The following is a 96,304-nucleotide window of genomic DNA, read 5'->3' as shown; positions in this document are numbered from 1 at the left end:
CCCTTCAGCATCGGCTGATAGCCGACACTGCTGAGCCGTACGCCTGATCAGGTCTGCGGCACGCACCAAACACCGCAGAGGCGGGAATCGGAGCTTCCGATTCCCGCCTTTGTGATATTTAATTGCAGATCTATTCGGACGGTTCGGATTTCACCCGTTCGATGGGTGGAGTCTCGTCGTCCCCTTTGTTATGTTCGCGAACGGTAAGTCAATATCGCGAACTCAATTGGGGGTTGATGAACGAATGAAACGAACCATTCTCGCCGGTGTGGTCGCCGCCGCGGCAGCCGTCGGCGTCGCCGGTGCCATTGCTCCGGGTACTGCACAGGCGGCAACGATCTTCTCGTCACAGTTCTCGCCGAACGGCTGGGGCAACACCTTCGACGACGAGAAGGGCCAGGCCGGCACCTACTCGACGACCCGTGTCAGTGACACGGACGGCTCGCTCCAGTTCGAGACCTCGGCCACCACGCCGCGGCAGGCGTCCTACAAGGCCGTCAACAAGATCCCGCTGACAACGGCGATCGGCAAGACGCTCTCGTTCGAGAAGACCGAGGGCAACGCCAACTGGCAGATCCGAGTCACCGGCGCCAACACCGGCTCGGGCGACGGCTTCCTGACGCTGGTCTGGTCCGCCCCTGATGCGGCCGGCAAGTACAGCGCCGGCGATTCGAACAAGTGGTGGGCCACTCGCGCCCTGCCGGGATTCGCGCGCGGTGAGACGGGCACCCTGGAAGAGCTGACCAAGGCTGCCAACACCGAAGGCAAGACGGCTGTCGTGAACCACTACGGCATCTCCAGCCAGCCGGGCACTCCGGGCGGCAAGGTCAATGTGGACGGCGTGCAGTTCAATGGTGACACCACCAATTTCGCACACGTCGGTGGCGCCGGAACCGGCTCGCTCGACGGCCTGATCCCGCGCTGACCCACTCGGGTAGCCGATAGCGGCGTCGAACAATCGAAAGCAGCGATCGACCCCCGTCCGCTCAGCGGGCGGGGGTCGATCTGTGAGAGGGCCGGGCAGTCGTTCGGGCCCGCCGACGCTATTTCTTCTTCGGCGGGGCGTTCAGCAGCTGGATGAACGGCTGGGCGTTGGCGATGGCCGAGCCGATACCGCCGATCGCGGTGCCGCCGAGCGACGCGGCGGAGCCGAGCAGGATCGCGCCGCCGATGCAGCCTGCGAGCGGGCCGGCACCGAAGAGCAGGGCGACGGGAGCAGAGACCACACCGGCGGCGACGGCACCCAGTAGGCAGCCACCGACGAGACCGGTTGCGGCGCCGAGGAAGCCACCGACGCTGGCGGTGAGGCCGATGTTGTCCTTGACCCCGGCGACTGCGGCCTGCAGGTCGACGTTGTGGCGGACCGGCTGGAAGCGGGTGGTGACCGGGTTGGTGTCCACGCGCAGGGTCGCCGACTTGCCGGCGACGGTGGCGTTCACCGGGCGGACGAAGTCGTCGACGGCAAGGACCAGCGGTACGGCCTCGACGGCCTTGCCGCGAGCGTCGGAGAGCACCAGCTTGTTGCCGACCTTCCCGAACGATCCGTTGTCCGTGGTCACCGTGACGGCCGAGCCGTGACGAGCGACGTTCCAGTGGGTACCGGCGGCCTGCGGAGCGGCATCGGCGTACGCGGTGCCGGTGGCGACACCCATCGACGCCACGATCATCGCCGAGACGGCGACGAGCTTGTTGAACTTCATGAGACGGGATTCCCCTCTGTGCCCCAAAAGTATTGGGCTGGTTGGCATAACGAAGAGAACGTAGAGGCCGAAACGGTCACGTTCGGGGCACATTCGGGGTTCGTTGAATGACGCAAGGGTGAACATCTGTTCGAAATTGGACAAACGTCCCGAATCGCCGTGATCCGCATCTGTAGCTCGCCGACCGCCCAAGAGTCGCCGTGAACGCAACCATTCTGCGAACGAGTTCGACTACGTAACGTCTCGATCAAGCCCAGCCCCCGAACTCCAGGCGAACTCCTCGTGACATTGCACCTCGACCGTGTTGCCCCGGCCTCCGCGGCGACAGCACCGACCATCACCCCGACGCCGGCGCTGATCGCAGCCCAACCTTCCATCGCGACGCCGATCTCCGGCGCCCGCCGCCACCGGTGGACCAGCCGCGGAACCCGCGCACTCCGACAGTCCATCGGCCTGATCGTGGTGATCGTGGTGTGGCAGTTGGGTGCTCGCTCATGGCTGGGTACGACCACGCCGGCGCCGACCGAGGTGGTGACCGCCGGATGGGACCTGATCAAGACAGGGGAGCTGTGGGATCACCTGGCCGCATCGACGCGCCGTGTGGCGATCGGCCTGTCCATCGGCATCGGGATCGGGTTGGTGCTCGGGGCCGCCGCGGGTCTGTTCCGATTCGCCGAGGACCTGGTGAACGCGCCGATCCAGGTGCTGCGCATGATGCCGGCCGTCGCGCTGGTACCGGTGTTCATCATCTGGTTCGGCATCGGCGACCCGTTCAAGATCGCGCTGATCATCGTCGCGCCGATCTTCCCGATCTATCTCAATGTGCTCGCCGGCATCCGCGGTGTCGACCAGAAATTGATCGAGGCGGCCGAGTCGCTCGAGTTGAGCCGCGTCGAACTGGTCCGATATGTGGTCCTCCCCGGCGCACTCCCGCAGATCTTCGTCGGGCTCCGGCAGGCATTGGGCATCGGCTGGCTCGTACTGGTCGTCGCCGAGATGCAGACGACCCCGGTGGGGCTCGGGTTCCTCATGAACGATGCCAAGGAGTACCTGCGCGTCGACCAGATCTTCCTGGTGCTGGTGATCTACGCGATCCTGGGGTTGATCACAGACGTCGCGGTGCGATTGCTGGAACGTCGCTTCCTGTCGTGGCGCAACGGATTCGAGGGTCGATGACTGTGCGTGAGCGGTTCCGCAACCGCAGCGGCTCCGGCCGATCTCTGGTCCGCACTGCGGCCGGCGACCGCGGTGTCCACATCATCGGCGCCGGTCGGCGCTTCGACGATCGGCACGTGCTCGACGGCATCGACCTCACCATCGCACCCGGCGAATTCGTCGCGCTTCTCGGCGCCAGTGGTAGCGGCAAGAGCACGCTGTTGCGTGGCATCGGCGGACTCGACGACGGGTTCACCGGTGAGATCGCTGCGCCCACCGCGAAGGCCATCGTCTTCCAGGAGCATCGGCTGATGCCCTGGCTGTCGGTGTGGCGCAACGTCACCCTGGGTCTACGGGTGCCCGATCCGCGGGCCGCGGCGATCGCGGCACTCGATGAGGTAGGTCTCGCGAGCAAGGCCGACGCCTGGCCTGCGACGCTGTCAGGTGGCGAGGCACAGCGCACCGCACTCGCCCGGGCGCTCATCCGTGAGCCGGATCTGCTGTTGCTCGACGAGCCGTTCGGTGCGCTCGATGCACTCACGCGGATCACCGCACAGAATCTCGTGGCGAGTCTGTGGCAACGCCACCGGCCGGCCACCCTGTTGGTCACCCACGACGTCGAGGAAGCCCTGCTCCTTGCCGACCGCGCGCTCGTCCTGCGCAACGGCCGGGTCGCCGAGGAGATCAGCGTCGACCTGGAACGTCCACGGCCGGTGACCGATCCGGCCTTCGTCGCGTTGCGATCTCGGCTCCTGGCAGCCCTCGGGGTTGCGCCGACCGGTCGCGACGTCCACAGCACCGAAACCGCACCCCATCCAGAGCAGGAGTACACCCATGCCTGACGAACTGACCCTCTCCACCGATGTCCTCGTGATCGGTGGCGGACCCGCGGCGACGTGGGCGGCCATCCACGCGCGGGAGGCCGGGTCGGAGGTCGTCCTGGTCGACAAGGGCTACTGCGGTGCGTCGGGCACCACGGCGCCGTCGGGGACGGGTGTCTGGTACGTCGTCCCGGACGCGGAGAAGCGAGCCGCGGCCAAGGCGAGCCGCGAGACCCTCGGTGGGCACCTGGCCGATCACCACTGGATGGACCGGGTCCTCGAGCAGACCTACGTCAACATGAACCGACTGGGCACCGAGGGGCGTTACCCCTTCCCGGTCGACCCGGCCACCGGAGAGCAGATGCGCACCGGTCTGCAGGGGCCTGAGTACATGCGACGGATGCGAGCCTGGGTGCAGCGGTTGGGGGTCCAGATCCTCGACCACTCACCGGTTCTCGAACTGCTCACCGATGCCGACGGCGCCGTTCGCGGGGCCGCCGGTCATCAGCGTCAGACCGGCCGCGACTTCCGGATCACCGCAGGCGCGGTGGTCGTCGCCACCGGCGGCTGCGCATTCCTCTCCCGTGCGCTGGGGTCCAACGTCGACACCGGAGACGGCGCGCTGATGGCTGCCGAGGTCGGTGCGTCGTTCTCCGGCATGGAGTTCGCGAACGCCTACGCGATCGTGCCCAAGGGCGCGACCATCACCAAGACCGCGTACTACGGCTACGCGACCTTCTTCCACGCCGATGGGCGCGTCGTCGAGGGGGCCGGCTCGATGAAGGGCCGATCGGTCATCGCGAAGACCCTGTTGACCGAGAAGGTGTACGCACAGCTCGACCGGGCCGACGAGAAGGTCGCCGCCCAGATGCGACTCGGTCAGCCCAACTTCTTCCTGCAGTTCGACCGCAAAGGCATCGATCCGTTCACCGACCGCTTCGAGGTCGACCTGCTCGCCGAGGGGACCGTCCGCGGCACCGGCGGGATCGACATCGTCGACGACGACTGCTGGACCGGTGTACCCGGTCTGTACGCGGCCGGTGACGCCGCGACCCGCGAACGGATCTGCGGCGGCTTCACCGGTGGTGGCAGCCACAATTCGTCGTGGGCGATGTCGTCGGGCAGTTTCGCCGGACTCGGCGCGGCGCGTGCAGCTCGTGCAGCGGGCCGGCCGTCGGTGACGTTGCGTGGAGCGGGCACCGTCGGCTTCGGTCACGGCGGACGCGGTGTCGCCGCACCGGACGACATCGTGCGTGCCGCCCAGGACCAGTTGATCCCTTTCGACAAGAACTATCTGCGCCATGGCGACCGGATGGAGACGGCTGCCGGCGAACTGGAGACGATCTGGTCGGCGGTGTCGGACGAGCGTTACGGCGATCCGACCCCGGCGGGACGGATCCGCGCCAGGGAGGCCGCGGCGATCACAGCGGTAGGGCGCTGGATCTACCGGTCGGCGTTGGCGCGGACCGAATCCCGCGGCATGAGCAAGCGGGACGACTTTCCGCAACTCGATCCGGCGCAGCACGACCACGTGCGCACCGGTGGGCTCGACTCGGTGTGGGTCGCCGCGCCGGCCGCAGTGCTCGACCAGCGGGTCCCCGCATGATCGAACTGGTTCTCGCGGACGCATGTATCCAGTGTGACAAGTGTGTACTCGCATGCCCCACGAACGTTTTCGACCGTGGTGCCGACGGCGTACCGACCATCGCGCGCCAGTCCGACTGCCAGACCTGCTTCATGTGTGAGGCGTATTGCCCCACGGACGCGCTCTACGTGAGCCCACAGTCGACCCCGCTGACCCCCGCCGATGCCGTTCCTGCAGACCTCATCGGCAGCTACCGCGAGCGACTGGGGTGGGGGAGGGGTCGGCAGCCCGGTAGCCGCACGGCGGTGGGGCCGCCCATCCCACACGGAGATCCGCCGCCGCGACTGGTCGAGCGGATCGGGCACAGCTGATCCGAGTGAGACCGCGACCCGGCCCCGTCGGGGCCGGGTCGGTCCGCGAATCGCATCCGGCCGTCGTCGTCGAAAGGGACGTTCGTCGGTGCCATGCGTTGCGGCCGCGGCCGTCTGCGCACGACCCGAGGAAGACTGCGTACGCCATCGAGGCGTTCGATACATCCAGAGAGAGAACAACCATGACACCGATCGCCCGTCCCGGAAGCCGTCAGCACGGCGTCCGTCGCCGATTCGGCCTGCTCCTCGTCCCGGTGCTGGCGCTTGCGCTCGCCGCCGGTGCGGTGGCCTGTGGATCCTCCGACTCGTCGACGACCGGGCGCGACGTCATCGACACCCTGCGCGTCGGGGTCATCGGTTCCACCAACGTGATCTCGGGCCCGGTCGGCTTCGCACACCAGCGGGGCGACCTGGTGAAGTCGCTGAAACCGTTGGGGGTCAACAAGGTCGAGGTATTCAGCTTTCCCAACGGGCCGGATCTCAACCAAGCGCTGATCGGTGGCCGGCTGGACGTGGCCAGCTACGGTGACACTCCCGCGCTCGTCGCACGGGGGTCGGGACTCGGCACGCGACTGCTGACCATCAACCAGTTCAACAACAATGCCGGCGTTGTCGCCAAGGACCCGTCGATCACATCGCTCGACGACCTCGCGGGCAAGAAGATCGGCGTGCCCAAGGGCTCCTACATCGACCGCTACCTGCAGGGGGCACTGCAGGAGAAGGGCATCAGGGCAACGCTCATCCACCTGTACCCTGCCGACCAGGAGGCGCCGCTGAGCTCGGGCGAGATCGCCGCAGCAGCATTACCCGCGGTGATCCCGTCGGTGTCGCTGCAGGCGTTCGAGGCGAAGGGCTTCCACCTCGTCGACTCCGTCTACCGCGATCACCCGAAGCTCGCCGGCACCAGTGCGACGGTGAGCAGCGACGAGTTCCTCGCCAAGCATCCCGACTTCGGTGCAGCCTGGCAGAAGCTCAATGCCGACTCGGTCCGGTATGCGAAGGCGCACTGGGACGACTATCTCGACTTCGAGGTGAAGAACTCCAAGGCCGACCCGCAGGCGATCCGCGATGCCGCCAACCCGAACGGCTACTCCGAGGAGCCGTTCCCGAGCGCCGGAGTCGAGCTCCTACGCGGAACCAAGGAGTTCCTGGTGGCGCAGAAGAGCATCCGCGACGACTTCGACCTGGACGGCTGGTTCTACCGACCGTCTCAATCGGCCGACAAGTCCTGACCCTCGCACATCCAGGAGACGAGCAATGACCGCACCGACCAACGGACCTCGCTTCGGCATCTGGGCCAACGTCTACGGTACGTGGGCATCGGCATTCCATCCCGATGACCCGCTCGATGCGTCGTGGGAGCGCAACCTCGCCCAGGTACAGCTTGCCGAGCGGCTGGGGTTCCACAGCACACTCATCGCCCAGCACATCATCAACCCGTCCGATCAGTCGCGCGATCAGCTCGAGACCTGGACCACCGCAGCGGCATTGGCGGCGGTGACGTCCGAGATCGAACTGATCACCGCCATCAAACCGTTGTTGGTGCATCCCGTGGTGCTGGCCAAGCAGGCCGCCAACATCGAGGAGATCTCCCGGGGACGGTTGTCGCTGAACGTCGTCAATGCCTGGTTCAAGCCGGAGGTCGAGAAGGCCGGCATCTCCTTTCCCGAGCACGATGACCGCTACGGGTACGGCACCGAGTGGCTGCACATCGTCCGCCGGCTGCTCAGTGGTGAGGTCGTCAACCACGAGGGCCGCCACTTCAGTATCGACGACTACCAGATCCGTCCGACCGGGAAGTTCCGCGAGCGTCCGCAGATCTATGTCGGTGGTGAGTCCGACCAGGCTCGCGACCTCGTCGCCGAGCAGGGAGATGTCTGGTTCATCAACGGCCAGCCGCCGGAGAACGTCAATGCGCTCATCGACAGCGTGGTACTCCGCCCGCGGGTCGGCCCGCCGGTGCGCTACGGGCTGGCCGCCTTCGTCATCGCCCGGCCCGATGCCGAAGCGGCGCAGGCCGAACTGGAACACCACTGGAAGCTCAACGAGCAAGATCAGAAGTTCTTGGCGAACATCGTCGCCGGGGCCGACGAGAAGGCCGTCATGTTCCACACCTTCGCCAAGTACCCGGCCATCGGGACCAACGGTGGTACCGCGGCCGGGTTGGTCGGCTCCTACGACGACGTCGCGGACCGCATCGTCGAGTTCCATCGCGCAGGCATCGAGACGTTCATGCTGCAGTTCCAGCCCTTCGAGGCAGAAATGGAACGCTTTGCGACCGAGGTGATCCCGCGCGTGCGCGAGCGACTCCTGGTGCAGGCTGCGCCGGCCGCGGTGATCGGGTAGCCACTGCCAGGTCGTGACCGTCGCACGAAACGAGGCCCACTCCTGCTCGGAGCGGGCCTCGTTCGGTGTCGGTGGGGTGTCAGCGGGAGTGACGACCGGGATGGTCCGGCGGGTACTCACCGGGGAACTGTCCGGGCGGCGGGTAGGCGCTCGACCCCGGCGGCGGGTACTGGCCGGGCGGCGGGTACTGCCCCGGAGCGGGCTCGGGTGTCGGGAAGCCACCCTGACCCGGTGCGCCCTGGCCTGGTGCGCCCTGGCCCGGTGCGCCCTGGGGCGGAGGACCCTGGGGCGGCCCCTGCGCGGGCGGTCCCTGTTGCGGGTTCTGCGCAGGTGCGTACGGCTGCGGCGGGATCGGGCCGGACGGCGGCGCCTGAACCGAGGCGGGCGGGGGCGTACTGAAGCGCTGCGTCGCCGACGTCGGGATGGCGCCCGAGGCGGGAGCACTCGGGTCGGTCAGGTGCGGCGGAAGTTCCTTGGCCGCATCCTCCTTGGCTCGCGACGTGCCCTCCGGGTCGAGCAGGTCGCGGATTTCCGTCAGCAGCGCGATCTCGGTGACCTCGGCCTTCTTGCTGAAACCACCGAGAGCCGCGAGCCGGTTGTACGGCACGATGATGATGAAGTAGACGACCGCGGCGACGATGATGAAGTTGATCGCAGCGGTGATCACCGAGCCGATGTTGACGAATGTCGACGGATTGTCGGTGATCTGGAATCCCAGGCCTTCGGCTGCATCGGAACTGACCGGGATGGCATTGATCAACGGCTGGATGATCTTGTCGGTGAATGCGGTGACGATCGCGGTGAATGCCGCCGCGATGATGACCGCGGTGGCCAACTCGACCACGTTGCCCTTGAGTATGAAGTCCTTGAATCCCTTGAGCACGGTGCGGTCCTCTCCGTTCGTCTGTACCGCTTCTGACAAGTGTTCATTCGGCGCCGCGACGGCCGCGGTGGCGGTCGGACGGCATCGTGATTCGAGATCTATCCAGGATCGTAAACGACCAGTGGCCCATTCTGCGGGAGGTGGATTCGCGGATCCCGCAGAACTCCCCGGTCGGACAGTTGGGCGCAGGATGAATCCACTGGTGCGCAGCACGGTCGGATTCGGTGCGCAACGGCGACTTTCACTCATCGCGTCAATGGACGACCACCGCGATGGAACTCCTCAGCGCCGCGGCCGCGACCCGATGAGCGGCGGCCTCGTCCATCGCCAACAACACCGGAGCCGCGGCGACGCGACCACTGAGTGCACCGGAGTCGGCCGGGCGCGCGTTGAGGGCGACGATCGCTCCCCGCGCGACGATCTCGGAGTCTTCGGTGACCACGTCGACGAGATCACCCTCGCGCAGGACGGACGCGACCGTCTCGTCGGCGATGTGGACCGGCACGAGGCGGGCACGTCGGTCGCCGGTGAGCTGGGCCGGGAGTCGGCCGGAGATGAGACGGGTGTCGGTGATCAGCTCACCCGACCGGACCCGGCCGACCACGGTCCGCCCGACGGCATCGGACGACATCCGGATCGCGCCGTCGGGGAGCAGTCCGGTGGGCACCCGGATCGGTACGAGGTCGTCGGCGGCGAGCGCCTGACCTGGTAGAAGATCGCGGGCTGCGGCCAGCGCCTCGTGATCGTCGGTGTCGCGATGGGACGTGAGCGCCACCGCCAGTGCAGCGACGACCAGCACGGACGCAGCGCAGCGTCGGACGATCACCGACCGTGTCCACCCAGGACGCAGCGCGTGGCGGACGCGATCGATCAGGCGCGTGGCGAGGACGTCGCGGGAGAACAGCGGCATGCGATGACGCTATTCGTGCCCGAGGTCGTGCAGGCTGCCTCGTGGCGCATCTGTGCACTGATCCGGTGAACGCTTCGGCCTGTGGAATTTGTGCTGATCGACGCTCGATTGGCCGATCGGCGGAGTTGTCTGGGAAGCTGGTGTCCGGTGTGCCGGGAAGTCTGGTCGGCGTCCCGCGGACCGTCCGGTCGCGGGGTGTGAACGCTGTCCACCAGGAGAAACATGTCCCACACGACCGCATCCGAACCCGGCGCCGTCGCGCGTTTCCGCAGTTGGATCTCCCGCGACACCCCGAGCGGCGCCCTGCTCCTGATCTCGGCCGTGCTGGCCGTCGCATGGGCGAACTCGCCATGGCGCGCGGCCTACCACTCGCTGGCCGACCTCGAGTTCGGTCCGGAATCGCTCCATCTACATCTGTCGACCTCGGCGTGGGCCGCCGACGGCCTCCTCGCCATCTTCTTCTTCGTGGTCGGCGTGGAACTCAAGCACGAGTTCGTGATGGGTTCACTGCGCGAGCCACGCAAGGCAGGGGTTCCCATCGCGGCGGCTGTCGGCGGCATGGTTGTGCCCGCACTGTTCTACGTGACCATCGTCGGACTGGGAGACCCGAACGCCCTGAACGGATGGGCCATCCCGACGGCCACCGACATCGCCTTTGCGCTCGCCGTGCTCGCGATCTTCGGCCGTGGCCTGCCGAGGGCGCTGCGCACGTTCCTGCTGACGCTGGCAGTGGTCGACGATCTGCTCGGCATCACGATCATCGCCACCTTGTACACCGACACCATCGACCTGGTAATGCTGGTCGTGGCGATCGTCGCGATCGTGGTCTTCGCCGTGCTGATCCGGATGCGTCGAACACACTGGTGGCTGCTCGTCCCCGTCGCCCTGGTGGCATGGGCCTTCATGCACGCGTCCGGCGTGCACGCGACTGTGGCAGGTGTGTTGCTCGGGTTCGCGGTGCCCGCCAGACTCATCCACGGTGAGCAGGACTCACGCACACACCGGTTCGACGACGCTGTGCGTCCGATCTCCTCGGCGATAGCGCTCCCCGTGTTCGCGTTCGTGGCTGCCGGGGTGACGGTGGTCGGGACCGACGCGTCGCTGGTGCAGCCCGTATCGATCGGGGTCTTCGCCGGACTGGTCGTCGGCAAGTTGATCGGTGCGATGGGTGTCACCGCCCTGATGACCAGGTTCACCCCGCTGCGACTCCCTGATGCGATCGGCGTCCGCGACCTCCTCCCGGTCGGTTTCCTGACCGGCATCGGGTTCACCGTCGCGCTGCTCATCGACGAACTGTCATTCGATGACGCAGATCCGCACGCCGAGGCGTCGAAGGCAGCCATCCTGTTCGGGTCGTTGGTCGCAGCTACCCTCGCGTCCATCTGGTTGCGGTGGGACGCGCGCTTGATCCGCAACGCGGACATGAACCGGGACGGCGTCCCCGACAGCGACATCGCGCGGATCGGGGACTGAGTCCCGCCGCCGGGCGCCGCTAGGCGGAACTGGAGACCTTCTCGTCGTCGGAGGCAGGTTTGCGGTAGGTCTCCCAGAACGTCGCGCCAATGATGTTCAAGGCCTTCGGGTCGAAGACCGGATCGATACCCTCGCCCACATCCAGAAGAGTGCGCCGGGGCCGCCGAACGCGATGGCGGTCGCGACACCGGCGATGTTGCCGGTACCGACCCGGCCTGCCAGTGACATCGTCAGCGCCTGGAACGAGGAGACCCCGTCGGGTGACTTCTCGCCGCGGAACATCAGCCGGATCATGTCGGGGACCTGGCGGACCTGCACCATCCGCGAACGGATCGAGAAGCAGACCCCGGAGGCCAGGCACAGGAAGACCAGTGCGTTGCTCCAGATGTAGCCTTATCCGGCGCTTAGGAAGTCGGACATGGATTTTACGTTCTCATGACCTTTGGCCCAACGCAGGGCAACCGGATGACCACCGAGGTCAGGCCGCTTGCTGGCACTCGGAATGTCGGAGTGCCAACGTCGGTTAGGATGTGTAGCGACCCAACTTTTCCCGGAGGTATTCGGTGCCCACCTACTCGTATGCCTGCACGGAGTGCGACAACAAGTTCGACATCGTGCAGTCGTTCTCCGACGACTCGCTGACCGAGTGCCCGCAGTGCGCCGGCCGGCTCCGGAAGCTGTACAACACCGTCGGCATCGTCTTCAAGGGCAGCGGCTTCTACCGCACCGACTCGCGGTCGGGGTCCGGCGCGGACACCGCCAGCTCCTCGTCGTCTTCGTCGTCGGACAGCTCGTCCTCCTCGAGTGATTCGTCGTCCAGCACGTCGTCGACCTCCGGCTCGTCGAGTTCGTCATCGACGTCGAGCTCCGGCTCCTCGGGTTCGTCCTCGAGTTCGGGTTCCAAGTCGACGGCCGCCACCCCGGCCTAGCCCCTCCCGCGTTCTTCCGCCCCGAACTTCTTCTTCCGCCGGCTGCAGCTAGCGGAGGAAGAAGTTCGGGGCGGAAGAAGCATGCGAAAGTCCCTGGTTGGAGTCCACGACGAAGCTGTGGACTGATTTTGCCCGGGCCGGACCTGTGGACAAGCGGTTTCCCTGGCGGATCCGAGGCTGTCACGATGCCTGACCATGACAGACCAGATCGCGCGCTTTCTCCATCGCGCGGAGGCCAATCGCACAGGGACCTCTGATGCCGCTCTCCGGCAGGGTGTCGAACGCGGCGATCTCCTCCGTCCGTGGCGCGGCTCGTACCTGAGGTCTGCAGACCTCGACCTCCCGGACGACACTCGAGCGGCCGCGGTATCCATCCACCGGCACGCGGTGATCGCCGCCGCCTGCCAACGGCGGCGATCGTGTCGTGAGTCACAATTCCGCAGCCGTGTTGCTCGACATGCCGCTGCTGGCTCCGGATCTCTCGCAGGTCCACTTCAGCGCCGAGCTGACCGGGCGAGCGTCGGGACCGGCGCATGTCCACGAGGCGCGACTCGCCGCGGCTGACGTCATCCAGCTCGACGGGATCTCGGTCACCAGCATCGCGAGAACGGCGTGCGACGTCGCGCGGTTCGGTAGCAAGCATCAGGCAGTGAACATCCTCGACGTCGCTCTGCGCACCGGAGTCCTGTACGAGGTCGCCGGTCGGGCGCGCCGACATCACGGCATCAGGACCTTGCGCGCCGCACTGCCGCTTGCCGATGCGCGGTCGGAGAGCGTCGGTAAGTCCTACAGCCGGTCGGTCATCACTGAGCTGGTCGGCATCCCGGCGCCCGACTTGCAGGTCGCCATCGCCTTGGCCGATGGTTCGCAGGTTCGCGGTGATTTCGGATGGCGTGACCGGTCCGGCCGGATCCGGGTGATCGGGGAGTTCGACGGTCGATTCAAGTACCGCCACGACACCTTCCGGAGTGGGATGGCGCCCGAGGAGATCGTCTACGCGGAGAAGCTGCGTGAGGACGCCATCCGGGCATCCGGTGTGATCGTGGTTCGCTGGACATGGGACGACCTCCGGCATCCGGAGCGTCTGCGGGCGAAACTCCTTGCCGCACTCCGGATGGCGAAGCTAATCGCTGCCTAACCGCGACATTCTGGGGGCGGCGAAGCCCATCCCTCGTTCCTCCGCCCCGAACTTCTTCTTCCGCGCCCTGCAGCCGGCGGAAGAAGAAGTTCGGGGCGGAAGAACGGGCTGGGGCCCGGTCAGCCGAGCTCTCGCCAGCCGCCGCCGGGGGTGAGGGCCCAGCCGACGCGGACGTCGTGCGGTTCCGACGGCAGGGCGTCGACCACCTCGTCGTCGCCGACCACCGCGACCAGCTCCGCGGTCACCCCGACGAGTGTGCGGTCGTAGTAGCCCGCGCCGCGGCCGAGGCGGACGCCGCTCTTGTCGACCGCCAGCGCGGGCACCAGGATCACCGACGCCGAGCGGATGGCACCGACGCCGAGCCGACTACCGGTCGGTTCGAGGAGTCCCCACCGGCCGGGAGCCAGCGAGTCGTCGCCGTCGTAGCGCGCCCAGTCCAACGGCCCGGGCTCACCCTCGCCGACCACCGGGACCAACACGGTGACACCCCGATCGACGAGCGCGTCGAGCATCGCGGTCGAGCCGGGCTCGGTCCCGACGGGCACATGCGCCGCGACGGTGACGTCGTACTCGAGCCGGAACGGGGCCGAATAGATCCATTCGGCGAGGTCGGCGGCCGTCTGCTCACGCGCGAAGGACGAGATCGTCTCCCTGCGCTCGGCGAATTCAGCTCGCGCCACGCTCTTGCTCGTCGACACCCACACACCTCTTCCGGATTCAGCCACCGTCCACCGGTGGCCACCTGCCTTCAGCAGGATCCTCGCAGATTTCGACACTAGGGTGTGTCCATGACCTCCACGAGCGCGCACACGTCTGCCGAGTACGAGTCGGTACCCAACACGCCGCCGATCCCGCGGACCGCGGTGGTTCCCGCCGCGGGCCTGGGCACTCGCTTCCTCCCGGCCACCAAGACCGTGCCCAAGGAGCTGCTGCCGGTGGTCGACACCCCGGGGATCGAGCTGGTGGCCGAGGAGGCCAAATCCGCTGGTGCTGACCGGCTGCTCATCATCACCTCACCAGGTAAGGACGGAGTGGTCGCGCACTTCGTCGAGGACCTGGTGCTGGAGAACACACTGGCCAAGCGTGGCAAGAACGCGATGCTCGAGAAGGTCCGCAAGGCGCCCTCGCTGCTGGAGGTCGCCTCGGTGATCCAGGAGAAGCCGCTCGGACTCGGACACGCGGTGGGCTGTGTCGAGCCGTACCTCGACGACGACGAGGACGCCATCGCGGTGCTGCTGCCCGACGACCTCGTCCTACCCGGCGGAGTCCTCGAGGTGATGGCGCGGACCCGTCAGCGTCGCGGCGGATCGGTGTTGTGTGCCATCGAGGTCCCCGGTGACCGGATCAGTGCCTATGGCGTATTCGACGTCGAGGAACTCCCGGATGCGAACAACCCGAACGTGAAGAAGCTGAAGGGCATGGTCGAGAAGCCCGACGCCGAGGATGCGCCGTCGAATCTGGCCGCGGCCGGCCGATACATTCTGGACCGCAAGATCTTCGATGCGCTGCGTCGCATCGAGCCGGGCGCGGGCGGCGAGTTGCAGCTCACCGACGCCATCGCGCTGCTGATCGAGGAGGGCGAACCGGTTCACGTGGTGGTGCACCGCGGGACGCGACACGACCTGGGCAATCCGGGTGGATACCTCAAGGCCGCTGTCGACTTCGCACTCGACCGCGACGATTACGGACCCGACCTGCGGGAGTGGCTGACCGCGCGTCTCGAGCACGACTGAGCGCACAGATCGCGGGAGAGCCCGACCGTCGGGAGCCCAGCGCGCCTCATCCACTGTGTGGCCGCGGCCGGTTAACGTGTATCCGATTCCGTGCGCGCGGAGGTCGGAACCGTGCCGACCAGCGGCGAGAGGGGTGAGATGCGTTCGGTCGAAGATCATCTGACCCGGGTGACCGCGGCGGCGGTGGCGCCCCGACCGGTACGGGTGGCCATCTCCGAGGCCCAGGGACTGATGTGCGCGGAGGAGGTCGTCACCGAACGACCGATGCCCGGTTTCGACCAGGCGGCCATCGACGGGTATGCGGTCCGAGCCGTCGACGTCGGGCTGGCCGGTACCGATGCGCCCGCCGACCTCGACGACTTCGACACCGCCGGAGCCGAACTCATCGATCTCGTCGCGGGTGAGCCGATCATCGTCGGACTGCCTGTCGTCGGCGAGGTCTCGCCCGGCTCGCGCACACCGACCCGGCTCCAGCCGCGACAGGCCGTCCGCGTCGAGACCGGTGCGCCTATGCCCACGCTCGCCGACGCGGTGGTGCCGTTGCGCTGGACGGACGGTGGTTCGTCGCGGGTGAAGGTCGGGCACGGTGTGGAAAGCGGGGACTACGTCCGGCGGGTGGGCGATGACGTGCAACCCGGTGATGTCGCGGTCCGTGCGGGCTCGATCATCGGGCCGGCGCAGGTCGGTCTGCTCGCAGCGGTCGGACAACCGCGTGTCCTCGTGCATCCGCGCCCACGTCTGTCGGTCATCTCGGTGGGCAGCGAACTCGTCGACATCGATCGGTCACCCGGGCCCGGACAGATCTACGACGTCAACAGCTACGCCCTGGCCGCTGCGGCCCGTGATGCCGGCGCCGACGTGAACCGCGTCGGGATCGCCGAGCGCGAGGCGTCGAGGATGCGCGAGGTCGTGGAGGCCCAGCTGATCCGCTCGGAGATCGTGGTGATCTGCGGAGCGATCGGCGGCACCGCGTCCAAGGCCGTCGCCGATGCACTCGCCGACCTCGGCGAGCTCGAGATCGTCCGCATAGCGATGCACCCGGGCTCGGTCCAGGGCTTCGGGCGGCTAGGTCGCGATGAGGTCCCGACCTTCCTGCTCCCGGCGAACCCGGTGAGCGCGCTGGTGACCTTCGAGGTGATGGTGCGACCGCTGATCCGCATCGCTCTGGGCAAACGTCAGCCGATGCGCCGGGTGATCACCGCGCGGACCGTCGGGCCGATCGCATCGGTCGAGGGACGCAAGGGGTACCTGCGGGGTCAGCTCATGCGCGACGAGAAGTCGGGGGAGTACCTAGTCCAGGTGATCGGAGCGTCACCGACCGGCTCGTCGCACCTGCTGGCCGAACTGGCCGAGGCCAACTGTCTCATCATGGTCGACCCCGAGGTCTCCGAACTCCGCACCGGCGACGAGGTCGAGGTCTCGTTCCTGGCGCAGCGTGGCTGAACCGCCGCCACCCGGACGCCGTACCGCTCGCTGCGGCGGGCCACGATTCGGGAATCGAATTGTCGTGGGTGCCCTGCCGGCCGATGAACAACGCATAAACTCGGTCCCGTGTTGAGGTGGTTGACCGGAGAGAGCTCGCACGCGGGTTGGCCGGCCACGCTCGGTCCGTTGCGGACCGCGGCTGGTGGCGTCGGCCTGCGCCCGATCCGCCTGCGCGACGCCAAGACGTGGAGTGAGCTCCGCATCCGTAACCAGAACACCCTGCTGCCCTGGGAGCCGACCGGAATCGGTTCGTGGGCCGATCGGCATCAACCGAGCGCGTGGCCGCCGCTGTATGCCGTCCTCAAGTCCGAGGCCAAGCGCGGCGCGGTGATGCCGTTCGTCATCGAGTTGGACGGCGCATACGTCGGGCAGCTGACCGTCGGCAACATCCAGCGCGGCGCGGTCCGCACGGCGTGGATCGGCTACTGGGTCGATTCGGATCACTTCGGTCGCGGGATCGCTACGGCCGCAGTTGCTCTGGGTGTCGACCACTGCTTCGGTCAGGTCGGTCTGCATCGACTCGACGCCACCGTGCAGCCCGAGAACATGGCCTCGCAGGCGGTGCTGAGCAAGGTCGGATTCCGGCGTGAGGGCCTGCTCGAGCGCTACATGGACGTCAATCGCCGCTGGCGCGACCATCTCCTGTACGCGCTCACGGCCGAGGAGCTCGTCGGGAGTGCCGCGGAGACGCTGGTGCGTGCCGGTCGGGCCGGATTCCCCTGACCCGCCGGATCGGCGTCGTGACCGTCTGGCGTGCCGGGCCCGATTAGGCTGACGCGCATGGCTTCCCTGGAGATCGCGGTACGTGGTTCGGCGCACGGCCGGTGCGCCCCGGAACGTGCGACGGTGTCGATCACGATCGCCGTCGAGGGAGGGCGGCGGGAGACCGTGTTCCGGGATGCAGTGGCCGTTCACCAGCCACTCGTCGACGATCTCGCCGCGCTGTCGGAGGCCGGTGCGGTCAGCAACTGGCACAGCGGTGCGGTGCGGGTCTACTCGCATCGGCCCTTCGACGGCGAGCGACAGCTCGATCGCGTCTTCACCACCCGGATCGAGGTGTCGGCGACCTTCGTCGACTTCGAGAGTCTGTCCGATCACCTGGATCGATGGGCGGTCGGCGACGGTGTCGAGATCGGTGGCGTCACGTGGGGGATCGCCGAGGAGACGCACGCGGCGCGGATGGTCGAACTGCGCCGCGAGGCGATCGCCGACGCGGTGGCCAAGGCGACCGCGTACGCCGAGGCGCTCGGCCATACGGAGGTGACCGCGGTGTCGGTGACCGAACCGACCGCCGAACCGGACTCGTTCCGACCGGCGCGGTTCTCGAAGCGCGCGATGGTGGCCTCGGCGCCGGAGCCGACTCTGGAACTCACGCCGGAGGACGTCGCGCTCGAGGTCGCGATCGACGTCGGGTTCACGGCCGGATCCTGATCCGGACACCGAACACGTTCTAGACGTGCGCCCGACCCCTCGTTAGTGTCGATGATTAGCAAAGCTAATCAGAGTGATCGATCACCGACGAGGGAGCGTGCGTATGAACTGTCCGATGTCGTCCCCGGTGGACTATCCCTTCAACGAGGCCGTCGGGCTCGGCTTCTCCGAGCGGTATCGTGACGTCCGATCCCGGCCCGAGTTGATCCGCATCCAGATGCCGTTCGGCGAGGCCGCGTGGCTCGCCACCGCCTACGAAGATGTGCGATGTGTGTTGTCCGACAGTCGGTTCAGCAGGGCGATCGCGCGCGATCACGATGAGCCGCGACTGCGGGCCGCGCGGCGCAACCGCGGACTCCTGTCGATGGATGCGCCCGACCACACCCGTGTCCGGCGCCTGGCTGCCCGCACGTTCACACGCGGGCGCGTCGAGAAACTGCGCCCGGCGGTTCGGGATCTGGTCGCGGCGCTGCTCGACGAGATCGACTCGAGCCGGCCATTCGACCTCGTCGATGCATTCGCACTTCCGCTCCCGGTCCAGGTGATCTGCGAGTTGCTGGGTGTGCCGGTGGCCGACCGCGACCTCTTCCGCCGCTGGAGCGATGCGGTGATGTCGACCTCGTCGCTGACAGCCGAGGAGTTCACCCGGTCGCAGGACGAGTTCGAGGACTACATGCGCGGTCTGATCGAGGCGAAGCGACGCACGCCCGACGACGCGCTGATCACCGGACTCCTGCGCGAACACGAAGAGAACGATCGGCTCGACGACACCGAGCTCGTGGATCTCTGCACCGGAATCCTCGTCGCAGGCCACGAGACCACCGCCACACAGATCCCGAACTTCGTGGTCTGGCTGTGTGAGCGGCCGGATCGGTGGCGCCGCATCGTCGAGGATCCGGAATCGGTCCCGGCCGTGGTCGAGGAACTCCTGCGGATCGTCCCGCTGGGAGTCGGCGGCGGATCGGCGCGCTATGCGCGCGAGGACGTCTGGCTCGGCGACACCCTCGTCCGTGCGGGTGACGCGGTGGTCACCAGCATCGCGGCGGCCAATCGCGATCCCGATGTGTTCGCACACCCCGACGACTTCGATCCGGATCGCGACGCGCAACCGCACGTCGGCTTCGGCCACGGCGCACACTTCTGCCTCGGCGCGTCACTGGCGCGGATGGAACTCCAGGAAGCCCTGCGCGGACTCGCCGATCGTTTTCCCGACCTCGTCATCGACGACGTCGAATGGAAGCAGCAGATGCTGGTGCGGGGTCCGCTGCACCTGACCGTCAGCCGACCGGTGGCGGCGCTGGGCTGACCCGGCGCGTGGTCAGCGCTTCTTGGGCGTTCCCGTCGACCACAGGGCCCATGCGATCAGGACCGGCTGGAAGAACAGTCGCACCAGACGCTTTTCGTCGGTGTCCAGGCCGAATGCGCTCCGACGATCGCGCCACTGTGCGATGTTGCCGGGGAAGACCGCGGCGAAGAACAGGGCCGCGATCCGGCCGACGCGCACGCGGTCCCGGCTCAGCACCGCCAGCCCGCCACCGAGCATGATCTCGACACCGCCGGATGCCACGACGACCGCGTCCTTGTCGAGCGGCACCCAGTCGGGGACCTGCGCCTGGAAGGCTTTGCGTGCCCAGAACAGGTGACCGAGTCCGGCGAAGACGAGCGCGGCCGCCAGCAGGTAGCGCGCGATGGTGCGTGGACGGGTGGTCTCCGGGACGTCGATCTCACGGGTCGTCATGTCTGCCAGCGTAGGTGTGGCGGCGCGGATCTGCGAGCACCGTCTTCGGTGGGCGGACGGAGCGCGTACCTGCCATACGCGGGGCGGGTCGCACGAGGACTGTGCGGGGGGTGGCCGGCTCAGCGGACGATGTCCTCGGACTCGGCCATCGCGATCAGCTCGCGCCTCGACGTGATGCCGAGCGCGCGGTAGACCGCACCGAGGTGGTTGTCGACCGTCCGCACCGACACTCCGAGGCGGTCGGCGATCTCGGCGGACGAGAGTCGACGACCGGCCAAATCGGCGGTCTCGCGTTCGCGCGGGGTCAACGGGTCGGCGTCGCGCGGGGCAAGTGCCGGGAGCCGACCGGGGGTGCGACGGCGACGTCGTGTCAGGGCGCCGGCTGTTGCGTGACGTGCCATCTCTGCACAGCTGACAAGCCCACGAAGCTCGAATTCAGCTATTGCCGAAACTATTCCGACCTCATCTCCGGTGTGTGCTGCGTCGACCACGGCGCGACACGTGCGGGCCAACCATGAACTCGACTGTGGCCCAGACGCAGGCGGTGTCGTCGACGTCCGGTGGTCGGAGCTCACGCCGACGGCCATCCGGAGCAGGTCCAGGACCTCGGCATCGATGAGGCAGCCGTGCTGTCGCGCGAGCAGCACGGCCTCCGCGAGGTGGTCTCCGGCGCGTCCGGATCGCGACGACGGTGATCCGGGCCCTGCCAGGTCGAGCAACCCGCGAGCGGCGACGCTCTGATGGTCGGTGAGCACTGCTGCCTGCGGCAGCGTGTCGGCGTTGGCCAGCGCCGCTCGCGCATGGGCGACGTCGGCATTCATCGCGGCGACGAACGCCGCCCATTGCCGGGCCATCCGTTCGTCACTGCGGTGCCGGCTGCGGCCGAGCATCGCGGCGGCCCGCTCGGCGTGACGGACGGAGTCGGTGAGCCGGCGCCGGCGCTGATCGCCGGGGTGGTAGCGGTGATCAGTCTCGTCGGGGCTGTCGGCTGCGTGATGGCGGTGCGCGCGATCAACCGTCGGGACGGGACGGCCTACACCATCTTCACGGTCTGATCCCTCCCTGTCCGTCCGGTGGTGCCGTTCCGCGTGACTCGTTCACGGCTGAGGGAGCGTCGGTAGGTCACCGGTCAGGTAGCGCTGCAACGTGACACCGACCGTCGCAGCGAGGTCGTCCCGCGACGCCGACGCCAACGGCTCGAGACGGACGACGTAGCGCATGATCAGCAATCCGACGATCTGGCTCGCCGCCAGCACCGTTCGCGATGCGGCCGAGCCCGCGGGTTCGTCGACACGCGGCCGCAGGTGTCCGAGCACGATCTCGGCCACGAATGTCCTCAGCAGGCCCGCATCCGGTGCTGAGAGATTGGCCTTGATCAGGGCTATCAATGCCGGCTGCGACTCGCCGTCCCAGACTCCCAGGATGCCGCGCACGAGGGCCGGCCCGAGTTCCTCCACGGGCGTCGATGCCAGGGGTTCGAGAATCGTGGCCGGGTCGATGGGGATCTGGACTGCGGCCAGGAAGAGCGCGTTCTTGGTTCCGAAGTAATGGTGCACGAGAGCCGGGTCGACCCCGGCGTCTGCAGCGATCGCGCGGACCGAGGTCTTGTCGACACCGTTGCGCGCGAACAGTTCACGCGCGGCGTCGAGGATGGTGCTCCGGGTGTCGGGGTCGCCCGGCCGGCGCCCGGACCGACGCGGGACACTCACGGGGTGCGGCGCCGCAGGGTCGCTGCACCGAGTGCGAGGGCGACGAGCGTGCACGCGGCGACGATCGCGATGTCGCGCCACATCACGGCCGTCGGGTCCGGGTGTGCGCTGACCTCCTGCAGTGCTTGGACCGCGTAGCTGAGTGGCATCACGTCGGACAACCATTCCATCCAACCCGGGAGCGCGTCGCGCGGGACGAAGAGTCCGCACAGGAACAGCTGCGGGATGACGATGACCGGCAGGAACTGCACCGCCTGGAACTCGGTCTGCGCGAAAGCGCTGCACAGCAAACCGAGTCCGACTCCGAGTGAGGCGTCGACGACCGCGATCAGCAGTACCCAGACGACCGACCCGGCCGTGGTGAGCCCGAGGAACCAGAACGAGACCGCGCATGCGAGCACTGCCTGGACGGCGGCGGTGATGCCGAATGCCAGTCCGTACCCGCCGAGCAGGTCGAGTCGGCTGATCGGTGTGGTCAGCAGCCGCTCGAGAGTGCCCGAACTACGTTCGCGCAGCATGGCGATCGACGTGATCAGGAACATCGTCACGAACGGCAGGATGCCCAGCATCGCGGTGGCGATCGGAACGAAATGGCTCTGGCCGTTCGGGAGTGGCGGCTGCTCGGAGAACATGAAGTACAGCAGCGTCATCACCAGGATCGGGATGGCCATGATCATCGCGATGGTGCGGGGGTCGGCGCGCAGTTGTCGCAGGACCCGGATCGCGGTCACGCCGAGGATCGTCGGATGGATCGGGCGCGTCGGATCGATGGTGTGGGAACGGATTCGGTCGGCAGATGCCGATGGGATGCCGGTCATGTCAGGCCGCCTCGATGAGTGAGAGGAACGCGTCTTCGAGATTGGTCTCACCGGTCCGCGAGCGCAGATCGTCGGGACTGAGTTCGGCCACGAGCCCGCCGTCGCGCATCAGGATGAGGTTGTCGCAGTGCGCTGCCTCGTCCATCACGTGGCTCGACACCACCAGGGTCACGCCGTCGTCGGCGAGGGCGCGAAAGCGTCGCCACAGGTCGGCGCGGAGGACCGGATCGAGACCGACGGTCGGCTCGTCGAGGATCAGCAGGGATGGGCGTCCGACGAGTGCGCACGCGATGGACACCCGGCTGCGTTGGCCGCCCGAGAGGTCGCCCGCCTTGTGCTCGGCGCGTTCGTCCAGTCCGACTGCGGAGATCGCGTCGGGAATGGCGTCCGTCGTCCCGAAGAGGTCGGCGAAGTAGCGGACGTTCTGGGCCACGGTCAGGTCGAGGTAGACCGACGGCGACTGGGTGACGTATCCGACCTGTCGACGGAGGGCGGCAGATCCCGCGGGCAGTCCGAGGACGTCCACCTCGCCGTCCACCTGACGCTGGGTGCCGACGATCGCGCGCAGCAGGGTCGTCTTGCCGCAGCCGGACGGGCCGAGGAGTCCGGTGATCGAACCCGTCGGGATCGTCACCGAGACGTTGTCGAGGGCGAGTACGCGGCCGCGCCGCACGCTCACATCGGTACAGCGGACCGCCGGGGCAGAGGTGGGCATCGCAGCCTCAATTCATCGAGTGTTGAATTCATTGTGTGATGAATTTACGACCGCAGGTGGGTGCCCGTCAATGGTCGGCGCGTGCGGATGGACGGGGTTCCCCGACGGGCATCGCTGAGAGGCCCCTGTGAACCCGGCGAATCTGGTCGGTGGTCGGCGCGTCTGCGCTGGCCGAGCATCGATCGCCCTTAGATTGTGTGATGACCTGCGTGTGACCAGAGTGACGAAGGGAGAGACGCATGCCGAACTCCGTGTTGTGGGTCTGCTTGGTGGCGATCTGGCTCTTCGTGCTGGTGCCGATGGTCATCAAGGGACGGCCACAGATGCGGAAGTCGACGGAAGCGGCTCGGGCCACCCGACTGCTGCATCGTGGCGGTACCACTGCCCGGTCGACGCGGACTACGCGTCGACGGTCGGCTGCGACCCATCCGCACGATCCCTCGTACACCGCACGCAGCCGGTCGCGGACCGCTGTTCTCGATCGGGACGAACCGTCTGACTCGACCGATACCGCCTCTTCCGATACCGATGCGGCCGACACCGACGTGACCGACACCGGGTCAGCCGGCGCCGGTTCGTCCGGTTCGCGTCGTGGGTCGCGGATGCGCAGGGCGACCGGAGCGACCGTGACCGCTCCGGCCACCGAGGATTCCGATGCCGACGCTGCGGACGATTCCTCCGACACTGCTACGGACGACTCCTCCGACGAGAGGATCTCGGTCGTGGCGGAATCCGATGAGACGGCCGGGTCCGACGATTCCGATGTCGAATCCGATGTGTCCGACGACTCGGATGTCCGCTCCGAATCGGAGACCGATGAGCATGCCGACGACGACGAGATCACCGTGACGGCCGAACTCCTCGACGAGGACGACGACGAGGCCGAGGATGCGTCAGCCGATCTCGGTGACGTGGTGGATGTCGAGTTCGACGAGGTCGACGACAACGACACCGTGGTCGAGGACGCCGACGAGCCGGTCACGACCGCTGCACGGATCCGTCCGGACACCGTCGACCACGAGGCCGAGGACGAGTCGGCCGATCTGGACGCCGAGGACGAGTACGAGGATCTCGACGACGATCTGGATGACGAGTACGACTCGGATGCCGAGTACGACGACGAGTACGACGCAGAAGGGTACGAGGCCGAGGATTACGACGACGACTACGACGCAGAGGACGAACTCGAGGACGAGTTCGACATCGACGATCTGGATGACGTCGACGATCCGAAGCGTTCCGCAGCGGCAGTCGACGAGTCGCGCGCTCCCGAGTCGACGTCCCGTCGGGCAGGTCGGACACATCGCGAGTCGCCTGCCGAACATCGGCGCGCGGAGCTCCGGTACCGCGAGCGTCAGCGCGTACTCATCGGGTTGATGGTGCTGGTCGTCGGCGCCGTGGTGTCCGGTGTGCTGATGGGGTTGCCGGGCTGGATCGCCACCGGGCTCGCGACCTTGCTGGTCGTCGGCTACCTGGGCTACCTGCGTCGCGCAGTGCGGATGGAACAGCAGATCCGTGCCCAGCGGGCCGCGCGTGCCGAGCGGGCTCGTCGGAACCAGGCGGTGCGTCGACGTCGGGAGCACGCTGCCGACGAGTTCGCGGCGGCACCCACTCCCGAGCGGCTTCGACGTCCCGGTGGCGCAACGGTTCTCGAGATCGACGACGAGGACCCGGTGTTCGACCACCTGCCGCCGTTCCAGCGTCGGCGCATGATGCGCGAGGACCCCGAGTTCCGAGCGGCTGCAGCAGGCTGATCCGGCGGCCCGCGCTGCCGAGATCGACCCCGTCAGCCACTGCCGAGGGGAATATGCCCTCGGCGGGTCGTCAGGGGGCTGATCTCAGTCGTCTGTCGAGGCACTGACCGCATCCGGGTGGGCCGAGATCCATCGTCGCCCCTCCTTGGCCGCCTTCGAGAGCGCCAGCCGCTCACCGACATACGTGACGGGTGCGCCGACCACGGGGATGTAGCTCAGCAACCGGAACGGTGCGGCCGGCTGCGGACGGCGGTCGAATTCGTCGGACAGTCCGCGCAAGGTCTGTGCGGTGTCCCAGACGGCGCGGATGAGCGACTTCTTGCGGTCCTTGGGGTCGTCAGCCAGCGTCACGTCTGCGGTGGCACCGACGTCGTCGGCGGTCAGGTTCCGGTCACAGAGCACCGATGCCAGCAGTTCCACCTGTCGCGCGCGATCGGTGACGCCGTACTCGCGTGCGACGGCGATCAACACCATCGCCTGGTTCGCGAACCCAAGGACGCTGGTGATCGGCAGCCGCTTGGCCCATGCGCCGAACAGGCCGGGGTAGGCGACAGCCGCGGTGTTCACGGTGCCGATCCGGGTGACCCACCAGTCGGCTCGGTCGGCGGTCGACCGTTCCGACCAGCCCTTGGTACCCGGCCAGTCGGTAACGTTGATGGCATCGCTGAGCAGGTGCACGCCGTGTTCGACGGTCGAGTCGTTCTCGTCGTCGGACTTGTCGCGGAAGGTGTGACCCTTCAACCCCAGTGGGTCCCGCTCCGACAACGCGTCCAGCACCGGGTTGATGCCGGCGACGGCGTTGTCGAGGATGGACACGATCTGCGAATCCGACACCTTGGCCACGTCGTGAGCCTAACCGGACATCGGCGACGGTGCGGACCCCGTCGCGTGTGGAGGTGCCGACCGGTGGGCTGCTAGAGTGGCCTCCGGTCGGTTCAACGGATCGACCACGGGGCTATGGCGCAGTTGGTAGCGCGACTCGTTCGCATCGAGTAGGTCGGGAGTTCGATTCTCCCTAGCTCCACAATCAGAGAACCCCGGGTCGTCGGCCCGGGGTTCTCTCGCGTCCGGCCCTTGAGCGGAATCCGGAACAAAGCCACGGGGCCGGATGGGGCAGCCTACGCTGAGGTGAACGCATGGTGCAGCCGTGGCCGTGCGGGGTCGGGACAGTCCTCGATCTCGCGTGAGCGGAGTGCGTCATGACAGAAATGCGGCCTTTCTATTCGAATGTGCAGTCGCACTACGATCTTTCGGACGACTTCTTCGCCCTGTTCCTCGATCCGTCGCGCACCTACAGTTGCGCGTATTTCGAGCGTGACGACTACACCCTTGGGCAGGCTCAGCAGGCGAAAGTCGATCTGGCGCTGGGTAAGTGCGACCTCAAACCTGGTCAGACGCTGCTCGACATCGGGTGCGGGTGGGGCGCGACCATGCTTCGCGCGATCGAGCAGTACGACGTCAACGTCATCGGGCTGACCCTGAGTCGGAACCAGCACGACCACGTCGCCAAGCAGTTCCATGACCGCGGATACGACCCGAGCCGAGCGCGGGTACATCTCCGCGGCTGGGAGGAGTTCGACGAGCCCGTCGATCGGGTGGTGTCGATCGGCGCGTTCGAGCACTTCCGGCGCGAGCGCTACGACCTGTTCTTCGCGAAGTACCACGGACTGCTGCCCGATGACGGTCGGATGTTGTTGCACACCATCGTCGGATACAACCGACATCAACTCCGCGACCGTGGTCTCACACTCGCCCGCGCAGACCTGGAGTTCTTGCTCTTCATCCTGAAGAACATCTTCCCCGGCGGTCAGATCCCCGAACCGCAATGGATCGTCGATGGCGCTGAGGCGGTGGGATTCACCACGCAACGAGTGCACCCCCTGAACGAGAACTACGCCAAGACCCTCGATCTCTGGGCCGCTGCGCTCCGCGAGCGCCGGGATGATGCGATCGCGCTCACCGACGAGGCGACCTACGACACCTACGAGCGGTATCTGTCCGGCTGCGGACACTACTTCCGCACCGGATTCATCGACGTCATGCAGTTCACCCTCGCTAAGGGGGTGACTGCAGAGACCCGAGACGTCACCGGCCTCGCCGAGTGAGCTGTATCGGGTCTCGGTGGAACTTAAGGAGCTCTCGAAAGCCTGACGGCCCTCCCGCCCGCCGCGTACGTTGCCACGATGGCGCCGAGCGTATCGACCACGGACACGCAGTCTGCCGACGCCCGACGGCGAACGGACCTCTGCGCGCTTTCGCGCAGAGCTATCGTGATCGGCGCTTTCGTCCGGAACACTACGACCTCGACAACGGCTATCTGCAGACCGCGCTGTCGGACGAGTCGCGGAGGCCGTTGCGATTCTTCGTGGAGTACAACAACGCGTGGTGGTTCGAGTTCGTAACGGCGGTGGTGGTGCCGGCGGTCGGGTATGACCCGGACAGCGACACCGGGTTCATCGTCCTCGACATCGAGTACGGCACCGACACCCTGAGGGCGATGCAACACGTGCACTTCACCGGCGCCCTCATCGGCCGCATCCGTACCTATGCGTCGTCGACGTTCTTCTCACGACCACGTCCCCTGGTCGAGCTCGATGCCCACGGTAACTCGTTCTGGCTCGAGGCCGGATATCACCTGCTCGCCTCGGCCGAGGCCGCCGTCGATTTCCTCGATTCCGATGTCGGCCAACAGTTCTCGGAGCAGAGCCCGACCGCCCAGCCGATCGCACGCATCCGCGCCAACCTCGCCGAATTGCTCGGGCGCATCTAGTCGGGACCGGACCGCTCGGCGTCCGATCGACCCATGCTGTCGGCGCATCGCTCGAGTCGTGCGCCGAGCTCGCGGGCGGGGCCAGGGGGCCTCTCGCTAGGGGGCCTCGGTCGAGGCGAGCGTGAACATCGCCGCGGCGGCGTCCTCGGGTAGTTCGTTCGGCGTCCCGCGTGCCGCACTCTGGATGGCCAAACCGTCGGCGTAGATGATGACGCGGGCCGCGCGCTTGGCCGCCTGATCCTCGGCGACGCCCATCTCGGTGAGGGCCTTGACGATCAGTTTCTCGAACGCGGCGATGAGTCGCTTCGACAGCTCGGACAACTCGGGGTTTCGCGACGACTCGAGGTACATCTCCATCTGTGCGATCACCGAGCCCGGCTGTGTGAAGGAATGCCCCAGTTCCACGAACATCGCCGCGACGAGATCCTCTGCGGTCCCCGACTCCGGGTCCCATGCCTCCACCGCGGCATCCACGCGCGAGATCTCGTCCTCCGCGTAGCGCTGCACCGCAGCGCCGATCAGCAGCGTGCGATCGGCGAAGTGATAGGTGGTGGACCCGAGGGACATCCCGGCGGTCTTGGCGACGTCTCGGAGGGTGAGCGCATGCAGACCCTTCGTCGCGATGAGCTCGATCGCGGCGTCGAGGAGACGGCCACGTCCAGAGCCACGAACGTGGCCAGCAGTCATTGGGAACTCTCCCCGCGAAGTGGTGTTGATGTAGTCCGAACAGAGGATAGCGATCACAGAAACTGTACATCTGTACGGGTCTCGTTTACAGTCGGGGCATGGGGTGCGACGTTGCCGTGGTCGGAGCTGGACTGAGCGGTCTCGCCGCTGCAGAGCAGTTGGGGGCGTCCGGTCACCGCGTGGTCGTCCTCGAGGCGTCGGGTCGCCTCGGGGGCAAGGTGTGGACGACACACCACGAAGGGACGGAACTGGATCTCGGTGCGCATTGGGTGGGACCGGGTCAGGACGAGATCCTGGCCCTGGGCAGTCGATTCGGACTGCGGAGGCACCGGCATCCACGACCGTCCCTTCGGTCGCACGATGTGGTGGTCGACGGCGACGACGTACATGCAGCCCTGTGGGGGATGCCGGTGCGCGGCGGGCTCGGCCTGCTCGACAGTGCGAGGGGATTGGCGAAGCTGGAGTTGTATGCCCGAGCTCGCCGTGTACCGGCATGGATCACGCCGCAGACCAGCGCCGAGGAGCTGATGCACAGCCTGTTCCGCTCCGACTTCGGCCGACGCGCCGGCGAGGCATCCATCGGACTCCTCGCGGGGGTGACACCCGCCGAGTTCACCGCAGGGCAATTCCTCGACTACGTCCGAGCCGCGGGAAGCGTGTTCAAGCTGCTCACCTTTGCCGGCGGTGCGCAGGACAGCTACTTCGAGCAGGGCGCGGGCGCCATCGCCGACGGGCTCGCCGAGGCGTTCACCGGCACGATCCACACCGACGCCCCGGTGACCGAGATCCGCGACACCGGGACGAACGTCGAGGTGATCGCCGGCGACCGAGTCGTCGAGTGCCGTCGGGTGGTGGTCGCCGCGCCGCCGCCCCAGGTCGCCGACATCGCGTTCACGCCGACGCTCGACGACTACCGGGCCCGCCTCTACGCCGGCGCCCACATGGGGCGTTACACCAAGATCGCGGTGATCTACCGCACGCCCTGGTGGCGAGACCGTCGACGGACCGGGACCGTCATCGTCAACGCAGGCTCCGAGATCCAGATGATCGTCGACGCGACACCACACCGTGCCGAACATGCCGCCCTGGCGGCGTTCAGCACCGGCCGCGGCGCCGACCTGTTGGCCGCCCGTGATGAAGCAGATCGTGCGGCAGTGGTCGTCGATGCGATCGAGTCGGCCCTCGGTCCGGCGCCGGAGGCCCCGGAGCTGGTTCGCGAGCAGGCCTGGGCGTCCGAGCCGCATCTCCGCGGTGCGCCCGCGGCGGTCTTCGCCGAGAACCCCGACCTCGAGCGACTGCGGCGCAATCACGGCCGCGTGCACTGGGCCGGCACCGACCTCGCCCTCGCATGGCGTGGCTACATGGACGGTGCCGTGGGCGCGGGACGTGCTGCAGCTGACGAGGTGGCGGAGGCTCTCCGCACGGATGCCCGGCACACCGCCGAGTCGTCGCGGCCGGCCTGATCGCCCACGCCTGGACATCCTCGTTTACTTTTGTTCATCTTTTCGATGCGCGAAACCGGACCCGCGATCCGTATCGTGAGGGTATGGACGCTGATGACGAGGCTCGCCAGATCGATGAGGTCACCGAGCGCCTGACGACGCAGTACGCCAACCGGCCCGCTGACGAGGTGAAGTCGACGGTCGACGATGCCTACCGTCATTTCGACGGCACCGCGGTCCGGGATTTCGTCCCGCTGCTGGTCGAGCGTCGCGCGAACCTGCACCTCGGCGGGTCGTCGACGATGGTCGACTCCGAGCAGGTCCCGCCTCACACCGAGGGCTGAGCCCCGATCGCGTAGGTGTGCTGGAGACGGCGGACGTGCTCGCGCACCTCGTACAGTTCCGTTCGCGCCGACGTCACGTCGCGTGAGGTCAATCCGGTGCGCTCGAGGCGGTCGACGAGACCGTCGGCCACTCGCTCGAGTTCCGTGATCAACACTTCCGCCTGGGCCCGCGAGACCTGGTCGATGTCATTGCCCATGGGTTCATTCTAGGGTCGACGTCCGTTCGCCGCGAAGCAATGTCCGTGACGCAGAGTGCGACGCCCACTCGGCCAGGCGATGCCGGTCATCTGCTCGTCCCCGACAATTCCATCCGGAGACATCCGGTCAGATTAGGTTGCGACCGAGGGGGTGCCATGGATTTCCGACACCTGCGGTCGTACGTGATGCTCGCGGAGGAACTGCACTTCGGGCGGGCAGCTGCCCGATTGCATCTCTCGCAGCCGTCGCTGAGCGCGCAGATCCAGAAGCTGGAGCGCTCGCTGGGCGTCACGCTGGTCAATCGCACGTCGCACGAGGTCGCCCTGACGAGCTCAGGTGTCGAGTTCGCGAAACAGGCCCGGATGGTGTTGGCGCAGATGGACAAGGCAGTCGACGTCGCCAAGTCGGCGGCCGCCGGTCAGGTCGGTTCACTCGCCATCGGTTACAACTTCCCGGCCAGCAGACATATGCTGCCGGCTGCGCTGAGCCTTCTCAACGAGCGCCATCCCAAGGTCGCGGTCTCGCTGTGGGAGATGCGCACCGGACCGCAGATGGACGGCATCGCCGACGGCAGTCTCGATGTCGCGTTCGTCTACGGGAAGCCCCACGGCGTCGACGTACGGTCGCGATTGCTGCTGTCCCGGGTTCCGATCGTCGCAGTGGTCGGCCGCACTCATCCCTGGGCCGGCCGGATCAGCGTGCGATGCGCCGAGCTCGGCGACCAACCGTGTGTGCTGTTCGCGCGGGAGCAGTGCCCGGCGATGTACGACGTCATCGTCGGCGCTGCGAACGAGGCCGGTGCGCGCCTCAGCATCGCCCAGCACGCCGACGATCCGAGCGGTACCGGACAGCTGGTCGCGATCAAGCCGTTGGTCGCCTTCGCGTCGTTGGCACGCGCAGCGGCGGTCGGGATGGGCACCGCCGGCGCATCCTCGGTGGCGGTCAAGCTGATCGATCCGGTCCCGACCATCGACCTCTACATGGCCTGGTCGGCGGACTCGGGCAACTCCGCGGTCCAGGCGTTGGTCGACTGCGTCGCCGACGTCGCGACCCGCGAGGACACCGTGACCGAGCTGCACGCAGCTGCTGCCGACCCCGTCGAGCCGATGGTCGGTGCGGAACGGACCGAGCGACAGATCATTTGAGGCCGCTCCGGGCGAACGCGTTCACGACGTGACGCTGGAGTACGACGTAGATCACGAACACCGGTAGGCAGGTGAGTCCGGCCAGGGCCATCATCGGGCCCCACTGATCGCCCTCGGCGCTCATGAAGCTCCGCAATCCCAGTTGGACGACGTCGTTGCCGGATCGCAGGACGACCGCAGGCCAGAAATAGTCGTTCCACGAGTTGATGAAGAGCAGGATGGCCAATGCCGCCAACGCCGGACGGACGTTGGGGACCACCACCGCCCACAGGATGGACCAGGACGATCGTCCTTCCACTCGTGCGGCTTCGATGAGTTCCCGCGGGAAACCGTCGATGTGGGCGCGGAGCATCAGTACCGCCAACGCCGAACTGAGGGTGGGCATGACCACCCCGGCCAACGTGTTCAGCAGGCCGAGCTGTTCCAGCAGAACGTAGTTCGGCAGCATCGTCACCTGATACGGCACCAGCCAGGTGCCGACGAAGGCGAGGTAGAGCAGCCGCTTCAGCGGGAAGTCGTAGACCGCGAAGGCATACGACGCCAGCAAGGCGATGACCAGTTGGCCGATGGTCGATGCCGTCGCCACGGCCGTGGTGTTCACCAGCAGTGATCCGACGTGCACCGCTCCTGCTGCCTGACCGTAGTTCTCGACCGACAGCGGCCACGGCACCGGTTGGAGTGAGCCGACGTCGTCCGGTCTGCGCAGCGATGTCGCTATGAGCCAGTAGATCGGGAACACGCAGATCACGGCGATGCCGGCCAGCGTCAGATGCGAACCCGCGCGGACGCCGACGGAGGGTCGGGCGGTGTCAGCGGTCATGGAAGGTGATCCGTTCGGAGAGCCAGACGAGGGCGCCGGCGACGATCGCGAAACCGACGAACAGCACCATGCCGGTCGCCGAACTGAGGCCGGCATTGAAGGAGTCGAAACCGAAGTCCCACATCAGGTAGTAGATGTTCGTGGTCGCACCCGAGGGACCGCCCTGGGTCAGGGTGTCGATGAGCGGGAAACTCCACTGCGCACCCAGCGACACCGTCATCAGCGTCAGGAACACGAGCGTGGGGGACAGCAGCGGCAGGGTGATGCGCATGGCGATCTGTCGACGTCGGGCCCCGTCGATCTGCGCCGCTTCGTCGTAGTCGGTGGAGATGCCGGCGAGTCCCGCGGCGACCGCCAGCACTGCGAAGCCGACGAGATGCCAACCGGTGATGACGACGATGGCCAGTTGCGCGGTCCTGGTGTCGTAGATCCAGTTGACGTCGACACCGAGGACTCGGTTGACGATCCCCCCGCCGGGGTCGAGGAGCCACCGCCACACGGCGGCACCGGCGACCGGTGCCACCAGGAAGGGCGCGAAGATCAGTCCCTGATAGATCCGTGAACTGCGCAGCGAGACACCACGCATCGCGAAACCCACGACGACCGGGATGACGATGGTGAACGGCAGCAACCCGAGGATCAAGACCACCGTCAACCAGATCGAGTCACCGAGAGCCGGGAGATCGGCCAGCGCACGGTAGTTGTCGGCGCCGACCGCACGGATCGGGCTCGTCGGCAACAGGTTCCACTCGACTGTGGAGAGTTGGAAGGCTTGTGCCAGTGGGCGATACGTCCACATGACCAGCATCGCCGACGCGGGGATCAGATACAGGTACGGGACGACACCCCGGCGGAGTCGCGACCGGAGGGGACGGCGTGCGCCGACAACCGGGTCGGTGACCTCCCGGCTCGCGTTGCCGCCTACGGTGCCCGAATCCGATGTTGCCGAGTCCGAAACCGGTACAGCCGAGGTGGGTCTCTCAGGCGCGTCCACGACCTGGAACACGACGGCTCACACCCCTTCGGACGTCAACGCGCGCAGCCGCTCCAACACCACGGCCTCCGGCTCGCTGTAGAGGTCGTCGACCCCCACGACGTCGACCGCGGTGGCCACGGCGGACTCGCCGAACAGGTCGATGCGGCTGAAGCCGAAGCCGACACCGGCCCGATGCCGCCCGGCCGGCGGCAGGGCGTCGGTGCGGTAGGACACCGGCGGACCGATCCAGACCGGGATGCCGGCGAGCGCCGACGCGCCGGTGTGATGCGCGTGGCCGCACAGGATCATCCGGATGTCGGAGCCGCGGATCGCCGACGTCAGCGCCTCTGGCCGGTTCAGACGGAGGTGGTCGACGGTCGTGACCGGGGATCGCACCGGCGGGTGGTGCAGGACGAGCAGGCTGCCGCCCGGTGACTCCTCACGCAGGACGCCGTGAAGCCATGCCAGACGCGCCTCGTCCACCGCGCCGTCGTGTCGGCCGGGAACGGTGCTGTCCAGTGTGACGATCCGGAGATCGCCGACCTGATCGACGCGATCGTAGGGGGCCGCGAGATCGGTTGACCCGTTGCGGCCCACGCCGAGTCCGATCCGGAACGATGCGCGGTCGTCGTGGTTTCCCATCGCGTAACACAGACGTGCGCCCATCCTCTGCGCGGTCGGCTCGATCATCGATCGCAAGCGGCGGTACGCATCCAGCTCCCCGGCGTCGGCGAGGTCACCCGAGACGATGATCGCGTCCACCGATCGACCGGAAGCCTCCAGGTGGTCGAGGGTGAGTCGCAGGTTGCCGGTGGTGTCCGCCGACTCGCGGACGAACTGTCCGCCTCCGCTGAGGTGGGTGTCGGTGAGTTGGATGACCGTGTGCGCCGGCCCCTGTGGCGATCCGGTCACGACGCGGGCAGGAGGTCGGTGGCACGCTGCTGTGCGGCACGGAGTGTCGATGCCGGATCGGCACCCTGGTAGACCGCCGCCTCGACGGCCGCCATCATGCCGTCCCGGATGCGCAGATAGTCGTTGCCGGGCATCGAGACCCACGGCTCCATCCGTGCGAGCTGCTCGAGATTCGGTCGGATGAGCGGGTTCTCGGAGGCCCACCGTTGCAGGCCGGCCGGATCGCCGACCAGTCCGGTGCGCAGCGGCAGATAGCCGATCCCCGTGGAGATCCTGATGTACGCCTCGGCACTGGTCAGGAAGCGGATGAGTTCCCAGGCGGCACGCTGCTTCTGCGGATCGGAGGCGAAGACGAAGAGGGATGCCCCCGAGTTGGTCGGGACCGTCGGGGTGGTACCGAAGGTCGGCATCCGCGTCGACCGGAGGTCCCAGCCGCCACCTGTGGCGCCCTTCTCGAACGTCCCCTGAATGGCGCTCGTCTCGAGGATCATCCCGATGTCGCCGCGTGCGAACGCCTCGTAGCCCTGCTTCTGTGTGAGGCGTGGCGTGGCACCTGCATCGACCATCCGACGGGCCATCTGGACCGCCGCGATCGCCGGCGGCTCGGCAAAGGTCAGGGATCGGCGATCCTCGGAGATGACCCGACCACCGTTGGAACGCACCAGACTCTGGAAACACCAGTCCTTGGCGCTCTCGGTCATGCAGTCGAGGTACGCACCCCCTTTGCCGGTGCGTGCGCGGATCGTCTCGGCAGCCCGCGTCGCCTCCGCCCAGGTGGTCGGCGGCGTATCGGGGTCGAGTCCGGCAGCTCGGAAGAGGTCGGCGTTGTAATACAGGACCGGTGTCGAGAAGACGAACGGGATGCCGTATGTCTGGCCGTTCCAGTCGCCGAGTGTCCGCGCGGTCGGTGCGAACGGATGCTCGCCGCCGAAATTGGCCTGCACGGTGTCCTTTCCGACGAGTGTGTCCAGTGGTCGCGCGCCGAGTGCGTTCACGGTGAAGTCCAGGTCGGAGAAGCCGAGTTGAGCCACGTCGGGTGGGCTCCCTGCGGTGATCTGGTTGCGGATGCTGGACACGGTGTCGGTCGCGGGATTCGGGCTGTTTCCCACCGGCTTCTGGGCGGTGACCGAGATGTTCGGGTGGCGGGACCGGAAAGCGGCCAGCAACGCGTCGAAGGTGTCGGTCCACGGGCCTGCCAGGCCGTAGTTGTAGCTCTCGAAGACGATCGAGACCTTCTGGTCGGCAGACAGTTCGGGTGCGGCGACCGAACTCTGCTCGGACGACGTCGTGGAGAGGCAACCGGTGAGCGTCGCCATCAGGAGGGCGAGGGGTATCAGGAGTCGGGGGCGGATGGTCACTGCGGTGCTCCTACTCGGGTGAGTTCGCTGGTGTCGGAGGATGATCGGCTGCTGGGGTCGGTTCCAGCCCGATCGGTCTGGCCGACCCAGTGCAGTCGGCGACCGGTCTCGGCATCGAAGAAGTGGAGATCGTCGTGCTCGGCGACCAGGACGATGGGGGTCCCCGGACGCAGGTCGTGACCGGAGCCGACCCGAGGCAGTCGCGCGCACAACGAGACCTCGCCGACGCGGCAGTGGGCGAGGATGTCGGCGCCGAGGTTCTCGATCAGGCCCACCGTCGCCGTGATCGTCGCCGCGGCGCGCGGGCTGTCGGCGGCCGTCGGCCGTTCGCCGAGTGTTCGGTTCCGGTCCTGGGCGGTGTGTTCTCGTCGTGCGATGGCGAGCCGTTCGGGACGGATGCCGAGGGTCACCCGAGTGCGATCGAGGTCGTCGGTGGTGGTGGAGATGCCCAGCGACAGGGTCTGATCGACGAGGTCGGCCCGCAGTTCGCCGTCGACACAGCGCAATCGGACATCCACGAGGTTCATCGGGGGTGAACCGAGGAATCCCGCGACGAACACCGTGCGCGGAGCGTCGTACAACTCGGTCGGGGTGCCGACCTGTTCGATGCGGCCCTTGTCGAGCAGAGCGATCCGATCGGCCATCGTCATGGCCTCGACCTGGTCGTGGGTAACGTAGAGAAAGGTCTTGTGGAGACGGGCGTGCAGCGCGATCAGCTCGGTACGCGTGACCGCGCGCAGACGCGCATCGAGATTCGACAGCGGTTCGTCCATCAGGAATGTTCCGGGTTCGCGGACCATCGCCCGCGCCAAGGCGACGCGTTGACGCTGACCGCCCGACAACTGGCCCGGTCGGCGGCGCAGCAGGGGGGTGAGGTCGAGGAGCTCGGCGACGTGGGCAACGGTGTCGGCGACGGTCTTTCGGGGGAGGCCTGCGGTGCGGAGCGGGAATCCGATGTTCTTGGCAACGGACAGGTGCGGATACAGCGCATAACTCTGGAACACCATCGCGATGTCACGTTCGCGCGGCGGTGTCGTCGTGACATCGGTGCCGTCGATACGCACCGATCCCGTCGTCGGGACCTCGAGGCCGGCAAGGATGCGCAGCAGTGTCGACTTGCCACATCCGCTCGGGCCCAGCAGCACCAGGAACTCGCCGTCGTGGACGGTGAGGTCGATCGCCGAGAGGGCGTTCGTGTCGGCGAACGTCTTGGTGACGCCACACAACTCGATCACTGACATCTGATTCCTTTGTCGGCCGTTGGGATCTGCGCCGGTCGTGCCGCCGGCGCCGGCTCTCATCACAGCGGTCACAGAGGTCGGTGGACCCGGCGATAGGCAGTGCCGATCGTGCGAGTGGTTGTTCCGCCGAGGTGATGCAGCACAGCTCGGATCGAGCGAACGCGACTTTTCCGGTGAACAGCCCGATTTCGCCGACGAAGCGTCGTGCGGTCGTCGATCGGGTTTAGAATCCTGTGGTCGGGGTCACAACTCCACCAGGAGGAACGATGACAAACCGAAAGATCCTACGAACCGCCGCGATCGTCGCAGGAACCATCGGCGCCACCGTTGCGCTGACCAGCCCTGCAGGCGCCGCGGAACCCGCGTCGCTGTCGATCGACGGAGACCTGCAGATCGCGCCCAACGTGTCGGTTCTCGGCATCGACGCGGTCGGCACCCGAACCGCGGCCGGTGTCACCAGCGGTACCTACGTCGCGACCGTCAAGCTCGGTGGATCGTCGCTGCCCATCCAGGTGAAGGGGCCGGTGACGTGCATCTACACCAAGGGCAACACCGCGTCGCTGGTCTACCCGATCACCGGTAGTACGCCCGACATCCTCCCTGCGGGTGCGCGTGGCGCCCTCGCGGTGCAGATCACCGTCCGGACCGGTGCCGCCGACATGGTCGGCGTGATGGGTCCGATGCCTACATCGTCGTTCCGTGGCTGCAACCCCGGTCCGACGCCCTTCCCGTTCTCGGGTGACGTCGAGACCAGCTGACCGGGGTCTTTCGGGTCGGCTGGCCCGTACCTCAGGCCACCCCGGCGGCGCGTAGGCCCGCGGTGACAGCCGCCGCGAGGACGACCACGACGACGATCGGCGCCTTGAGCACGGCGGCGAGCAGTCCGGCCCCGACCCCGATGGGACGAGCCCAGCCGGCGAAGTCGTGTCCGACGTAGAGCGCGCCGGTCAGCGCGACCGCGACCAGCAGGACGATGGCCGCTCGGTCGAGCAGTCGTTGCGTCCGCGGTCCGACGGTGACCCGACTACGCATCGCCGGTCCGGCGACGCGGATCGCGTAGGTGCCGACGGCGAGTACCCCGATGCCCAGCAGCAGGCTTGCCATCATCGACCTCGCGCAGCGGATGTGGCCGCCGCGAACTCGTCTGCGCCGGCGGTGTCGGATGGTTCCGCAGAACATTCCGGTCCGGCTCCCGAGCGTCGACGACGTGCGCGCCGCGCGACCTCGACGAGGGGGACTCCGATGAGCGCCAACAGGATCGGCAGGCCTGCGGGGAGGAACGGGGTGGCGGCGAGTGCGGCTGCACCGCCGATCGCCGCGGCGGTCCATGTGGATCCATCGCGCAGTGCAGGTAGGGCCAGGGCGCCCAACAGCGCTGGGAACGCTGCATCGAGACCGAGCACCGCGGGGTCGGAGACGGCGTTCCCGATCAGGCTGCCCGCGACGGCGCCGACCGGCCAGCACACCAGGATTCCGACCCCGCACAGGAAGAAGGCGGCCCGTGCGACGCGCCGGTCGTCGACGCCGGTGGTCACGACCGCCGTCTCGTCATTGATGAAATGCGAGCCGAAGAGCAGCGCCGGTCCGCGTTCGAGCAACGGTCCGATGGCCAGGCCGTAGCCGAGGTTGCGTGTGTTGACAAGAAGGCCGGCGATGGCGCCGAGGATCGGCGCGCCGCCTGCCGCGAGGACGCCGACGAACACGAACTCCGACGAGCCGGCGAGGACCACGGTGGCCAGAAGGAGGATCTGCCACCAGATCAGTCCGGCGCCGTGGGCCGCCACGCCATACGATGCCCCGATCACCAGCACCGACACGGAGAGCAGGACGATCGAGCGGATCGTCTGCCGGTCGAGTGTTCTCCATACCGAACGCATGCGTACTATGATGAACACTATGGGACCCGTTCGTCAAGATGAACAATCGTCCGGTGTGTCGAACACTACGCCAGGGGAAGTGACCCCGCAGCAGCTGGTGGCCACGGCGTTGCGGCGAGAGCGCACCCGGGCCGGCCTGTCGATAGGCGAGCTGGCGCGCCGCGCAGGAGTCGGGAAGTCGACACTCTCCCAGCTCGAATCAGGTGACGGCAACCCCAGCATCGAGACCCTCTGGGCGCTGAGTACCGCACTCGGTCTCACGTTCTCGGCGCTACTCGACGCCCCGCCCAGCCGTGTAGAGGTGGTGCGGTTCGGTGAAGGTCCGGTGATCCAGGCCGCCGACGCCGACTACTCGGCGACCCTGTTGTCGACGGCGCCGCCGGGAGCGCGTCGCGACATCTACATCCTCCGGGCCGACCCGGGGAAGCCGCGCATCTCCGAACCCCACAAGCGGGGCGTCGTCGAATACGTCGTGATCAGTGCCGGGCGGGCCCGACTCGGCCCCACCGATGCGACCGTCGAACTCGGACCAGGGGACTACGCGTCATATCCGGGCGACGTGGAACATGTCTTCGACGCGCTGGAGCCGGGTACCGTCGCCGTGATGGTCAGCGAGTCGACCTGATCCGAACGGCGGCGAGAACTCAGGCCGGACGAAATCGTCTCGGCAACGTCAGTGCCAACCAGGGGCGTGTCCCCCACGCGATCGCCCGGCCGCTCAATGCGGTGCGTGCCGCCGACACGCGTCCGTATCCGGCGAGCAGCGCGGCCACGGGGTCGAGGCTCAGATGGACATCCGCGGGACGCGGATCGGCCGGATCGATCTCGAGCTCGCCGTCGGTGAACTCGTAGACGAACCGCTCGTCGACTCCCCGCAGACGGATGTCGTACGTCGCCGTGTACCCGACGCAGGCGTCGGCATCCGACCAGCCGAGCAGGACGTTGTTGCGTCCACGCACCACGAGTGCGGCGTACTGCGGATCGATGTCCCACCGGGCTCCAACCTCACGCGCGATGTCGTGACCGTGCACGAGGAACTCGCCGATCAACATGCCCAGCGCTACGTCGGCGCGGACGTGAGACCCGCCGTCGAAGGTGAATTTCGGTACGCAGGCACCCAGGTGGGCGACGGTGTCGAGGAGCTCATCGAGGTCGGTGAGCAGGCGAGTGCACAACGTCCGGCGATCACGGGTGGTCAGGTTTGCGATCTGCTTCGCGTTGAAATCCGGGAGGTCGAGGGCGGTCGCGGCGTACGTACCGCGTCCGTCGATGAGCTCGTGATACCGGCTCGGCGTGGAGGCGACGTGTCCGAGGCAGTCGGTGATCGTCCAGCCCGGTGTCGCCGACAGCGCGAGATCTGGATCGTCGACGGCATCGACGAGTGTGACGAACTGATCGGCCGCGGCCCGCGCCGCGTCGATGAAATCGAACCTCGAGAACATGGTGTTCAACGTGCTCACCCCCCACCGGCGGGTCAAATATAACGCCGACCGCTCGGATCCGTATGACTTCGACGCGGGTGGGAACCGATCTGTGATGTTTCAATTCGGTTGCGGCGCCGGTCATTGCCGGTCGTGGAGGATGTTGGCCAGCATGAATTCTTCTGGTCGGGCGACTCAGACGAACGACTGTGTTTCTGGGCGCCGGCGCCGGCGCCCGCTCTCGCTCCGGTCCTCGCTCGGCGACGCCGGCGTTCCACGACCGGCGCCCGCTCTCGCTCCGGGCACGGTGGTTACGGATGCGGCAGAACAGGGTCAGGGATTGCGTGCCGCGGTGATCGCGTCACGCACCCGGGTCCGGCACTCGAGCCCTGCCTCGTCGGCGCCCATCCCGAGATAGAAGCTGCCCGGTCGGCCCTCGTGCCCCGCGAACCCGGTGACGCTGAAGCTGTACCCGTCGTCTGGCGTCGCGACGCCACCCACGGTCAGTGCACTGCCGGGCGCGACCGTCGCCTGGGCCAACGGGACAGAGAGAGCGGTCACCCCGCGTTCGGCTCCCGACGTGACCACGATCAGCTGAGTCGGGTGCAGCAGCACCAGCGTCTGATGCTCCGAGTCGGGATCCGCCGAATTCGCGCGCCGCCCCAGCAAGCGTCCGATCCGATTGGTCGAGGGCGGGTTCTCGCTCCGGGTCAGCCACGCCGGTAGATCGTCGGCCAGTCGGAGGTGCTGGGTCTCGGCGTGCTCGGTCAGGGCAAGTCGCATGTCCGGCGGTAGTTCGGCCAGGTCGACCGAACGAGTGGACCGTCTGTACGCGGGCGCCATGGCAGACAATCTAGCCCCCTGCACCCCGACGACCCTTGAACCGGACGCGCGAGTACCCATCGCGGCCGATCTCGGTCGGTGGCCTCAGCGGTCGGTGGCCTCAGTCCGTACGTGTCAGCGGAAGCGTGACGCGAGCCGCCGGACCCGGCCGCCCGATGCGGCGGTGTCGCCGAGCAGCCCGGCGTCGAGATCGTCCAGCAGTGCGGCGACGGTCTCGCCGGAGTCGGTCTTGTTGGTGCCGATGAAACCGGTCGGTCCGCGTTTGATCCATCCTGTGACGTACAGGCCGGGGGTCGGCTCTCCGTCGACGACGATGCGTCCGCCGTCGTTCGGGATGATCCCGCGCGACTCGTCGAACGGCAGCCCCGGCACCGCCACGCCGCGATAGCCGATCGATGTGAGCACCAGACCGGCGGGAATCGTCTCGGAGATGCCGGTCGGGAGCACGGAGATGCCATCGGGTGCGGGCTCGGTGCGGTCGATGCGCACACCGGCGGCTGCGCCGGAGGCGTCCGACTCGACCGCGGCGGGCGCCGAGAAGAAGGACAGTCGGATACGTCGGCCGGCGGGCGGATCGCGGCGTGCGACCTCGGCCAGCAACCCGACCTTCGCGGCGACCGTCGGATCGTCGGTCGGAGCGGGACCGGCCGTTTCGAGATCGGCCGGGTCGACGACGACGGAGGCGCCGCTGTCGACGAGACCCACGAGCTCGGGAAGCGTGAAGGCGGCATGTGCGGGACCACGTCGCCCGAGGACCACGACCTCCTCGATCGGTGAGCGGCGCAACGCATCCAGCGCCTTCGGTGCGATCGAGGTCGTGGCCAGCGCGTCGCGGTCGGCGGTCAGGATGCGAGCGACGTCCAGGGCGACGTTGCCGTTGCCGATGACCACCGCGGTCTCGGTGTCGAGGTCGACGTCGATGTCCGCGAAGTCGGGGTGCCCGTTGTACCAGCCCACGAATGAGGTCGCGCTGCGTACGCCGGCGAGGTCGGCGCCGGGGATGGCGAGCCGTCGGTCGGTGGGGGCGCCACCGGCCCAGAGGACCGCATTGTGCCGGGCACGCACATCGTCGAGTGTGAGGTCTCGGCCGACCTGGGTGTCGAGCAGGATGTCCAGGCGAGGATTTCGTGCCATCTCGTCGAACAGTTCCATGATCCGACGAGTGGAACGGTGGTCCGGCGCCACGCCGTAGCGGGCCAGGCCGAAGGGCCTGGAGAGACGCTCGTAGATCGTCACCCGCACCTGTGGTTGCCGCAGCAGCTCGTCGGCCGCGTACATCGCCGACGGTCCGGAGCCGACGATCCCCACCGACACCGGCGCAGCGGTCTCGAGGCGCCGTGGCTTGTCGATAGGCGCCAGCGGGAGTCGACGGGCTGGATCGACCGGGAAACGCGCTGCGTCCGCGACGTTCTCGCCGTATGCGGCCGCATTGATCTCCGCGTAGCGAGTCTGCTCGGGCGTGAGTCGATGTCCGGGGACGATGGCGCCGACCGGACACGCGCTGACGCACGCGCCGCAGTCGACGCAGGTCGACGGATCGATGTAGAGCATCTCCGCGATGCCGAAGTCAGGTTCCTCGGGCGTCGGGTGGATGCAATTGACCGGGCACGCGTAGACGCACGAAGCGTCGCCGCAACACGCCTGGGTGACGACGTGGGGCATCCGCGGATCAGGCTGCCGTGTAGGTCGGTTCGCTGCGGAACCGCGACGGACGACCGCCGATGCCGAGCAACTTCCACAGTGCGCGCGACACCGGGTTCATCAGCCCGCACTGCTCGCCGAGCATCCGTACGTCGCCGAAGACGTTGCGCAGGAATCGCTTCGACTCGTCCGAGCGCCAGAAAATGTCCTTCATGACCGAGTCGGGGATGTCGAACTCACGCTGGAAGCTCTTCGGCGGCACCATGATGGCACCGCACAGCAGCCGCATCGCGATTGGGAAGACCAACGACAGGACGAATCGCTGGAACCATCCCTTCTTGGGGATGTTCTCGCGAAGCGTGTGGTGGGCGAACGAGATGTGCCGCGCCTCTTCGGCCACGTGCAGCTGCATCACCGCGGCCATGGTCGGGTGCAGGGTCGAACGCGTGCGCAGGAAGTCCTTCTGGATGTGGTCGATCGGCTCCTCGCCGCCGAGGACTCCGAAGAAGAAGACGTTCGGGAACAGGGTGGAGACCAGCGGGACCAGCGGAGACACCAGGCGGTAGCCCAGCTTCGCACCGGGCACGTCCATCCCGCTGCGGTTGACGAACTCCTGGAACATCAGAGTGTGGTTGCACTCTTCCTTGGCCTCGTGCGTGGTGTAGCGGAACTCTTTCGCTCCGTTGGGAAGTGCAAAGCTGTACTGCATCAGCCCGCGGATCAGGATCGACTCGAACTGCAGACCGACCTTCGCGACGTTGGCCTGACGCCACATCCCGATCCGGATCTGCTTCTCCTCGGGCAACTGCTGGTACCAGGGGTGGCGGCCGATGGGGTCGACGTCCGTCGACAGCTTCCAGCGCGGATCGTCCGTGCGGACGGCCATGTGCTCGGCGTCCCAGTCGATGTCGATGTAGGGATCGAAGTTTCGGTGGACGGACGCGGCAGAGAGGTCGTCGAGAACCTGGTGGTAGTCGTCGGCGTCGGAGGACTTGTCGTGCTCCGGGACGTACCTGAGGGCGTTTGTCATCGGGGGGCTCCCCTGCTCGGCGCGGGCTGATGATGGTCGTTCGACCGTTGCTCCGAACGTATTCGCGCGGCGCATCATCTGTCAACATCCAATGTCACATCCCGTGATGGCGCTTCGCGCGTTGGTTACCTTGAACTGGCCTTTTGCGGGGCTATCCCCGAGAGCCGGGTCGGCGGCGTTCAGCAGCAGCAGGTAGATGTAGACGCATGGAGGAGATCCTGCTGGTCGTCGTCGCGGTCCTCGGGATCGCGGCTGCACACGTGCTCGGCCGCAAGATCCGCGTCGCAGCGCCGTTGATCCTGGTCGTCGCGGGGGTGATCGTCGGCGTGATGCCCTTTGTGCCGGCCATCGAGGTCGATCCGGAGTGGATTCTGGTCGGGGTGCTGCCTCCCTTGCTGTACTCGGCCGCGGTATCGATGCCGACCATGGACTTCCGTCGTGATTTCGGTGCGATCAGCGCGCTGTCGGTGCTGCTCGTGCTGGTGAGCGCCGTCATCGTCGGGTTCTTCCTGCACTGGGTGCTGCCCGACGTCTCGTTGGCGACCGGTATCGCGCTCGGTGCCATCGTCAGCCCGACGGATGCCGTCGCGACCTCCATCGGTAAACGTCTCGGTGTCCCCGCGCGTGTGACCGCAGTGCTCGAGGGCGAGAGCATGCTCAACGACGCCACGGCCCTGGTGCTGCTGCGCGCCGCGGTGGCCGCGACTGCGGCCAGCATCTCCTTCGGCGGGGTGGCCCTCAACTTCGTCTATGCGGTGGTCGCAGCCGTGGTCATCGGCGGCGCGATCGGATGGCTCAATCTCCGGGTCCGCGCCCGGGTCACCGACGCGACGGTCAACACGGTCATCTCGTTCACCGTGCCCTACCTGGCCTACCTGCCCACCGAGCACATCGGGGCTTCGGGACTGGTGGCCGCGGTCACCGCGGGTCTGGTCACGGGCGCCGGATCGGTCAGGTACCTGACCGCGCAGCATCGCGTCTCCGACACCCAGAACTGGCGCACGGTCGAGTTCATCGCCGAGGGCGGTGTGTTCCTGCTGATGGGGCTCGAACTGTTCGGGCTGGTGGTCGACGTCCACGACGATCACGGCGGGGTCGAGACCGCGCTGTGGATAGGCCTCGCCGCGCTCGGGGTGACCATGGTGGTGCGTGCCGCATATGTGGTGCCACTGATCTGGTGGCTGGACAAGGTGGCGCAACGCGGGTCGGCCATCCGGCCCTATCTGGAACGGATGGATTCGAAGATCGTCCGGACCGCCCAGAAGCGTGCGCAGGAGTCGGCGGACCCGGAGACGGAGACGGACGGCGATACCGAAGGTGCGGAATCGGATTCGAGGTCGTCGCCGGAGTCGGGGAGCTCGGTGCGGCCGGAGTCGGTCCCGGGTGTCGGCGTGCCGGCGCGTGACCGGCGGCCGCCACCGAGCCGACCGCCCCGCCGACTCCGCTTACGCGGCCGGCCCGGGCGACGTCGGGAACTGCGCCGTCCGAGCATCGAGAATGCCGATGATGCACGGCATTACGTCTCGCGGATCCGTCGGCGGATCGCCGACATCGACTACTACCGTGCAGCGCCCCTGGGGCCCAAGGAGGCGTCCGTCGTCGTCTGGGGCGGTATGCGTGGCGTCGTGACCGTCGCGGCCGCGCAGACCCTGCCCGCCGACACCCCGTCCCGTTCGCTGTTGGTGCTGACGGCCTTCGTGGTGGCGGCGAGTTCGCTGATCCTGCAAGGCGGCACGCTGGGCTGGCTCATCCGCCGGCTGGGCATCACCGGGGCGTCCGACGATGCCGCCGACGAGCGCAACCGTCTGCACGCGGAGTTGGTCGCGAGTGCGCAACAGGTGCTGATCGAGTCGGGGATCGTCGACGACTACCCCTGGCTGAAGCGTCGGATGCCGCAGCTGACCCGCACCCCGGACGACGAGGAGGACTCCGGCGGCGAGGGCGGCGGTCTCGGGATCGCGGACCGCAAGACCTTCGAGCGGGCACGTCGAGCGATCATCGCGGCGCAGCGCGAGCACCTGCTCGCCCTGCGCGACCAGGGCACCTATACGTCGGCGACGCTGAGTCGGGAACTGGCGCAGCTCGACGCCGAGGAGATCAGTCTGGAGATGCGGGCAGGGGAGTAGGGGCTCCGCCGGGCTACGTGGTCGTCCGCTCGCCGAATCGATGATCACAATCTGCTGTGGAGCGGGGTGTCGCGTGGATAGTGCACGTGATGGTCGGCTGGGCGGCAGATTTAGGTCGGGTTCGTGGGTCGGATTACTGACGGCTGAGTGGCGCTGGCGGTGGGTCGGATTATTGACGGCTGAGCGGGCTCGGGTCGGGAATGTGCACGGTGCGGCTCGCTGAGATGTCAGAAATCCGGGGGGAGCGGGTGGTTTCGGTGTGCGCCGGGGTGGTCTTGCTCCGAAATGTGCCCGGGTCGGGCCGATTTCTGCCCGAGAGATGTTCGCGGATGCCAATGCGGTTGAGGCGCTTAATTGGTGGGTGGTTTTAGCCGGGCTCGGGTGTTTTTCGGGCGAACGCACCTGAGATGACCACAATCTGCCGCCGAGCGGGGCGCCGCGTGGATATCGCACGTGACTCACCGCTCGGCGGCAGATTTTCGTCAGAGAGGTGTTCTCGCGCCCCGGGCCGGAACCCGCGCCGGGCCCGAACCCGACCTACCGCCTCGAATCGAACGGCAGGAGAGCCATCTCCCGGGCATTGCGGATGGCGGTCGCAACCTGGCGCTGCTCCTGCGGCGACAAGCCGGTCACCCGTCGACTGCGGATCTTGCCGCGGTCGGACAGGAACTGGCGCAGCAGCGCGACGTCCTTGTAGTCGACGGGGTTGCTGCCGCTGACCGCGACACCGTTGACCTTCAGCAGATTGCGCTTCGGCTTGGCGGTGGTCTCCGCCTGGCGCCGACGAGGCTTGGGACTCATGGGGTACTCCTGTTCGTGGACGGCTGCTGTCACCTGGAGGGCAGGTCGGTCACCAGCTGGACTTGCGGATGCCGGGCAGCTCGCCGCGATGGGCCATCTCGCGGAACCGGACGCGGGAGATCCCCGCCTTCCGGAGGTAGCCGCGCGGCCGACCGTCGACGACGTCGCGGTTGCGCAGTCGCGTCGGGCTCGCATCCCGCGGCAGACGCTGGAGGGCGCGTTGGGCCTCGGCACGCTGCTCCGGGCTCGCCGACTGATCGGCGATGGTGCGCTTCAGTGCTGCCCGACGCTCGGCGTAGCGGGCGACCACCTCGCGGCGATGCAGGTCGCGGTTGATCTTCGATGTCTTGGCCATCAGCGGTCCTCTCGGAAGTCGACGTGGCGTCGGACGACCGGGTCGTACTTGCGGAGCACCATCCGGTCGGGGTCGTTGCGGCGGTTCTTGCGCGTGACGTAGGTGTAACCGGTGCCCGCGGTCGACCGCAGTTTGATGATCGGCCGGATCTCGTTGCGAGCCATCAGATCTTCTCCCCTCGGGCACGGATCTCCGCGATCACCGCATCGATGCCGCGGCGGTCGATGGTCTTGATCCCCTTCGCGGAGAGGCGCAGCGTGACGTAGCGGTTCTCACTGGGGACGAAGTAGCGCCGACGCTGGATGTTCGGATCCCACCGACGGTTGGTCCGTCGATGCGAATGGGACACCTGCTTACCGAATCCCGGCGTGGCGCCGGTGACCTGACAGCGTCTGGACATGCCGACCTCCTCTGTGGTCTCGCGACCGTCCTTGTTGACAATGATTGGCATCAAGCCGTGTGGCTACGGTAGCGTCGCGTCAGTCCAAATGGAAATCGTTACCGATAAGCATCGAACTATGTCACGTTGCCCCGACGAGGGTCGGGGTGGAGGGAGTCCCGTGGGTGATCGACCGCTGACCGACGCAGCCGACGACGTCGGAGAGATCGCCCGCACCCCGGTCGTGTTGGTGACCGGGCTGGACCAGGATGCCGTCGAGCGCACCGCGACGGCGACCGTCGTCGCGGGCACCACGCTCGTCCACCACGACCTCCGCGACGTCGCGAGCGGCCGCGTCATCCGCACGCTGCGCTCGGTCGATCTCGAAGGGGAGGAGACGGTCTCGGTCACCGAGGTCGACCTCGTCCACGGCTGCGTGTCCTGCACCATCCGGGAAGATCTGTTGCCCACCCTGCGCCGGCTGCATCGACGCAGCACGGTCGAGACGATCGTGGTGCAACTCGATCCGATGATCGAGCCCGAGGCGCTGTCCTGGGCCATCGACGAGGTCGTCGTCGCCGAGATGCCGGGCTTCGTCGACGGTCCCGCGGGCCTCGACGTCCGGGTGCACGCGACCATCGCCTGTGTGGCGGAGGATCAGTGGCTCGAGGCCGCGACCGGAGACCTGAGCGTCGGCGAGGCCGGGCTCGGTGATCCGGACGACGATCGGACGCTCGCGCAGGTGGCCGTCGGCCAGGTCGCGTTCGCCGATGCGCTCGTCGTGGCCGGCTGCGATCCGATGGTCCGAGACAGCTGGGAATCGGCCAGGTTGGTCGCGGTGCTCGCCCGACTCGCGCCCGGTGCCCCGGTGATCATGGAACTCCCGCAACGGCCGGTCACCGCACTCCTGGTCGCCCAGATGCTCGGCGGGATCGGACCGGAGGCCCGGCGCGGGCGCCTCGACGATCCGCATGGCCCGTTGCTCCGTGGGCAACCGCCACTGGACACCGACTGCGGGGTCTCGCTGGTCGAGTTCCACTCCGACCGGCCGTTCCACCCCGACCGACTGCACTCGGCCATCGACGTCCTGCTCGACGGCGTGGTCGCGGCCCGCGGACGACTCTGGCTCGCATCGCAACCCGACGAGGCGCTCTGGCTGGAGTCGGCGGGCGGCGGCCTCCGTGTCGCCCATGGCGGCGCGTGGTTGGCGGCGATGACCGAGGACGAGCGTGCCGGGCAGTCGTCGGAGCGACTCGCGATGGCTGCGCTGCGCTGGGGTGAGCACGGCGACCGGCACAGCGCCCTGGTCGTGCTCGCGCATCGCGCCGACGCGTCCGACATCCAGGAGACGCTGCGCGCGGCCTGCTTGACCGACGCCGAACTGGCGCAGGGACAGGCCCTCTGGCTCGCCTACGACGACCCGTTCGGGCAGTTCCACGCCGATCCCTGTGACGACGTCGACCGACCCGACCAGATCCCGGCCGACACCACCGCCGCCGACAACCGAGGAGAACGAGCATGAAACCCGGCATCCATCCCGACTACCACCCCGTCGTCTTCCAGGACGCCTCCACCGGCGGACAGTTCCTCACCCGTTCGACCATCACCTCCGACCGGACCATCGAATGGACCGACGGGCAGACCTACCCGCTCGTGGTCGTCGACGTCACCAGCGAATCGCACCCCTTCTGGACCGGTGCGACCCGACTGCTCGACACCGCGGGCCGCGTGGAGCGGTTCCGTCAGCGGTATCAGGGCCGGTACCGCTGACCGGACGGGGCGTCCCCCGAACACACGATTCGCGGGCGCCCCGACTCCGGCCGCGGGTTAAGGTTGGCGCGACTCTCGCGCGCCTGCCACCTGGAGGAGTACTTGACCGCCCCGCCGTACCCGCCTGCTCCGGGTGGCCCTCGACATCCGGTCCCGGGTCGCGCGATGCCCGCGCCGGGTCATCAGGCGGCGCCCGCGCCGGGTCATCAAGCGGCGCCCGCGCCGGGTCATCCCGGGGTCCGGCGCGCGGTGGGCGGCGGTGACCTCACACCAGAGCTGATCGATTCGGACTTCTGGACGGACGCGATGGTCGAGGCCGCGGGCATCCCGATCGTCGACGTGCCGTTCGTCACCGTCGGTAGCGGGATCGGTTCCTTCATCACGGTCGACTACCTGCGGATCTGCGGCGTGCCCGCCGAGGCGATAGCCGTTCTCGGCCCGCAGGACGTGCCCTGGCACAGCTACGAGTACCTCACGCGGGTGTCGCAGATCCCCCGAGGTGAGCGCCTGCGTTCGGACTCGGCGTCGACCCCCGACAACATCTGGGGGTTCCCCTCCTACGCCGTGCGCGAGGCGTGGGCCGACCGCACCTTCGCGCCGCTCTGGAACGTCCTCGTCGAGCCGATCTTCGCGAACTACTACACGCCCAAGGCCGGACAAGCCTTCGAGTCGATGGCGCGCGAGTGCGATCGCATCGGTTATGCGCGCAGTCTGCGTCAAGGGCAGGTGCGGATGATCCGGCGTCGGGTCGGCGGCGACTACTTCACCATCCTGACCCCACCGCAGGGCGCAGCCCCGACCAAGCGGATCGCGTATCGCAGCCGCTGGGTCCACGTGGCGATCGGCTACCCGGGAATCCGATTGCTCCCGGACCTCCAGGCGTTTCGCGAGACGTACCGCGACGCCAGCAAGGTCGTCAACGCCTACGAGTCCCACGAGCACGTCTATCAGGCGCTGCAGCGTCGCCCGGGCACCGTGATGATCCGCGGCGCCGGGATCGTCGCCTCCCGAATCCTGCAGCGGCTCATCGACGATCGCGATCGCTTCGGACTGCAGACGCAGATCGTCCACCTCTTCCGCACCTATGCCGACAAACCGTACGGCCCGTCGATCTTCAAGCGTCGCAAGGCGTCGCACGGATGGACCTACCAGGGATTCAACTATCCGAAGTCGGCGTGGGGCGGTCAGCTCAAGGCGCGGATGCGCAAGCTCGAAGGTCATGAGCGCGCAGCCGCCTACCAGGAGATCAGCAGTACCAACACGCCGATCCGGGCGAACTGGCAGCGCCAGCTGGAACGCGGTCGGACCCAAGGGTGGTACCGGGTCGCGGTCGGTACCGCGGAGAGCCTGGTCCCCGCGCCCAACGGTGCAGGGGTCGTGGCGACGGTCCGCGTCGACCCGCACGCGCCGATGGACCAGCCGCACCGGCCCGACGGGACCATCGAACTGTACGCCGACTACGTGATCGATTGCACCGGACTGGAAGCCGACGTCCGAGAACATCGACTGCTCGCCGACCTGCTCGACCACACCGGGGCGGGCATCAATCCCGTCGGCCGGATGGATGTCGACCGGACCTTCGAACTCATCGGCACGCGCAACGGGGCCGGCCGGCTCTACGCATCCGGCAGCGCGACGCTGGGCGGGTACTTCCCCGGAGTCGACACCTTCCTCGGACTGCAGATCGCCGGGCTGGAGATCGTCGACGATCTCGCCGCACAAGGCTTCGGCCGCAAGCTCACCCCTGCGCGTTCGGTCGCCCAGTGGTGGCGATGGATGAACCGGCGGGGGGTGGACTGACATGGTCCCGACGCTCTGGGGTCGGCTGCAGAGCCGCGTCCTCGTGCTCGGCATCGTCGGCGGCGTGTGGACGATCCTGATCGGCCCGCTGCTGCCCGACGGTGCGCCCCTGGGGACCACCTATCGCGTCGCCTTCACGGTCCTTGCCACGGTCATCGTGCTCGGCCTGGTGTGGGAGCTGCTGTACCACCTGCTGCAGCAGTTCCGGTGGGAGAAGGACTGGCCCACACTGTTCGGGCTGGTGACGGGCATCAACGAGGGCATCCTCGCGTGGATCGTGGTGTCGGCCGTGCCGCTGCTGCCCGACGGCGTCGAACTCTCGCCCCTCGGTTTCTCGGTGCAGTTCGTCACCACCTGGTTGCTGGTCTGGGCGATCCAGAACGGTCCGCTGCGAGCAGTGTTCCCGCACTGGCGATTCGACGGGGGGAGGTTTGCGTGAGCGCGCCTGACGACGTCGTCGACACATCACCCCGGGTGACCCTCGTCCCCGGCGCGGGGATCGTCATCCGCACGTCGGCCTTCCTCGCGGTTCTCGGCACCACCGGATACGACCTCGTCGACGACGTCCTCGCGCTCGAGGAGAGCGTCTCCGTGCCGGATCGGATGCCACGTCGCGGTCGTCACCTCGTCCGCGCACTCGCCCAGTTGCTGGCCACTGCCGACACCGTCACCGATGTCGGTTTCGTTGCCCCCGACAGCGTCGGGGTCGCGGTCTACCTGGCCGGCGGGGTCGTCGGCGAGACCGACGGTCGTCGACTGGAGCCGGTGTCACCCGACCATCCCTTCGACCAGGCCATCCCGTGGCCGTTCGAGGGACTCGGGATCTACCTGGCCGACGCCGAACCCGCCGAACCCGGTGACGAGCGTTTCGATCTCGTGGAGGGGGTGGTCCCGGCGGCCGGAGCTCTGCTGCACACGCCACTCGGGTTGCGAGGTACCCGGATTCACGGTGCGGACGACGTCGCGCAACCGGCGCCGACGGACTCCGGACGGCACGCGGCCGGTGGTGTCGACGACGAGGCACCCGCGCTCGCCGACCAACCCGCCGACCTGCGACAGGCTCCACCGTCTGCTCCCGCGTCGTCGTCCGAGGTCGGACCCGATGCGCCACCGGCCGGTCCGAACAATCCCAGCGTGACGCCCTCGGCGCCGTTCGCGCCCCCGTCCTCCGCCCGCGGGCCGGTGCCACCGACACCGTTGCGGCCGTTCCCGTCCACCCCCGACCAGCGCCCCGGCCCGGTGCCGAACCCCGCCCGGCCGGGTGGACCGCAACCGGTCCCGTCTCCACCCGAAGCCGCCCCGGCCTTCCGGTCCGAATCTCTCAGCGACGGAGACGATGATCTCCCGACCCGGCAACCGCTGCCCAAGCTCGAACACAAGAAGCCTGCTACCGAAGTGGTCCGGATCGTCGAGTCACGGGCCCACGTCCGCGGAATCCGCTGTTCACGAGGGCATCTCAACCATCCACGGGCCTGGCTGTGTGCGGTCTGCGGAATCCGGATGGACCAGCTGACCGGCATCCTGGTCGAGGGTGAGCGGCCACCGTTGGGGTGGCTGCTGCTCGACAACGGGTCCACCCACCTTCTCGACGAGGACCTGGTGATCGGTCGGGAACCGGGTGCGGTCGGTGGTCGCCGAACCGGTACGCCGAAACCCGTTCAGGTCCCTGACGAAACAGGCCAGCTCTCGCGCCGGCATGCCGAGATCCGGTTGGTCGAATGGTCGGTGCAGCTCGTCGACCTCGGCTCGGCCAACGGCACCTTCGTCATCGAGCCGCAGAGCGGCAACCGCGAGATCCGCATCCTCGCGCATCGACCGCACCTGCTGGTGCCCGGTTCGCATGTGCGGGTCGGCGGGCGGCACTTCATCTTCGAATCGCCGCACGCGCGGATCTGACAGCGAGGACAGCAATGGAGAAGCACACGGTCGCCTTCCTGCTGCTGGACGTCGCCGTCATCATCGCGGCGGCGCGGATCGGTGGTCGGATCGCGAGAGCGTTCCGGCAACCACCGGTGATCGGCGAGATGGCGATCGGTATCGCGCTGGGGCCCAGCCTGTTCGGTCTGCTGCCCGGCGCGCCCGACGAGTGGCTGTTCCCGACCGATGTGCGCCCGCTGCTGGGTGCGCTCGCCCAGATCGGTCTCGTGCTCTTCATGTTCATCGTCGGTCTCGAACTGGACCTGCGGATCACCCGCGGCCGCGAGCGGGCGGCCGGCAGCATCTCGATCGCGTCGATCGTGCTGCCGTTCGTCCTGGGGGCGGGGCTCGGCGTGCTCATCTATCCGTCTCACGACGTGGTGGGGGGCGAGCAGATCTCGAAGCTCGGACTCTCGCTGTTCCTGGGGATCGCGATGTCGATCACCGCCTTCCCGATCCTGGCCCGCATCCTCACCGACCGGGGGATGCAGCGGACCGTGCCCGGGGTCTTCAGTCTCGCGGCCGCCGCCATCGACGACATCGTGGCCTGGACCCTGCTCGCCCTCGTCATCGCGATCATCACCGGCGGCAGCCCGCTTGCGATCGCGCGGATCGTGGGCCTCACCCTCGTCTACGCCGCGGTGATGTTCCTCGTCGTCCGTCCCTTGCTGCGCAAGCTGGTCGCGTGGCGCGATGCGGCGGGTCGTCTGACGCCGGACATCCTGGCGGTGATCCTGGTCGGTCTGTTCCTGTCATCTGCCGCCACCGACGTCATCGGCATCCATCAGATCTTCGGCGCCTTCGTCTTCGGTGCGGTGATGCCGAGGGTGGGCGCGGGCGCCCTGACGCGAGACATCTTCGAACGCCTCGAGCAGGTCAGCGTGCTGCTCCTGCTGCCGATGTTCTTCGTGGTGACCGGGCTGACAGTCGACATCGCCGGGATCGGCGGAACCGGCTGGTGGCAGCTCATCCTGGTGTTGATCGTCGCCATGAGCGGCAAGTTCGTCGGCGCGTACTTCGGAGCGCGCGTCAGTGGCATACCGCAGCGGCAGAGCGCCGCGATATCGGTGCTGATGAACACCCGTGGACTCACCGAGCTCGTGATCCTCACGGCCGGTAGAGAACTCGGCGTGCTCAGCGACGACCTCTTCGCGATGATGGTCATCATGGCCCTGGTCACCACGATCATGGCCGAACCGCTGCTGCGGCTGATCTATCCGCAATCGGTGGTGTCCGAGGACATCGCGGCAGCCGAGCGACTGGCCCTGGCCGGCGGGCCCTCTCGGCGGTCGCTCGTCGTCATCGATGATCTCGACGGAACGCTCGACGAGATCGTCACCCGGCATCGTCGACGATTCGCGGCGACCGCAGGTGCCGACGTGGTCCTGGCCGGGGTCATCGTCTCCGACGACGATCGCGGCAAGCCGTTGGAGCTCGGCGCACCCGTCGTCCCCGATCTGGCCGCCATGGCCTCGGCGGTGGAGAAGCTCACTGCGCTGGGGGCCAAGGCATTCCCCGACCAGTCGGTGTCGGTGATCTGCCGGTTCACCTCCGACCCGGCCGCCGATCTCGCCGAGATCGCGGCCAACGTGGCGGCCGACGTGGTCATCGTCGCGGAGGAGTCGGCGAACTTCGCCGCGGCGACCACGGTGGCGCCTGTGCTGGTGGTCGACGAGTCACGACTGCCGGGTGCAGCCGGACGTGCCACCACGGCGGACACGGCGATCGTCTGTGTGTCCACCGACAGTCGGGACGGTCGTACCGCGCTGGTGCTCGCAGCAGGCCTGGCGCTCAACGGGTCCAGACGCTTGACCGTCGTCACCGCGATCCCACGACGCCGCGTGCTCGCCGACCTCGGCCCGGTGATCGGCCGAGGTGTGGAGGTCGACGTGGTGGACATCTCGCGCGGCGCGGATGCGGCGCGTGACGGGATCACCCTGGTCCCCGCTGATGTCACCACGCCGCCGCGCACGGCCCGGTTGCGCGTGGTCGACCCGACCCTCACCAGTGAGGACGCGGTCTCGGCACGGATCACCGCGCGCTTCGGCCAGGCAGACACCCCGGCCTCCGACCAGCACCCGGGTGCGCCCGACCAACCGACCGCCTCGCGACCTGAAGGACACTGACATGGCCACCGTCGAGATCCCGCGGCAGCTCGCCGATTTCACCGTGCTCAGCCGACTGGGAGTGGGTGGCAACGGCACGTTCTACGTGGCGACGCCACCCCCTCGGCTCGGCCTTGCCACCGACCGCGTGGTGGTGAAGGTGTTCGGCGGCCTCTGCAGCGACGATGCCTACCGACGCGGGGTGCGCGAGCTGCGGGCGTTCGCGGCGGTGCGATCGCCCTACCTCGCGGCGCTCTACGACGCCGTCCTGCAGGGCCAGTTCATGTATGCGATGGAGTACTTCCCGCTCGGCTCACTCGGTGAACCCTCACGACCGCTGAGTCGGACCGAGCGGCTCGCCGCGCTGGCGGACGCGGCACGTGGTGTCGACGCGCTGCACGAGGCCGGCATCGCGCACGCCAACATCACTCCGTCGAGCGTGATGGTCACCGACGGCGGCGGTCGCATCTCCGACCTCGGCCTGGCCCGAGTGCTCGCGACCGACGAACCGATCACCAGTTTCGCGCAGCCCGGAGCGGTCCAGTACATGGATCCCGCCTTGCTCGCGGGAGACGCACCGTCGCGCGCCACCGACATCTGGTCGCTGGGGGCCTGTCTCCATCGGGCGCTGACGGGTGCCGGCGTCTACGGGCAGATCCCGGATGCACAACCACTGCTGGCGATCCGCGCGGCCCTGTCGACGCCGCCCGCACTCTCGGAGAACCTCGCCCCCGATGAACGGGCCGTGGTGGCGAACTGCCTCGCTCTCACCGGCCAACGTCCGGGTACCGCCATCGAGGTCGCTGAACGGATCGACGCGCTGATCGGTCGCTGAGCCCTCACGCGCGGGAGGGCGGAGGTCGATCAGACGATGACCATCGGTGCGGTCCACATCAGCGTCACCAGGAAGGTGCCGAGCAGGAACCACGACGCACCCTGCCAGATCTGCCAGCGCCCCCCGGCGCGATGGTTGCGATAGGTGCGCACCAGGGCGGCGACGGCGCCGACAGCCATGATCGCCGGCGTCGCGAGGACGAGTGCCGTGCGCAGGCCGTCCGACGACGCCAATCCGACGAGCAGGACCGCGATCCCGAACCCGATGGTGATCCCGGCGTGGATTCCCGCGTCGCGGAGTTCGGGGGAGTCTCGAATGTGTCGCTGCTGTGGTGTCATAGGTGAAATCCAGCCTACACCAGGGCGAATAGTGGTGTGTCCGGGACCTTTTGCTCATTGAAGCCGACGTCGGCGCAGGGCAGTATGGAGGTGTGCAGAGTGCACGACGAGACGAGGAGGACACGGGATCATGAGCGCGATTCTGGTGGGTGTCGACGGATCGGATGCGGCGACCGCCGCGGTGCGGTTCGCCGCCGATGCTGCGGTGCGCGAGGGCGTCGGTCTGAAGCTGGTCGGCGTCTACGACGCGAGCACGAGCAACTACGCACCCGGCTTGATCATCCCGCAGGAAGTGGTCGATGCGATCCGGCAGGACGCCGGGGACGCTGTCCGCGCCGCTGCCGAGGTGGCCAAGGAGGTCGCCCCGGACCTACCGATCAGCACCTCCATCGCCGAGGGTGACGCCGCTCGTGTGCTGTTGGAACTCGGCAAGGACACCACGGCGATCGTGCTCGGCACGCGCGGCCTCGGCAGCGTCAAGGGTTTGTTCCTGGGCTCGGTGAGCACCACTGTCGCGGCTCACTCACACGGCCGGGTCGTGGTGGTCACCGGCCCCGGCGGGGACGGCCCGGTGGTGGTCGGCATCGACGACTCGCCGGTCAGTGACGTCGCGATCGCCGAGGCCTTCCGACAGGCGTCGGTGCGCAACACCAAGCTGGTCGCCGTACACACCTGGGCGCCCCTGGACGTCGACGCGCTGCACGGCTACGGCGTTGCCCCCGACGAGATCGAACGGGTGTCGCAGGAGGCGGTCGAGGCCATCGCCGAGCGCCTCGCCGGCCACCACGCCGACTTCCCGGACGTGGTCGTCGAGCGTGTGGTGGTGCCCGAGGAGCCCGCGAAGGCGATCCTCGACACGGCGGGTGAGGACGCGCAGCTGATCGTCGTCGGCAGTCGTGGCCGGGGAGGATTCACCGGGCTGCTCCTGGGGTCGACGAGTCAGAAGCTGCTCCATCAGTCGCCGGTCCCGGTGCTGGTCGTCCGCGACTGAGTGTCGACCGCCCGTCCGGCCGACCGCTGACGGTCGGTGGATCGCTGATGGCCGGTGGACGGCCCGCCCCGCCGACCGCCGATGATCGTCGATGCGCCGGGATCAGCACGATCGCGGCCACCAGGGCAAGTGCCATCAGTCCGGCGGCAACGAGGTAGGTGTCGGCCACCGCGCCTGCCAGATCGTCTGCGGCAGCTGACCGTCCGGCCGGATCGAGTGCCATCGCACCCGCGACCCCGTTGCCACGGACGGCCGCCGAGCGTGCGTTCATGAACCCGGCCAGCGCGGCGGTCACCACCGCGGCGACCAGCGCGTTGGACAGCTGACTGGTGGTCAGCATGATGGTGGTGCCGTTGGCGGTGTCGGGGCCCTCGAGGGTTCGGGTGGCGGCCGTCATGGTCGGCATCAACGTCGCCCCGACACCGAAGCCGAGCAGGGTGAGGATGCCGACGACCGCCGGGTACGGGGTGGCGGAACCGAGTACGGACGCGAGTGTGATCATCGCCGACAAGGACGCGGTTATTCCGACGGCCGCCACCCGACGTGCGCCGACGCGGTCGGCCAGCCGTGTGGCGATCTGCAGCGTCACTCCGGTCACCACCGCGGGCAGCAGATACAGCGCACCCGCGGTGGTGGCGTCGTCGCCGCGGACCGCCTGCACGTAGATGGGCAGGATGATCATCGAGCCGAAGTACGCGCCGGAGAAGAACAGCAGGGTCACCACCCCGCCGCGCAGCTGTGGCGTCGCCAGCAGTCGGAGATTCAGTACCGGGGTCGCCGACCGCAGGGAACGCATCGCGAACCAGCCGAGCAGCATGAGCCCCACGCCGATCGGTACGAGGATCGAGCTCTCCAGCAGTCCGCCGGTGTCGCCGGCTCGCGCGAGTCCGAAGACGACGAAGGCGCCGCCGGGAGAGAGGGCCAGCATGGACGGGATGTCGATGCGGGTCGCGCCCTGTGGCTTACTGGCCGGGAGGTGGCGGCGGATGAAGGCCAGCGCCGCCAGGCCCAGGGGGACGTTGAGCGCGAACACGACCCGCCAACTCGCGTGGTCGATCAGCGCGCCGCCGAGGATCGGTCCGACCACCGGGCCTATCAGAACGGGGACGCCGAGCAGCGCCATCATGCGTCCACGCAACGATTCCGGGACCGCCTGCAGTGCGATGGCCATGCCGACCGGCTGCAGCATCCCGCCGCCGAGTCCCTGCACCGCCCGAAAGGCGATCAGGCTGCCGATGTCCCAGGACACCGCGGCCAGGAACGACCCGAGGACGAAGACCGCCAGAGCGGTTCCGTAGACCTGGCGTGCACCGAAGCGTGCAGATGACCACGCCGACAGCGGCATCACCGCGATCAGCGCGAGGGTGTACGCGGTGGTGACCCATTGGACGGTCGACAACGAGGCGTCGAATTCGGCGGTGAGGTGGGGGAGGGCGACGGTGACCACGGTGAGGTCGAGCATCACCATCAGCGTCGCGACGATCAGGATCAAGCCGATACGTCGGCTGGCGGCATCGAGTCTCACGCGATCTCCGCCAGCTCGATCGTCCCCGAGGTGCCGAGATCTCGACGGGCGGCGGCGAGTGCGACTGCCCACCAGCGGAGTTCGCCGAAGGCCGCGAGTGCCGACTCGCGTGCCGCCGCGGCCCGTCCGGCCCTGTCGAAGGTTCTCGTGTCGTCGCCCGCGCCGCGCGACAGATCCAATGTCCCGTCGATCACGTGGTCCCAGGGGTGCTGCAGCACAACGGTGTTCCGGGTGCCGGTCATGTACAGCTCGGCGAGGACGGTGCGCAGGTGTTCGACGGCCCGGATGCCGCCCGACATCGCGCCGTAGCTGACGAAGGTGGCCGGCTTGAAACGCCATTCGTCACGGTGGGCGTCGAGGAAGTCCTTGAGCGGCGCGGGGTAGCTGTGGTTGTACTCCGGTGTGACGATCACGAATCCGTCCGCGCGATCGAGCAGCGTGGCCGCTGCGCGGTCGTTTGCGTGCCGGAGGTCGAGTACGTCGATCGACACCTCGGGTGGTGGTGTGCCGATCTGCTCGAGAAACCAGCGGGCGACGGTCGGGCCGATCCGACCGTCGCGCGTGCTGGCGATGATGACGACGTAACGCTCTGGGATGTCCATGGCGAACAGCCTTCAACTTCAAGTGAGCTTCAAGTCAAGTATGCTCGTCGCCATGACGCCCAAGAAGCTCGAGATGTCGGTGGGGCAGTTGGCCCAACGTGCCGGGATCGCTCCTTCGGCGGTGCGGTTCTACGAGGAGAAGGGGCTGATCTTCAGCCACCGGACGTCGGGCAACCAGCGCCGCTTCCACCGCGCCATGCTGCGTCGGGTGGCGTTCATCCGGGCATCGCAGGCCGCAGGCATACCGCTGTCGGTGATCGCCGACGTCCTCGCCGAGCTCGGCGATCACGAGTCCCCGCCGAAGTCCATGTGGGAGAAGGCGTCCAAGCGGTGGATCTCCGACATCAACAACCGCATCGCGCTGCTGGAGAACATGCGCGACCTGATAGGTTCCTGTGTCGGCTGCGGTTGTCTGTCGCTGGGCGCCTGTCATCTGCTGAACCCCGGCGACGAACTCAACAGCCTCGGACCCGGACCTCGTCGCCTGATGGGTGGAGCGTCGTGAGCCGCGGGCTCATTTCGCGGCGTCGGCCGCCGACTCCAGTTCGGCGATGTCGAGTTTGACCATCTGCATCATCGCGCCCATGGCTGCAGCAGAGCGCTTCGGATCCGGGTCGTGTTGCAACTCGAAGAGACGGTCGGGTACCACCTGCCACCGCAGCCCGAAGCGATCGATCAGCCAACCGCACTGCTGGGGCGATCCGCCGTCGGCGAGCAGCCGGTCCCAGTAGCGATCCACCTCGTCCTGGTCGGCGCAGTGGACCATGAACGAGAAGACGTCGGTGAAGCCGAAGTCGGCGCGAGCGGCCTCGACCGCGATGATGCGCTGACCGCCGAGCGTGAACTCCGCGGTTCTGATGTCGGGGCCCAGGGTCTCGCGGTAGGAGACCGAGGAGTCGGGGAAGATCGCAGTGTAGAAGTCGATGGCCGCGAACAGGTCCTCGGTGTACCAGAGATGAGGGGTGATCAGCGGTGTCGTCGGCGTCGGCATCGGGGACTCCTTGGGTCGGTGTGACGGTCACAGATGTCGACCCGGGCGAGGCGCGTTTCTCATCGGTCGGGGGGGAGGGGCGCACGGTCGACGGGTCAGAGCGCACGATCGACAGACTGGAGCGCACGATCGACGGGTTGCGGCGCACGGTCGACGAGTCGGAGCGCACGGTCGACGGTGCGACGGCACGTCCGGGCCGCCCACCGGCCACGACTAGGGTGAGGGCATGGCTCGACCCACCCGCGTAGCGCTCGCCCTCGGCAGCGGTGGGGCACGCGGTTACGCCCACATCGGGGCGATCCACGAACTCACCGACCGCGGGTTCGAGATCGTCACCGTTGCCGGGTCCTCGATGGGGGCACTGGTCGGCGGGCTGCACTGCGCCGGTCGCCTGGACGACTATGTCGACTGGATCGGCGGACTCTCGCAGCTCGACGTGGTGCGGTTGATGGACGTCTCGTTGTCCAAGCCGGGTGTCATCGGTGCCGAGCGAATTCTCACCCGCGTGCGGGAGATACTCGGCGACACCGTGATCGAGGATCTTGCGGCGCCGTTCACCGCGGTCGCCACCGACCTCAACGCCGGCCGTTCGGTCTGGTTCCAGCGGGGCAGTCTCATCGACGCGATCCGGGCCTCCATCGCCATCCCCGGTGTCATCAGCCCCCACGAGTACGAGGGGCGGCTCCTCGGCGACGGCGGCATCCTCGATCCGCTCCCCGTCGCGCCGACGTCCGCGGTGGCCAGTGACGTCACCATCGGTGTGGTGCTCGGTGCCGACGGCGGCCCGGACGAAGGTGCCACCCGTGAGCCGCGGACCCGCGGACTACTGCGACGCAACGCCGCCCCGCTGCTCGACAGCGAGTTCGTACGGACCGTCCGCGACCGGTTCGGTCTCGACGTGCACGCGGCGGGTGAGTCCGACGAAGCAGAGGACTCCGAGGGGCCCACCAGGATGGGCCGGATCGAGGTGCTCAGCCGGTCGCTGGACATCATGCAGGTCGCGTTGACCCGCTATCAGGTGGCCGGGTACCCGCCCGACGTGCTGATCCGGGTGCCGCGGAAGTCGGTGCGCACGATGGATTTCCACAAGGCGAGCGAGATGATCGAGCTCGGCCGGTCGCTGACCGCGACGGCCCTCGACCAACTGCCCGAGCCTGCTGCGTGACCGCGCCGGAACCCTTCGCGGGCCGTCGGGCCGGCATCCCGAGCGGCATCTGGGTGCTCCTCGTCGCCAACGTGGTGATCGCCCTCGGATACGGACTGATCGCACCCGCGCTGCCGGCCTTCGCCCGCAGCTTCGACGTCGGGATCACCGCTGCATCGGCGGTCATCTCCGCATTCGCGGTGATGCGCCTGGTGTTCGCGCCGGCCACCGGGCGGCTGATCACAAAGCTCGGTGAACGGCGCATCTACCTCGCGGGTCTCGCCATCGTCTCGGCCAGCACCCTGGCCTGCGCATTCGCGCAGACGTACTGGCAGTTGCTGGTCTTCCGCGCAGCCGGCGGCATCGGCTCGACGATGTTCACCGTGTCGGCGATGGCGTTGCTCATCCGGATGTCGCCACCGGACCTGCGCGGCCGGGTGTCGGGGTACTTCTCGGCCGGATTCCTGATCGGCAACATCACCGGACCGCTGATCGGTGGCGCGCTCGTCGGATTCGGCCTCCGGATGCCGTTCGTCGTCTACTCCATCGCGCTGCTGGTGGCGTCGGCCGTGGTGGCCGTCGCCCTCCGCGGCGCACGGGTCGGTGACCTGACCGCACGCGGCACCGGCGAGGTGATGACCCTGCGGGAGGCGCTGCGCGACAGCGCCTACCGTGCGATTCTGGCATCCAACTTCGCGCAGGGCTGGGCGTCCTTCGGTGTGCGCGTGGCGGTGGTGCCGCTGTTCGTCACCGATGCGTTGGCAGCGAGTCCGTCGATGGCCGGGGTGGCGTTGGCGATGTTCGCCGTCGGCAACGTCGCCGCGATCCTGGGGGCGGGGCGGCTCTCCGACCGGCTCGGCCGCCGGCCGGTGGTCCTCCCCGGGCTGGTCATCACCGCGGCCGCCACCGCGGGGTTGGGATACTCGCCCGGGTTGCTGGTGGTCTTCGGCCTGTCGGTCGCCGCAGGTCTCGGATCGGGGCTGTTCGCTCCCACTCACCAAGCCGCGCTCGCCGACGTCCTCGGTGACCGCCCCCAGGGTGGGTCGGCCCTGGCCGCCTACGGCATGGCGTCGGATCTCGGTGCCGTCTCCGGTCCGGTCGTCGTCGGATACATCGCGGCCACCTTCGGTTTCGGCCCTGCCTTCCTGCTCACCGGTGCGGTGGCGGCGGTCGCCGCGCTGTTGTGGGTGTTCGCCAGGGAGACCGCCCCGGCAGCGGTGGGCCGTGCCCCACGGTTGTCCGACGGCGACGCCTGATCGTCGACTCCCACCGCTCCGGTCTCGACGGAGTCGGCTCAGTGCCCGGCGATCTCACGCGCGACGATCTACGGTGGGGCGATGAGTGCCGACCCGGTGGTCCCGATCGTCGCGGGGGATGCCGCGCCCGTGGACGTCCCGACGGCTGCGACCGCAGGTGTCGGGAACACCAGTGAGGTCGGCCGGTTGCGGACGGTCCTGCTGCACCGGCCTGGAGACGAACTGCGTCGGCTGACGCCTCGCAACAATGATCAGTTGCTGTTCGACGGCCTGCCGTGGGTCGATCGCGCGCAGGAGGAGCACGACGAGTTCGCGGACGTGCTGCGATCGCGCGGCGTCGAGGTACTGCTGCTCGGCGATCTGTTGCGCGAGACCATCGCCGCCTCCGGGGCGGCCCGGATCCAGGGGATCGCGGCGGCGGTGTCGGCCCGACGTCTGGGCGCGCACCTCGCCGAGGAATTGGCCGGTCATCTCCGTGACCTGGCGCCGGCCGATCTGGCCCACGTGCTGACCGCGGGTATGACGTTCGACGAACTCCCGGAGACGCCGGCCGCAGCCACCTCGTCCCTGGTCCGACGCATGCACCACGGACCCGAGTTCGCGATCGACCCGCTGCCCAATCTCCTGTTCACCCGCGACAGTTCGTTCTGGATCGGTCCGCGGTTCGCCATCACCTCGCTCGCGCTGCCGGCGCGGGCCAGGGAGACCTCGCTGACCGACCTCATCTATGCGCACCATCCTCGCTTCGCCGGGTCCCGGCGTGCCTACGAGTCGCGCGTGGCGCCGGTCGAGGGCGGCGACGTCTTGCTGCTCGCGCCAGGTGTCGTCGCCGTCGGGGTGGGGGAGCGGACCACACCCGCAGGAGCGGAGGCGTTGGCGCGCAGCCTGTTCGACGATGGCCTGGCGCACACGGTGCTGGCCGTCCCGATCGAACAGGCTCGAGCGTTCATGCACCTCGACACGGTCTGCACGATGGTCGACACAGATGCCGTCGTGATGTACCCCAACATCCGGGACACCATGTCTGCCTTCACATTGCGCGTGGATCACGGAGAGGTCAGCGTCACCGGTGCCCGACCTTTCGTCGATGCCGCAGCCGATGCGATGGGCATCGCGAAGCTCCGGGTCATCGACACCGGACTCGATCCGGTGACCGCCGAGCGTGAGCAGTGGGACGACGGGAACAACACGCTCGCAGTGGAACCCGGCGTCGTGGTCTCCTACAACCGCAACGTCGAGACCAATCGGCGCCTCGCCGACTCCGGCATCGAGGTACTGGAGATCGAAGGGCGTGAACTGGGATCGGGCCGCGGTGGTCCGCGATGTATGTCGTGTCCGGTGGCGAGGGACGCGTCGTGAGCGCCGAGCCGGTCGACCTCGCGCGGCTGTTGACCATCGATCACGAGTCCACGACGGCACCGTTCGAGCAGCTCCGGGCCGGGGTGATCGCCGCGATCGCCGACGGCGACCTGATCGTGGGAGAACGCCTGCCGACGGTGCGCCGACTCGCGGTGAGTCTGGGGCTGGCCGCGAACACGGTGGCGAAGAGCTATCGAGAGCTGGAGAGCGCCGGGGTCATCGAGACCCGCGGACGGCTCGGATCCTACGTCCGCGCAGCTCAGGGCACCGCGCTGGAACAAGCCCAGGCAGCGACGGTCAGGCATGTCGCGGCGCTGCGCACACTCGGTGTCGACGATGCAACAATCGTGTCACTTGTGACCCATGCCACACGAGCGACTTGAGTTAATGTCTGAGTTTTGGTTGTGTTGGTGAGTGACGACAAGTGAACAGACAACTGCTGAAGAGACGACCAGGCAACGATTGAAGCCTCGGCTGGACCCGTGGGTGTTCGGCATCACGGCGGTCATCGTCATCGGCTTCGTCGTCTGGGGCATCGTCCACCAGAGCAGCCTGAACACGGTCGGTGAGAACACCCTCGGGTGGATCACCACCAATCTGGGCTGGCTCTTCATCCTCGCGGCGACCGGTTTCGTCCTGTTCGCGATCTATCTCGCGGTCAGCAAGTACGGCAAGATCCCGCTGGGTCGCGAAGGCGAGAAGCCCGAGTTCCGGACGGTGAGCTGGATCGCGATGATGTTCAGCGCCGGCATGGGTATCGGTCTGATGTTCTTCGGCGCCAACGAGCCGCTCTCGCACTACGTCAACGCCCCTCCGGAGATGAGTGCGCAGGACGTCCGGACCGCGATGGCGACCACGATGTTCCATTGGGGATTCCACCCCTGGGCGATGTATGCCGTCGTCGGCCTGGCGATCGCCTACAGCACCTACCGCCTCGGACGCGGCCAGTTGCTCAGCGCCGTCTTCGCGCCCTTCCTCGGCAACAAGACCAACGGGCCGATCGGCCGGATCATCGACATCCTGGCTATCTTCGCGACGCTGTTCGGCACGGTCGCCTCGCTGGGTCTCGGTGCGCTGCAGATCGGTTCGGGCATGACCAAGGTCGGGTGGCTGGACGAGCCGTCGACCATGTTGCTCGTCGGTGTCATCGCGGTGCTCACCGCGGCCTTCGTCGCATCCGCGGTCTCCGGTATCGCCAAGGGCATCCAATGGCTGTCCAACATCAACATGGTGCTGGCGCTCATCCTGGCCGTCTTCGTGTTCGTCGTCGGACCGACCGTCTTCATCATGAACCTGCTCCCGACCACCCTCGGCGCGTACCTGAACGACTTCACCGCGTTCTCGGCCCGCTCGTCGGCGACCGTCGACTCGGCCGGGCAGGACTGGCTGGCCGGCTGGACGATCTTCTACTGGGCCTGGTGGGTGTCCTGGACCCCCTTCGTCGGCCTGTTCCTGGCCAAGATCAGTCGTGGGCGCACCATCCGTGAATTCGTCATCGGCGTGATGATCGTGCCGTCGACGGTGTCGTTGCTGTGGTTCTGCGTCTTCGGTGGCACCGCCATCCGACAACAGTCGCAGGGTGCCAACATCTCACTGGACAACAGCGAGGACACGTTGTTCGACGTCCTCGGCAACCTCCCGTGGACTGCGATCGCGTCGACGCTCGTGATGCTCCTGGTGGCCATCTTCTTCGTGTCGGGAGCCGACTCGGCTTCGATCGTGATGGGATCGCTCTCCCAGCGGGGTGCGCACGAACCCTCGCGGTGGGTGACGATCTTCTGGGGTGTGCTCACCGGTACCGTCGCGGCGATGTTGCTCGCGATCAGCGGCGACGACGCACTCAACGGCATCCAACAGATGGCCATCATCGCGGCACTGCCGTTCGTGGTCGTGATGATCGGTATGTGCGTCGCCCTCTACCGGGACCTGCGGCGCGATCCGCTGATCGTCGCCCGTGATGAGCTCACGCAGCAGGTGGACGAGCACATCAGCAAGCAGGCAGGCGAGATCGAGACCAACTCGGGTGACTTCCCGGTGATCACCGAGGAGCAGATCGTCCGCGACGAGAAGGTCAACCCCAACTCGGAAGCCAGATCTGCTGATGCCAGGTCGACAACGGAATCGGGCTCCCAGTGAGGATCGGCCACAGCCACACGAAGTTGTCGACCACGAGACCCACGTAGATCGCCACGAGCAGCACGGCCAGGACACGTCTTTCCGGACGTGTCCTGGCCGTTCTCGTCGCGGACGACAATACGTCCGAACAGCAGAGCGCCAGGCCCATCACCAGGAACGGCGCCATCGCGGTCGCGTAGAAGAAGTACATCTGACGGTCGAGGTTGGTGAACCAGGGCAGGAAGGCCGCGCCGTAGCCGACGACCACCGCGGCGTAGCGCCAGTCCCGGCGCACCAGCCACGACCACAGCCCCCACAGCAGCATCGGCAGCGCGAGCCACCACATCGCGGGCGATCCCAGCAGCATCTGGGCGCGGACACAGTCGCCGCCACCGCACTGGTCCGGCCCGGTCTCGATCGCATAGAGCATCGGGCGCAGCCCCATCGGCCACGTCCACGGCTTGGACTCCCACGGATGGTGGTTGCCGGCCGAGTTGGTCAGGCCGGCATGGAACTCCAGCACACCGGACTCGTAATACCAGAGCGATCGCCATGCCGCAGGCACCCACGAGAACGGACCGTCGACGCCGATCCGGTTGCCGACCTCGTATCGATACACCGATGTCTCGCCGCTGAACCACGGCGCGAATGTCGCCAGGTAGATGAGGACCGGCAACACCGCGAGGCTGGCGGCGGCCGGGACCACATCGCGGACCAGCGTGCCGCGCCAGGGACGCCGGACGTTGTGCGCACGGCGGTTGGCGACGTCGAATCCGACCGCCAGGACCGCGAAGAACATGACGAAGTAGATCCCTGACCACTTGGTCCCGCAGGCGAGGCCGAGCATCACGCCCGCGGTGAAGCGATACCAGCGGAAACCGAGGCGGGGACCGTAGTCGGTGAGACCCACCCGCCCCTCGGTGTAGGCGACGTACATCCGTCGGCGCACTTGGTCGCGGTCGGCGATAAGTGCGGTGAAGGCGGCGACGACGAACAGCGCCTGGAAGATGTCGAGCATGCCCATCCGCGATTGGACGAACAACACCCCGTCACAGATGGCGAACAGCCCGGCGATCGCGCCGACCAAGGTGGACCGGGTCATCCGGCGGACCGCGCAGTACACGAGGACGACGATTCCGATGCCTGCGATGGCAGGGGCGATGCGCCAGCCGACCGGGCCGTATCCGAACACACCCTCGCCTGCGGCGAGCAGCCATTTGCCGACCGGTGGATGCACGACGAGTCCGTAGGCGGGGTTGTCCTCGATCCAGTTGCCGCCGGTCAAGACCTGCCAGCCCTGCGGGACGTAGTGCTTCTCGTCGAAGACCGGCGTGCCCTGGTCGGTCGGTGTGCGCAGGCCCCAGAGTCGGGTGATCGCGGCCAGGACGGTGATCACCAGCCCGACGACCAGGCCCCGACGGCGGTCCGGCGCACCGAACAGCGGTGCCGGTGGCGGTGGGGTCGGACGGGTACCGAGATCCTCGGCTCGCGGGGCCGGCCCATCAGGCCGGTCGAGTTCGAGGACGGTGGTCACCCGACCGATCGTATCGGCCACTCGTAAGCTCGTTGTCGATGAACGCGCGCGGTGTACTGATGCTGGCGGCGACGCCGATGGGACGACCCGACGATGCGTCACCGCGGCTGCGGGCCGCGCTGGCCGACGCCGACATCGTCGCGGCCGAGGACACCCGCCGGACCCGGGCGCTCGCGGCGTCGCTGGAGGTGGAGATCGGCGGTCGGTTGATCAGCTACTACGACCAGGTCGAGGCGTCGCGGACGCCCGGGCTGGTGGCCGCGGTCGCCGACGGATCGACCGTCCTCGTGGTGACCGACGCCGGTATGCCGTCGGTCAGCGATCCGGGATTCCGGGTCGTCGCCGCCTGCGCCGACGCCGGACTGCCGATCACCTGCCTGCCCGGACCGTCGGCGGTCACCACCGCGCTCGCGGTGTCGGGTCTGCCCTCCGAGCGGTTCTGCTTCGACGGCTTCGCACCGCGGAAGACGGGCGCTCGTCGCGAGTGGCTCTCCGAGGTCGCCGGACAGCCTCGGACGACCGTCTTCTTCGAGAGCCCGCATCGTCTGGCCGAGACGCTGGCCGCGGCCGCAGAGGTCATCGGACCCCACCGTCGTGCGGCGGTGTGCCGTGAGCTGACCAAGACCTACGAGGAGATCCGGCGCGGTGGCCTCGCCGAACTCGCGGAATGGGCTGCCGGCGGCGTCCGTGGGGAGATCACGGTGGTCATCGAGGGCGGTGTGCCGGAGGCACCGAGCATCGACGACCTGGTGGCGCGCGCCGAGGAGCTGGTGACCGCGGGCATGCGGCTCAAGGATGCGTGCGCCGAGGTCACGCGGGGCGCTGATGTCTCCCGCCGCGAGGTCTACGAGGCGGTTCTGGAAGGTCGTCGCGCACCGGGGTGAGTGCGTCGGTGACCTCGAGCGACGATTCGTCCGAGTCGGCGGCCATGGTCAGCGACACCCCGGGCGCCAGACGGTAAGGGCGACTGGCGACGAGTGCGCCGACGGCGCGACGCAGTCGGGACATCTCCGCCCGCACCGTCACCAGGTGCTCGCCGTCGCCGAAGAGGTGATGGCTCAACGCCGCAGCGGTCAGCCCGGACTCGCCCGAACGCGAGAGCAGCAGCAGGATCTGTGCGTGTCGACGGGTCAGCACCGTACGCCACTCCTCGTCGCCGCCGACGACGAGCGTCGGCTCGCCCCGCAGGTCGAGTTCGGCGCGCACCGGGTTCACCGGTCCGACCGGGCGGATGAGCCATCCCTCGCCGACCGGTTCGCTGATGCACATGCCCATACCCGGTACGAACTGATGATCCCCCTCGGCAGGCGTCGCCACCCGGCGCGGGGCGGTGACGCCGCGACTGTCGGCGACCCAGCCTGCCTCGTCGACGACGAGGGCTGGACCGCGGATCGCGGCCAGTTGCGGAGCGGCGCCGCTGCGCAGGTCGGCGAGCCGACCGAGGTGCAGCCGCGACAGTTCGTGCTCGCCGATGGTCGCGATGGTGTTGGCCAGCATCGTCGCCGACGGCTGCCAGCTCAACGCCGGACCCGACAGGTCGACGATGCCGAGCAGATCACCGGTGCGGGGGTCGTGGATGGGGGCGGCGGCGCAGTACCAGTCGTGCAGCGGTCGGCTGTAGTGCTCGGCACCGAACACCCGGAGCGGGCGTGGCTTCTCGATCACGAGGCTGATCGCCGTCGTCGCGGTCGACGGCTCGTCCCACTGGGATCCCTCGACGAAGGTCAGACTCTCGCCGAGCGACAGGACACGGCGCGAGCCGCCTCGCCACAGCAGCAGTCCCTCGGCGTCGAAGATCCCCATCATCATCTGGGCGTCGTCGACGGAGTCCTCGAAGAGACGCTGCAGCGAGCCGATGATCGGGGTGAGCGGATGCACGGCCCGGCGACGATCGAGTTCGGTGATTCCGATGACCGGCGGTGCGTGGCGTTCGGCGGCGAGACCGGCTTCCTGGGCCCGCTTCCACGATGCGACGATCGGTTCCGGGGGCCGGACGACGGGCGTTCCGCCGGTGAGGATCGCGGCCTGACTGTTCGCGATGTCCCCGGCGAGACCTGCCAAGTCCGTACTCGGCAGTATGGAGTAGCCCATGCGGAGATGCTACCTCAGGTCCGGCCGTGCGAGGTATCCGTGCGCACGATCGACGCCGCCTTGTCCAGGCACTCCTGCCATTCGCTCCACGGGTCCGAATCGATCGTGATGCCGCCGCCGACCCCCAGTCGGGCCCGCCCGTCGGGGGTGATGGTGACCGTCCGGATCGCGACGTTGAGGTCGAGTGCGTGCTCGGGTCCGGCGAGACCTATTGCACCGCAGTAGACTCCCCGCGGCGATGCTTCCCAGTCGGCGAGCAGTTGCATCGCGCGCAGCTTCGGCGTGCCGGTCACCGACGCCGGCGGGAACGTCGCGCGCAGCAGCTCGCCGGTTCCCGTCGCCGGATCGAGCACGGCCGACACCGACGACACCAGATGCCAGACGCCGGGCGCGGGAGTCACCGACAAGAGGTCGGGAACGCGCACACTCCCGGTCATCGCGACGCGTCCGAGATCGTTGCGTACGAGATCGACGATCATCACGTTCTCGGCGACGTCTTTTGTCGACCTCGACAGTTTATCCGGGCTCTCGTGTGCGGCAACGGTTCCCTTGATGGGGTGGGAACTGACGAGGTTGCCGGTCCGACGCAGGAACGTCTCGGGGGAGAAGCTGGCCACCGTTCCCCACTCTCCCTGGAGTAGAGCGGATTTCGCGGGTGCGGTGGTGGCGACGAGATCGGCGTAGAAGGCGACGTGGTCACCGTCGACCTGCCCGGTGAACGCCGTGCAGACGCATGCCTGATAGACCTCGCCGTCCCGGATGGCGTCCAGACACTCGTCGATCGCGACCAGGTGGGGCGCGGGATCGGGCTCGTGCCACGTGGCCGACCAGTCGGCGGGTGACGGCGTCGGGGCACCCTCGACTGCCCGCCGGACCCACTCGGGCCACGGCGATCCGTCGACCGACCGGTACTCCCAGTTCCCCGATCGCAGGACGAGGATCGCGTCGGTGAGACCGCCGGCCACGGTGGGCAGGTCGGCGTCATCGGCACGTACCGGGAAGCCCAGGTACCCGAACCACCAGCGCTCGGGGTGATCGGGCGGACCCGCACCGGCGCGCAGGGAGATCGACGGGGCGATCACCGCGTCGGCGTCGAGCCAGTCGCCGATCAGTGCGGCGGGCGGATCCATGCCGACCGCGACCGTGTGCGCCCGCAGAGCGTGGAGCACGTCGAGCGCCGGGGCGGTCATCGCGGCAGGGTCAGGCTTCGTACCGCGGGAACACCGGGGTCGGGGTCGGCAGCCCTGCCCCGACTGCGAGCCGGCGACCGATCGCGGCGAACGTCCGATCCTGTCCATCGACGCCGAGGAGATCCAGCAGCCGGGACGTCGACTCCGGCAGCACCGGCTGCGACAACAGGGCGACGATGCGGACGACCTCGGCGCAGACGTACAGGACGGTCCCGGTGCGGTCGAGATCGGTCTTGGCGGTCTTCCACGGTTCCTGCGCGGAGATGTAACGGTTGGTCTCCGCCAGCACCGACCACTGCGCCTCGAGACCGAGATGGATCGCCTGGGCGTCGAAATGGTTTCGCACCCGGTCGAGCAGGGCATCGGCACGCTCGAGGAGGGTGGTGTCCTCGGCGGTGAACCCGCCCGGTGTCGGCACCACGTGGTCGAAGTACTTGCCGATCATCGACAGGGTCCGCTGCGCGAGATTTCCGAACTCGTTGGAGAGGTCGGCGTTGATCCGGCTGACGATCGCGTCGGCCGAGTAGGAGCCGTCCTGGCCGTAGGAGACCTCGCGGAGGAAGAAGAAGCGCACCGGATCGAGGCCGAACTCGGAGATCAGCGCGTCCGGGTCGACCACGTTGCCGACCGACTTGCTCATCTTCTCGCCCTTGTTGAACAGGAAGCCGTGCGCGAACACCCGCTTGGGCAGCGGGATCCCGGCACTCATGAGGAAAGCCGGCCAGTACACGCAGTGGAACCGGATGATGTCCTTGCCGATGATGTGCAGGTCTGCCGGCCAGTATCGTCCGAAGGACTCGTCGTCGGTCGGGTAGCCGGCACCGGTGAGGTAGTTGGTCAACGCGTCGACCCAGACGTACATCACGTGGTCGGGGTGGTCGGGGACGGGCACGCCCCAGTCGAAGGTGGTGCGCGAGATCGACAGATCCCGCAGTCCGCCCTTGACGAAGCTGATGACCTCGTTGCGGCGGACATCCGGTCCGATGAAGTCGGGGTTCGACTCGTAGAGTTCGAGCAGCTTGTCCTGGTACGCCGACAGCCGGAAGAAGTAGGTCTCCTCCTCGGTCCAGGTCAGCGGGTGTCCGGTGTCGGTGGCGACGCGGGTGCCGTCCTCGGCAATGGTGGTCTCGGCCTCGGCGTAGAACGTCTCGTCCCGGACGTCGTACCAGTCCGCGTACTTGTCGAGATAGATGTCGCCATTGGCGCTCATCGCTTCCCAGATGGCGCGTGACGCGACCTGATGATCATCGTCGGTCGTGCGGATGAAGCGATCGAAGCTCGATCCGAGGCGCTCCTGCAGAGCCTGGAAGCGGTCGGAGTTGCGCGCGGCGAGCGCGGCGGTCGAGACGCCTTCCGCCTCGGCCGTCTGCTGCATCTTCTGACCGTGTTCGTCGGTACCGGTGAGAAACCGGACGTCGAAGCCGTCGAGCCGCTTGAAGCGGGCGAGGGCGTCGGCGGAGATGTACTCGTACGCGTGGCCGATGTGCGGTGCGCCGTTGGGGTAGGCGATGGCCGTCGTCAGGTAATACGGCCTGCCTGCGCCGTGCGACGTCGCGTCCGCACCGCTGGGGGTCAGTTCGGAGGTCATGGTGGGTCCAGGTTACCGAGTGCGACGTGCAGGTACCGCACCCGGCGGCGGGAGACCGGCCTTGTCGACTTCGACCGATCGGTCTATGTTTAGACCGTGAGGTCTAGGACGAGTGATGGACGAACCTTCGCCGACGAGGCGCGGCGCCGACAGATCGTGGAGTGCGCGATCGCCCTGATCGCCGAGTCGGGATACCCGCAGTCGTCGATCGCCAAGATCGCCGAGCGTGCCGGGATCGCGAAGAGCGTGGTGCTGTACCACTTTCGCGGCAAGGACGAACTGGTCGCGGCGATCGTCGAGACAGTGTTCGCGAAGTCCGCCGCAGTGATGATTCCGCAGATCGTGGCCGCCTCGACGGCCACCGAGCGCCTGAGGGCCTACATCGCGTCCAACGGTGAATTCCTCGATGCCCATCGCCCGGACGCGATCGCGCTGTACGCCATCTCGTCGACCTATCGGGATGCCGAGGGACGCCGCTTCGACGAGGCGGTGCAAGCGTCGGTCGACACCGATGGCGTGCCGCCGGAGCTCGCGCTGCTCGATCCGGAGAGCATCTTCGCCGATGGTGTCCGTGATGGCGAGTTCACCACCGACACCGAGCCGCGCGTGCTGAAGAACATCCTGCGCGCCGCGCTCGACGGTGTCGTCGGAGAACTCGCGAGGGACGACTCCTTCGACGTCCTCACCCACACGGCCGCGATATCCGATCTCTTCCTCACTGCGACAGGAGCATCCCGATGAGTCCACGTATCACGCTGCTGGCGTTCGGGACCCGGGGTGACGTCGCCCCGCTCACCGGTCTGGGCGCGCGGCTCCGCGACAGCCTCGGCGCCGCGGTCACCATCGCGGCCCAGCGCCCCTACGAGGACCTCGTCACGGAGGCAGGCCTCGGCTTCCGGATGCTGCCGCGGGACACCGAGGCCGACACCCGTGCGTCGGAGTACGGGCAGGCGATGGTCGACGGCCGCAAGCTGCGTCCGTCGAAGGAGGCCCTCGCTGGGATGCGTGACGACCTCGCGGGTGTCGGCGAGGCGATGGCGGCAGCATCCGAGGACGCCGACCTGATCCTGTGTGGGGGACCGGTCGGGATGATGCTCGGCCGGCACGTCGCCGAGGCGATCGGGGTGCCGAGTGCGGCGGTCGTCCTCCAACCCTCCTATCCGACCGGTGACTTCGCCCCACCGCCTCTGGGCACCCGGTCGTACGGTCGCTCCGGCAACCGCCTCGCGTGGCGTCTGGCCGCGATGGGGGAGAAGTTGTTCATGCCGCTGATCGGCGATCTGCGCACGAACCTGGGACTGCCGGAGCGATCGCTGAAGGAGATACAGCGGGCCAAGGCCGAATGGAGCCAGATCGTCGGCGTCAGCGGACACGTCGTCCCGCGCCCACGCGACTGGCCGGACCACGTCCATCTCACCGGCTACTGGTGGCCCGACGAAGGCACGACTTTCGAACCCTCTGACGAGCTCGTCGCCTTCCTCGCCGATGGCCCCGCGCCCGTCTACATCGGACTCGGCAGTACTGCGATCAGTAACGGGCCGGAGGTCGGCCGGATCATCCGCGACGCAGTGCGATCCGCGGGGCGCCGGGCCGTGATCCACCGGGGTTGGGCGCATCTGGACGCCGGGGACGTCGAGTGCACAACGGATTTCATGGCCGTCGACGACGTCCCGCACGAATGGCTGCTGCCGCGGACCGCCGCGGCCGTGCATCACTGCGGTGCCGGTACCACTGCCGCGACATTGCGCGCCGGCATTCCGAGCGTCGCACTGCCCGGCATCATGGATCAGCCATTCTGGGCCCGACGCCTGCACCGTCTCGGCGTGGCGCCCGCGCCGATCGCTCGTGTCGGTGTGGAGTCCGGCGATCTCGCAGCCGCAATCGGTGCGGTGCTCGACGACGACGACGCCGGGCACCGACGAGCCGCGGCGGACCTCGCCCGGCTCTTCGCCGACGAGGACGGGGCGGAGGTGGCCACCCGGGTCGTCGAAAGCCTGCTCGACCGCTCCCGGATCTCGTAGTACGAAACGACTCCTGGAGTCGCTTCGTATTACGAAAACGAGGTGGTCAGGCCGCGCGGCGGTCGTCGTCGGTGAGGATGTCGAGATGGTGGATCGCGTTGCGCGCGAACACCTGCTGCTCGGTGACGACGAGCTGGGTCCGTTCGCGTGTGGTGAACGCGAACAGCCAGTCGACGACCGTCAGGAACCGGTTGCGGAACCCGACCAGGTAGATCAGGTGCAGGAACAGCCAGCCGATCCAGGCCACGAACCCTGACATCTCGATGCTCTTCGATGTACCGGGGATCGGGATGCGGGCGACCGCGCTGAATCGAGAGACCGTGGCCATCGATCCCTTGTCCCAGTACGTGAACGGCCGACGGTCGGCCCTCCCGCGGATGTCGGCGACGATGGCGTGGGTGGCATGCTGTGCCGCCTGGATCGCGGCCGGCGCCATCCCCGGCACGCCCTCGACCGACATCATGTCGCCGATGACGAAGACCTCGGGATGGTCAGGGAGGGTGAGGTCGGGCTCGACCCGGACACGACCGGCGCGATCGAGCTCGGCTCCGGTCTGCTCGGCCAGCTGGGCTCCGAGCGGGTTGCCGGCGACTCCGGCCGACCAGACCTTGCACTGGCTCTCGATCCGCCGGATCGTACCGTCGGGGTCCTTGACCATCAGGCCGTGGAAGTCCATGTCCACCACCATCGCACCGAGCTGGACGTCGACGCCGAGTTCACCGAGCCGTTCGGCAGCGCGGGCGCCGAGCTTCCGACCGAAGGGCGGCAACACCGAATCCGCAGCGTCGAGCAGGATCACCTTCGTGTCCGTCGGATCGATCGACCGGAACGCGTCGCGCAGTGTCCGCCCGGCCATCTCGGCGATCTGGCCGGCCATCTCGACACCCGTCGCGCCGGCGCCGACGACGACGAAGGTCAGCAACCGTTCACGTTCGGCCGCATCCGTGGAGAGTTCGGCCTGTTCGAACGCCCCCAGGATGCGCCCACGCAACTCGAGGGCGTCGTCGATGGTCTTCAGGCCCGGTGCGAACTCGGCGAACCGGTCGTTGCCGAAATACGACTGATCTGCACCCGCGGCGACGATCAATCGGTCGTAGGTGGTGTGCGTGACCCGATCGAGCAGGCGCGACTCGATGGTTCGATGGGCCAGGTCGATCGTCTCGACCTCGCCGAGGATGACCCGGGTGTTGCGATGCGTCCCGAGCAGGGTGCGCAACGACGGCGCGATCTGGCCTTCGGAGACCACACCGGTCGCCACCTGGTACAGCAGCGGCTGGAACAGGTGATGGGTGGTCCGGGCGATGACCGTGACATCGACGTCTGCTCGTCGGAGCCGTCGGGCGGCGGTCAACCCGCCGAATCCCGATCCGATGATCACGACGTGTGGACGTGCGGGAGGTTGCTGAGTTGGCGACGCGTCTGCGTTCACGACCGGGCTCCATCACTGTGTTCGGTGAGGGCACCCAGGCGGACGATGCCACGGATCTACGCTCCACGCCGGTTACTCCGGCCACGCCAGTCGCGCTTACGACGCTACCCGAGTTCGAGGGTTCTCGAAACCCGGTATCGCGGCACGGGTCCGACGGCGGTCACCCGGGCCAAGCAGCGACCACCCGGAGCCCGCGGTGTGCGGACTCCGGGTGGTCGACGATCATTCCTTGGTCGGGCTGCGGTCACTCCGCGCGTCGGTAGGGCTCGCATCCGGGCGGCGCCTTGGGGGCCTCGCGGGTCACCATCGGTGGGATGTCCATGGTCACCGGCGCCGATTCGAGAGTGAACTTGTGGCCGTGGTGGGCCAGGTCGATCGGCGGCCCCGACAACAGCCGGTACGTCGCAGCATCGTTGTCGATCGCGACCACGATCTTGGAGTCACGCACCACCATCCGGAACGACAAGTAGGTCAACCGATTCGGCAGGCGCGGCGCGAACGTGATGTTGCCGCCGAAGTCGCGCATCCCGCCGAAGCCGGCCACGCAGTCGGTCCAGGCGCCGGCCAGTGCGGCGATGTGCAGCCCGCTGCTGACGTTGTCGTGCAGATCGTGCAGGTCGGTGAACACCGACTCGCACATCAGGTCGTACGAGAGGTCCAAGTAGCCCACCTCGGCTGCGACCACCGCCTCGCAGCACGCCGACAGCGAGGAGTCGCGCACCGTGAGCGGGTAGTAGTAGTCGAAGTTCCGCAGCTTCTGCTCAGGTGTGAAGGCGTCCCCGCGGGTGTACATCGAGAACACCAGGTCCGCCTGCTTGACGACCTGCTTGCGGTACAGGTCGTAGTACGGATAGTTCAGCAGCAACGGGTACCGACCCACCGACGCCGCGAAATCCCAAGCGCCCAAGAGGGTGAAGGCCTCGCACTGCTGGTGCACACCGAGTGCCTCGTCGTAGGGGATCGACATGTCGTCGGCACACGCCTCCCAGTGCGCGGCCTCGGCATCGGTGACCTCGAACTGTCGGGCGAGGTCGGGGCGTCGGTGAACCGCGGCCACCGCGTCACGCAGGTTCTGCTGCGCGGCCAGGTTGGTGAAGATGTTGTTGTTCACCACCGCCGTGTACTCGTCGGGGCCCGTCACGCCGTCGATGCGGAACTTGCCGTTGACATCGTGATGGCCGAGTCCGGCGAAGAGTCGGGCGGTCTCGACCAGGATCTCCACACCACACTCGGTCTCGAACTGCTCGTCGTTGGTGGCCCGCAGGTATCGCGCAGTCGCATTGGCGATGTCGGCGCTGACGTGCACGCCCGCGGTTCCGGCCGGCCAGTACCCCGAACACTCGTCGCCGTTGATCGACCGCCACGGGAACATCGCCCCCGGCTGGCCGAGCTCGGCAGCCCTGGCCTTCGCCTTGTCCATGGTGGCGTGCCGCCAACGGAGCTCCTCGCCGGCCGCCGCGGGCACCGAGTAGGTGAGCATCGGCAGGATGAAACTCTCGGTGTCCCAGAAGGTGTGGCCGTCATAGCCGGGGCCGGTGAGCCCCTTGGCGGGGATCGCACGGGATTGTCCGCGAGCACCGGCCTGCAGCACGTGGAACAGGGCGAACCGAACCGCCTGCTGCAACTCCGGATCGCCATCGAGCTCGATGTCGGAGTCGCGCCAGAAGTCCTCGAGATAAGCGATCTGGTCGGCTTTGAGTGCGTCCCAACCGGTTTCCATCGCCATCGCCAGGGCGGCATCCACCTGCGCGCGCAGGGCAGGCACCGACCGGCGGGCCGACCATCCGTAACCGATGTACTTGGTGAGGCGAAGTTTGGTGCCCTGCGGGACGTTCGCGGCGACGGTGAGGCGGGCCAGATCCTCGTCTGCGCGGATGAACGTGTCGGCCTTGTCGGGGAACTCGATCTCGTGGTCCATCCCGGCCGCGACGTGCAGACCCGACTTCTTGGTGTGATGGACGAGCGCACCCCAGTAGTTGCGGCACTCGGCGAGGTCGGAGACCAGGGGAGAGTCGAGGGCCGCGGCGAGCCGGGGGTCGTTGCCCGGGGCCGGGACCGGCTCGTTGGCCAGGAGGTCCGACTGCAGAACGAGTTTCATGTCCTCGCCGATCGGCTCGACCTCGTAGTGGATGGCCGCGACGGTTCGTTTGGTGAAGGACACCAGACGTTCGGAGTTGATGCGCACGGTGCGGCCGGTCGGCGAGGTCCAGAGGGTGTGCCGGCGCAGCGTGCCGGTGCGGAAGTCGAGTACCCGCTCGTGTTCGACGGTCCGGCCGTACCGCATGTCCATCGGCTCGTCCTCGACGAGCAGGCGGATGATCTTGCCGTCGGTGACGTTGACCACCGTCTGGCCCGACTCCGGGTAGCCGTAACCACTCTCGGCGTAGGGGAGTCCGCGTAGTTCGTAGAAGCCGTTGAGATAGGTGCCCGGATGGTCGACCGGCTCACCCTCCTCGAAGGTCCCGCGCAGGCCGATGTGCCCGTTGGACAACGCGAACAGGGTCTCGGTGCGTCCGAGCACATCGACGTCGACACCGCTCCAGCGCAGCTGCCAGGGGTGGACGTCGAAGCCGTGGTCGGGCGATGCGGTGGCGCTCATGCGTCGATCAGCTCGTCGAGATCGGAGACCACCACGGAAGCGCCGGCGGCACTCAGCTTCTCGGCCTGGTCGCCACCGACGCGGTCGACGCCGACGACGAATCCGAACTCGCCGGCCGCTCCGGCGCGGACACCGGAGATCGCGTCCTCGAACACCACGGCGGCGTCGGGGCCCACACCCATCAACTCCGCACCGAGCAGATACGAGTCCGGGGCGGGTTTACCGGCGAGACCGCGTCGGACGATGTCGAGGCCGTCGACACGGACCTCCACGAATCGGGTGAGATCAGCGGCTTTCAGCACGGCCTCTCCGTTCTTCGACGATGTGACGACGGCGATCCGCAGGCCGGCCTGCTGCGCCGCTTCCAGGTAACGCACGGAGCCGGGGTACGGCTGCACGCCGTCGGACTCCAGTGTCGCGAGGAACCGTGCGTTCTTGCCCTCTCCGATGGCGTCCCGGGTGGCGTCGTCCACTTCGATGTGGCGTGATGCGAGGAAGGCCGCGACGCCGTCTGCGCGCGGGCGCCCGTCGACGTAATCCAGGTAGTCCTGCGCCGTGAACGGCGCATACGCGGGATCACGCTCGGCGAGAAAGGCGTCGAAGGCCTCCTTCCACGCCTTCTGGTGCACCACCGCGGTATCGGTCAGAACCCCGTCGAGGTCGAACAGGGCCACAGATGAGGTCTCCGGCAAACCCAACACGAGTCGCAACGCTACTCGGTCGGATCGATCGGGGCGCGCCACGCGTGTGTTCCGGTGTCGAACTGCGACGCACGCCGCATCGTCTCTGCGGAAACCCACTGGCGCGGGTCCGGCCCGGCCGCGCAGGATGTGACACATGAACCGCCGCTTCGCCCAGGTCGACGTCTTCAGTGCACAACCGACGCTCGGCAACCCCGTCGCCGTCGTCCTCGACGCGGAGGGGCTCGACGACGAGACGATGGCCGCGTTCGCGCGCTGGACCAACCTGTCCGAGACCACCTTCGTGCTCCCGCCGACCGACCCGGATGCCGACTACCGACTGCGGATCTTCACCCCGACCGGTGAGCTCCCCTTCGCCGGGCACCCGACCCTCGGCTCCGCTCACGCCTGGGCGCAGACCACCGAACGACCGGTCGGCGACACGGTGGTGCAGGAGTGCGCGATCGGTCTCGTCCGGATTCGACGGTCGGGGCCGGTGGCGGCATTCGCGGCACCGCCGCTGCGCCGGAGCGGCCCCGTCGACGAGGACGTGGTGGTGGCCGTGGCCGCGGCCCTCCGGCTCGGGCGCGACGAGATCGAGGCGGCCGAGTGGGTCGCCAACGGACCCGAGTGGCTGGGTGTGTTGTTGCGCTCGGGGGAGGCGGTGCGCGCAGTACGCCCGGACTTCGCCGCCCTCGGCACCCTCGAGGTCGGGCTGGTCGGGCCGTATTCCGAGCAGGACCCCGACGATCCGGTCGACGTCGAGGTCCGCGCCTTCGCGCCGGCCCACGGCGTGCCGGAGGACCCGGTCACCGGCAGCCTCAACGCCGGTCTCGCCGTGTGGCTGCGATCCACCGACCGCGTGCCGGCGTCCTATGTCGCCGCGCAGGGCACCGTCCTGGGCAGGGCGGGACGGGTGCGCATTGACGACGACGGCACCGACATCTGGGTGGGCGGTGAGAGCACGACGGTCGTCGCTGGCACAGTTGACCTATGACCGGAGCCCGCACGCGATGACGCCACCGACGACGGACGGGGCCGTCTCGAACAAGCAGGCCAAGAAGCAGCGTCGCCGCGAACCCCCACCGGACCCCGCGCCCCTGCCCGGCTTGGTGGATGCGCACACGCATCTCGCCGCCTGCGGAGGGCGTGACGCGGACGCGGTGCGTGCGATCCTCGACCACGCCGAGTCGGTGGGTGTCGGCCAGGTGGTCACCGTCGCGGACGACATGATCGACGCACGGTGGGCGATCGCAGCCGCCGAGTGGGACGAGCGGGCGTTCGCCGCAGTGGCCCTGCACCCGACGCACGCCGCCGAACTGGACGATGCGGCCAGGGCGGAGTTGGAGACGATGGTGACCCATCCGCGGGTGGTGGCCGTCGGCGAGACCGGTCTCGACCACTACTGGCCGGGACGCTCGGAGGACTGCGCGAGCCCAGCCGTGCAGGAGGATGCGTTCCGTTGGCACATCGACCTGGCCAAGCGTGTCGGCAAGCCGCTGATGATCCACAACCGGGAAGCCGACCGCGATCTGCTGGACGTCCTGGCTGACGAAGGTGCGCCTGAGACCGTGATCATGCACTGCTTCTCCGGTGACCGAAACGTTGCACGCGAATGCGTGGAGCGCGGCTACGTGCTCAGTTTTGCGGGGACGGTCAGCTTCGCGAACGCGGCCGAACTGCGTGTGGCGGCCGAACTGGTCCCCGACGATCAGATCCTGGTCGAGACCGACGCGCCCTTCCTGACGCCGCATCCCTACCGTGGCCAGCCGAATCAGTCCTATTGCCTGCCGTACACGGCTCGCTCCATCGCCGAGACCAGAGGAGTGGCCGACACGGTGATGGCTGACCTTCTCGGTGCCAATGCCCGGCGGGTCTACCAGCTGCCTTTGCGGTAATCACGCCTCTTCGTTATCGTATTGTGATCCCGCTGCCAGCGCGACGCATCCCGACCCTCTGCGGTCGGTGCCGGTGAGGAACTCCGGTGGTGTGGATGACCCCGATGTCGCCGGACCAGGATGAGTAAGCAGTGTCAGTTTTCACCCGGATCAACACCGCGGATTCGATGCGCGCACGTGTCGCCGTCGGTGCCGTGCTGACCACTCTCACCGCCGGTGGCGTGATGGGTGTGTCGATGCACAAGAACGTCACGATCGACGTCGACGGCCATGTCGAGCAGGTCTCGACCATGTCGCTGTCGGTCGACTCGGTACTGCGCTCGCGCGGACTCGACGCGAGCTCGGACGACAAGGTCACCCCCGCGCTGGACTCCGGTCTCTCCGACGGCCAGACCATTGTCGTCAAGAAGATGAAGACCCTGGTCATCGACGTCGAGGGCAAGAAGCAGTCGGTGAAGACCAATGCGTCGACGGTGCAGGAGCTGCTGGCGCAGCAGGGCCTCGAACGTGCCGGCGCCGACAGCGAGCAGCCGAAGGGCGAGAAGCTGCCCACCGAGGGTGCCGTCGTCGACGTGATCCTGCCGAAGACGGTGAACCTCGTGGACGGCACCGCCAAACTCCGCCCGACCATCGCCGCCAAGACCGTCGCCGACCTGCTCGCCGACACCGGCAACCCGCTCGCCGAGACCGACAAGGTGGTCCCGGCGGCCGACACCCCGGTCACCGCGAACATGAAGATCCAGGTCACCCGTATCCGGACCGAGGAGAAGACGGTCACGGAGCCGGTGAAGCCGCCGGAGATCGAGAAGAAGGACCCGACCCTCATCAAGGATCGCAAGGTGGTGCTCAAGAAGGGCACTCCGGGCGAGCAAGAGGTCAAGTACTCGGTCACCACTGTCAACGGCAAGGTGGTCAAGCGCGAGAAGCTGGACGCCGAGGTCGTCACGGAACCGGTCGCCGCCACGGTCCGGATCGGCACCAAGCCGGGCGCACCGTTCGTGCCGGTCGGGGTCTGGGATGCACTCGCGCACTGTGAGGCGACCGGCAACTGGGCCATCAATTCCGGCAACGGCTTCTTCGGTGGCGTCCAGTTCGATCAGAACACCTGGGAACGCTGGGGCGGACTCGAGTACGCGGATCGTGCCGATCTGGCTACGCGTGAAGAGCAGATCGCGGTCGCAAAGAAGACGCAGGCCGCCCAGGGCTGGGGCGCGTGGCCGTCCTGCTCGTCCAAGTTGGGTCTCCGCTGAGCGAAGCCGCGAGCGGTCCCGTCTTGTTGGGGCCCAACCGAATCCGTGAACTGGCCGCCGAGGTCGGGGTGCGTCCCACCAAGACGCTCGGGCAGAACTTCGTCCACGATGCCAATACCGTCCGGCGGATCGTCGCCTCCTCGGGAATCGGACCCGACGATGTGGTCCTCGAGGTCGGACCAGGTCTGGGGTCGTTGACTCTCGCGCTGCTGGCCGAGGCCGGGCGCGTGGTGGCCGTCGAGATCGACCCGGTGCTGGCGAAGCGATTGCCCACCACCATCGCCGAACAGGCGCCGGATCAGGCAGACGCCTTCGACGTGATCACCGCCGACGCCCTCCGCATCGCCCGCGACGATCTGCCGGTCGCGCCGACCGCGCTCGTCGCCAACCTGCCCTACAACGTCGCGGTTCCCGTGCTTCTGCACCTGCTCGCCGAGATCCCCACGCTCCGAACCGCTCTCGTCATGGTCCAGGCGGAGGTCGCGGACCGGCTGGCGGCCGGCCCAGGAGGGCGCGTCTACGGAGTGCCGAGCGTCAAGGCCCGCTACTACGGGGACGTGACCCGGGCCGGTTCGGTCGGACGGTCGGTGTTCTGGCCCGAGCCGAATGTCGAGTCGGGCCTGGTCAAGATCGTCCGCACCGATGCCCACCCAGACGATCCGGACCTCCGACGCAAGGTGTTCGCGGTCATCGACGCCGCATTCGCCCAGCGACGCAAGACGATGCGGTCTGCCCTCGCCACCTGGGCCGGTAGCCCGGTCGAGGCCGAGCGTCGGCTCCGCGCCGCCGGGATCGACCCCGGTGTCCGCGGTGAACGCCTCGGTGTCGACGATTTCGTCCGCCTGGCTGGTACAGACTGATCTCGGGCCGCGTCGTCGGCCCGCGGCTACGGGCGCCACTGGTTTCGGGTTTCTGACACGTCACGGCTTCGTGCTGTGCGCTGTCCACGGTGCGGTCGGCTAAGGCGTCACTTCTCCGCCGAATCGAACCGGGACCGAACCGAACCGAGCGCGGCCCCGCCCGTAAACCGGTTGTGTCCCAGGGCGCCCGGTCGTCACGATGTACCCATGACGACGTTGGCCACCGACCGGTTGCTGCTCCGGGCTCCGGATCGGCAGCGCGACGCCGATGACGTCTTCCATGCCTGCCAGGACCCGCTGATCCAGCGCTACACCCTCGTCCCCGTTCCCTACACCCGTGCCGATGCCGCCACCTTCTTCGACCGTGCGGTGCGCCCGACGTCGAATGTCTTCGTCATCCGACGGGCCGTGGACGATGCCTTCGTCGGTGTCTGCGGGGTGCGTGAGGTCGCTCCCGGCGAGGGATCGATCGGCTTCTGGTGTGCACCGACGATGCGCGGTCACGGGTATCTCCGTGAGGCCGTCCGAGCGATCCTCGATGTCGTCACCTCCGGTGCCGACGGTCCGGGGTTCCGGACGGTGCGCTGGCGGGCGATGACCGACAACATCGGCTCGGCCCGGGTCGCAGCCGCAGTCGGGTTCGCCTACACCGGACCCGAGTGGGAGGACGTGCACGGGGTCCCGACCCAGATGTCCACCGCGCGATGGTCTGTCGACGAGGATCCGCCGGAGGCACGGGGATGGCCACCGACCGTGGTCGGCGTCACCGGATAGCGCGCACGGGCGGTCGCCCACGTCACGCTGCGGGGCGCCGACAGTCCATTACCCTGGATCCCTGTGTCCCCAGCGTCTCTGTCCGTCGTACCCGACCGCATCACGGTGCGCGTCCCCGCGAAGGTCAATCTGTACCTGGGGGTCGGTCCGCTGCGCGACGATGGCTACCACGAGCTCACCACCGTCTTCCAGGCGTTGTCGCTGCACGACGACGTGACGGTGAGCAGGTCGGCGGAATTGCAGGTCGTCACCCGCGGGGACGGCGCGGCCGACGTGCCCGCGGACGCGTCGAATCTGGCCATGCGCGCCGCGGAGCTCCTGGCCGACTGGGCCGGGGTGCCCGCGTCGGCCGACATCGCGATCGACAAGACGATTCCGGTGGCCGGTGGGATGGCCGGCGGAAGTGCAGACGGCGCCGGTGCCCTGGTCGCCTTGGCGCGACTGTGGGACATCGACATAGACCGGGAGTCACTCGCGGAGTTGGCTGCCGATCTCGGTAGCGACGTCCCGTTCGCCTTGCACGGCGGTACCGCGCTCGGCACCGGGCGGGGGGAGAAGCTCATGCCGATCCTGTCGCGCGGAGAGTGTCACTGGGTGTTGGCCCTGGCCAAGCAAGGCCTGTCGACCCCGACGGTCTTCCGTGAGCTGGACCGGTTACGCGAGAACCGTTCCAATGGTGGCGAACTCGACGGCGACGCCGAGACCGGCGGGCCTGACGAACTCTTGCAGGCCCTCACCAGTGGCGACCCGACCACCATCGCGCCGCTGCTACGCAACGACCTCCAGCCGGCCGCGCTGAGCCTTGCTCCGGCACTGCGTCGGACGCTGCGGGCGGGGCTGGACGCCGGTGCCCTCAACGGCATCGTGTCCGGGTCGGGGCCCACATGTGCATTCCTGTGTGCCGATGAGGTCGATGCAGTGAACGTGGCCGCCGAACTCTCCGGTGCGGGCGTGGCGCGTGCGGTCCGTACCGCGTCGGGACCGGTGCCCGGCGCCCGGATCATCGACGCGGACTGACCATCCCGCGAACTCGGTTAGCTACCGAAGACGTTGATCGAGTTGCCGTAGGCGCGTAGTCCGCCGGTCGAGCCGTTGTAGCGATTGAGGTCGACTCGGGTCGAGACACCCGGCAACCATCCCGAACTGGTGAACTGCCAGAACGTCCAGGTCCGCCATCCGCCGTTGGGCATCTGCGGCGCCGACTTGCCGTTGTACGACGCGATCCACAACGGGTGATCGGCGAACTCCCTGGTGCTGCCCATGGCGGTGTTCCAGAAGTTCGGATACGTGTAGATGATCGTCTTGCGGCCGGTGATCGGCTCCAGGGTCCGCACGAACTCGCGTACCCATCCCGCGAGGGCGGCCGGGCCGAGTCCGCCGCTGTGCTCGAGGTCGAGAACTGGTGGCAGATCGAGAACACCGTTCTGCCCCAGGACGATCGACGCATAGAACAGAGCCTGGGCGGCTGCCGGTCGACTCGGGTCGGCGTAATGATATGTGGCGCGGACCAAACCGGCCGCCCGCACTCCGAGGCTGTCCGGGATGAAGTAGGGGTTGACGTACCAGGTGGATTCGGTCGCCTTCACCATCGCCATCTGCTGTCCGGCGGCACGGACGGCGAACCAGTTGATGGACGCTCCGCCGGGGTGCTGATGGCTGGACACGTCCGGGCCCACCTGTGGTGCGGCGGCGGCGTGCCCGGCGGTGGCGGGGAGGAGTACCGCGACGGTGGCAGCTGCAGCGAGCAGCAGTCGGTGTCGATGTCTGAACCGCGAGTTCATGGTGGTCACGGTAGGGGATGGCGGCCTGCGATGTCGATGAACGTGCGTAACGGTATGTGCCCCCGCGCAGGAAGGCTTGCGGGCTATCGTCCAGGTCATGCGCATTCGCCTCCGTTCGGCCGCCATCGCCACGTCCCTCGCCGTCGTCGCCGGGGGTGGCGCGGTCGCTATGGATGCTCCGGCCGTCGCCGCTCCTGCGGGCTCTGTTCTGTCGCGTTCGGCGGTGGCATCCGATTTGCTGCCGGCGCACGCAGCGACCGGGACCAAGGTGCTGTACCGGACCCGGGACCAGGCGGGACGAGACGCCTTGAGCACCGGCGTCTTCTACACCCCGCGGGGCACCGCGCCGGCGGGCGGCTGGCCGGTGGTGTCCTGGGCGCACGGGACCACCGGCATCGCCGACCGGTGCGCACCCAGCCTGCGCAAGCGCGGCGGCGCGAACGAGGCCCCGCTCGATGCTGCGCTGGCGGCCGGGTACGCGGTCACCGCCACCGATTATTCGGGACTCGGTGCCCCCGGTACGGCCGAGTATCTGGCCGGCCGCTCGGCCGCCTACTCGGTCATCGACATGATCCGCGCCGCACGAACTGTCGACGGCCGTCTCTCCAATCGCTGGGTCTCGCTGGGACATTCGCAAGGTGGCCACGCGGCGCTCTTCGCGGCGCGGTACGCCTTGTACGCACCGGAGCTCGCCCTCCGCGGAACGGTGGCACTGGCACCGGCGGCCTATTTGGAAAACCTGCTCCCGGCATTGGCGCCCGGTGTCCCAGACGTCGGCAAGTTCAACGGCTTCAGTGCGCTGTTCCTCTACCTGTTGTCCGGACTGGACCACGCGCGTCCGGATCTGGATGTGCCCGGCTATCTGACGGGGAAGGGCCGGGAGTACCTGGAAAGGGCTCGGCAACTGTGTGTCACCGAGCTCCGTCCGGTGTTCCAGCATGTGGCGCCGGGATCGCTGGTGGCACGTCCATTCATCGACCCCCGATTCTCCGCCGCTCTGCGTGACTACACGTCGATCCCCGCGACGGGATGGTCGACGCCGATCCGGATCGAGCAGGGGACCGCCGACCAGACCGTGATGCCGCTGTCGACCACCCTGCTGACCGCACAGCTGCGCGCCGGCGGAGCGAGTGTGACAGAGGCTCAGTACCCGGGCGCAGACCACATGGGCGTCGTCACCCGGGCCGTACCGGACATCATCCGAACGGTGCAGGGGTACTTCGCCCGTCGCTGAGTTCGGGTCAGGTGGCACTGGGGCGCGGCTCGGCGACGTCTCATCCGACCAGCGGGAGCTGTTCGTCGACGCCAGGGCGGTCGGTCGCCGATCTCGGACTCGTGGCCCGTGAGCGGGTCGGACTGCGGGTGTGCACAGCCCGGTGGCTGCGACGCAGTGGTCGCCCCGCGGGTGTGACGGCGCCGGTTGGTAGCGTTGACCAGTGGCAACCCGGACCCCGTCGGCACTGATCAATGCCGACCGCATCAGCAAGAGTTTCGGGATCAAGCACCTGTTGGAGTCGGTGAGCCTCGGCGTTCACGAAGGTCAGCGCATCGGGGTCGTCGGCCTCAACGGTGGTGGCAAGACCACGTTGCTCGAAATCCTGGCCGGCATCACCGACCCCGACGAGGGACGTGTGTCGAGGGCGTCGGACGTGACCGTCGCGACGGTCACCCAGCGCGGCGAGCTGCCCGTGGGGGCCACGGTCGCCGACGTGGTGGTCGGTGACGGCGCGGTCCATGAGTGGGCGGGCGATGCGCGGATCCGAGGCATCCTCGCCGGCATAGGGATCGACGGGCTGCTCGATGCCCGCGTCGACGAACTGTCCGGCGGTCAGCGCCGCCGGGTCGGGTTGGCCGCGGCGCTGGTGTCCGACGCCGACCTGCTGATCCTCGACGAGCCGACCAACCATCTCGACGTCGAGGGCGTGCAGTGGCTGGCCGACCATCTCGTCGCACGTCGCAGCGCGCTGGTGGTGGTGACCCACGATCGGTGGTTCCTCGACACCGTCGCGACCCGCACCTGGGAGGTCCACTCCGGTCGGGTCGACGAGTACGAGGGCGGGTACAACGACTGGGTCTTCGCACGGGCCGAGCGGTCGCGGCTCGCCGATGCCGCCGAGGAGCGGCGCCGCAACCTCGCGCGCAAGGAACTCGCATGGTTGCGCCGTGGCCCGCCGGCCCGCACATCCAAGCCGCGTTATCGGATCGAGGCGGCCGAACGGCTGATCGCCGACGTCCCGCCGCCCCGCGACTCGGTGACGCTCTCGGCGTTCGCGCGCAGGCGGCTGGGACGGGTGGTCATCGAGCTGGAGAGCGCGCACCTCGAGACACCCACCGGAACAACACTTCTCGACGATCTCACCTGGCGTCTCGCGCCCGGCGAGCGGATCGGCCTGGTCGGGGTCAACGGCTCGGGCAAGACAACGCTCCTCCGCGCTCTGGCGGGTGAGGTCGACGTCGCACCCGGTCGGCGGATCGAAGGCACGACGGTGTCGATCGGCTGGTTGCGGCAGGAACTCGACGACCTCGACGAGGACCAGCGCGTGCTGGATGCGGTCGAGGCAGTCGCCGGCAGCATCATGATCGGCGACAAAGAGTTCTCCGCGTCGCAGCTGGCGGAGCGACTCGGCTTCTCGCCGGCTCGTCAGCGGACGCCGATCCGCGACCTGTCCGGTGGTGAACGTCGCAGGCTGCAGTTCACCTGTGTCCTCATGGCCGAGCCGAACGTGCTCCTGCTCGACGAGCCGACCAACGACCTCGACATCGACACACTGCAGCAGGTCGAGGATCTACTCGACAACTGGCCGGGGACGCTCGTGGTGATCAGTCACGACCGGTATCTGATCGAACGGATCTGTGACAGCACCTGGGCGTTGTTCGGCGATGAGACCCTGACCAATCTTCCGGGCGGCATCGAGCAGTACCTGCGTCGCCGACGTGAACTGTCCGCGGCGAGCGCATCGGATCGCGGTGGTTCGCAGCGCGCTACGACGCTGGGACAGCGGTCAGCCGACCAAGGCGCGGAAGCGCCTGCGGCGGTGTCGAAGCCGACCGTCAGCGCCGCCGAACACCGCGAAGCGCGCAAGGCGATGAACCGGTTGGAGCGTCAGATCCAACAGCTCGACGCCCGGGAGTCGAAACTCCACGACGAGCTGGTCGCAGCCGCCACCGAGCCGGATCGCCTGATGACGTTGAATGCCGAACTGCAGCAGGTGGTCGCCGACAAGGAGGCCGCCGAGATGGAGTGGCTCGAGGTCGCCGAGAAGGTCGAGTAGCCGACGTGCCGGTGCCGCCGACGCCGGTGGGCGAACAGAACCAGGCGGGGACTCCGTCGCAAGCGAAGGCGGAGTGCAGGTTCAGCGCCGGATCGCGCCGTTCACCATGGCGCCCACCGCGATCGCACCAGCCTGGTTGATGTGGTACGGGTAGGCGATCGTGTTGGACATCGAGCTCTCGTACCACGGGGTGATCAGATTGCACGGATCATGCCCCGCCGACACTCGGTTCGCGTCGACGAAGGTACCGCCGATCTTGGCGGTGGCCCGCCACAGCGCTCCGTTGGCGCGGTTGAACACCTGATTCATCCAGCGCACGTCGGGATCGCTGATCGGCACCATCGGCCAGCAGCCGTGGGTGCCCATGAAACCGCCGATCCCCACCACGATGATCTGTGCGTTCGGCGCCTTCCGGCGGATCGCGCGCAGAGCGGGCGTCACCCGGTTCTCCATACGGTTGATGCTGTCGCGCACCTGGGTCGCGATGGCGCGGTTGCTGCGGCAGAACCGATCTGTGAACGGTGCGGTCCGGCAGTGCACCAGGATGGCGCCCCAGCGCATGTCGTTGCCGCCGATGCTGACCGTGATCAATTGCGCGTCACGCGGGACGAGGTGGACCTGCGGTGGCTTGTAGCCGGCCTGCGTCGGCTGGCCTGCCGAGTGCAGATTCGCGGCGACCGCTCCCGCGCACGAGAGATCGATGAAGCCTCGGGACAGTGCGAGGACGCGAACGATGGTCGGGTAGTTGAAGGCCGACCGTTTGCAGCCGAGGAAATAGTCGGGGGTCGGGGTGAAGAACCCGCCGGACGCCCGGGAGTCGCCCATCGCGACGTAGGTTCCGCCCGTGTAGCGAACCGGTTGGGCTGCAGCGGTACCCGCCGAACCCATCGCGATCACTCCGGAGACCACCACCGCGATCACCAGTCCGAGCACCGCGCCACGCCACCGTCGCCGCATCACATCGCACCCCACACTGCCCCAGCGGAACACCGCTGACCCTCGAGACCGCCCACACGCGACTCGACGAGGAGTTTAGGACATCAAACTGCGTGGAGGAGCGGTTGTGCCGGTCGAATTCAGGCGGTCGGCTCGGTTGCCGTGTCCAACGTCCGGGCGAACTCGGCGATCGACGCGCCGGTCGCGTCCGGTTGGATCAGCGGGAAGAGGTGGCTCGCGCGCGGGACAACGGTCAGATGGGCGCGCGGCGAGACGGCGACAAAGCGGCGTTCGTTGACCCGGAACTGGTCCCAGCCGCCGTTGACGAACTCGATCGGGCCCGGATACCGCGCCAGTTCGCCGAGTGCGTCGAAATCGGCGACCTCGGCGACGACATCCTTGATGGAGGCCAACGCGAGGCCGCCGACCTCCATGTCCTCGGCGACTTCGCGGCCGACGGCCACCCTGGTCAGCCACTTGCTGATCGCCGCGGCCTCCTTGGGGAGGAATGCGGTGGCCGCGCCGAAAGCCTGGAACGGAGCGGCGAAGAGGCGGCTGGGCTGAGCGGTGGCGCACATCGCCACCAGCCCGGCCACCGACCCGGGATGCCGTCCCGCCGCCGCCATCGAGACGTATCCGCCCATCGACATACCCGCGACCACTGCGGGTCGGCCGAACCTGTCGATCGCGTCCAGCACGGTGTCGACGGCCCCGTCCAGGGTGAAGACCTCGTCCTGACGCGAGCCGTGTCCGGGGAGATCGGGGTGGATCACGGGTCGGTCACCGATGGCTGCGGCGATGCGGTGCAGTGATGCGCCGCTGACCCGCAGACCGTGGACGAGGACGACCGGTGTCGGGGCGTGCTCCGGGACAGACATCGCAGACAGTATGCCTGGCCTGCGGCCAGGGCGTCGCTGTCGGATCGCTCACCCCGAGATCCGCCTCGCGGCGTCCCCCGAATCGCTGCGACCGTGCCCGGCCTCGGCCGCGCTGGGGTCCGCAGCGTTGTCCTCTGCTGCGTCGCCGGCGGGCTCGGCATCCCACACATCGAGGTCGACCCGACGATCGATCCCGATCCGGCTCAGGAACGCGTCGTCGTGCGAGACGACGAGTAGTGCACCCGCCCACCCCGACAACGCGTCCACCAGTTGCTCGACGGTGTCGACGTCGAGATTGTTCGTCGGCTCGTCCAGGATCAGCAGCCGGGGTGTCGGTGACGCCAGCAACGACGCCGCGAGCGCCACCCGTAGGCGCTCGCCACCCGACAGCGTCGACAACGGGCGCTCGGCGCGGTTGCCGCGGAACAACAATCGGGCCAGGTGGCCGCGCACCTGCTCGGCGGTCGCATCGGGATTGCGAACGGCGACCAATCCGGCGACAGTGGTCACGTCCTCGTCGACGCCGAAGTCGATGTGCTGCGGGATGTAGGCGAAGGGCACCAGGATCGCCTCGTCGGCGATCAGGGCGCCGATCAGCGTCGACTTGCCCGATCCGTTCGCGCCGACGAGCGCGACGCGCTCGGGACCGTCGAGATGGAGCCGGGGATGATCGACGACCCCGCCGCGACTGGCCACCGAAGTCTCCGGCAGTCGGATACGACTGGTCAGATCGTCCCGGATGTCCTCGCGGGCGTCGTCGAGCCGACCGGCTGCCGCGGTGACGTCATCCTGGTGGGCATTGCGCAGTTTGCCCGCCGACACCTCCGCCTCGCCACGCCGCAGATGCATCACGATCTTCGGTAATGTCTTGTTGGCCTCCGCTTTCCGCGCGGTGCGTGCTCGCCTGTCCAGCTTGATCTGAGCGTCGACGAGTTCTCGACGCTGCTTGCGGAGATCGTTGGCAGCGGTGGTCGCGGCTGCCTCGGCGATCTCCTGCTCGGCCAGCACGGTGTCGCGGTAGAGCGAGTAGGGTCCGCCGAAGACCCGGACGGCGCCCCGATACAGCTCCAGGGTCGTGTCCACACGTTCGAGCAGCTCGAGGTCGTGACTGACCACGACGACCGTACCGGTGACGCCGTCGAGGGCATCGAACAACCGATGTCGGGCATGATGATCCAGGTTGTTCGTGGGCTCGTCGAGCAGCAGCACCTCCGGCCGCCGGAGCAGTTCGGCGGCGAGTGCGAGCAACGTCGCCTCGCCGCCCGACAGACTGCCGACCCGACGGTCGAGGTCGCCTGCGGGGAGTCCGAGCGCCGAGAGCGCTGCGACGGCACGACTCTCGACGTCCCAGTCGTCGCCCACGGTGTCGAAGTCGGCCGACTCGACGGAACCGGCCTCGATCCGGCGCAGCGCCGACAAGCGTTCGGCGACGCCGAGTGCCGTTGCGATCGACGCGTCCGGCCGCGCCTGGGCGTTCTGTGCCACCAGTCCGACTTCGCCTCGGACGCTGACACTTCCGCGAGTGGGTTGTCGGCGCCCGGCGATGATCTCGAGCAGGGTCGACTTGCCCGCGCCGTTGGAGCCGACGAGTGAATGGACGGCGTCGGCGATGGATACGGACAGACCGTCGAACACGGCTGTGCCGTCCGGCCACGCGAACGCGACGTCGGACAGGGTGACGGAGGGATGGGTGATGGCCATGGATGACTCCTGAGATGTCGGAACGGCATCGCCGACACTGCGGTCGGTGATGGGGATCGCATCTCAGCTGTTCATCGAGTGGCTGCACTCCTCAGGCAGGGAATCGAACCGCGGGTGCCCCGTGATGGCGGCGCGGTCGACGTATGACGACCATAACCGCGACGGTGACGACGCGGCAACAGGATTTCGACGGCGGAGCCGACCGGCGGGGTCGGCGCGTGTGCGGTTCGGGCGTACGGTGACCGTCATGTCCCATCTCCGTAGCAGCGTGAACAACGGCGTCGGCGAGATCGTCCTGGATCGCCCCAAGGCTCTGAATGCACTGGACCAGAATATGATCGACACGATGTACGACGTGTTGCTCGAATGGGGCGACGACGATTCCGTGCACACGGTCCTGGTCACATCGGCGAGCGACCGCGCCTTCTGCGCGGGCGGCGACATCCGAGCGATCCGCGATCACGCGATCGCCGGTGACGCCGACGCGATCACCCGCTACTTCGCCGCCGAGTACCGCCTGGATCAGTTGATCGCGACCTACCCCAAGCCCTATGTGGCACTCATCGACGGCGCGACGATGGGCGGTGGGCTGGGAATCAGCGTGCACGGCGAGATCCGGATCGTCACCGAGAATGCCCTCATCGCGATGCCGGAGACGGCCATCGGGTTCTTCCCCGACATCGGTTCCACCTACTTCTTGCCGCGACTGCCCGACGGTGTCGGTATGTGGCTCGGTCTCACCGGGGCACGAGTGCGAGGCGCAGATGCGGTCGCGGTGGGCCTGGCCACCCACCACGTCCCGGCCGATCGGCTGGACGAGGTCGCCGACACCATCCGGTCAGGCGCCCCGCTCATCGAGGCGCTGTCGGGTCGGACCGTCGCCGCCGAGACCACCGACCTCCCGTTGCGGACCATCGGGGAGTACTTCGCCGACGACAACGTCACCGCGATCGTCGGTGGCCTGCGCGGAGCGGTCGGCGACGAATGGGCGGCTGCGATGGTGGGCTTGATCGAGAAGGCCTCGCCGACCAGCCTCTGGGTGACCGCGGCGATGATCGGCGCCGGTGCCCGCTCGACACTGGACGAATGCTTCGACCGCGAGCTGACCGCAGCGCAGCGGATCACCGCGACCCCCGACTTCGCCGAGGGCGTCCGCGCGGTGCTGGTCGACAAGGATCGCACGCCGTCCTTCGAGCCGGCAGACATCGACGACGTCGATCCAGCGGTCGTCGCTGCCATCGTCGGGGCTGATCGGGCCAGTTGACCGTGCAGCCGGCTCACGGCGGTATGAGATCGGGCCGGCACGAGATCGGGCCGGTACGAAATCTGTACGTCAGCGCTTGGCCGTCGACATATCGTCGCCGGCGGACCGCTGACGTACAGATTTCAGCGCGGCGCAGCGGGGCCCGAGGGGCGGGGACCGGAAGACAGCGCAGGCAGGAAGTTGTGGCAGGGCCGACGAGCTCCGACGACTCAGGGTTCGACGGAGAACCATCCCGACAGCACGACCTTCGTCGTCGGGCCGGTCGATGTACCGGTGGCGGTGGATGACTCGGTCGGGTCGTCGTGCGAGACATCGTCATCGGGTGCCAGCGGGTTCGAGTCGGATCGGGTGGTCGCCGGGCAGGTGAAGGACGCCGCGGCCTTCTTCTTCGACATCGCGCTGATCGACAGCGAGCATCGCGAGGCCTGGTAATAGGCGCCGTCGACCGATGCTCCGATGGTGGCGCCGATCGGCTTGTCGAGTGGGCCGACGGTCGGACGGACCGGACCGACCGGGGGCAGTACGCCGCCGGTCAGGTCGCCGACGTTGAACTCGATCTGTGCGCCGTCGGTACCCGGGCCCTTGAAGACGAACAGCAAGGTGTCGGGTGGGACGTCCGGTGCGGGGGATCCCCACCGCGGGAAGCCGAGACAGTCGGTGGTGTCCACCGACGTCCGGTTGGCCTGGTTCGCCTGCGGCGCATCGGCGGCCGGCCGGATGCGGTCGAGGGCGACGCGGATCGACCCCTTGTGGAAGCGCAATTCCGAGCCGGAACGGTCGATCTGTCCCTTCGGTGGCGTCTCCCGGCACTGGTCCGAGTTCAGTCGTTGCGATGTCGTCGGGGCGGCCGATGTCGAGGACGCCGGCGTCGGCCCCTCGGTCACGGCGCCACATGCGCAGGCGATCACGACGACCGAAGCGGCGAGGGCGCCGACAACCGACGATCGCCGAACGCGAGTCACGACGCCCGGACTCATTCGGCGGTCGCCACCAGCGGCTCGAGTGTCAGGTCGGGATGTTCCTTCTCGATGAACTGCAGCCGCCAGCGATCGCTGAACAGGGCGAGCAGAGCGCCGTCGGTGCGGGTGAACACCTCCACCCCGCGCTGCCGGTCGAGTTCGGGTGCGCTGTCGGCATCGGTGCGGCGGGCCAGTGAGTAGCCCAGGGGCTCGACCACGGTGTCGACGCCGAACTCCGACTTCATCCGAGCCGTTACCACCTCGAACTGCATCGGCCCGACAGCGGCGAGAACCGGTGATGCGTCACCGCGGGTCTCGTTGCGCAGCACCTGGACCACGCCCTCGCTGTCGAGTTGATCCATCGCCTTGCGGAACTGTTTGTACTTGCCCGCCGACGTCGCGCGTAGTGCCGAGAAGTGCTCGGGCGCGAACGACGGGATGGGTGGGAACTGCACGCGCGGACCATCGAAGAGGGTGTCACCGGGGGCGAGCGCGGTCGCGTTCACCAGACCCACGACATCGCCGGGGTAGGCGCGGTCGACGGTCGAACGGTCACGACCGAATACGGCCTGGGCGTACTTGGTGGCGAAGGGTTTTCCGGTCTGGGCGTGGGTGACCACCATCCCACGCTCGAACTCGCCGGATACGATTCGCATGTACGCCAGGCGATCTCGGTGGCTTGTGTCCATACCCGCCTGCACCTTGAACACCACCGCACTGAACGGCTCGCCGACCTCGCGGGGTTCCCCGTCGATGTCGTTTCGCGCCTCGGGGGCGGGAGCCAGCTCGGTGAGTACCTCGAGTAGTTGGCGCACACCGAAGTTGAGCATCGCCGAGGCGAAGATCATCGGTGATGTCTGGCCGGCGAGGAAGAGTTCTTGATCGTGGTCCTGCCCCATCTCGGCGAGCAGTTCGCTCTCCTCGACAGCGGCGGTCCACTCGTCGCCCTCGCGCGCGGCGGCCGCCTCGGCGTCGAGGATCTCCTCAGGGGCGATGGTCGCACCGCCGGCGGTGCGGGTGAACCGCACGTAGTCACCGGTGCGCCGGTCGAGCAGGCCGCGGAAGTCACCCGCGATGCCGACCGGCACGAACAGCGGCGTCGGGACCAGGCCGATGCGCTCGGTGATCTCGTCGATCAACTCGAGCGGCGTCTGACCGGGACGGTCCCACTTGTTGATGACAGTGATGATCGGGATACCCCGGTGGCGACACACCTGGAAGAGCTTGAGGGTCTGGGGCTCGAGCCCCTTGGCAGCGTCGATCAGCATGACCGCGGCATCGACGGCGGTGAGGACGCGGTAGGTGTCCTCAGAGAAGTCGGCGTGACCGGGGGTGTCCACGAGGTTGATGACGTAGGCGACGTCGTCGTCGGCGCCCCCCTCGACCGGATGCCCCTCGGAGGTGTAGCTGAACTGCAGCGCAGTGGAGCTGACGGAGATGCCGCGGGCCTTCTCCATCTCCATCCAGTCCGAGACCGTCGACTTGCGGCCTGCCTTGCCGTGGATGGCGCCGGCTTCGCTGATCATCCGGGCGTGGAGCGCGAGCGCCTCGGTCATCGTCGACTTACCGGCGTCGGGGTGGGAGATGATCGCGAAGGTGCGTCGGCGGCGGACCTCACGGGCGACGTTGGCCGACCCGCTCACCCCGCTCCCGGCCTCAGAACTCACCCGACGAGGCTACCGGGCGGCTCGTGTGGGGAGCAAAACCCGCCCGCGTGGGACGTCGTCGACGAGGGGGGAGTGCTATTCGAACGGCACCGGCGGCATCTTGACGACCTGAGCCGCGTAGCTG

General features: G+C 68.0%; 95 protein-coding genes, 1 tRNA gene, 1 pseudogene and 1 riboswitch. Of the genes and pseudogenes, 52 read left to right on the top strand and 45 right to left on the bottom strand.

What is annotated here, in order from left to right; all coding sequences use genetic code 11:
• Positions 1 to 190: 190 nt before the first annotated feature.
• The gene (locus GS4_RS12625) at positions 191 to 925 is read left to right on the top strand and encodes a hypothetical protein (protein ID WP_245555650.1); all 735 of its coding nucleotides are present in this window, start codon (positions 191 to 193) and stop codon (positions 923 to 925) included.
• 118 nt (positions 926 to 1,043) lie between these two features.
• Here GS4_RS12625 and GS4_RS12620 read toward each other — a convergent pair whose 3' ends face one another.
• Entirely contained in the window at positions 1,044 to 1,700 is a 657-nt protein-coding gene (locus tag GS4_RS12620; RefSeq protein WP_007621072.1) for a DUF8020 domain-containing protein, read from the bottom strand.
• A gap of 288 nt (positions 1,701 to 1,988) precedes the next feature.
• Between GS4_RS12620 and GS4_RS12615 the strand changes: the two genes are divergently transcribed.
• The 6 genes from GS4_RS12615 to GS4_RS12590 all read left to right on the top strand — a co-directional run bounded on the left by GS4_RS12615 (position 1,989) and on the right by GS4_RS12590 (position 7,978).
• Positions 1,989 to 2,876, top strand: a complete 888-nt coding sequence (locus GS4_RS12615; RefSeq protein WP_439644621.1) for an ABC transporter permease — start codon at positions 1,989 to 1,991, stop codon at positions 2,874 to 2,876.
• Entirely contained in the window at positions 2,873 to 3,697 is an 825-nt protein-coding gene (locus GS4_RS12610; protein WP_007621070.1) for an ABC transporter ATP-binding protein, read from the top strand. Before GS4_RS12615 ends, GS4_RS12610 begins: the two co-directional genes overlap by 4 nt.
• Entirely contained in the window at positions 3,690 to 5,282 is a 1,593-nt protein-coding gene (locus GS4_RS12605) for an FAD-dependent oxidoreductase (protein ID WP_007621069.1), read from the top strand. Before GS4_RS12610 ends, GS4_RS12605 begins: the two co-directional genes overlap by 8 nt.
• The gene (locus GS4_RS12600) at positions 5,279 to 5,632 is read left to right on the top strand and encodes a 4Fe-4S binding protein (RefSeq protein WP_007621068.1); all 354 of its coding nucleotides are present in this window, start codon (positions 5,279 to 5,281) and stop codon (positions 5,630 to 5,632) included. Before GS4_RS12605 ends, GS4_RS12600 begins: the two co-directional genes overlap by 4 nt.
• 182 nt (positions 5,633 to 5,814) lie before the next feature.
• Positions 5,815 to 6,864, top strand: a complete 1,050-nt coding sequence (locus GS4_RS12595; RefSeq protein WP_007621067.1) for an ABC transporter substrate-binding protein — start codon at positions 5,815 to 5,817, stop codon at positions 6,862 to 6,864.
• Positions 6,865 to 6,889: 25 nt separating this feature from the next.
• A complete protein-coding gene (locus GS4_RS12590; protein ID WP_007621066.1) occupies positions 6,890 to 7,978 on the top strand; it encodes an LLM class flavin-dependent oxidoreductase in 1,089 nt (362 codons plus the stop codon).
• A gap of 79 nt (positions 7,979 to 8,057) precedes the next feature.
• Here GS4_RS12590 and mscL read toward each other — a convergent pair whose 3' ends face one another.
• Positions 8,058 to 8,861, bottom strand: coding sequence for a large conductance mechanosensitive channel protein MscL (gene mscL, locus GS4_RS12585; RefSeq protein ID WP_007621065.1), 804 nt, complete (start codon positions 8,859 to 8,861; stop codon positions 8,058 to 8,060).
• A 253-nt stretch (positions 8,862 to 9,114) separates the two neighbouring features.
• Positions 9,115 to 9,771: an SAF domain-containing protein gene (locus tag GS4_RS12580; protein ID WP_007621063.1), complete on the bottom strand. Its 657-nt coding sequence runs from the start codon at positions 9,769 to 9,771 to the stop codon at positions 9,115 to 9,117.
• A 222-nt stretch (positions 9,772 to 9,993) separates the two neighbouring features.
• On the opposite strand from GS4_RS12580, the gene nhaA reads away from it, so the two are divergent.
• Positions 9,994 to 11,244: a Na+/H+ antiporter NhaA gene (gene nhaA / locus GS4_RS12575; RefSeq protein WP_007621061.1), complete on the top strand. Its 1,251-nt coding sequence runs from the start codon at positions 9,994 to 9,996 to the stop codon at positions 11,242 to 11,244.
• Positions 11,245 to 11,352: 108 nt separating this feature from the next.
• Here nhaA and GS4_RS25200 read toward each other — a convergent pair.
• Positions 11,353 to 11,631, bottom strand: a pseudogene (locus GS4_RS25200) (alanine:cation symporter family protein); the annotation flags it as partial.
• Between the two features lie 176 nt (positions 11,632 to 11,807).
• Between GS4_RS25200 and GS4_RS25195 the strand changes: the two are divergent.
• Together GS4_RS25195 and GS4_RS12560 are read left to right on the top strand one after the other, a co-directional pair.
• Entirely contained in the window at positions 11,808 to 12,173 is a 366-nt protein-coding gene (locus GS4_RS25195; protein ID WP_007621057.1) for an FmdB family zinc ribbon protein, read from the top strand.
• A 424-nt stretch (positions 12,174 to 12,597) separates the two neighbouring features.
• Positions 12,598 to 13,311 carry a hypothetical protein gene (locus GS4_RS12560; protein ID WP_007621055.1) on the top strand — a complete coding sequence of 238 codons (714 nt, stop codon included), beginning with the start codon at positions 12,598 to 12,600 and terminating at the stop codon, positions 13,309 to 13,311.
• 119 nt (positions 13,312 to 13,430) lie between these two features.
• On the opposite strand, the gene GS4_RS12555 is transcribed toward GS4_RS12560, so the two are convergent.
• Positions 13,431 to 14,009, bottom strand: coding sequence for a 5-formyltetrahydrofolate cyclo-ligase (locus tag GS4_RS12555; protein ID WP_007621053.1), 579 nt, complete (start codon positions 14,007 to 14,009; stop codon positions 13,431 to 13,433).
• Positions 14,010 to 14,099: 90 nt separating this feature from the next.
• Between GS4_RS12555 and GS4_RS12550 the strand changes: the two genes are divergently transcribed.
• The 5 genes from GS4_RS12550 (at position 14,100) to GS4_RS12530 (ending at position 19,266) form a co-directional block, all read left to right on the top strand.
• Positions 14,100 to 15,044: a UTP--glucose-1-phosphate uridylyltransferase gene (locus GS4_RS12550; RefSeq protein ID WP_007621051.1), complete on the top strand. Its 945-nt coding sequence runs from the start codon at positions 14,100 to 14,102 to the stop codon at positions 15,042 to 15,044.
• Positions 15,045 to 15,182: 138 nt separating this feature from the next.
• On the top strand, positions 15,183 to 16,487 hold the full coding sequence (glp, locus tag GS4_RS12545) for a molybdotransferase-like divisome protein Glp (protein ID WP_040510416.1): 1,305 nt from the start codon (positions 15,183 to 15,185) through the stop codon (positions 16,485 to 16,487).
• A 108-nt stretch (positions 16,488 to 16,595) separates the two neighbouring features.
• A complete protein-coding gene (locus tag GS4_RS12540) occupies positions 16,596 to 17,252 on the top strand; it encodes a GNAT family N-acetyltransferase (protein ID WP_040510389.1) in 657 nt (218 codons plus the stop codon).
• A gap of 57 nt (positions 17,253 to 17,309) precedes the next feature.
• Positions 17,310 to 17,960 carry an SIMPL domain-containing protein gene (locus GS4_RS12535; protein WP_040510388.1) on the top strand — a complete coding sequence of 217 codons (651 nt, stop codon included), beginning with the start codon at positions 17,310 to 17,312 and terminating at the stop codon, positions 17,958 to 17,960.
• A gap of 115 nt (positions 17,961 to 18,075) precedes the next feature.
• Positions 18,076 to 19,266 (top strand): cytochrome P450, encoded by a 1,191-nt coding sequence (locus tag GS4_RS12530; protein ID WP_217997682.1) that lies wholly within the window; start codon positions 18,076 to 18,078, stop codon positions 19,264 to 19,266.
• Between the two features lie 12 nt (positions 19,267 to 19,278).
• On the opposite strand, the gene GS4_RS12525 is transcribed toward GS4_RS12530, so the two are convergent.
• Positions 19,279 to 19,698 (bottom strand): DoxX family protein, encoded by a 420-nt coding sequence (locus GS4_RS12525; protein ID WP_007621042.1) that lies wholly within the window; start codon positions 19,696 to 19,698, stop codon positions 19,279 to 19,281.
• Positions 19,699 to 19,817: 119 nt separating this feature from the next.
• The gene (locus GS4_RS25190) at positions 19,818 to 20,519 is read right to left on the bottom strand and encodes a helix-turn-helix transcriptional regulator (RefSeq protein ID WP_217997681.1); all 702 of its coding nucleotides are present in this window, start codon (positions 20,517 to 20,519) and stop codon (positions 19,818 to 19,820) included.
• Between GS4_RS25190 and GS4_RS25850 the strand changes: the two genes are divergently transcribed.
• On the top strand, positions 20,499 to 20,753 hold the full coding sequence (locus tag GS4_RS25850) for a hypothetical protein (protein ID WP_040510385.1): 255 nt from the start codon (positions 20,499 to 20,501) through the stop codon (positions 20,751 to 20,753). The two genes, GS4_RS25190 and GS4_RS25850, sit on opposite strands and share 21 nt — an antisense overlap.
• Before the next feature lie 42 nt (positions 20,754 to 20,795).
• Here the strand turns inward: GS4_RS25850 and GS4_RS12510 are convergent, their stop codons facing one another.
• Genes GS4_RS12510 through GS4_RS12500 form a run of 3 tightly spaced genes read right to left on the bottom strand, consistent with a single transcriptional unit; the run spans position 20,796 to position 22,940 of the window.
• Entirely contained in the window at positions 20,796 to 21,407 is a 612-nt protein-coding gene (locus GS4_RS12510; protein WP_007621035.1) for a TetR/AcrR family transcriptional regulator, read from the bottom strand.
• Positions 21,404 to 22,225 (bottom strand): ABC transporter permease, encoded by an 822-nt coding sequence (locus GS4_RS12505; protein ID WP_007621034.1) that lies wholly within the window; start codon positions 22,223 to 22,225, stop codon positions 21,404 to 21,406. The genes GS4_RS12510 and GS4_RS12505 overlap by 4 nt, the downstream gene beginning before the upstream one ends.
• 1 nt (position 22,226) lies before the next feature.
• Positions 22,227 to 22,940, bottom strand: coding sequence for an ABC transporter ATP-binding protein (locus tag GS4_RS12500; protein ID WP_007621033.1), 714 nt, complete (start codon positions 22,938 to 22,940; stop codon positions 22,227 to 22,229).
• 239 nt (positions 22,941 to 23,179) lie between these two features.
• Here GS4_RS12500 and sepX point away from each other — a divergent pair, with 239 nt between their 5' ends.
• Positions 23,180 to 24,694: a divisome protein SepX/GlpR gene (sepX, locus tag GS4_RS12495; protein WP_007621032.1), complete on the top strand. Its 1,515-nt coding sequence runs from the start codon at positions 23,180 to 23,182 to the stop codon at positions 24,692 to 24,694.
• Between the two features lie 84 nt (positions 24,695 to 24,778).
• Here the strand turns inward: sepX and GS4_RS12490 are convergent, their stop codons facing one another.
• Positions 24,779 to 25,537 carry a hypothetical protein gene (locus GS4_RS12490; protein WP_007621031.1) on the bottom strand — a complete coding sequence of 253 codons (759 nt, stop codon included), beginning with the start codon at positions 25,535 to 25,537 and terminating at the stop codon, positions 24,779 to 24,781.
• 108 nt (positions 25,538 to 25,645) lie between these two features.
• Here GS4_RS12490 and GS4_RS12485 point away from each other — a divergent pair.
• The 3 genes from GS4_RS12485 (at position 25,646) to GS4_RS12475 (ending at position 27,464) form a co-directional block, all read left to right on the top strand.
• Positions 25,646 to 25,718 (top strand) — tRNA-Ala (locus GS4_RS12485).
• Between the two features lie 175 nt (positions 25,719 to 25,893).
• The gene (locus GS4_RS12480; protein ID WP_007621030.1) at positions 25,894 to 26,799 is read left to right on the top strand and encodes a cyclopropane mycolic acid synthase family methyltransferase; all 906 of its coding nucleotides are present in this window, start codon (positions 25,894 to 25,896) and stop codon (positions 26,797 to 26,799) included.
• Between the two features lie 248 nt (positions 26,800 to 27,047).
• Positions 27,048 to 27,464: a hypothetical protein gene (locus tag GS4_RS12475; protein WP_007621029.1), complete on the top strand. Its 417-nt coding sequence runs from the start codon at positions 27,048 to 27,050 to the stop codon at positions 27,462 to 27,464.
• A 96-nt stretch (positions 27,465 to 27,560) separates the two neighbouring features.
• Here the strand turns inward: GS4_RS12475 and GS4_RS12470 are convergent, their stop codons facing one another.
• The gene (locus GS4_RS12470; RefSeq protein ID WP_040510383.1) at positions 27,561 to 28,151 is read right to left on the bottom strand and encodes a TetR/AcrR family transcriptional regulator; all 591 of its coding nucleotides are present in this window, start codon (positions 28,149 to 28,151) and stop codon (positions 27,561 to 27,563) included.
• Between the two features lie 98 nt (positions 28,152 to 28,249).
• Here GS4_RS12470 and GS4_RS12465 point away from each other — a divergent pair, with 98 nt between their 5' ends.
• Positions 28,250 to 29,614, top strand: coding sequence for a flavin monoamine oxidase family protein (locus tag GS4_RS12465; RefSeq protein ID WP_040510382.1), 1,365 nt, complete (start codon positions 28,250 to 28,252; stop codon positions 29,612 to 29,614).
• 83 nt (positions 29,615 to 29,697) lie between these two features.
• Positions 29,698 to 29,937, top strand: a complete 240-nt coding sequence (locus GS4_RS12460; protein WP_007621022.1) for a three-helix bundle dimerization domain-containing protein — start codon at positions 29,698 to 29,700, stop codon at positions 29,935 to 29,937.
• Here the strand turns inward: GS4_RS12460 and GS4_RS12455 are convergent.
• Entirely contained in the window at positions 29,922 to 30,134 is a 213-nt protein-coding gene (locus GS4_RS12455) for a hypothetical protein (RefSeq protein ID WP_007621020.1), read from the bottom strand. The two genes, GS4_RS12460 and GS4_RS12455, sit on opposite strands and share 16 nt — an antisense overlap.
• A gap of 156 nt (positions 30,135 to 30,290) precedes the next feature.
• Between GS4_RS12455 and GS4_RS12450 the strand changes: the two genes are divergently transcribed.
• The gene (locus GS4_RS12450; RefSeq protein WP_007621017.1) at positions 30,291 to 31,280 is read left to right on the top strand and encodes a LysR family transcriptional regulator; all 990 of its coding nucleotides are present in this window, start codon (positions 30,291 to 30,293) and stop codon (positions 31,278 to 31,280) included.
• Here GS4_RS12450 and GS4_RS12445 read toward each other — a convergent pair.
• The 5 genes from GS4_RS12445 to GS4_RS12425 are packed head-to-tail and all read right to left on the bottom strand — an operon-like array spanning position 31,273 to position 36,587.
• The gene (locus tag GS4_RS12445) at positions 31,273 to 32,100 is read right to left on the bottom strand and encodes a carbohydrate ABC transporter permease (protein WP_007621016.1); all 828 of its coding nucleotides are present in this window, start codon (positions 32,098 to 32,100) and stop codon (positions 31,273 to 31,275) included. The two genes, GS4_RS12450 and GS4_RS12445, sit on opposite strands and share 8 nt — an antisense overlap.
• Positions 32,090 to 33,106 carry a carbohydrate ABC transporter permease gene (locus GS4_RS12440; protein ID WP_007621015.1) on the bottom strand — a complete coding sequence of 339 codons (1,017 nt, stop codon included), beginning with the start codon at positions 33,104 to 33,106 and terminating at the stop codon, positions 32,090 to 32,092. The genes GS4_RS12445 and GS4_RS12440 overlap by 11 nt, the downstream gene beginning before the upstream one ends.
• Before the next feature lie 6 nt (positions 33,107 to 33,112).
• Positions 33,113 to 33,988, bottom strand: coding sequence for a metallophosphoesterase (locus tag GS4_RS12435; protein WP_007621014.1), 876 nt, complete (start codon positions 33,986 to 33,988; stop codon positions 33,113 to 33,115).
• Positions 33,985 to 35,304 carry an ABC transporter substrate-binding protein gene (locus tag GS4_RS12430; protein ID WP_051989717.1) on the bottom strand — a complete coding sequence of 440 codons (1,320 nt, stop codon included), beginning with the start codon at positions 35,302 to 35,304 and terminating at the stop codon, positions 33,985 to 33,987. Before GS4_RS12430 ends, GS4_RS12435 begins: the two co-directional genes overlap by 4 nt.
• A gap of 38 nt (positions 35,305 to 35,342) precedes the next feature.
• Positions 35,343 to 36,587, bottom strand: coding sequence for an ABC transporter ATP-binding protein (locus tag GS4_RS12425; protein WP_007621012.1), 1,245 nt, complete (start codon positions 36,585 to 36,587; stop codon positions 35,343 to 35,345).
• A gap of 266 nt (positions 36,588 to 36,853) precedes the next feature.
• Here GS4_RS12425 and GS4_RS12420 point away from each other — a divergent pair, with 266 nt between their 5' ends.
• Positions 36,854 to 37,345, top strand: a complete 492-nt coding sequence (locus GS4_RS12420) for a hypothetical protein (RefSeq protein ID WP_007621011.1) — start codon at positions 36,854 to 36,856, stop codon at positions 37,343 to 37,345.
• A gap of 31 nt (positions 37,346 to 37,376) precedes the next feature.
• Here GS4_RS12420 and GS4_RS12415 read toward each other — a convergent pair whose 3' ends face one another.
• Together GS4_RS12415 and GS4_RS12410 are read right to left on the bottom strand one after the other, a co-directional pair.
• Entirely contained in the window at positions 37,377 to 37,694 is a 318-nt protein-coding gene (locus GS4_RS12415) for an AzlD domain-containing protein (protein ID WP_040510381.1), read from the bottom strand.
• The gene (locus GS4_RS12410; protein WP_007621009.1) at positions 37,691 to 38,464 is read right to left on the bottom strand and encodes an AzlC family ABC transporter permease; all 774 of its coding nucleotides are present in this window, start codon (positions 38,462 to 38,464) and stop codon (positions 37,691 to 37,693) included. The genes GS4_RS12415 and GS4_RS12410 overlap by 4 nt, the downstream gene beginning before the upstream one ends.
• A 19-nt stretch (positions 38,465 to 38,483) precedes the next feature.
• Here GS4_RS12410 and GS4_RS12405 point away from each other — a divergent pair, with 19 nt between their 5' ends.
• Complete coding sequence (locus tag GS4_RS12405) at positions 38,484 to 39,089, top strand: helix-turn-helix domain-containing protein (protein ID WP_040510380.1); 606 nt, start codon at positions 38,484 to 38,486, stop codon at positions 39,087 to 39,089.
• A 19-nt stretch (positions 39,090 to 39,108) separates the two neighbouring features.
• On the opposite strand, the gene GS4_RS12400 is transcribed toward GS4_RS12405, so the two are convergent.
• From GS4_RS12400 to GS4_RS12385, 4 genes are all read right to left on the bottom strand, one after another.
• Positions 39,109 to 39,906 carry a maleylpyruvate isomerase family mycothiol-dependent enzyme gene (locus GS4_RS12400; RefSeq protein ID WP_007621006.1) on the bottom strand — a complete coding sequence of 266 codons (798 nt, stop codon included), beginning with the start codon at positions 39,904 to 39,906 and terminating at the stop codon, positions 39,109 to 39,111.
• 312 nt (positions 39,907 to 40,218) lie between these two features.
• Entirely contained in the window at positions 40,219 to 40,728 is a 510-nt protein-coding gene (locus tag GS4_RS12395) for a hypothetical protein (protein ID WP_007621004.1), read from the bottom strand.
• Positions 40,729 to 40,842: 114 nt separating this feature from the next.
• Positions 40,843 to 42,390, bottom strand: a complete 1,548-nt coding sequence (locus tag GS4_RS12390; protein WP_007621000.1) for a 4Fe-4S binding protein — start codon at positions 42,388 to 42,390, stop codon at positions 40,843 to 40,845.
• A 7-nt stretch (positions 42,391 to 42,397) separates the two neighbouring features.
• Positions 42,398 to 43,399, bottom strand: a complete 1,002-nt coding sequence (locus GS4_RS12385) for an AurF N-oxygenase family protein (RefSeq protein ID WP_007620998.1) — start codon at positions 43,397 to 43,399, stop codon at positions 42,398 to 42,400.
• Positions 43,400 to 43,605: 206 nt separating this feature from the next.
• On the opposite strand from GS4_RS12385, the gene GS4_RS12380 reads away from it, so the two are divergent.
• Positions 43,606 to 45,525, top strand: coding sequence for a cation:proton antiporter (locus GS4_RS12380; RefSeq protein WP_007620996.1), 1,920 nt, complete (start codon positions 43,606 to 43,608; stop codon positions 45,523 to 45,525).
• A gap of 537 nt (positions 45,526 to 46,062) precedes the next feature.
• Here GS4_RS12380 and rpsR read toward each other — a convergent pair.
• From rpsR to rpmB, 4 genes are read right to left on the bottom strand one after another with little or no spacing between them, the layout of a single operon-like run.
• Complete coding sequence (gene rpsR, locus GS4_RS12375; RefSeq protein WP_007620995.1) at positions 46,063 to 46,326, bottom strand: 30S ribosomal protein S18; 264 nt, start codon at positions 46,324 to 46,326, stop codon at positions 46,063 to 46,065.
• 49 nt (positions 46,327 to 46,375) lie between these two features.
• Positions 46,376 to 46,681 (bottom strand): 30S ribosomal protein S14, encoded by a 306-nt coding sequence (rpsN, locus tag GS4_RS12370; protein ID WP_007620991.1) that lies wholly within the window; start codon positions 46,679 to 46,681, stop codon positions 46,376 to 46,378.
• The gene (gene rpmG / locus GS4_RS12365; RefSeq protein WP_007620989.1) at positions 46,681 to 46,845 is read right to left on the bottom strand and encodes a 50S ribosomal protein L33; all 165 of its coding nucleotides are present in this window, start codon (positions 46,843 to 46,845) and stop codon (positions 46,681 to 46,683) included. Before rpmG ends, rpsN begins: the two co-directional genes overlap by 1 nt.
• Positions 46,845 to 47,081, bottom strand: coding sequence for a 50S ribosomal protein L28 (gene rpmB / locus GS4_RS12360; protein WP_040510409.1), 237 nt, complete (start codon positions 47,079 to 47,081; stop codon positions 46,845 to 46,847). Before rpmB ends, rpmG begins: the two co-directional genes overlap by 1 nt.
• Before the next feature lie 160 nt (positions 47,082 to 47,241).
• Between rpmB and mrf the strand changes: the two genes are divergently transcribed.
• The 7 genes from mrf to GS4_RS12325 all read left to right on the top strand — a co-directional run bounded on the left by mrf (position 47,242) and on the right by GS4_RS12325 (position 55,487).
• Positions 47,242 to 48,582 (top strand): ribosome hibernation factor-recruiting GTPase MRF, encoded by a 1,341-nt coding sequence (gene mrf, locus GS4_RS12355; RefSeq protein ID WP_007620982.1) that lies wholly within the window; start codon positions 47,242 to 47,244, stop codon positions 48,580 to 48,582.
• Positions 48,579 to 48,830, top strand: a complete 252-nt coding sequence (locus GS4_RS12350; protein WP_007620980.1) for a type B 50S ribosomal protein L31 — start codon at positions 48,579 to 48,581, stop codon at positions 48,828 to 48,830. Before mrf ends, GS4_RS12350 begins: the two co-directional genes overlap by 4 nt.
• Before the next feature lie 165 nt (positions 48,831 to 48,995).
• The gene (locus tag GS4_RS12345; protein WP_040510378.1) at positions 48,996 to 50,630 is read left to right on the top strand and encodes an FAD/NAD(P)-binding protein; all 1,635 of its coding nucleotides are present in this window, start codon (positions 48,996 to 48,998) and stop codon (positions 50,628 to 50,630) included.
• Position 50,631: 1 nt separating this feature from the next.
• Positions 50,632 to 51,069 carry a hypothetical protein gene (locus GS4_RS12340; RefSeq protein WP_007620977.1) on the top strand — a complete coding sequence of 146 codons (438 nt, stop codon included), beginning with the start codon at positions 50,632 to 50,634 and terminating at the stop codon, positions 51,067 to 51,069.
• Positions 51,066 to 52,526 carry an FHA domain-containing protein gene (locus GS4_RS12335; RefSeq protein WP_007620975.1) on the top strand — a complete coding sequence of 487 codons (1,461 nt, stop codon included), beginning with the start codon at positions 51,066 to 51,068 and terminating at the stop codon, positions 52,524 to 52,526. Before GS4_RS12340 ends, GS4_RS12335 begins: the two co-directional genes overlap by 4 nt.
• Before the next feature lie 14 nt (positions 52,527 to 52,540).
• Positions 52,541 to 54,673 (top strand): cation:proton antiporter, encoded by a 2,133-nt coding sequence (locus GS4_RS12330; protein ID WP_007620974.1) that lies wholly within the window; start codon positions 52,541 to 52,543, stop codon positions 54,671 to 54,673.
• A 1-nt stretch (position 54,674) separates the two neighbouring features.
• A complete protein-coding gene (locus tag GS4_RS12325; protein WP_007620972.1) occupies positions 54,675 to 55,487 on the top strand; it encodes a protein kinase domain-containing protein in 813 nt (270 codons plus the stop codon).
• A 29-nt stretch (positions 55,488 to 55,516) separates the two neighbouring features.
• On the opposite strand, the gene GS4_RS12320 is transcribed toward GS4_RS12325, so the two are convergent.
• Entirely contained in the window at positions 55,517 to 55,825 is a 309-nt protein-coding gene (locus GS4_RS12320; RefSeq protein ID WP_007620969.1) for a hypothetical protein, read from the bottom strand.
• Between the two features lie 130 nt (positions 55,826 to 55,955).
• Here GS4_RS12320 and GS4_RS12315 point away from each other — a divergent pair, with 130 nt between their 5' ends.
• Entirely contained in the window at positions 55,956 to 56,816 is an 861-nt protein-coding gene (locus tag GS4_RS12315) for a universal stress protein (protein WP_007620968.1), read from the top strand.
• Here GS4_RS12315 and GS4_RS12310 read toward each other — a convergent pair.
• Together GS4_RS12310 and GS4_RS12305 are read right to left on the bottom strand one after the other, a co-directional pair.
• Positions 56,737 to 58,341, bottom strand: a complete 1,605-nt coding sequence (locus tag GS4_RS12310) for a DHA2 family efflux MFS transporter permease subunit (protein WP_007620966.1) — start codon at positions 58,339 to 58,341, stop codon at positions 56,737 to 56,739. The genes GS4_RS12315 and GS4_RS12310 overlap by 80 nt on opposite strands.
• Positions 58,338 to 58,943, bottom strand: a complete 606-nt coding sequence (locus GS4_RS12305; protein ID WP_007620964.1) for an NADPH-dependent FMN reductase — start codon at positions 58,941 to 58,943, stop codon at positions 58,338 to 58,340. Before GS4_RS12305 ends, GS4_RS12310 begins: the two co-directional genes overlap by 4 nt.
• 52 nt (positions 58,944 to 58,995) lie before the next feature.
• On the opposite strand from GS4_RS12305, the gene soxR reads away from it, so the two are divergent.
• Positions 58,996 to 59,448, top strand: coding sequence for a redox-sensitive transcriptional activator SoxR (gene soxR, locus GS4_RS12300; protein WP_040510405.1), 453 nt, complete (start codon positions 58,996 to 58,998; stop codon positions 59,446 to 59,448).
• A gap of 9 nt (positions 59,449 to 59,457) precedes the next feature.
• On the opposite strand, the gene GS4_RS12295 is transcribed toward soxR, so the two are convergent.
• Positions 59,458 to 59,934 carry a VOC family protein gene (locus tag GS4_RS12295; protein WP_007620961.1) on the bottom strand — a complete coding sequence of 159 codons (477 nt, stop codon included), beginning with the start codon at positions 59,932 to 59,934 and terminating at the stop codon, positions 59,458 to 59,460.
• Between the two features lie 226 nt (positions 59,935 to 60,160).
• Here GS4_RS12295 and GS4_RS12285 point away from each other — a divergent pair, with 226 nt between their 5' ends.
• From GS4_RS12285 to GS4_RS12265, 5 genes are all read left to right on the top strand, one after another.
• Positions 60,161 to 61,099 (top strand): patatin-like phospholipase family protein, encoded by a 939-nt coding sequence (locus GS4_RS12285; RefSeq protein ID WP_007620952.1) that lies wholly within the window; start codon positions 60,161 to 60,163, stop codon positions 61,097 to 61,099.
• Positions 61,096 to 62,334 carry an MFS transporter gene (locus GS4_RS12280; protein WP_007620950.1) on the top strand — a complete coding sequence of 413 codons (1,239 nt, stop codon included), beginning with the start codon at positions 61,096 to 61,098 and terminating at the stop codon, positions 62,332 to 62,334. Before GS4_RS12285 ends, GS4_RS12280 begins: the two co-directional genes overlap by 4 nt.
• Before the next feature lie 81 nt (positions 62,335 to 62,415).
• Positions 62,416 to 63,693, top strand: coding sequence for an arginine deiminase (gene arcA, locus GS4_RS12275; RefSeq protein WP_007620948.1), 1,278 nt, complete (start codon positions 62,416 to 62,418; stop codon positions 63,691 to 63,693).
• Positions 63,657 to 64,076, top strand: coding sequence for a GntR family transcriptional regulator (locus GS4_RS12270; protein ID WP_007620947.1), 420 nt, complete (start codon positions 63,657 to 63,659; stop codon positions 64,074 to 64,076). Before arcA ends, GS4_RS12270 begins: the two co-directional genes overlap by 37 nt.
• A gap of 79 nt (positions 64,077 to 64,155) precedes the next feature.
• A complete protein-coding gene (locus GS4_RS12265) occupies positions 64,156 to 65,829 on the top strand; it encodes a BCCT family transporter (protein WP_007620946.1) in 1,674 nt (557 codons plus the stop codon).
• Here GS4_RS12265 and GS4_RS12260 read toward each other — a convergent pair.
• Positions 65,765 to 67,342 (bottom strand): dolichyl-phosphate-mannose--protein mannosyltransferase, encoded by a 1,578-nt coding sequence (locus tag GS4_RS12260; RefSeq protein WP_085947042.1) that lies wholly within the window; start codon positions 67,340 to 67,342, stop codon positions 65,765 to 65,767. The two genes, GS4_RS12265 and GS4_RS12260, sit on opposite strands and share 65 nt — an antisense overlap.
• Positions 67,343 to 67,380: 38 nt before the next feature.
• Between GS4_RS12260 and rsmI the strand changes: the two genes are divergently transcribed.
• Complete coding sequence (gene rsmI, locus GS4_RS12255) at positions 67,381 to 68,226, top strand: 16S rRNA (cytidine(1402)-2'-O)-methyltransferase (RefSeq protein ID WP_007620944.1); 846 nt, start codon at positions 67,381 to 67,383, stop codon at positions 68,224 to 68,226.
• Here rsmI and GS4_RS12250 read toward each other — a convergent pair.
• From GS4_RS12250 to metG, 3 genes are read right to left on the bottom strand one after another with little or no spacing between them, the layout of a single operon-like run.
• Positions 68,153 to 69,433, bottom strand: coding sequence for a GAF domain-containing protein (locus tag GS4_RS12250; RefSeq protein WP_007620943.1), 1,281 nt, complete (start codon positions 69,431 to 69,433; stop codon positions 68,153 to 68,155). The genes rsmI and GS4_RS12250 overlap by 74 nt on opposite strands.
• Before the next feature lie 14 nt (positions 69,434 to 69,447).
• Entirely contained in the window at positions 69,448 to 70,623 is a 1,176-nt protein-coding gene (locus GS4_RS12245; RefSeq protein WP_007620941.1) for an aminodeoxychorismate synthase component I, read from the bottom strand.
• A 10-nt stretch (positions 70,624 to 70,633) separates the two neighbouring features.
• Entirely contained in the window at positions 70,634 to 72,211 is a 1,578-nt protein-coding gene (metG, locus tag GS4_RS12240; RefSeq protein WP_007620939.1) for a methionine--tRNA ligase, read from the bottom strand.
• Positions 72,212 to 72,307: 96 nt separating this feature from the next.
• On the opposite strand from metG, the gene GS4_RS12235 reads away from it, so the two are divergent.
• Together GS4_RS12235 and GS4_RS12230 are read left to right on the top strand one after the other, a co-directional pair.
• Complete coding sequence (locus GS4_RS12235) at positions 72,308 to 72,952, top strand: TetR/AcrR family transcriptional regulator (protein ID WP_245555648.1); 645 nt, start codon at positions 72,308 to 72,310, stop codon at positions 72,950 to 72,952.
• Positions 72,949 to 74,232: a glycosyltransferase gene (locus GS4_RS12230; protein ID WP_007620935.1), complete on the top strand. Its 1,284-nt coding sequence runs from the start codon at positions 72,949 to 72,951 to the stop codon at positions 74,230 to 74,232. The genes GS4_RS12235 and GS4_RS12230 overlap by 4 nt, the downstream gene beginning before the upstream one ends.
• 46 nt (positions 74,233 to 74,278) lie before the next feature.
• On the opposite strand, the gene GS4_RS12225 is transcribed toward GS4_RS12230, so the two are convergent.
• From GS4_RS12225 to GS4_RS12215, 3 genes are all read right to left on the bottom strand, one after another.
• Positions 74,279 to 75,661, bottom strand: coding sequence for an NAD(P)/FAD-dependent oxidoreductase (locus GS4_RS12225; protein WP_007620932.1), 1,383 nt, complete (start codon positions 75,659 to 75,661; stop codon positions 74,279 to 74,281).
• Positions 75,662 to 75,686: 25 nt separating this feature from the next.
• Positions 75,687 to 75,765: riboswitch (ZMP/ZTP riboswitch) on the bottom strand.
• A 140-nt stretch (positions 75,766 to 75,905) separates the two neighbouring features.
• Positions 75,906 to 78,260: a glycoside hydrolase family 65 protein gene (locus tag GS4_RS12220; protein WP_007620931.1), complete on the bottom strand. Its 2,355-nt coding sequence runs from the start codon at positions 78,258 to 78,260 to the stop codon at positions 75,906 to 75,908.
• Positions 78,257 to 78,961, bottom strand: coding sequence for an HAD family hydrolase (locus GS4_RS12215; protein WP_040510376.1), 705 nt, complete (start codon positions 78,959 to 78,961; stop codon positions 78,257 to 78,259). Before GS4_RS12215 ends, GS4_RS12220 begins: the two co-directional genes overlap by 4 nt.
• A gap of 136 nt (positions 78,962 to 79,097) precedes the next feature.
• Here GS4_RS12215 and GS4_RS12210 point away from each other — a divergent pair, with 136 nt between their 5' ends.
• The 6 genes from GS4_RS12210 (at position 79,098) to GS4_RS12185 (ending at position 84,739) form a co-directional block, all read left to right on the top strand.
• Positions 79,098 to 79,937, top strand: a complete 840-nt coding sequence (locus tag GS4_RS12210; RefSeq protein WP_007620924.1) for a PhzF family phenazine biosynthesis protein — start codon at positions 79,098 to 79,100, stop codon at positions 79,935 to 79,937.
• 16 nt (positions 79,938 to 79,953) lie between these two features.
• Complete coding sequence (locus GS4_RS12205; protein ID WP_007620922.1) at positions 79,954 to 80,838, top strand: TatD family hydrolase; 885 nt, start codon at positions 79,954 to 79,956, stop codon at positions 80,836 to 80,838.
• Between the two features lie 131 nt (positions 80,839 to 80,969).
• Positions 80,970 to 82,088 (top strand): resuscitation-promoting factor, encoded by a 1,119-nt coding sequence (locus GS4_RS12200; RefSeq protein WP_007620920.1) that lies wholly within the window; start codon positions 80,970 to 80,972, stop codon positions 82,086 to 82,088.
• Positions 82,052 to 82,948, top strand: a complete 897-nt coding sequence (gene rsmA / locus GS4_RS12195) for a 16S rRNA (adenine(1518)-N(6)/adenine(1519)-N(6))-dimethyltransferase RsmA (RefSeq protein ID WP_083862715.1) — start codon at positions 82,052 to 82,054, stop codon at positions 82,946 to 82,948. The genes GS4_RS12200 and rsmA overlap by 37 nt, the downstream gene beginning before the upstream one ends.
• A 207-nt stretch (positions 82,949 to 83,155) precedes the next feature.
• On the top strand, positions 83,156 to 83,722 hold the full coding sequence (locus GS4_RS12190) for a GNAT family N-acetyltransferase (protein WP_007620916.1): 567 nt from the start codon (positions 83,156 to 83,158) through the stop codon (positions 83,720 to 83,722).
• 63 nt (positions 83,723 to 83,785) lie between these two features.
• The gene (locus GS4_RS12185) at positions 83,786 to 84,739 is read left to right on the top strand and encodes a 4-(cytidine 5'-diphospho)-2-C-methyl-D-erythritol kinase (protein WP_007620915.1); all 954 of its coding nucleotides are present in this window, start codon (positions 83,786 to 83,788) and stop codon (positions 84,737 to 84,739) included.
• A gap of 17 nt (positions 84,740 to 84,756) precedes the next feature.
• Here GS4_RS12185 and GS4_RS12180 read toward each other — a convergent pair whose 3' ends face one another.
• Positions 84,757 to 85,503 carry a glycoside hydrolase family 25 protein gene (locus tag GS4_RS12180; RefSeq protein ID WP_007620914.1) on the bottom strand — a complete coding sequence of 249 codons (747 nt, stop codon included), beginning with the start codon at positions 85,501 to 85,503 and terminating at the stop codon, positions 84,757 to 84,759.
• 97 nt (positions 85,504 to 85,600) lie between these two features.
• On the opposite strand from GS4_RS12180, the gene GS4_RS12175 reads away from it, so the two are divergent.
• Both GS4_RS12175 and GS4_RS12170 read left to right on the top strand, forming a co-directional pair.
• Entirely contained in the window at positions 85,601 to 86,737 is a 1,137-nt protein-coding gene (locus GS4_RS12175; RefSeq protein WP_040510375.1) for a lipase family protein, read from the top strand.
• 202 nt (positions 86,738 to 86,939) lie between these two features.
• Entirely contained in the window at positions 86,940 to 88,775 is a 1,836-nt protein-coding gene (locus GS4_RS12170) for an ABC-F family ATP-binding cassette domain-containing protein (protein ID WP_007620912.1), read from the top strand.
• A gap of 81 nt (positions 88,776 to 88,856) precedes the next feature.
• Here GS4_RS12170 and GS4_RS12165 read toward each other — a convergent pair whose 3' ends face one another.
• From GS4_RS12165 to GS4_RS12155, 3 genes are all read right to left on the bottom strand, one after another.
• A complete protein-coding gene (locus tag GS4_RS12165; protein ID WP_040510395.1) occupies positions 88,857 to 89,732 on the bottom strand; it encodes an SGNH/GDSL hydrolase family protein in 876 nt (291 codons plus the stop codon).
• A 119-nt stretch (positions 89,733 to 89,851) separates the two neighbouring features.
• Positions 89,852 to 90,589: an alpha/beta fold hydrolase gene (locus GS4_RS12160; protein ID WP_007620910.1), complete on the bottom strand. Its 738-nt coding sequence runs from the start codon at positions 90,587 to 90,589 to the stop codon at positions 89,852 to 89,854.
• 48 nt (positions 90,590 to 90,637) lie between these two features.
• Positions 90,638 to 92,290, bottom strand: a complete 1,653-nt coding sequence (locus GS4_RS12155; RefSeq protein WP_007620909.1) for an ATP-binding cassette domain-containing protein — start codon at positions 92,288 to 92,290, stop codon at positions 90,638 to 90,640.
• Between the two features lie 247 nt (positions 92,291 to 92,537).
• Between GS4_RS12155 and GS4_RS12150 the strand changes: the two genes are divergently transcribed.
• Complete coding sequence (locus GS4_RS12150) at positions 92,538 to 93,554, top strand: enoyl-CoA hydratase/isomerase family protein (protein WP_007620907.1); 1,017 nt, start codon at positions 92,538 to 92,540, stop codon at positions 93,552 to 93,554.
• Between the two features lie 209 nt (positions 93,555 to 93,763).
• Here the strand turns inward: GS4_RS12150 and GS4_RS12145 are convergent, their stop codons facing one another.
• Positions 93,764 to 94,516: a hypothetical protein gene (locus tag GS4_RS12145; protein ID WP_245555646.1), complete on the bottom strand. Its 753-nt coding sequence runs from the start codon at positions 94,514 to 94,516 to the stop codon at positions 93,764 to 93,766.
• Positions 94,517 to 94,527: 11 nt separating this feature from the next.
• Positions 94,528 to 96,180: a peptide chain release factor 3 gene (locus tag GS4_RS12140; protein ID WP_245555645.1), complete on the bottom strand. Its 1,653-nt coding sequence runs from the start codon at positions 96,178 to 96,180 to the stop codon at positions 94,528 to 94,530.
• Positions 96,181 to 96,304 lie beyond the last annotated feature (124 nt).

It is taken from the genome of Gordonia soli NBRC 108243 (assembly GCF_000334455.1).
Lineage (GTDB): Bacteria > Actinomycetota > Actinomycetes > Mycobacteriales > Mycobacteriaceae > Gordonia > Gordonia soli.
This window is presented reverse-complemented; position numbering and strand designations above follow the sequence as displayed.

Excerpts from the sequence above, each read along its gene's own strand:
- GS4_RS12625 (WP_245555650.1), top strand. The coding sequence starts at position 191 with ATGTTCGCGAACGGTAAGTCAATATCGCGAACTCAATTGGGGGTTGAT.
- GS4_RS12620 (WP_007621072.1), bottom strand. The coding sequence starts at position 1,700 with ATGAAGTTCAACAAGCTCGTCGCCGTCTCGGCGATGATCGTGGCGTCG.
- GS4_RS12610 (WP_007621070.1), top strand. The coding sequence starts at position 2,873 with ATGACTGTGCGTGAGCGGTTCCGCAACCGCAGCGGCTCCGGCCGATCT.
- GS4_RS12605 (WP_007621069.1), top strand. The coding sequence starts at position 3,690 with ATGCCTGACGAACTGACCCTCTCCACCGATGTCCTCGTGATCGGTGGC.
- GS4_RS12600 (WP_007621068.1), top strand. The coding sequence starts at position 5,279 with ATGATCGAACTGGTTCTCGCGGACGCATGTATCCAGTGTGACAAGTGT.
- GS4_RS12595 (WP_007621067.1), top strand. The coding sequence starts at position 5,815 with ATGACACCGATCGCCCGTCCCGGAAGCCGTCAGCACGGCGTCCGTCGC.
- GS4_RS12590 (WP_007621066.1), top strand. The coding sequence starts at position 6,890 with ATGACCGCACCGACCAACGGACCTCGCTTCGGCATCTGGGCCAACGTC.
- GS4_RS12580 (WP_007621063.1), bottom strand. The coding sequence starts at position 9,771 with ATGCCGCTGTTCTCCCGCGACGTCCTCGCCACGCGCCTGATCGATCGC.
- nhaA (WP_007621061.1), top strand. The coding sequence starts at position 9,994 with ATGTCCCACACGACCGCATCCGAACCCGGCGCCGTCGCGCGTTTCCGC.
- GS4_RS12550 (WP_007621051.1), top strand. The coding sequence starts at position 14,100 with ATGACCTCCACGAGCGCGCACACGTCTGCCGAGTACGAGTCGGTACCC.
- glp (WP_040510416.1), top strand. The coding sequence starts at position 15,183 with ATGCGTTCGGTCGAAGATCATCTGACCCGGGTGACCGCGGCGGCGGTG.
- GS4_RS12535 (WP_040510388.1), top strand. The coding sequence starts at position 17,310 with ATGGCTTCCCTGGAGATCGCGGTACGTGGTTCGGCGCACGGCCGGTGC.
- GS4_RS12530 (WP_217997682.1), top strand. The coding sequence starts at position 18,076 with ATGTCGTCCCCGGTGGACTATCCCTTCAACGAGGCCGTCGGGCTCGGC.
- GS4_RS12525 (WP_007621042.1), bottom strand. The coding sequence starts at position 19,698 with ATGACGACCCGTGAGATCGACGTCCCGGAGACCACCCGTCCACGCACC.
- GS4_RS25850 (WP_040510385.1), top strand. The coding sequence starts at position 20,499 with ATGGGCGACGTCGGCATTCATCGCGGCGACGAACGCCGCCCATTGCCG.
- GS4_RS25190 (WP_217997681.1), bottom strand. The coding sequence starts at position 20,519 with ATGAATGCCGACGTCGCCCATGCGCGAGCGGCGCTGGCCAACGCCGAC.
- GS4_RS12505 (WP_007621034.1), bottom strand. The coding sequence starts at position 22,225 with ATGACCGGCATCCCATCGGCATCTGCCGACCGAATCCGTTCCCACACC.
- GS4_RS12500 (WP_007621033.1), bottom strand. The coding sequence starts at position 22,940 with ATGCCCACCTCTGCCCCGGCGGTCCGCTGTACCGATGTGAGCGTGCGG.
- sepX (WP_007621032.1), top strand. The coding sequence starts at position 23,180 with ATGCCGAACTCCGTGTTGTGGGTCTGCTTGGTGGCGATCTGGCTCTTC.
- GS4_RS12480 (WP_007621030.1), top strand. The coding sequence starts at position 25,894 with ATGACAGAAATGCGGCCTTTCTATTCGAATGTGCAGTCGCACTACGAT.
- GS4_RS12470 (WP_040510383.1), bottom strand. The coding sequence starts at position 28,151 with ATGACTGCTGGCCACGTTCGTGGCTCTGGACGTGGCCGTCTCCTCGAC.
- GS4_RS12465 (WP_040510382.1), top strand. The coding sequence starts at position 28,250 with ATGGGGTGCGACGTTGCCGTGGTCGGAGCTGGACTGAGCGGTCTCGCC.
- GS4_RS12460 (WP_007621022.1), top strand. The coding sequence starts at position 29,698 with ATGGACGCTGATGACGAGGCTCGCCAGATCGATGAGGTCACCGAGCGC.
- GS4_RS12455 (WP_007621020.1), bottom strand. The coding sequence starts at position 30,134 with ATGGGCAATGACATCGACCAGGTCTCGCGGGCCCAGGCGGAAGTGTTG.
- GS4_RS12450 (WP_007621017.1), top strand. The coding sequence starts at position 30,291 with ATGGATTTCCGACACCTGCGGTCGTACGTGATGCTCGCGGAGGAACTG.
- GS4_RS12445 (WP_007621016.1), bottom strand. The coding sequence starts at position 32,100 with ATGACCGCTGACACCGCCCGACCCTCCGTCGGCGTCCGCGCGGGTTCG.
- GS4_RS12430 (WP_051989717.1), bottom strand. The coding sequence starts at position 35,304 with ATGGCGACGCTCACCGGTTGCCTCTCCACGACGTCGTCCGAGCAGAGT.
- GS4_RS12425 (WP_007621012.1), bottom strand. The coding sequence starts at position 36,587 with ATGTCAGTGATCGAGTTGTGTGGCGTCACCAAGACGTTCGCCGACACG.
- GS4_RS12420 (WP_007621011.1), top strand. The coding sequence starts at position 36,854 with ATGACAAACCGAAAGATCCTACGAACCGCCGCGATCGTCGCAGGAACC.
- GS4_RS12415 (WP_040510381.1), bottom strand. The coding sequence starts at position 37,694 with ATGATGGCAAGCCTGCTGCTGGGCATCGGGGTACTCGCCGTCGGCACC.
- GS4_RS12410 (WP_007621009.1), bottom strand. The coding sequence starts at position 38,464 with ATGCGTTCGGTATGGAGAACACTCGACCGGCAGACGATCCGCTCGATC.
- GS4_RS12405 (WP_040510380.1), top strand. The coding sequence starts at position 38,484 with ATGGGACCCGTTCGTCAAGATGAACAATCGTCCGGTGTGTCGAACACT.
- GS4_RS12400 (WP_007621006.1), bottom strand. The coding sequence starts at position 39,906 with ATGTTCTCGAGGTTCGATTTCATCGACGCGGCGCGGGCCGCGGCCGAT.
- GS4_RS12395 (WP_007621004.1), bottom strand. The coding sequence starts at position 40,728 with ATGGCGCCCGCGTACAGACGGTCCACTCGTTCGGTCGACCTGGCCGAA.
- GS4_RS12390 (WP_007621000.1), bottom strand. The coding sequence starts at position 42,390 with ATGCCCCACGTCGTCACCCAGGCGTGTTGCGGCGACGCTTCGTGCGTC.
- GS4_RS12385 (WP_007620998.1), bottom strand. The coding sequence starts at position 43,399 with ATGACAAACGCCCTCAGGTACGTCCCGGAGCACGACAAGTCCTCCGAC.
- GS4_RS12380 (WP_007620996.1), top strand. The coding sequence starts at position 43,606 with ATGGAGGAGATCCTGCTGGTCGTCGTCGCGGTCCTCGGGATCGCGGCT.
- rpsR (WP_007620995.1), bottom strand. The coding sequence starts at position 46,326 with ATGAGTCCCAAGCCTCGTCGGCGCCAGGCGGAGACCACCGCCAAGCCG.
- rpsN (WP_007620991.1), bottom strand. The coding sequence starts at position 46,681 with ATGGCCAAGACATCGAAGATCAACCGCGACCTGCATCGCCGCGAGGTG.
- rpmG (WP_007620989.1), bottom strand. The coding sequence starts at position 46,845 with ATGGCTCGCAACGAGATCCGGCCGATCATCAAACTGCGGTCGACCGCG.
- rpmB (WP_040510409.1), bottom strand. The coding sequence starts at position 47,081 with ATGTCCAGACGCTGTCAGGTCACCGGCGCCACGCCGGGATTCGGTAAG.
- GS4_RS12350 (WP_007620980.1), top strand. The coding sequence starts at position 48,579 with ATGAAACCCGGCATCCATCCCGACTACCACCCCGTCGTCTTCCAGGAC.
- GS4_RS12345 (WP_040510378.1), top strand. The coding sequence starts at position 48,996 with ATGCCCGCGCCGGGTCATCAGGCGGCGCCCGCGCCGGGTCATCAAGCG.
- GS4_RS12340 (WP_007620977.1), top strand. The coding sequence starts at position 50,632 with ATGGTCCCGACGCTCTGGGGTCGGCTGCAGAGCCGCGTCCTCGTGCTC.
- GS4_RS12330 (WP_007620974.1), top strand. The coding sequence starts at position 52,541 with ATGGAGAAGCACACGGTCGCCTTCCTGCTGCTGGACGTCGCCGTCATC.
- GS4_RS12325 (WP_007620972.1), top strand. The coding sequence starts at position 54,675 with ATGGCCACCGTCGAGATCCCGCGGCAGCTCGCCGATTTCACCGTGCTC.
- GS4_RS12320 (WP_007620969.1), bottom strand. The coding sequence starts at position 55,825 with ATGACACCACAGCAGCGACACATTCGAGACTCCCCCGAACTCCGCGAC.
- GS4_RS12315 (WP_007620968.1), top strand. The coding sequence starts at position 55,956 with ATGAGCGCGATTCTGGTGGGTGTCGACGGATCGGATGCGGCGACCGCC.
- GS4_RS12305 (WP_007620964.1), bottom strand. The coding sequence starts at position 58,943 with ATGGACATCCCAGAGCGTTACGTCGTCATCATCGCCAGCACGCGCGAC.
- soxR (WP_040510405.1), top strand. The coding sequence starts at position 58,996 with ATGACGCCCAAGAAGCTCGAGATGTCGGTGGGGCAGTTGGCCCAACGT.
- GS4_RS12295 (WP_007620961.1), bottom strand. The coding sequence starts at position 59,934 with ATGCCGACGCCGACGACACCGCTGATCACCCCTCATCTCTGGTACACC.
- GS4_RS12285 (WP_007620952.1), top strand. The coding sequence starts at position 60,161 with ATGGCTCGACCCACCCGCGTAGCGCTCGCCCTCGGCAGCGGTGGGGCA.
- arcA (WP_007620948.1), top strand. The coding sequence starts at position 62,416 with ATGAGTGCCGACCCGGTGGTCCCGATCGTCGCGGGGGATGCCGCGCCC.
- GS4_RS12270 (WP_007620947.1), top strand. The coding sequence starts at position 63,657 with ATGTATGTCGTGTCCGGTGGCGAGGGACGCGTCGTGAGCGCCGAGCCG.
- rsmI (WP_007620944.1), top strand. The coding sequence starts at position 67,381 with ATGAACGCGCGCGGTGTACTGATGCTGGCGGCGACGCCGATGGGACGA.
- GS4_RS12250 (WP_007620943.1), bottom strand. The coding sequence starts at position 69,433 with ATGGGCTACTCCATACTGCCGAGTACGGACTTGGCAGGTCTCGCCGGG.
- GS4_RS12245 (WP_007620941.1), bottom strand. The coding sequence starts at position 70,623 with ATGACCGCCCCGGCGCTCGACGTGCTCCACGCTCTGCGGGCGCACACG.
- metG (WP_007620939.1), bottom strand. The coding sequence starts at position 72,211 with ATGACCTCCGAACTGACCCCCAGCGGTGCGGACGCGACGTCGCACGGC.
- GS4_RS12230 (WP_007620935.1), top strand. The coding sequence starts at position 72,949 with ATGAGTCCACGTATCACGCTGCTGGCGTTCGGGACCCGGGGTGACGTC.
- GS4_RS12220 (WP_007620931.1), bottom strand. The coding sequence starts at position 78,260 with ATGAGCGCCACCGCATCGCCCGACCACGGCTTCGACGTCCACCCCTGG.
- GS4_RS12210 (WP_007620924.1), top strand. The coding sequence starts at position 79,098 with ATGAACCGCCGCTTCGCCCAGGTCGACGTCTTCAGTGCACAACCGACG.
- GS4_RS12205 (WP_007620922.1), top strand. The coding sequence starts at position 79,954 with ATGACGCCACCGACGACGGACGGGGCCGTCTCGAACAAGCAGGCCAAG.
- GS4_RS12190 (WP_007620916.1), top strand. The coding sequence starts at position 83,156 with ATGACGACGTTGGCCACCGACCGGTTGCTGCTCCGGGCTCCGGATCGG.
- GS4_RS12180 (WP_007620914.1), bottom strand. The coding sequence starts at position 85,503 with ATGAACTCGCGGTTCAGACATCGACACCGACTGCTGCTCGCTGCAGCT.
- GS4_RS12175 (WP_040510375.1), top strand. The coding sequence starts at position 85,601 with ATGCGCATTCGCCTCCGTTCGGCCGCCATCGCCACGTCCCTCGCCGTC.
- GS4_RS12165 (WP_040510395.1), bottom strand. The coding sequence starts at position 89,732 with ATGCGGCGACGGTGGCGTGGCGCGGTGCTCGGACTGGTGATCGCGGTG.
- GS4_RS12160 (WP_007620910.1), bottom strand. The coding sequence starts at position 90,589 with ATGTCTGTCCCGGAGCACGCCCCGACACCGGTCGTCCTCGTCCACGGT.
- GS4_RS12155 (WP_007620909.1), bottom strand. The coding sequence starts at position 92,290 with ATGGCCATCACCCATCCCTCCGTCACCCTGTCCGACGTCGCGTTCGCG.
- GS4_RS12150 (WP_007620907.1), top strand. The coding sequence starts at position 92,538 with ATGTCCCATCTCCGTAGCAGCGTGAACAACGGCGTCGGCGAGATCGTC.